The sequence below is a fragment of the Allobosea sp. LjRoot237 genome, from assembly GCF_964253285.1.
Taxonomy (GTDB): Bacteria; Pseudomonadota; Alphaproteobacteria; order Rhizobiales; family Beijerinckiaceae; genus Allobosea.
In genome coordinates this window covers 3,778,826-3,887,178 of record NZ_CAXUQP020000001.1, presented here as the reverse complement: position 1 = coordinate 3,887,178, position 108,353 = coordinate 3,778,826, and the positions used below count along the sequence as shown (strand labels likewise).

At 66.4% G+C, this 108,353-nt stretch carries 115 protein-coding genes (2 of these 115 running past the window's edge); 58 read left to right on the top strand and 57 right to left on the bottom strand.

Annotated features, from left to right (window positions below):
• Positions 1-960: the 5' portion of a tRNA (N(6)-L-threonylcarbamoyladenosine(37)-C(2))-methylthiotransferase MtaB gene (gene mtaB, locus ACSQ24_RS18900; protein WP_436096167.1), read on the bottom strand. Its footprint begins 318 nt before the window's first position; the window shows 960 of its 1,278 coding nt (coding positions 1-960); its start codon is at positions 958-960; the stop codon falls past the left edge of the window.
• Entirely contained in the window at positions 960-1,844 is an 885-nt protein-coding gene (gene dapF / locus ACSQ24_RS18895; protein WP_436096166.1) for a diaminopimelate epimerase, read from the bottom strand. Before dapF ends, mtaB begins: the two co-directional genes overlap by 1 nt.
• 144 nt (positions 1,845-1,988) lie before the next feature.
• On the opposite strand from dapF, the gene ACSQ24_RS18890 reads away from it, so the two are divergent.
• Both ACSQ24_RS18890 and ACSQ24_RS18885 read left to right on the top strand, forming a co-directional pair.
• Positions 1,989-2,867, top strand: coding sequence for a GyrI-like domain-containing protein (locus ACSQ24_RS18890; protein WP_436096165.1), 879 nt, complete (start codon positions 1,989-1,991; stop codon positions 2,865-2,867).
• 13 nt (positions 2,868-2,880) lie between these two features.
• Positions 2,881-3,312 (top strand): cupin domain-containing protein, encoded by a 432-nt coding sequence (locus ACSQ24_RS18885; RefSeq protein ID WP_436096164.1) that lies wholly within the window; start codon positions 2,881-2,883, stop codon positions 3,310-3,312.
• Between the two features lie 22 nt (positions 3,313-3,334).
• Here the strand turns inward: ACSQ24_RS18885 and ACSQ24_RS18880 are convergent, their stop codons facing one another.
• The 6 genes from ACSQ24_RS18880 to ACSQ24_RS18855 form a co-directional block, all read right to left on the bottom strand.
• Positions 3,335-4,393, bottom strand: a complete 1,059-nt coding sequence (locus ACSQ24_RS18880) for an MBL fold metallo-hydrolase (protein WP_436096163.1) — start codon at positions 4,391-4,393, stop codon at positions 3,335-3,337.
• A 53-nt stretch (positions 4,394-4,446) separates the two neighbouring features.
• On the bottom strand, positions 4,447-5,046 hold the full coding sequence (locus ACSQ24_RS18875; RefSeq protein ID WP_436096162.1) for a class I SAM-dependent methyltransferase: 600 nt from the start codon (positions 5,044-5,046) through the stop codon (positions 4,447-4,449).
• Positions 5,047-5,056: 10 nt separating this feature from the next.
• Entirely contained in the window at positions 5,057-5,683 is a 627-nt protein-coding gene (locus ACSQ24_RS18870; RefSeq protein ID WP_436096161.1) for a LysE family translocator, read from the bottom strand.
• Between the two features lie 58 nt (positions 5,684-5,741).
• Entirely contained in the window at positions 5,742-6,086 is a 345-nt protein-coding gene (locus tag ACSQ24_RS18865) for a type II toxin-antitoxin system PemK/MazF family toxin (protein WP_436096160.1), read from the bottom strand.
• Positions 6,073-6,288: an AbrB/MazE/SpoVT family DNA-binding domain-containing protein gene (locus ACSQ24_RS18860; protein WP_436096159.1), complete on the bottom strand. Its 216-nt coding sequence runs from the start codon at positions 6,286-6,288 to the stop codon at positions 6,073-6,075. The genes ACSQ24_RS18865 and ACSQ24_RS18860 overlap by 14 nt, the downstream gene beginning before the upstream one ends.
• 62 nt (positions 6,289-6,350) lie before the next feature.
• The gene (locus ACSQ24_RS18855; RefSeq protein WP_436096158.1) at positions 6,351-6,935 is read right to left on the bottom strand and encodes a CAP domain-containing protein; all 585 of its coding nucleotides are present in this window, start codon (positions 6,933-6,935) and stop codon (positions 6,351-6,353) included.
• A 101-nt stretch (positions 6,936-7,036) separates the two neighbouring features.
• On the opposite strand from ACSQ24_RS18855, the gene ACSQ24_RS18850 reads away from it, so the two are divergent.
• The 6 genes from ACSQ24_RS18850 to trmD all read left to right on the top strand — a co-directional run bounded on the left by ACSQ24_RS18850 (position 7,037) and on the right by trmD (position 12,144).
• Positions 7,037-7,420: a YybH family protein gene (locus tag ACSQ24_RS18850; protein WP_436096157.1), complete on the top strand. Its 384-nt coding sequence runs from the start codon at positions 7,037-7,039 to the stop codon at positions 7,418-7,420.
• 460 nt (positions 7,421-7,880) lie between these two features.
• Complete coding sequence (ffh, locus tag ACSQ24_RS18845) at positions 7,881-9,458, top strand: signal recognition particle protein (protein ID WP_436096156.1); 1,578 nt, start codon at positions 7,881-7,883, stop codon at positions 9,456-9,458.
• 31 nt (positions 9,459-9,489) lie between these two features.
• Complete coding sequence (rpsP, locus tag ACSQ24_RS18840) at positions 9,490-9,852, top strand: 30S ribosomal protein S16 (protein ID WP_057187673.1); 363 nt, start codon at positions 9,490-9,492, stop codon at positions 9,850-9,852.
• 222 nt (positions 9,853-10,074) lie between these two features.
• A complete protein-coding gene (gene rimM / locus ACSQ24_RS18835) occupies positions 10,075-10,596 on the top strand; it encodes a ribosome maturation factor RimM (protein WP_436096155.1) in 522 nt (173 codons plus the stop codon).
• Positions 10,586-11,257 carry an HAD family hydrolase gene (locus ACSQ24_RS18830; protein WP_436096154.1) on the top strand — a complete coding sequence of 224 codons (672 nt, stop codon included), beginning with the start codon at positions 10,586-10,588 and terminating at the stop codon, positions 11,255-11,257. The genes rimM and ACSQ24_RS18830 overlap by 11 nt, the downstream gene beginning before the upstream one ends.
• A gap of 155 nt (positions 11,258-11,412) precedes the next feature.
• The gene (gene trmD, locus ACSQ24_RS18825) at positions 11,413-12,144 is read left to right on the top strand and encodes a tRNA (guanosine(37)-N1)-methyltransferase TrmD (RefSeq protein ID WP_436096153.1); all 732 of its coding nucleotides are present in this window, start codon (positions 11,413-11,415) and stop codon (positions 12,142-12,144) included.
• Positions 12,145-12,174: 30 nt separating this feature from the next.
• On the opposite strand, the gene ACSQ24_RS18820 is transcribed toward trmD, so the two are convergent.
• From ACSQ24_RS18820 to ACSQ24_RS18810, 3 genes are all read right to left on the bottom strand, one after another.
• The gene (locus ACSQ24_RS18820; protein ID WP_436096152.1) at positions 12,175-13,044 is read right to left on the bottom strand and encodes a hypothetical protein; all 870 of its coding nucleotides are present in this window, start codon (positions 13,042-13,044) and stop codon (positions 12,175-12,177) included.
• Positions 13,045-13,159: 115 nt separating this feature from the next.
• Positions 13,160-13,582, bottom strand: coding sequence for a rhodanese-like domain-containing protein (locus ACSQ24_RS18815; RefSeq protein ID WP_436096151.1), 423 nt, complete (start codon positions 13,580-13,582; stop codon positions 13,160-13,162).
• Between the two features lie 54 nt (positions 13,583-13,636).
• The gene (locus tag ACSQ24_RS18810; RefSeq protein ID WP_436096150.1) at positions 13,637-14,839 is read right to left on the bottom strand and encodes a pyridoxal phosphate-dependent aminotransferase; all 1,203 of its coding nucleotides are present in this window, start codon (positions 14,837-14,839) and stop codon (positions 13,637-13,639) included.
• 262 nt (positions 14,840-15,101) lie between these two features.
• Between ACSQ24_RS18810 and ACSQ24_RS18805 the strand changes: the two genes are divergently transcribed.
• The gene (locus ACSQ24_RS18805; protein ID WP_436096149.1) at positions 15,102-15,917 is read left to right on the top strand and encodes a transglutaminase-like domain-containing protein; all 816 of its coding nucleotides are present in this window, start codon (positions 15,102-15,104) and stop codon (positions 15,915-15,917) included.
• Between the two features lie 11 nt (positions 15,918-15,928).
• Here the strand turns inward: ACSQ24_RS18805 and ACSQ24_RS18800 are convergent, their stop codons facing one another.
• From ACSQ24_RS18800 to ACSQ24_RS18780, 5 genes are all read right to left on the bottom strand, one after another.
• Positions 15,929-16,132, bottom strand: coding sequence for a hypothetical protein (locus ACSQ24_RS18800; RefSeq protein ID WP_436096148.1), 204 nt, complete (start codon positions 16,130-16,132; stop codon positions 15,929-15,931).
• The gene (locus tag ACSQ24_RS18795; protein ID WP_274532916.1) at positions 16,129-16,263 is read right to left on the bottom strand and encodes a hypothetical protein; all 135 of its coding nucleotides are present in this window, start codon (positions 16,261-16,263) and stop codon (positions 16,129-16,131) included. Before ACSQ24_RS18795 ends, ACSQ24_RS18800 begins: the two co-directional genes overlap by 4 nt.
• Positions 16,264-16,365: 102 nt before the next feature.
• On the bottom strand, positions 16,366-16,695 hold the full coding sequence (locus tag ACSQ24_RS18790) for a hypothetical protein (RefSeq protein WP_436096147.1): 330 nt from the start codon (positions 16,693-16,695) through the stop codon (positions 16,366-16,368).
• On the bottom strand, positions 16,676-16,906 hold the full coding sequence (locus tag ACSQ24_RS18785; RefSeq protein WP_436096146.1) for a hypothetical protein: 231 nt from the start codon (positions 16,904-16,906) through the stop codon (positions 16,676-16,678). The genes ACSQ24_RS18790 and ACSQ24_RS18785 overlap by 20 nt, the downstream gene beginning before the upstream one ends.
• Positions 16,907-16,916: 10 nt before the next feature.
• Positions 16,917-17,102, bottom strand: a complete 186-nt coding sequence (locus ACSQ24_RS18780; protein ID WP_126113311.1) for a hypothetical protein — start codon at positions 17,100-17,102, stop codon at positions 16,917-16,919.
• 349 nt (positions 17,103-17,451) lie between these two features.
• Here ACSQ24_RS18780 and ACSQ24_RS18775 point away from each other — a divergent pair, with 349 nt between their 5' ends.
• The 5 genes from ACSQ24_RS18775 (at position 17,452) to ACSQ24_RS18755 (ending at position 22,322) form a co-directional block, all read left to right on the top strand.
• The gene (locus ACSQ24_RS18775; RefSeq protein WP_436096145.1) at positions 17,452-17,772 is read left to right on the top strand and encodes a hypothetical protein; all 321 of its coding nucleotides are present in this window, start codon (positions 17,452-17,454) and stop codon (positions 17,770-17,772) included.
• Between the two features lie 123 nt (positions 17,773-17,895).
• Entirely contained in the window at positions 17,896-18,369 is a 474-nt protein-coding gene (locus ACSQ24_RS18770; RefSeq protein ID WP_436096144.1) for a YaiI/YqxD family protein, read from the top strand.
• A 196-nt stretch (positions 18,370-18,565) separates the two neighbouring features.
• A complete protein-coding gene (locus ACSQ24_RS18765) occupies positions 18,566-19,540 on the top strand; it encodes a Bug family tripartite tricarboxylate transporter substrate binding protein (protein ID WP_436096143.1) in 975 nt (324 codons plus the stop codon).
• Positions 19,541-19,703: 163 nt separating this feature from the next.
• The gene (locus ACSQ24_RS18760) at positions 19,704-21,008 is read left to right on the top strand and encodes an NAD(P)H-dependent oxidoreductase (protein WP_436096142.1); all 1,305 of its coding nucleotides are present in this window, start codon (positions 19,704-19,706) and stop codon (positions 21,006-21,008) included.
• 198 nt (positions 21,009-21,206) lie between these two features.
• Complete coding sequence (locus ACSQ24_RS18755; protein ID WP_436096141.1) at positions 21,207-22,322, top strand: PQQ-dependent sugar dehydrogenase; 1,116 nt, start codon at positions 21,207-21,209, stop codon at positions 22,320-22,322.
• Between the two features lie 111 nt (positions 22,323-22,433).
• Here the strand turns inward: ACSQ24_RS18755 and ACSQ24_RS18750 are convergent, their stop codons facing one another.
• From ACSQ24_RS18750 to ACSQ24_RS18735, 4 genes are read right to left on the bottom strand one after another with little or no spacing between them, the layout of a single operon-like run.
• Complete coding sequence (locus tag ACSQ24_RS18750; protein WP_436096140.1) at positions 22,434-22,736, bottom strand: hypothetical protein; 303 nt, start codon at positions 22,734-22,736, stop codon at positions 22,434-22,436.
• 31 nt (positions 22,737-22,767) lie between these two features.
• Positions 22,768-23,529, bottom strand: a complete 762-nt coding sequence (locus tag ACSQ24_RS18745; protein WP_436096139.1) for a class I SAM-dependent methyltransferase — start codon at positions 23,527-23,529, stop codon at positions 22,768-22,770.
• Between the two features lie 3 nt (positions 23,530-23,532).
• Positions 23,533-23,889, bottom strand: a complete 357-nt coding sequence (locus ACSQ24_RS18740; protein WP_436096138.1) for a DMT family protein — start codon at positions 23,887-23,889, stop codon at positions 23,533-23,535.
• 40 nt (positions 23,890-23,929) lie between these two features.
• Positions 23,930-24,190, bottom strand: a complete 261-nt coding sequence (locus ACSQ24_RS18735; RefSeq protein WP_436096137.1) for a SemiSWEET family sugar transporter — start codon at positions 24,188-24,190, stop codon at positions 23,930-23,932.
• Positions 24,191-24,440: 250 nt separating this feature from the next.
• On the opposite strand from ACSQ24_RS18735, the gene ACSQ24_RS18730 reads away from it, so the two are divergent.
• The 7 genes from ACSQ24_RS18730 (at position 24,441) to ACSQ24_RS18700 (ending at position 29,213) form a co-directional block, all read left to right on the top strand.
• Positions 24,441-25,622, top strand: coding sequence for a lytic murein transglycosylase (locus tag ACSQ24_RS18730; RefSeq protein ID WP_436096136.1), 1,182 nt, complete (start codon positions 24,441-24,443; stop codon positions 25,620-25,622).
• A gap of 68 nt (positions 25,623-25,690) precedes the next feature.
• On the top strand, positions 25,691-26,077 hold the full coding sequence (locus ACSQ24_RS18725) for a RidA family protein (protein ID WP_436096135.1): 387 nt from the start codon (positions 25,691-25,693) through the stop codon (positions 26,075-26,077).
• Between the two features lie 85 nt (positions 26,078-26,162).
• Positions 26,163-26,381, top strand: a complete 219-nt coding sequence (locus tag ACSQ24_RS18720) for a hypothetical protein (protein WP_436096134.1) — start codon at positions 26,163-26,165, stop codon at positions 26,379-26,381.
• Positions 26,378-26,950 (top strand): Fic/DOC family protein, encoded by a 573-nt coding sequence (locus ACSQ24_RS18715; protein WP_436096133.1) that lies wholly within the window; start codon positions 26,378-26,380, stop codon positions 26,948-26,950. Before ACSQ24_RS18720 ends, ACSQ24_RS18715 begins: the two co-directional genes overlap by 4 nt.
• Positions 26,951-27,040: 90 nt before the next feature.
• On the top strand, positions 27,041-28,150 hold the full coding sequence (leuB, locus tag ACSQ24_RS18710; protein ID WP_436096132.1) for a 3-isopropylmalate dehydrogenase: 1,110 nt from the start codon (positions 27,041-27,043) through the stop codon (positions 28,148-28,150).
• Between the two features lie 103 nt (positions 28,151-28,253).
• The gene (locus tag ACSQ24_RS18705; RefSeq protein ID WP_436096131.1) at positions 28,254-28,679 is read left to right on the top strand and encodes a nuclear transport factor 2 family protein; all 426 of its coding nucleotides are present in this window, start codon (positions 28,254-28,256) and stop codon (positions 28,677-28,679) included.
• A 96-nt stretch (positions 28,680-28,775) separates the two neighbouring features.
• Positions 28,776-29,213, top strand: coding sequence for a hypothetical protein (locus ACSQ24_RS18700; protein WP_436096130.1), 438 nt, complete (start codon positions 28,776-28,778; stop codon positions 29,211-29,213).
• A gap of 5 nt (positions 29,214-29,218) precedes the next feature.
• Here ACSQ24_RS18700 and ACSQ24_RS18695 read toward each other — a convergent pair whose 3' ends face one another.
• From ACSQ24_RS18695 to ACSQ24_RS18675, 5 genes are all read right to left on the bottom strand, one after another.
• Positions 29,219-30,943 carry an ABC transporter ATP-binding protein gene (locus tag ACSQ24_RS18695; RefSeq protein WP_436096129.1) on the bottom strand — a complete coding sequence of 575 codons (1,725 nt, stop codon included), beginning with the start codon at positions 30,941-30,943 and terminating at the stop codon, positions 29,219-29,221.
• A gap of 180 nt (positions 30,944-31,123) precedes the next feature.
• A complete protein-coding gene (locus ACSQ24_RS18690; protein ID WP_436096128.1) occupies positions 31,124-33,079 on the bottom strand; it encodes a bifunctional 2',3'-cyclic-nucleotide 2'-phosphodiesterase/3'-nucleotidase in 1,956 nt (651 codons plus the stop codon).
• Between the two features lie 193 nt (positions 33,080-33,272).
• On the bottom strand, positions 33,273-34,112 hold the full coding sequence (locus tag ACSQ24_RS18685; protein WP_436096127.1) for an FAS1-like dehydratase domain-containing protein: 840 nt from the start codon (positions 34,110-34,112) through the stop codon (positions 33,273-33,275).
• Between the two features lie 202 nt (positions 34,113-34,314).
• On the bottom strand, positions 34,315-35,469 hold the full coding sequence (locus tag ACSQ24_RS18680) for an acyl-CoA dehydrogenase family protein (protein WP_436096126.1): 1,155 nt from the start codon (positions 35,467-35,469) through the stop codon (positions 34,315-34,317).
• A gap of 198 nt (positions 35,470-35,667) precedes the next feature.
• The gene (locus ACSQ24_RS18675) at positions 35,668-36,816 is read right to left on the bottom strand and encodes a CaiB/BaiF CoA transferase family protein (RefSeq protein WP_436096125.1); all 1,149 of its coding nucleotides are present in this window, start codon (positions 36,814-36,816) and stop codon (positions 35,668-35,670) included.
• Between the two features lie 245 nt (positions 36,817-37,061).
• On the opposite strand from ACSQ24_RS18675, the gene ACSQ24_RS18670 reads away from it, so the two are divergent.
• The 7 genes from ACSQ24_RS18670 (at position 37,062) to ACSQ24_RS18640 (ending at position 44,328) form a co-directional block, all read left to right on the top strand.
• The gene (locus ACSQ24_RS18670) at positions 37,062-38,357 is read left to right on the top strand and encodes an ABC transporter substrate-binding protein (protein WP_436096124.1); all 1,296 of its coding nucleotides are present in this window, start codon (positions 37,062-37,064) and stop codon (positions 38,355-38,357) included.
• A 200-nt stretch (positions 38,358-38,557) separates the two neighbouring features.
• Positions 38,558-39,463 carry a branched-chain amino acid ABC transporter permease gene (locus tag ACSQ24_RS18665; RefSeq protein WP_436096123.1) on the top strand — a complete coding sequence of 302 codons (906 nt, stop codon included), beginning with the start codon at positions 38,558-38,560 and terminating at the stop codon, positions 39,461-39,463.
• The gene (locus ACSQ24_RS18660; protein WP_436096122.1) at positions 39,463-40,416 is read left to right on the top strand and encodes a branched-chain amino acid ABC transporter permease; all 954 of its coding nucleotides are present in this window, start codon (positions 39,463-39,465) and stop codon (positions 40,414-40,416) included. The genes ACSQ24_RS18665 and ACSQ24_RS18660 overlap by 1 nt, the downstream gene beginning before the upstream one ends.
• Entirely contained in the window at positions 40,413-41,162 is a 750-nt protein-coding gene (locus tag ACSQ24_RS18655) for an ABC transporter ATP-binding protein (RefSeq protein WP_436096121.1), read from the top strand. Before ACSQ24_RS18660 ends, ACSQ24_RS18655 begins: the two co-directional genes overlap by 4 nt.
• A gap of 3 nt (positions 41,163-41,165) precedes the next feature.
• Positions 41,166-41,861: an ABC transporter ATP-binding protein gene (locus ACSQ24_RS18650; RefSeq protein WP_436096120.1), complete on the top strand. Its 696-nt coding sequence runs from the start codon at positions 41,166-41,168 to the stop codon at positions 41,859-41,861.
• A 197-nt stretch (positions 41,862-42,058) separates the two neighbouring features.
• Positions 42,059-43,492, top strand: coding sequence for an aldehyde dehydrogenase family protein (locus tag ACSQ24_RS18645; protein ID WP_436096119.1), 1,434 nt, complete (start codon positions 42,059-42,061; stop codon positions 43,490-43,492).
• Between the two features lie 107 nt (positions 43,493-43,599).
• On the top strand, positions 43,600-44,328 hold the full coding sequence (locus ACSQ24_RS18640) for a class I SAM-dependent methyltransferase (protein WP_436096118.1): 729 nt from the start codon (positions 43,600-43,602) through the stop codon (positions 44,326-44,328).
• Here the strand turns inward: ACSQ24_RS18640 and ACSQ24_RS18635 are convergent.
• The gene (locus ACSQ24_RS18635) at positions 44,306-44,866 is read right to left on the bottom strand and encodes an Lrp/AsnC family transcriptional regulator (protein WP_436096117.1); all 561 of its coding nucleotides are present in this window, start codon (positions 44,864-44,866) and stop codon (positions 44,306-44,308) included. The two genes, ACSQ24_RS18640 and ACSQ24_RS18635, sit on opposite strands and share 23 nt — an antisense overlap.
• Positions 44,867-44,914: 48 nt before the next feature.
• Here ACSQ24_RS18635 and ACSQ24_RS18630 point away from each other — a divergent pair, with 48 nt between their 5' ends.
• The gene (locus ACSQ24_RS18630; protein WP_436096116.1) at positions 44,915-46,138 is read left to right on the top strand and encodes an MFS transporter; all 1,224 of its coding nucleotides are present in this window, start codon (positions 44,915-44,917) and stop codon (positions 46,136-46,138) included.
• Positions 46,139-46,234: 96 nt separating this feature from the next.
• Here the strand turns inward: ACSQ24_RS18630 and ACSQ24_RS18625 are convergent, their stop codons facing one another.
• Together ACSQ24_RS18625 and ACSQ24_RS18620 are read right to left on the bottom strand one after the other, a co-directional pair.
• Entirely contained in the window at positions 46,235-47,359 is a 1,125-nt protein-coding gene (locus tag ACSQ24_RS18625) for a zinc-dependent alcohol dehydrogenase family protein (protein ID WP_436096115.1), read from the bottom strand.
• 205 nt (positions 47,360-47,564) lie between these two features.
• Positions 47,565-48,527: a LysR family transcriptional regulator gene (locus tag ACSQ24_RS18620; RefSeq protein WP_436096114.1), complete on the bottom strand. Its 963-nt coding sequence runs from the start codon at positions 48,525-48,527 to the stop codon at positions 47,565-47,567.
• 203 nt (positions 48,528-48,730) lie between these two features.
• Between ACSQ24_RS18620 and ACSQ24_RS18615 the strand changes: the two genes are divergently transcribed.
• On the top strand, positions 48,731-49,717 hold the full coding sequence (locus ACSQ24_RS18615; RefSeq protein ID WP_436096113.1) for an MBL fold metallo-hydrolase: 987 nt from the start codon (positions 48,731-48,733) through the stop codon (positions 49,715-49,717).
• Here ACSQ24_RS18615 and ACSQ24_RS18610 read toward each other — a convergent pair.
• Positions 49,684-50,022, bottom strand: a complete 339-nt coding sequence (locus ACSQ24_RS18610; RefSeq protein ID WP_436097924.1) for a winged helix-turn-helix transcriptional regulator — start codon at positions 50,020-50,022, stop codon at positions 49,684-49,686. The two genes, ACSQ24_RS18615 and ACSQ24_RS18610, sit on opposite strands and share 34 nt — an antisense overlap.
• Before the next feature lie 187 nt (positions 50,023-50,209).
• On the opposite strand from ACSQ24_RS18610, the gene ACSQ24_RS18605 reads away from it, so the two are divergent.
• Positions 50,210-51,199, top strand: coding sequence for an NADPH:quinone reductase (locus tag ACSQ24_RS18605; protein ID WP_436096112.1), 990 nt, complete (start codon positions 50,210-50,212; stop codon positions 51,197-51,199).
• Here the strand turns inward: ACSQ24_RS18605 and ACSQ24_RS18600 are convergent.
• The 8 genes from ACSQ24_RS18600 to ACSQ24_RS18565 all read right to left on the bottom strand — a co-directional run bounded on the left by ACSQ24_RS18600 (position 51,196) and on the right by ACSQ24_RS18565 (position 60,265).
• Complete coding sequence (locus ACSQ24_RS18600) at positions 51,196-53,091, bottom strand: bifunctional sugar phosphate isomerase/epimerase/4-hydroxyphenylpyruvate dioxygenase family protein (protein ID WP_436096111.1); 1,896 nt, start codon at positions 53,089-53,091, stop codon at positions 51,196-51,198. The two genes, ACSQ24_RS18605 and ACSQ24_RS18600, sit on opposite strands and share 4 nt — an antisense overlap.
• Before the next feature lie 129 nt (positions 53,092-53,220).
• Entirely contained in the window at positions 53,221-53,958 is a 738-nt protein-coding gene (locus ACSQ24_RS18595) for an ABC transporter ATP-binding protein (protein WP_436096110.1), read from the bottom strand.
• Between the two features lie 229 nt (positions 53,959-54,187).
• Positions 54,188-54,931, bottom strand: a complete 744-nt coding sequence (locus tag ACSQ24_RS18590; RefSeq protein WP_436096109.1) for an ABC transporter ATP-binding protein — start codon at positions 54,929-54,931, stop codon at positions 54,188-54,190.
• Entirely contained in the window at positions 54,928-55,941 is a 1,014-nt protein-coding gene (locus tag ACSQ24_RS18585; protein ID WP_436096108.1) for a branched-chain amino acid ABC transporter permease, read from the bottom strand. Before ACSQ24_RS18585 ends, ACSQ24_RS18590 begins: the two co-directional genes overlap by 4 nt.
• Positions 55,938-56,816 carry a branched-chain amino acid ABC transporter permease gene (locus ACSQ24_RS18580; protein WP_436096107.1) on the bottom strand — a complete coding sequence of 293 codons (879 nt, stop codon included), beginning with the start codon at positions 56,814-56,816 and terminating at the stop codon, positions 55,938-55,940. The genes ACSQ24_RS18585 and ACSQ24_RS18580 overlap by 4 nt, the downstream gene beginning before the upstream one ends.
• 277 nt (positions 56,817-57,093) lie before the next feature.
• The gene (locus tag ACSQ24_RS18575) at positions 57,094-58,230 is read right to left on the bottom strand and encodes an ABC transporter substrate-binding protein (protein WP_436096106.1); all 1,137 of its coding nucleotides are present in this window, start codon (positions 58,228-58,230) and stop codon (positions 57,094-57,096) included.
• A 64-nt stretch (positions 58,231-58,294) separates the two neighbouring features.
• Positions 58,295-59,179: a shikimate dehydrogenase gene (locus ACSQ24_RS18570; protein ID WP_436096105.1), complete on the bottom strand. Its 885-nt coding sequence runs from the start codon at positions 59,177-59,179 to the stop codon at positions 58,295-58,297.
• Positions 59,180-59,350: 171 nt separating this feature from the next.
• Positions 59,351-60,265 (bottom strand): LysR family transcriptional regulator, encoded by a 915-nt coding sequence (locus tag ACSQ24_RS18565; protein ID WP_436096104.1) that lies wholly within the window; start codon positions 60,263-60,265, stop codon positions 59,351-59,353.
• A gap of 156 nt (positions 60,266-60,421) precedes the next feature.
• Here ACSQ24_RS18565 and ACSQ24_RS18560 point away from each other — a divergent pair, with 156 nt between their 5' ends.
• Positions 60,422-60,874, top strand: coding sequence for a hypothetical protein (locus ACSQ24_RS18560; protein WP_436096103.1), 453 nt, complete (start codon positions 60,422-60,424; stop codon positions 60,872-60,874).
• Between the two features lie 10 nt (positions 60,875-60,884).
• A complete protein-coding gene (locus tag ACSQ24_RS18555) occupies positions 60,885-62,117 on the top strand; it encodes an HlyD family secretion protein (protein ID WP_436096102.1) in 1,233 nt (410 codons plus the stop codon).
• Positions 62,118-62,148: 31 nt separating this feature from the next.
• On the opposite strand, the gene ACSQ24_RS18550 is transcribed toward ACSQ24_RS18555, so the two are convergent.
• The 4 genes from ACSQ24_RS18550 to ACSQ24_RS18535 form a co-directional block, all read right to left on the bottom strand.
• Entirely contained in the window at positions 62,149-62,427 is a 279-nt protein-coding gene (locus tag ACSQ24_RS18550; protein ID WP_436096101.1) for a hypothetical protein, read from the bottom strand.
• A 53-nt stretch (positions 62,428-62,480) separates the two neighbouring features.
• Positions 62,481-64,076, bottom strand: coding sequence for a bifunctional aspartate transaminase/aspartate 4-decarboxylase (locus ACSQ24_RS18545; protein ID WP_436096100.1), 1,596 nt, complete (start codon positions 64,074-64,076; stop codon positions 62,481-62,483).
• Between the two features lie 17 nt (positions 64,077-64,093).
• Positions 64,094-65,779, bottom strand: a complete 1,686-nt coding sequence (gene aspT / locus ACSQ24_RS18540) for an aspartate-alanine antiporter (protein WP_436096099.1) — start codon at positions 65,777-65,779, stop codon at positions 64,094-64,096.
• 220 nt (positions 65,780-65,999) lie between these two features.
• Entirely contained in the window at positions 66,000-66,686 is a 687-nt protein-coding gene (locus ACSQ24_RS18535) for a GntR family transcriptional regulator (protein WP_436096098.1), read from the bottom strand.
• 241 nt (positions 66,687-66,927) lie between these two features.
• Between ACSQ24_RS18535 and ACSQ24_RS18530 the strand changes: the two genes are divergently transcribed.
• The 8 genes from ACSQ24_RS18530 (at position 66,928) to ACSQ24_RS18495 (ending at position 73,533) form a co-directional block, all read left to right on the top strand.
• Positions 66,928-67,962, top strand: a complete 1,035-nt coding sequence (locus ACSQ24_RS18530; RefSeq protein WP_436096097.1) for a 4-hydroxythreonine-4-phosphate dehydrogenase PdxA — start codon at positions 66,928-66,930, stop codon at positions 67,960-67,962.
• Positions 67,963-68,032: 70 nt separating this feature from the next.
• Positions 68,033-69,028 carry a tripartite tricarboxylate transporter substrate binding protein gene (locus ACSQ24_RS18525; RefSeq protein WP_436096096.1) on the top strand — a complete coding sequence of 332 codons (996 nt, stop codon included), beginning with the start codon at positions 68,033-68,035 and terminating at the stop codon, positions 69,026-69,028.
• Between the two features lie 156 nt (positions 69,029-69,184).
• Complete coding sequence (locus ACSQ24_RS18520; RefSeq protein WP_436096095.1) at positions 69,185-69,673, top strand: tripartite tricarboxylate transporter TctB family protein; 489 nt, start codon at positions 69,185-69,187, stop codon at positions 69,671-69,673.
• 137 nt (positions 69,674-69,810) lie between these two features.
• Positions 69,811-71,328 carry a tripartite tricarboxylate transporter permease gene (locus ACSQ24_RS18515; RefSeq protein WP_436096094.1) on the top strand — a complete coding sequence of 506 codons (1,518 nt, stop codon included), beginning with the start codon at positions 69,811-69,813 and terminating at the stop codon, positions 71,326-71,328.
• Between the two features lie 78 nt (positions 71,329-71,406).
• On the top strand, positions 71,407-71,622 hold the full coding sequence (locus ACSQ24_RS18510; protein ID WP_436096093.1) for an antitoxin MazE-like protein: 216 nt from the start codon (positions 71,407-71,409) through the stop codon (positions 71,620-71,622).
• A gap of 20 nt (positions 71,623-71,642) precedes the next feature.
• Complete coding sequence (locus tag ACSQ24_RS18505; RefSeq protein WP_436096092.1) at positions 71,643-71,954, top strand: type II toxin-antitoxin system PemK/MazF family toxin; 312 nt, start codon at positions 71,643-71,645, stop codon at positions 71,952-71,954.
• Positions 71,955-72,038: 84 nt separating this feature from the next.
• Positions 72,039-72,575 carry an O-acetyl-ADP-ribose deacetylase gene (locus ACSQ24_RS18500; RefSeq protein ID WP_436096091.1) on the top strand — a complete coding sequence of 179 codons (537 nt, stop codon included), beginning with the start codon at positions 72,039-72,041 and terminating at the stop codon, positions 72,573-72,575.
• Positions 72,576-72,615: 40 nt separating this feature from the next.
• Entirely contained in the window at positions 72,616-73,533 is a 918-nt protein-coding gene (locus ACSQ24_RS18495) for a dihydrodipicolinate synthase family protein (protein WP_436096090.1), read from the top strand.
• Between the two features lie 45 nt (positions 73,534-73,578).
• On the opposite strand, the gene ACSQ24_RS18490 is transcribed toward ACSQ24_RS18495, so the two are convergent.
• Positions 73,579-73,713, bottom strand: coding sequence for a hypothetical protein (locus ACSQ24_RS18490; protein WP_436096089.1), 135 nt, complete (start codon positions 73,711-73,713; stop codon positions 73,579-73,581).
• A 69-nt stretch (positions 73,714-73,782) separates the two neighbouring features.
• On the bottom strand, positions 73,783-74,136 hold the full coding sequence (locus ACSQ24_RS18485; RefSeq protein WP_436096088.1) for a VOC family protein: 354 nt from the start codon (positions 74,134-74,136) through the stop codon (positions 73,783-73,785).
• Between the two features lie 183 nt (positions 74,137-74,319).
• Here ACSQ24_RS18485 and ACSQ24_RS18480 point away from each other — a divergent pair, with 183 nt between their 5' ends.
• Positions 74,320-75,555, top strand: coding sequence for an MFS transporter (locus tag ACSQ24_RS18480; RefSeq protein ID WP_436096087.1), 1,236 nt, complete (start codon positions 74,320-74,322; stop codon positions 75,553-75,555).
• 104 nt (positions 75,556-75,659) lie between these two features.
• On the opposite strand, the gene ACSQ24_RS18475 is transcribed toward ACSQ24_RS18480, so the two are convergent.
• Entirely contained in the window at positions 75,660-76,568 is a 909-nt protein-coding gene (locus ACSQ24_RS18475; RefSeq protein ID WP_436096086.1) for a LysR family transcriptional regulator, read from the bottom strand.
• A gap of 91 nt (positions 76,569-76,659) precedes the next feature.
• The gene (locus tag ACSQ24_RS18470; RefSeq protein ID WP_436096085.1) at positions 76,660-77,637 is read right to left on the bottom strand and encodes an L-threonylcarbamoyladenylate synthase; all 978 of its coding nucleotides are present in this window, start codon (positions 77,635-77,637) and stop codon (positions 76,660-76,662) included.
• 167 nt (positions 77,638-77,804) lie between these two features.
• Here ACSQ24_RS18470 and ACSQ24_RS18465 point away from each other — a divergent pair, with 167 nt between their 5' ends.
• A complete protein-coding gene (locus tag ACSQ24_RS18465) occupies positions 77,805-79,580 on the top strand; it encodes an acyl-CoA dehydrogenase (protein WP_436096084.1) in 1,776 nt (591 codons plus the stop codon).
• 239 nt (positions 79,581-79,819) lie between these two features.
• Here ACSQ24_RS18465 and ACSQ24_RS18460 read toward each other — a convergent pair whose 3' ends face one another.
• Positions 79,820-80,614, bottom strand: a complete 795-nt coding sequence (locus tag ACSQ24_RS18460) for a class I SAM-dependent methyltransferase (RefSeq protein ID WP_436096083.1) — start codon at positions 80,612-80,614, stop codon at positions 79,820-79,822.
• 80 nt (positions 80,615-80,694) lie between these two features.
• Here ACSQ24_RS18460 and ACSQ24_RS18455 point away from each other — a divergent pair, with 80 nt between their 5' ends.
• The 7 genes from ACSQ24_RS18455 (at position 80,695) to ACSQ24_RS18425 (ending at position 88,692) form a co-directional block, all read left to right on the top strand.
• Entirely contained in the window at positions 80,695-81,555 is an 861-nt protein-coding gene (locus ACSQ24_RS18455) for an SDR family NAD(P)-dependent oxidoreductase (protein WP_436096082.1), read from the top strand.
• 14 nt (positions 81,556-81,569) lie between these two features.
• On the top strand, positions 81,570-82,430 hold the full coding sequence (locus tag ACSQ24_RS18450) for an SDR family oxidoreductase (RefSeq protein WP_436096081.1): 861 nt from the start codon (positions 81,570-81,572) through the stop codon (positions 82,428-82,430).
• Between the two features lie 89 nt (positions 82,431-82,519).
• Complete coding sequence (locus ACSQ24_RS18445) at positions 82,520-83,509, top strand: magnesium transporter CorA family protein (protein ID WP_436096080.1); 990 nt, start codon at positions 82,520-82,522, stop codon at positions 83,507-83,509.
• Positions 83,510-83,547: 38 nt separating this feature from the next.
• The gene (locus ACSQ24_RS18440; protein ID WP_436096079.1) at positions 83,548-85,326 is read left to right on the top strand and encodes an SLC13 family permease; all 1,779 of its coding nucleotides are present in this window, start codon (positions 83,548-83,550) and stop codon (positions 85,324-85,326) included.
• A 167-nt stretch (positions 85,327-85,493) separates the two neighbouring features.
• A complete protein-coding gene (locus ACSQ24_RS18435) occupies positions 85,494-86,153 on the top strand; it encodes an exonuclease (protein WP_436096078.1) in 660 nt (219 codons plus the stop codon).
• Positions 86,150-87,145 carry a nucleotidyltransferase domain-containing protein gene (locus tag ACSQ24_RS18430; RefSeq protein WP_436096077.1) on the top strand — a complete coding sequence of 332 codons (996 nt, stop codon included), beginning with the start codon at positions 86,150-86,152 and terminating at the stop codon, positions 87,143-87,145. Before ACSQ24_RS18435 ends, ACSQ24_RS18430 begins: the two co-directional genes overlap by 4 nt.
• A 170-nt stretch (positions 87,146-87,315) precedes the next feature.
• Positions 87,316-88,692: a dicarboxylate/amino acid:cation symporter gene (locus tag ACSQ24_RS18425; RefSeq protein WP_436096076.1), complete on the top strand. Its 1,377-nt coding sequence runs from the start codon at positions 87,316-87,318 to the stop codon at positions 88,690-88,692.
• A 187-nt stretch (positions 88,693-88,879) separates the two neighbouring features.
• Here the strand turns inward: ACSQ24_RS18425 and ACSQ24_RS18420 are convergent, their stop codons facing one another.
• Entirely contained in the window at positions 88,880-89,923 is a 1,044-nt protein-coding gene (locus ACSQ24_RS18420) for a cysteine synthase A (RefSeq protein WP_436096075.1), read from the bottom strand.
• Positions 89,924-90,002: 79 nt separating this feature from the next.
• On the opposite strand from ACSQ24_RS18420, the gene ACSQ24_RS18415 reads away from it, so the two are divergent.
• The gene (locus ACSQ24_RS18415; protein ID WP_436096074.1) at positions 90,003-91,262 is read left to right on the top strand and encodes a class I SAM-dependent RNA methyltransferase; all 1,260 of its coding nucleotides are present in this window, start codon (positions 90,003-90,005) and stop codon (positions 91,260-91,262) included.
• A gap of 19 nt (positions 91,263-91,281) precedes the next feature.
• The gene (locus ACSQ24_RS18410) at positions 91,282-92,688 is read left to right on the top strand and encodes an FAD-binding oxidoreductase (protein ID WP_436096073.1); all 1,407 of its coding nucleotides are present in this window, start codon (positions 91,282-91,284) and stop codon (positions 92,686-92,688) included.
• An 81-nt stretch (positions 92,689-92,769) separates the two neighbouring features.
• On the opposite strand, the gene ACSQ24_RS18405 is transcribed toward ACSQ24_RS18410, so the two are convergent.
• The 3 genes from ACSQ24_RS18405 to ACSQ24_RS18395 all read right to left on the bottom strand — a co-directional run bounded on the left by ACSQ24_RS18405 (position 92,770) and on the right by ACSQ24_RS18395 (position 96,479).
• Positions 92,770-93,915, bottom strand: a complete 1,146-nt coding sequence (locus tag ACSQ24_RS18405) for an AGE family epimerase/isomerase (protein ID WP_436096072.1) — start codon at positions 93,913-93,915, stop codon at positions 92,770-92,772.
• A gap of 135 nt (positions 93,916-94,050) precedes the next feature.
• Entirely contained in the window at positions 94,051-95,658 is a 1,608-nt protein-coding gene (locus tag ACSQ24_RS18400) for a gamma-glutamyltransferase family protein (RefSeq protein ID WP_436096071.1), read from the bottom strand.
• A gap of 62 nt (positions 95,659-95,720) precedes the next feature.
• Complete coding sequence (locus ACSQ24_RS18395) at positions 95,721-96,479, bottom strand: SOS response-associated peptidase (protein WP_436096070.1); 759 nt, start codon at positions 96,477-96,479, stop codon at positions 95,721-95,723.
• Positions 96,480-96,567: 88 nt separating this feature from the next.
• Between ACSQ24_RS18395 and ACSQ24_RS18390 the strand changes: the two genes are divergently transcribed.
• Positions 96,568-97,053: a hypothetical protein gene (locus ACSQ24_RS18390; protein WP_436096069.1), complete on the top strand. Its 486-nt coding sequence runs from the start codon at positions 96,568-96,570 to the stop codon at positions 97,051-97,053.
• Here the strand turns inward: ACSQ24_RS18390 and ACSQ24_RS18385 are convergent.
• Both ACSQ24_RS18385 and dxs read right to left on the bottom strand, forming a co-directional pair.
• Positions 97,050-97,796, bottom strand: a complete 747-nt coding sequence (locus tag ACSQ24_RS18385; RefSeq protein ID WP_436096068.1) for a TlyA family RNA methyltransferase — start codon at positions 97,794-97,796, stop codon at positions 97,050-97,052. The genes ACSQ24_RS18390 and ACSQ24_RS18385 overlap by 4 nt on opposite strands.
• 4 nt (positions 97,797-97,800) lie before the next feature.
• Positions 97,801-99,711: a 1-deoxy-D-xylulose-5-phosphate synthase gene (gene dxs / locus ACSQ24_RS18380; RefSeq protein ID WP_436096067.1), complete on the bottom strand. Its 1,911-nt coding sequence runs from the start codon at positions 99,709-99,711 to the stop codon at positions 97,801-97,803.
• A 153-nt stretch (positions 99,712-99,864) separates the two neighbouring features.
• On the opposite strand from dxs, the gene ACSQ24_RS18375 reads away from it, so the two are divergent.
• Complete coding sequence (locus ACSQ24_RS18375) at positions 99,865-101,088, top strand: MFS transporter (RefSeq protein ID WP_436096066.1); 1,224 nt, start codon at positions 99,865-99,867, stop codon at positions 101,086-101,088.
• On the opposite strand, the gene ACSQ24_RS18370 is transcribed toward ACSQ24_RS18375, so the two are convergent.
• The gene (locus ACSQ24_RS18370) at positions 101,066-101,986 is read right to left on the bottom strand and encodes a pirin family protein (protein ID WP_436096065.1); all 921 of its coding nucleotides are present in this window, start codon (positions 101,984-101,986) and stop codon (positions 101,066-101,068) included. The two genes, ACSQ24_RS18375 and ACSQ24_RS18370, sit on opposite strands and share 23 nt — an antisense overlap.
• Positions 101,987-102,097: 111 nt before the next feature.
• Here ACSQ24_RS18370 and ACSQ24_RS18365 point away from each other — a divergent pair, with 111 nt between their 5' ends.
• Together ACSQ24_RS18365 and ACSQ24_RS18360 are read left to right on the top strand one after the other, a co-directional pair.
• Positions 102,098-102,766 (top strand): GntR family transcriptional regulator, encoded by a 669-nt coding sequence (locus ACSQ24_RS18365; RefSeq protein WP_436096064.1) that lies wholly within the window; start codon positions 102,098-102,100, stop codon positions 102,764-102,766.
• A 166-nt stretch (positions 102,767-102,932) separates the two neighbouring features.
• Positions 102,933-103,523: a biotin transporter BioY gene (locus ACSQ24_RS18360; protein ID WP_436096063.1), complete on the top strand. Its 591-nt coding sequence runs from the start codon at positions 102,933-102,935 to the stop codon at positions 103,521-103,523.
• A gap of 54 nt (positions 103,524-103,577) precedes the next feature.
• Here ACSQ24_RS18360 and ACSQ24_RS18355 read toward each other — a convergent pair whose 3' ends face one another.
• Positions 103,578-104,126, bottom strand: a complete 549-nt coding sequence (locus ACSQ24_RS18355) for an NAD(P)H-dependent oxidoreductase (RefSeq protein WP_436096062.1) — start codon at positions 104,124-104,126, stop codon at positions 103,578-103,580.
• An 85-nt stretch (positions 104,127-104,211) separates the two neighbouring features.
• Here ACSQ24_RS18355 and ACSQ24_RS18350 point away from each other — a divergent pair, with 85 nt between their 5' ends.
• Complete coding sequence (locus ACSQ24_RS18350; RefSeq protein WP_436096061.1) at positions 104,212-105,132, top strand: LysR family transcriptional regulator; 921 nt, start codon at positions 104,212-104,214, stop codon at positions 105,130-105,132.
• Here ACSQ24_RS18350 and ACSQ24_RS18345 read toward each other — a convergent pair.
• Positions 105,129-105,386 (bottom strand): exodeoxyribonuclease VII small subunit, encoded by a 258-nt coding sequence (locus ACSQ24_RS18345; protein ID WP_436096060.1) that lies wholly within the window; start codon positions 105,384-105,386, stop codon positions 105,129-105,131. The two genes, ACSQ24_RS18350 and ACSQ24_RS18345, sit on opposite strands and share 4 nt — an antisense overlap.
• A gap of 220 nt (positions 105,387-105,606) precedes the next feature.
• Positions 105,607-106,071 carry an Lrp/AsnC family transcriptional regulator gene (locus tag ACSQ24_RS18340; protein WP_193219601.1) on the bottom strand — a complete coding sequence of 155 codons (465 nt, stop codon included), beginning with the start codon at positions 106,069-106,071 and terminating at the stop codon, positions 105,607-105,609.
• A 290-nt stretch (positions 106,072-106,361) separates the two neighbouring features.
• Between ACSQ24_RS18340 and ACSQ24_RS18335 the strand changes: the two genes are divergently transcribed.
• The gene (locus tag ACSQ24_RS18335; RefSeq protein WP_436096059.1) at positions 106,362-106,925 is read left to right on the top strand and encodes an acyl-CoA thioesterase; all 564 of its coding nucleotides are present in this window, start codon (positions 106,362-106,364) and stop codon (positions 106,923-106,925) included.
• 115 nt (positions 106,926-107,040) lie between these two features.
• On the opposite strand, the gene ACSQ24_RS18330 is transcribed toward ACSQ24_RS18335, so the two are convergent.
• Positions 107,041-108,353 carry the 3' end of a PAS domain-containing hybrid sensor histidine kinase/response regulator gene (locus tag ACSQ24_RS18330; RefSeq protein WP_436096058.1) on the bottom strand. The gene runs 2,266 nt beyond the window's last position, so the window shows 1,313 of its 3,579 coding nt (coding positions 2,267-3,579); the start codon falls outside the window, past its right edge — the gene reads right to left on this strand; it ends in the stop codon at positions 107,041-107,043.

Below are 108,353 nucleotides of genomic sequence, written 5' to 3'. Positions count from 1 at the left end.
CAGGCCGAGCGTGCGGGAAAACATCGCTTCGTCCTCGGTCGGGAAGCCCGCGATCAGGTCGGCACCGAAGACGATTTCCGGCCGCAGGCTGCGCATCTCGCTGCAGAACCGGACTGCATCGGCGCGGCTGTGGCGGCGCTTCATCCGCTTCAGCACGAGGTCGTCGCCGGCTTGCAGCGAAAGGTGCAGATGCGGCATCAGCCGCGGCTCCCCAGCGATCAGCCTGCGCAGATCGTCGTCGACCTCGACGGCGTCGAGCGAGGACAGCCGCAGGCGCTTCAATTCGGGCAATGCGACCAGAATGGAGCGGACGAGCGCGCCGAGCGTCGGTCCGTCGGACCTCTCCCGGCCATAGCTCGTCAGGTCGACACCGGTCAGCACGATCTCGCTGGCGCCCTCTTCGACAAGACGGCGCGCCTGCGCGACGACCTCGCCAACGGGTGCCGAGCGGGCGTTGCCGCGCCCGAGCGGGATGACGCAGAAGGTGCAGCGGTGGTCGCAGCCGTTCTGCACCTGCAGGAAGCCGCGTGTATGCTGGCCCAGCGCCTGGGTGCGGTGAGGGGTGGCGCCCTGCGCCTGCATGATGTCGCCGACTGCGATCTTGCCGGCTGGGTCGCTGTCCGGACTCGTGGCGCGCAGGCTGTTCGAGTTGGCGAGCGCTCGCCAGCTCGCCATGTCGAGCTTCTCGGCATTCCCCAGCACCCGCGCCACCTCCGGCATGGCGGCGAAGCGTGCGGGCTCGATCTGCGCCGCGCAGCCGGTCACTACGATCGGACGCTCCGGGTTTTCGCGGGCGAGCCGGCGGATCGCCTGGCCGGCCTGGCGTACGGCTTCGGCTGTCACGGCGCAGGTATTGATCACCGCGACGTCGGAAAGGCCGGCGGCGAACGCCTGCCGCTCGATCGTCTCGCTCTCGACCAGGTTGAGCCGGCAGCCGAAGGTGACGAGCTCGACTGCCATCAGGCGACGGCGGCGAAGAGCTCGGGCTCCAGCACGCCTTCCCAGTCGAGCGCCGCCGGCCCGGTCATCAGTACATGGCCGTCGCTCTCGCGCCACTCGATCACGAGGTCGCCGCCGGGCAGGCTGACGGTCGCCTTGCGATTGGACAACTCACGGCGCACGGCCGCGACCAGCGCCGCGCAGGCGCCGGAACCGCAGGCGCGGGTGATGCCGGCGCCGCGTTCCCAGACCCGCAGCACGATATGGTCAGGCGCCTTCACGGCGGCGAGGCCGATATTGGCGCGGTCCGGGAATATCGGGTGGTTCTCCAGCAGCGGGCCGATCTGTTCGAGGTTGAAGCGATAGGGATCATCGACGAAGAAGACCGCGTGCGGATTGCCCATGCTGACGGCGCAAGGCGTGTGCAGGATCGGATCGTCGATCGGCCCGATCTGGAGCTCGAAGCGGCTGGTATCCTCGAATGGCTCGGCCAGCGGTATCTCGTCCCAGGCGAGGCGCGGCGCACCCATGTCGACGGTGAAAACGGTCTCCGACAGGCGCGCCACCGGCAGCAGCCCGGCCTTGGTCTGCAGCAAGAGGCCGTCACGGCCGGACTGCCCCATCTCAGGGTCGGCGGTCATCGCCCAGGCGACGCAGCGCGTGCCATTGCCGCAGGCGCCGGCCTCCGATCCGTCGGTGTTGTAGATGCGGACATAAGCGTCGGTGCCTGCCGCCTTGGCGTCGTGCAGCACCATCAGCTGGTCGAAGCGGCTGCGCTCCTGGCTTGCGATCGCGCGTGCCTCGGCTTGCGAGACGAGGTGCTTCGTCCCGCGCAGGTCGAGCACGGTGATCTCGTTGCCGAGACCGTTCATCTTGAGGAACCGGCGATGGGCGAGGGCGTTCATGTTGTCAGAAGTCCGTGATGATGCGGATATATGAAGCGAGCGCCGAAAAATTGCCACCCTTCGCGATCTTCCTGCCGTAACGGGATCGTCGTAGCTTGCGGCGCGGCGGCGCGAATCGGTCGAGCCAGCTCGGGAATGTCTGATATGCGGCAGTCGAGATTCAGCGCACTTCTCCTGGCGCTCGCCTTCGCCTATCCGGCAGCGGCGCAGACGCGCGTGGCGCCTCCGACCGCAGTGGAAAGCACGCCACTCGCCGCACCGCCGGGAACGGCGACGCCGGCGCAGAGCGTGCAACCGGCCCAGCCCGCTCCTGTCCAGACGCAGGCCAATCCGCCGACCCCGGCCGAGCCGCAGCCGGTGCAGCCGCCGCCGGCTCCGCAGGCACCGATCGTGCCGCAGCCGGTCCAGCCGCCGCCGACGCCGCAGACGCCGGTCGAGCCGCAACCTGTCCAGCCGCCGCCGACCCTGCCCAATCCGCAGCCGGCCCCGCCTGTCCAGCAACAGCAGACCGGCGCGCCCAACCCGAACGCGACGCTTGCCGGCAAGCAGGGCGATCCGTCCGATGTCGACGAGATCGCGCTCGTCGCCAAGCCGGTACTGCTGCTGGCGGGACAGGCGAGCTGGGATCAGGGTTTCCAGAAGCTGTCGGAGGCCATCGCGCTCCTGCGGGCTGAGGCCGACAAGGCCGGGCTCAAGGTTGCCGGCCGGCCGCTGAGCCTGTTCGTCGAGACAGACGACAACGGCTTCAAGTTCGAGGCGATGCTGCCGGTCGACAAGGCGGCGGACGCTGCCAGGCCGCTGGCGACCGGCGTGCGTAATGGCCAGTCACCGGTCGGGCGCTCGCTGCGCTTCGTCCACACCGCGCCCTATGACGACATCGATTCGACCTATGAGACGATCACCGCCTATCTCGAGGCGAAGAACATCGTCGTGAAGGACGCTTTCCTCGAGGAATATGTCAGCGACCTCAAGGATCCCGGCGACCCGAACCTCGAGATCAACGTTTACGTCCAGCCGAAATGACGGCGACGAGCCGATGGGGCGGATTGACGGCGACAAGGCCAGGGTCACGATAGGCAGCGAAGCGAGCGATGCTCTGCCGTCGGGTCGCTGGAAGCGCATCGCGATCGGCGATGCCGTCGATCTCTCCCAGTTCGGAGTGAACATTCTCGAGCTTCAGCCCGGTGCGTGGTCTGCCGATCGCCACTGGCACAGCGACGAGGATGAGTTCGTCCATGTCTTGGAAGGGGAGGTCGTCCTTGTTGCGGAGGGCGGTGAGACCATTCTGCGCGCGGGCGACAGCGCCGGTTTCAAAGCCGGCGTTCCCGATGGCCATCATCTACAGAACCGGTCGGCGACCCTCGCTCGGGTGCTCGAGGTCGGAAGCCGCAGGCCGGACAGCGATATCGTGACCTATCCCGATCTGCGCCGTCGGAAGGGGCCGCGAGACATGGAAGGCTTGGGCTGATCGACGCACGGGCGGGTTCGTCTCAGGCCTCCCACACTAGCCCGGGCTGCATCGGCCGGAAGCGTTCCTCTGGCAGGTCAGCTTTTTCCAGCGCAATCTTGAGCGCCTCGGGCGGCCGGCCGACGCCCTCGTCGGTGAGCTGGAACGTGCCCCAATGGTGGCCGAGCGCCTGCTCGGCGCGCAGTGAACGCATCACCGCCACCGCCTCTTCCGGATTCATGTGGTTGTCGCTCATGAACCAGCGCGGCTCATAGGCGCCGATCGGCAGTGCGGCCAGCCGGAAGGGGCCATGCTCCTGGCCGAGCCGCTCATAGAGCGAGCCGTCATGGTAGCCGGTGTCGCCGATATGGAAGAGCTTGCCCGCCGGCGTCTCGATCACGAAGGAAGACCACAGCGCCATGCGCCGGTCGAAGGCCCCGCGCGCCGACCAGTGATAGCTCGGCACCAGCGTGACCGCGACCTTGTCCGACAGCGCCAGCCGCGCGCCCCAGTCATGCGCCTCGGCCCGGATCGAACCACCGCGCGCCTTGACGATCATGTCGTTGCCGAGCGGCATGATCATCCGCGGATTGTCGCGCGCATGGATCAGTGCCAGCGTCTCGACGTCGAGATGGTCGTAATGATTGTGCGTGACCAGCACGATATCGATCTTCGGCAGGTCAGCGAAAGCGACGCCAGGCGCATTCACCCGCTTCGGCCCGAAGAAGGAGAACGGGCTCGCCCGATCGGAATAGACCGGGTCGATCAGGATGTTGAGACCGGCGGTCTGGTACAGGAACGAGGCGTGGCCGAGATGGACGACGCGTAAGCCGTCGACCCGCGCCGGCGGCTTGTCCTGCGGTGGAGCCGCGTACTGCGCCGGGAAGACCTCGCGCTCGCGCTTCGAGAATTGCCAGCGTAGCACGTCGGCCAGCCCCTTTGTGACCGGCCGGCCGTCGCTGAAGATCAGCCCGTCGAAATGGTCGCTGACCGGGCCCTGGTAATAGGGATTGCGCGAGCGCGCATAAGAGGCCCAGGCGAAGCCCGAGGAACCGAGCAAAGCAGGGATGCCGAGGAGGCGCAGGAGCTTGCGGCGTGTCATGACATCGAGAAGTCGTGTGCGCTTCGCCCAGCGTCAAGGCCGGGCCATCCGCTTCAAGACAACTTGATCGCCGTCACGTGCAACCAGCGCGTCGGCTCCTGATCGTAGCCGCCGCCAAGATCCTCCTCGATATCGATGCGGTTCCAGCCGAGATCGCCGTAGGCCGTGCGCAGCCAGTCGGCATCCGGATAGTTGTAGAACCGGCCAAAGCTGTCGCGGCCTTCGGCTTCGCCGGCCTTGAAGCTGGCATAGAAGGCGCCGCCCGGCCTCAGCGATCGGTGCACCTTGTCGAGGATGCCGGGCAAGGCCGGACGCGGGACATGCAGCAGGCAGGCATTGGCCCAGACGCCGTCATAGGCCGCGTCCGCTGCGAGATCTTCGAAGAGCAGCATGGAGACTGGCCGCCCGAGCCGCTTTTGCGCCTCTGCGGCGAGCTCGGGCGAGCCGTCGGTCGACGTGACGTCGAGGCCGAGCGCGAGCAGGGCCTCGCTGTCCTGCCCGCCACCGCAGCCGAGTTCGAGCACCTGGCCGCCGGTCGGGATCAGCTCGGCGAAGCGCCGCAGGCGCGCCTCGCCGAGTTCGCGGGCGCGCCCGGCATAAACCTGCGCCTCGGCGGCGTAGAAGCCGAGGGTGTCCGCATCGCGCCCGTTCATGCCTGGTCTCTCAATTGCTGCCCGAGCGCACCGCGACGGTTGCGATCCCGGCGCCGACCAGCAGCGTGCCGCCGGCCTTGTTGAACAGGCCGATGGCGCGCGGATTGCCGACCACAGCCCGGGCACGCGAGGCGATCAGCGCGTAGCCGAAGGCGTTGGCGAAGGCGAGGGTAATGAAGGTCGCCTCGAAGATCAGCATCTGCGTCCAGAAGTCGGCCTTGGCATCGAGGAACTGCGGCAGGAAGGCGACGAAGAAGGTGATGCTCTTCGGGTTCAGTGCCGTCACCAGCCAGGCATGGCCGAGCATCTTCAGCGCCGAGGTCGCGTCCTGGCGGGGCTCGGCGTTGAGGCTGCCGCCGGCACGAAAGAGCTTGACGCCGAGATAGATCAGGTAGGCCGCGCCGGCCCATTTCAGCGCGGTGAAGATCGTCGCCGAGGTCGCCAGCAGCGCGCCGACGCCGAGCATGGACAGGGTCATCGCGGTGAAGTCGCCGAGCGCGACTCCGACCGCCATCGGCAGGGCGGTGCGCCAGCCCTGGCCGAGCGCGTAGGAGATCACCAGGAGGATGGTCGGGCCGGGGATGACGAGGAGGACGGCGGTGGCGGCCGCGAAGGCGGCCCAGGCTTCGAAGGTCATGGTGTAGAGGCTCCGCTAAAAACCAGAGCCATCACCAGACGGGGGTGTTTGTAAAGGGCTATCTTGCGCGCAGATAGCCGTTCAACGTCGCCATGATGTCGGCAAGCTGATCGCTGCCGATTCGGCCGATCGCTTGCGCATGGCGGGCTTCGATCGTGGCGATCTTGCATGGGCGTATCGTCGATGGTGCAGGCAGGCCTGCCTCCCGATACTGTGATCCCAGCGCCACGTCGCCGGGCCAGGGACGGTTCGCGGCGCTGGTGATCATCACGACCCAGAGCAACACCTCGCCGTCTCCGACACCGCCGGCCGAGACGACAAGTGCCGGCCGATGCTGGCGCGTGTCGCGATCAGTATAGGGAAAAGGGACGCGAACAACGTCGCCCTGCTCAAAGGTCGGCATAGGCCTTGCGGTCCGCCTCGCTGTCCCATTCGCTGAATGTCGCGAACGGGTCTTCGGCAGCCAATGCGGTCGCCTTGCTGATCACGACATGATCGTCGGCGATCACATAGGCGATCTCGTCGCCTTCCCTGAGCTTGAGGGCGGCGCGGACCGGCTGCGGTATCGTCGTCTGCGCCTTGCTCGTCAGCTTGCTCGTGATCATCGCGACCTCCTGGCGGAAAGGTAAGGAATTTCCTTTCCTTCTGCAATGCGGCTGCATCGATCTTAAAGCGACGCCCCCCAGCGGAACGTCGTTCCGCCGCCACGCACCGGCACGAGCGGCCCGGCCGACATTTCCCGCCGCTTCTCCGGCTCTCCCGCCAATACCAGTGTCCACCAGGCGCCGTAGCGGGTCTGCGCGTTCTTCGCGAGCGCGAGGCCGATGCGCGTCGCCTGCGGCATGGAGAGGTTGGCCTCATGGCCGGACGACTTCTTCCAGCCGTCGAAGGCTTCCTGCGTCGAGTAGTAGCCGGCGCCGAGGTTTTCCGCGGCGCGCGCCGCGTCGAGGCCGGCACCATGGACGCGCGAGGTGAAGCTGCCGGCGGCGCTATGGGAGAGATCGTCGCTGGCGGCCATCGCGTCGGACTGGCGCTGCGCCATCGCGGTCAGGGTGGAATCGAGGCGGACTGGGCCGAGACCCTTGCCGGCGCGATAGGCGTTGAGGATGCGCACCGCCTCGGCCGGATCAGCCTTCACCGCGGCGAGGCGCTCCTGCTTGCGCGGGCTTGGCGGCGCCGCTTCGCGTTGCGTGCCCGCGCAGCCGGCCAGAAGCAGGGCGATCAGAAGGGCTGCGCCCGCATGTCTTGTCATCACGTCGATCTCGGCTTCTGCTGCGCCGGACCGGCGAAGCGAGGCGGCCTTAGGCGAGGAATGCGGCGCGATTATCGCAAGCCGACCCGGGAGAACAGCCCATGAGCGATGACGAACAGGCGATCCGCGACCTCGTCGAGACCTGGATGGTGGCGACGAAGGCCGGCGACGCTGCAACTGTGCTGGGCCTGATGAGCGACGACGTGGTTTTCATGGTTCCCGGCGCCGAGCCCTTCGGCAAGGAGGCTTTCGCCGCCGCGCTGAAGGGGCTCGATGCCATGACGATCGAGGGGCGCAGCGACATTCGCGAGCTCAAGGTGCTCGGCGACCACGCCTGGCTGCGCAACCACATCGACATGACCGCGACCGCGGCGGACGGCAAAACCATCCGCCGCTCGGGCTACACGCTGACGATCTTGCGCAAGGAGGCCGACGGGCGCTGGCGGCTCGCCCGCGACGCCAACCTGATGACGGCGCAGGAATAAGGCGGCTTGCAGCTTTCAAGTGATGATCACTAACCCCCGTCATTCCGGCCGTAGCGAAGCGGAGCGCCGGAATCCATCGAAGGGGACTGCGCTCTACGATGGATTCCGGAGCTGCGCGCCTTCGGCGCTTGTCCGGAATGACGGAGATTAGGTTGAACACTGCGGCAGAATGCGTGCTTCTCTGGTACGCGAGCTTGACTTTCGCCGCATTTGTCCGCTTTAACGCGCCCATTCGTTTCGCCGACATCGCCGAAACCTCATCCGCCGACCGGGCCGTTCCCATGGAACCGCCGAGAGCCCGGAGGTCAACGCCCGACAGCGCGTCTGCGCCCTCGGGCGCGAAACCGTTTGGCGGATGGCTCGTGCGATATCGGTTCCAGAGCCGGATCTGATCAGGTTGGTTCAACTTGAGTCAGTGAATCCGTCTCTCACTTTTTGAGGCCAGGCAAAGCAGGACCGCATGTTCGGCACGCTGAGCGACAGACTTTCCGGCATCCTCTCGGGCCTGACCCGCCGGGGTTCGCTGACCGAGGACGACGTCAACGCCGCGCTGCGCGAGGTCCGCCGCGCGCTGCTCGAGGCCGACGTCGCGCTCGAGGTCGTGCGCAGCTTCACCGAGAAGGTGCGCGAGCGTGCCGTCGGCGCCGAGGTGCTGAAGTCGGTCACGCCCGGCCAGCAGGTCATCAAGATCGTCAATGACGTCCTGATCGACACGCTCGGCGGCGAGGGCGAGGGCATCACCTTCGACGCCGTGCCGCCGGTGCCGATCCTGATGGTCGGTCTGCAGGGGTCGGGCAAGACCACCTCGACCGCCAAGATCGCCAGGCGCCTGACCGATCGGGACAAGAAGAAGGTCCTGATGGCGTCGCTCGATACGCGCCGCCCGGCCGCGATGGAGCAACTCGCCATCCTCGGCAAGCAGGTCGGCGTCGAGACGCTGCCGATCGTCGTCGGCCAGAGCGCTGTGCAGATCGCGAGGCGCGCGATCGAGGCCGGCAAGCTTGGCGGCTACGACGTCGTTATGCTCGACACCGCCGGCCGCGTCACGCTCGACGAGGTGCTGATGGCCGAGGTTGCCGAGGTCAAGGCGGCGACCAATCCCCATGAAGTCCTGCTCGTCGCCGACGCGCTGACCGGCCAGGACGCCGTCAACACCGCCCGCGCCTTCGACCAGCGCGTCGGCCTCACCGGCATCGTGCTGACCCGCATGGACGGCGACGGCCGCGGTGGCGCGGCGCTCTCGATGCGTGCCGTCACGGGCAAGCCGATCAAGCTCGTCGGCACGGGCGAGAAGACCGATGCGCTCGAGGATTTCCACCCCTCGCGCGTCGCCAACCGCATCCTCGGCATGGGTGATATCGTCGGCCTGGTCGAGAAGGCCGCCGCGACCGTCGATGCCGACAAGGCGCAGGAACTGGCGCAGCGCCTCGCCAAGGGCAATTTCGACCTCGGCGACCTGCGCACCCAGCTTCAGCAGATGGAGAAGATGGGCGGCCTCGGCGGGCTGATGGGCATGCTGCCCGGCATGGCGCAGATGAAGAACCAGATCGCCGGCTCGAAGATGGACGACAAGGTCATCGCCCGGCAGATCGCGATCATCAACTCGATGACGCCGGGCGAGCGCAGGAACCCGGACCTGCTCAAGAACAGCCGCAAGAAGCGCATCGCCGCCGGCTCCGGCACCTCGCCCGAGGCGATCAACAAGCTGCTCAAGATGCACCGCCAGATGGCGGACATGATGAAGCAGATGGCCCGCCAGAAGGGCGGCATGCTCGGCAAGCTCGGCAGCATGTTCGGTCTCGGCGGCGGCATGGGCGGCCTGCCTGCCGGCATGCCAGACCCCTCCAAGATGGATCCGGCGCAGCTCGCCGAGCTCCAGAAGCAGCTCGGCGCCGGCGGCGGCATGCCCTCGCTGCCGCCGGGCGGTTTCCCCGGTCTGCCCAAGGGCGTCACCCCGCCCGCCGGCATGATGCCGAAGCTTCCCGGCCTCGGCTCCGGCCTGCCTGGCCTCGGCAACAACCCGTTCAAGAAGAAGTAGTTTTACCGCTCAACCCAAAGGAAGAAGAGCAATGTCCCTCAAGATCCGCCTGACCCGTGGTGGCGCCAAGAAGCGCCCGTACTACCGCATCGTCGTCGCCGACGCCCGCTCGCCGCGCGATGGCCGCTTCATCGAGAAGATCGGCGCCTATGATCCGATGAAGGCCAAGGATTCGCCGGAGCGCGTCGTGCTTGATCTCGAGAAGGCCAAGGCCTGGCTCGCCAAGGGCGCCCAGCCGACCGATCGCGTCCTGCGCTTCCTCGACGCAGCCGGCGTGCTGAAGCGTCCGGCCCGCAACAACCCGGACAAGGCCGTTCCCGGCGAGAAGGCCAAGGAGCGCGCCGAGAAGAAGGCCGCCAAGAGCGCTGCCCCGGCCGAAGCTGCGGCTGAGTGACATGACAGGCGCGGGGAACCCTTCTCCCGTGTGGGAGAAGGGCAGGGATGAGGGCCTGCCCTATCCGCAGAAGGCGCAACGGCAGCGCTGCGCTTCCGCGATTGGCGGCGGTCCCTCACCCCTGCCCCTCTCCCATCCGGGAGAGGGGTTCCCCGCGTGCTTTCCATCCGCCGTTGCACGAGCTGGAAAGCTACGAGGCAGGCCCCAGCGTGGCGCACTGACATGAGCGACGACCTCGTCCTGCTCGGCATCATCGGCGCGCCGCATGGCGTGCGCGGTGAGGTCCGGATCAAGACCTTCACCGCCGATCCGATGGCGCTGGCCGAATATGGCCCGCTCGTCGACGAGAAGGGCCGGCGCTTCGAGATCGCAGATGCCCGCCCCGCCAAGGAAGTGGTCGTTGCCCGGCTCAAGGGCGTGACCAGCCGCGAGGGGGCCGAGCTCCTCAACGGCGTCAAGCTCCATATCGAGCGTTCGCGCCTGCCGGCGCCCGAGGACGAGGACGAGTTCCTGCAGGCCGATCTCGTCGGCTGCGTGGTTGTCGGACCGGACGGGGCCATCCTCGGTAAAGTCACCGCCGTCGCCAACTATGGCGCCGGCGACCTCCTCGACATCGAGATGCCGGATGGCCGCTCGGTGCTGATGCCCTTCACCAAGGCCTATGCGCCACGCATCGACATCGCGGCCAAGCGCATCGAGGCGCTGCCTCCCGTCGGTCTGTTCGAGGATGACGATGCTGCCTGAGACGCCGGCCAAGGCTCTGATCTTCGACATGGACGGCACCATCGTCGACAATATGCGCTACCACGACGATGCCTGGGAGGTCTGGTACCGCAAATACGGCCTGCCCTTCGAGCGCGCGACCTTCTCGGCACGCACCGCCGGCATGGCGATCTCCGACATCATCGGCCCGCATTTCCCCGGTGCCGACGCCGCCGAGCTCGGCCGGCTCGCCGAGGAAAAGGAAGAGCTCTATCGCGAGACCTATGGCCCGCTCGTCACGCCGCTCGGCGGCCTCGTCGACCTGCTCGACCGGGCCCGCAGCCATGCCGTGCCGATGGCCGTCGGCACCGCCGCGGCGCCGCCGAACATCGCGCTGATCCTCGACACGCTCGCCCTGCGCGAGCGCTTCGCCACCATCGTTTCGCCGAGCCAGGGTTTCCCCGGCAAGCCGCATCCCGACATGTTCCTGGCCGCTGCAGAGCGCATGGGTGTCGCGCCGGCCGACTGCATCGTCTTCGAGGATGCGCCCAACGGCGTCGAGGCGGCGCGGCGCGCCGGCATGCGCGCCGTCGCGGTGCTGACCATGCTGCCGGCCGAGGCCTTCACCAGCTTCGACAACGTCATCGCCAGCGTGAGTGACTATGCGGCGCTGAACGGAAACCCGGCGCTGCACTTTGCTTGATTTCGAGCGTTCATTGTACGAGCCGTCATTCCGGCCGTAGCGAAGCGGAGCGCCGGAATCCATCGTAGAGTTCGGCGCCCCTCGATGGATCCCGGGACTGCGCTGCGCTTGCCCGGGATGACGGTGGTGTTTCCAGCGCACGAGCCAGGGTGATCATGACCTTCCGCGCCCGCATCCTCACCCTCTATCCCGAGATGTTTCCCGGCCCGCTCGGCCATTCGCTGGCGGGCGAGGGCCTGCGTACCGGGCTTTGGTCGCTCGAGACGCATCAGATCCGCGAGCATGGCATCGGCCGCCACCGCAATGTCGACGACAATCCGGCCGGTGGCGGCGCCGGCATGGTCTTGCGCTGCGACGTGCTGGCGGCTGCGATCGACGCCGCGGTTCCGGCTGATGACACCCGGCCGCGCCTGCTGATGTCGCCGCGCGGCCGTCCGCTCAGCCAACGCATGGTCCGCGATTTCGTCGCCGGAGAAGGCGTTGTCATCGTCTGCGGCCGCTTCGAGGGTGTCGACGAGCGGGTGATCGAGGGGCGGAACCTGACCGAGGTCTCGGTCGGCGACTACATCCTCTCCGGCGGCGAGATGGCCGCCATGGTGCTGCTCGACGCTTGCGTGCGCCTGATCCCCGGGGTGATGGGCAAGCAAGCCTCCGGCACGGAGGAGAGTTTCGAAAACGGCCTGCTCGAATATCCGCACTACACCCGCCCGCGCGAATGGGAGGGCAGGGGCCTGCCCGAGGCGCTCCTTTCCGGCGACCATGCCCGTATCGCCCGCTGGCGGCGCGAGCAGGCGGAGAAGATCACGCGGGAGCGGCGGCCGGATTTGCTGCCGGATGGCGGCTCGGAGCGACCCTCTACGTCATTCGGGGGTAACTCGAAGGGTTAATCCGGAGCTTACGGCCGCGGTGCCATACCTTCATGGCTGCTTCAAGTGGACATCGAGATAGCCTGACAAAGCATCGCGAATCTGCCTCCATTCTTCTCGCATTGCTTGAGAGAAGCCGACTTTGACAGTCATTTCTCGATATTCGAAATGCATTTCACATCGAGGATTGGGCGCTGGACGTGCTCCGGTGCAGATCAAGACCGTCCTGATCTTTTCCTGCTCGATTTCCGCGTAATAGCGTTCGCCGCTTTTGAGCGCCGATATGCCAAAGGGCCGACTGCCAGCCTTGCGGCTGGGCTCTGCTTCTCCTTCGAGCAAGCTGATCTCCGTCAGTCCTTGCAATACTGGTTGTCGAGCAAAGCCTTTGAATATCGTTTCCAAGGGTGAGTTCCAGACCTCGGGCTCGGCGATCCTCGTGACAATCGCCCGGCGAACGTCCCTCGTGGCAGTTCTGCCCACATGCCTGGGATCGAATGTTGGGTCGGATAGCAAAATTTGGAGTGAGCGGGATTCCGGCCGGGCCAGACTCAGCTCGTGCGTTGTTTCCGGCGTCCGTCCAACCATGCTCGGAAACAGGATTCTCAAAGATAAATCCGCAATTTTCCCACTCTTGTCGGGCAGGAAATCGCGTGCATTACGGGGAAAAACGAATGTGTTTGGTCCCAATTGGACCGTCGTGTCCAAAGCGAGGCCGCGAAGCTGCGCAGCTGCCGGGCAAGAGGCCAGGGCAGCGAATAGCGTGCAGGGCACGGCCAGAAGGCTGTGTAGCCGCCTTATCGACTGTTCGGTCTTTGCGACCGTAGAGGTGGCGCTAAAAGCTATGCTGGTGAAAGGGAGGAGGGTGGCTTTAAGCCGGCCCAGCTGCGCATGTAATCTCGGCACCAATGTCGTGAAAGCCATGTCGACTCTCGATTCCTCGCTAAAGTCGATTGCACCCCTGAAGGATGCCTAAGCCCACAAAGTGCGCACGATCTGTCTACGGCTGGTTTAGAGGGGCGATGCAATATCAAAGATTCTAGCGACGCGCCGTCACCGGCAGGCCTTCCGCCAGCCAGCCCTTGTCCTTGGGGTTGCCGAGCAGGCCGCCGCGGACGTCGACCAGATTCGTCCAGCCGCGTGTCGCGAGCTTCTTCTGCAAGGCCGAGGTTCGATTGCCGGTCCGGCAGATCAGCGCGATCGGCTTGCCGGGATGGTCGAGCTTCAGCGCGGCGAGGCGAACCTCGAAGGCGCTGCCGGTCATGTCGAGCTTGATCGCGCCTTCGGGAACGCCGGTATCGGTCCATTCCTCAGGGGTACGGATGTCGACGAGGACGAGCTTGCCGGCTTTGGCTGCCTCATGCGCCTCGCTGACGGAGAGCGAGGGCAGGGCGGATTGAGCCAGAGCCGGCCCGGTCAGGGCCAGCGCGGCAAGGCTCAGCAGGATGGAGCGACGATCCATGCCGCAAGCGCTAACCTCTCGAAGCGCTTGCGGCAATTCACGAGTTGATGCGTCTCAGCGCAGCTCGGCGCAGAAGCGCTGGATGCGGCGGCAGGCCTCTTCCAGCTTCTCGTCCGAGGTCGCGTAGGAGATGCGGAAGTTGGGGCCAAGGCCGAAGGCGGTGCCGTGCACGGCGGCGACCGCCTCGTTCTCCAGGAGACCCATGACCAGGTCCTCGTCGGTCTCGATTTTTTTGCCATTCGGCAGCGTCTTGCCGATCAGCTCCGAGCAGTCCGGATAGACGTAGAAGGCGCCTTCCGGCGTCGGGCACTTGAGCCCACGCGTCTGGTTCAGCATCGAGACGACGAGGTCGCGCCGGCGCTCGAACGCCTTCCTGAACACCGGGATGTGCTCCTGCGTGCCGTCGAGCGCCTCGACCGCGGCCCATTGCGAGATCGCCGAGGTGCCCGAGGTCTGCTGGCCCTGGACCAGGTCCATGGCGTTGATCAGGTGCTGCGGGCCTGCCGCGTAGCCGATGCGCCAGCCGGTCATGGCGTAGGACTTCGAGACGCCGTTCATCGTCAGCGTGCGCTCGTAGAGGCCGGGTTCGACCTGCGCCGGGGTGACGAATTTGAAGTCGCCATAGACCAGGTGCTCGTACATGTCGTCGGTCAGAATCCAGACATGCGGATGGCGCATCAGCACATCGGTGAGCGCCTTCATCTCGGCATGGGTGTAGGCGGCGCCCGACGGGTTCGAGGGCGAGTTCAGGATCAGCCACTTGGTCTTTGGCGTGATCGCGGCTTCCAGATCGGCCGGCTGCAGCTTGAAGTTGTTATGGATGGTGGCTTCGCAGAAGGTCGGGGTTCCCCCGCAGAGCGCGACCATCTCGGGATAGCTGACCCAATAGGGCGCGACGCAGATGACTTCGTCGCCCGGGTTCAGCGTGGCGAGGAGCGCGTTGTAGATGACGTGCTTGCCGCCGGTGCCGACGATGGTCTGCGAGGCCTTATAGTCGAGCCCGTTCTCGCGCTTGAGCTTGCGGGTGATCGCCTCGCGCAGCTGCGGGATGCCGGGGACCGGCGTGTACTTGGTCTCGCCGCGGCGGATGGCGGCGATCGCGGCTTCCTTGATATTGTCAGGCGTATCGAAATCGGGCTCGCCGACGGAGAGCGAGATCACGTCCTTGCCCTGCGCTTTCAGATCGCGCGCCTTCTGCGTGATGGTGATGGTCGCAGACGGCTTCACGCGCTTCAGGGCGTCGGCAAGGAAAGCCATGATCCAGATCTCCGGGAGGGCAAGACGCCCGTCGCGGGCGCGGGGCGTGGTTTAGGACCCTCGCGCATGCACTGCAAGCGACAGTGCTTGATATCGGCCAGAAACGACAGGAATGGCAGCTGGGCACGTCGACTGTCTTGCGGAGAGACGGCCTATCCCCGGCAGTCGGTGGGAGCCGTATCGCCGTGGCCTGAAACGTGCTTGGTGAAGAAAGCTGGGGAGCCGAAAGACAACAGCGCGCTGACGCGCAGAAGGCTCATGCATGAAACTCCGGATCGGCTACGAGCTCGACTACGTCTTTCCACAGCCGACCCCGATGATCCTGATGCTGCACGTGCATTTCAGCCGTGTCTCCGACCTCGCGGCGCCGGACCATATGCGCATCCAGCCGCCGACACCGGTCACCGCCTATCGCGACGGCTTCGGCAACTGGTGCAGTCGCCTGGTCGCACCGCAGGGCGCGATGCGCATCTCCGCCGATGCGGTGATCAGCGATAGCGGCCTGTCCGAGACGTTCGACCGCACGGCCGGGCAGGTGCCGGTGGAGCGCCTGCCGGAAGAGTGCCTGGTCTTCCTGCTCGCAAGCCGGTTCTGCGATTCCGATCGCTTGCTCGATCTCGCATGGCAGCTCTTCGGCCATACGCCGCCGGGTGCGCCGCGGGTGCAGGCGATCTGCGATTTCGTCAACCAGCGCATCGCCTTCGACTACATGGACGCCAGCGTGACCCGCAGCGCTTCCGAGGCCTATCGCGAAGGGCGCGGCGTCTGCCGCGACTATGCCCATCTCGCCATCGCCTTCTGCCGGGCGATGAACATCCCCGCGCGTTACTGCACCTGCTATCTCGGCGATGTCGGCACGCCGCCGCCCTGGCCGCCGGGCGATTTCGCCGCCTCCTTCGAGGTTTTCCTGGATGGCGGCTGGCAGATGTTCGATCCGCGCAACAACGTGCCGCGCATCGGCCGGGTGCTGATCGCGCGCGGGCGCGACGCCGCCGATGTCGCGATCGCAACCACCTTCGGACCGAACACGCTGACCGGCTTCAGGGTCTGGACGGACGAGGTCGGCGAGGCGGCCTGAGACCGCCCGCCTCATTTGTCGAAGAGCGGGGCCGCCTCGGTCTTTTTCTTTGGCCGTAGAGGCGTTTTGCGGACCAGGCCCTTGCGGTTCGCCGGCGTAGCGCTCGCCTCTTCGGTCACCGGTTCTGCCGGCGCGGCGGCGACAGGCTTCGCAATGACCGGCTGCGGTGCCGGCTTCTCGGGCTGGGCCGGGTCGATCGTGCGGAAGCGGATCATTTCTTCTTCGGTCCCGCCGCTGCCTTGGCGACGGCCGAGGCGAAACCTGCCGGAGGGGTCGCGCTCGCCTTCGGCTTGTCTTTCTTGGGCTTCTTGGCCTCGCGATTGCTGCGCTGCTCGCCTTTTGCCATGGCTCGTCTCCTTCGGTCGAAATAACTGGTCGGGACGGCTGCGAGCTTACGTCATTGCGGCCGGTTTCCGGCTGCCACGGCCGGCCCGCGGACATTGGGCCGTCAGATCGAAGCAGGAGCCGAGCCTAGGACAGAGTCGGATGGAGAGCACGCGCTTTCTTGGCGAGAAAGCGCTTCATCCACGCCCCGCTCGATCGCCCGCCGGCGCCTGACCATGCTGACCGTGCCGGCGCCCCAGCGCGGGCGGCCGAAGCAGGGAAAGCCGCGGCGGTTGAGGCGGCGGGCGATGTCGGCCGGGTCGCTGATGCCGGCGTCGACGAGCTGATCGATCAGGGCGCCGGCTGCCTCGAGGAAGATGGCGAGCAGCGCTCTGTCGAGGGCGCGGCTCGCCTTGTCGGCTGCTTGCATCCCGTCAATGGATGCCCAGGCCATAGCTCGGCTCGACCTCGTTCGGCGAGATCAGCACGGCATTGGGGTGGCCGCCCTCGGAAAGAGCGAAACGGACGGCTTCCTTCTGATTGCGGAAGATGCCTTCGCTGAGGCCTTCCAGGTCGCGCGCGACCCAGAAGCCGTGGCTGGATTGGCCGACCAGGAAAAGGTGGCTCTTGCCGTTGAGCGGCTGCAGCGGCTTGAATTGTCCCATGTTGGCGCTCTCAGTTCGGCAGGGCGAACCAGGCGCGCAGGCCGATGAAGGCTGCGGCCGCCAGTGCGAACACGGCGAGCGCGACCATTTCGGCACAGAGGATCCCAACGACCGGGCGGCGGCTGGCGACGCTGTCATAGACGGCGCGGGCGCGGCGCTGCTGGGTGGTGCGGAACAAGGCGTTGTTCATCGACATATCGACCTCCATCGATGCCGATGATGTAGGTCCGGCCCCGATAAGGCCGCCATGCGGATGATAGGATGGCACATAAGGACCGCATAAAGGTGGTTGCCATGCACGAACGGGGCGTTTCGACGAATGAATTCGTGACGAAATTCGATGTACAGTAGGGAGCTGCTCCGTCGCTGGGCGGCACAAAATAATCACGAAATCATCATACAGCTCCCGATTATAGACACGAGATCATCATTCTTCGCTGCGCATCGTTAGCGGACCTCTGCCGATCCGTGCGAGGTCGGTGGCTTTGTTCAATGTCCCGGATGGCGAGACCTTTCGCCTGACGGGCTTTGCATCGGAGGCTGACATGAGAAAGATCATGATCGCTGCGGTGTCGGGGCTCGCCCTGACCGTCGGCAGCATGAGCATGTCCACCCCTGCCTCGGCTGACCCAGTGCTCGTTCCTGCGCTAGTCGCCGCCGGCATCGGCGGGTTGGGTATCGGTGCGCTCGCCGCCACGGCGCCCCGCCATACGGAGACCGTCGTCGTGCCCGCGCGGCAGGAATACTACGCGCCGCCGGGCACCGGCACGGTGACGGCGGTCCCCGCCTCGGAACAGCTGGGGCCCTGCTATTGGACCCGGGCGCGCATTGGCGGCGCGGTGCGGCGGGTTCAGGTTTGCGACTGACGCTTCGCTCTCCCCGAACCGCTCGCTGGCGGTTCGGGGAGGAAGCTTCCTGCGACAGGCCCGTCGACACATGAAGGCATAAAGGCGCTTGCGCCCCGCCGCGGCGCCTGCGATCTCGTCCGCATGGACGGCAATCACATCGCGATCTATATCGACGCCGACGCCTGCCCGGTGAAGCCGGAGATTTACCGCGTCGCCGAACGGCACAGGCTCAGGGTCTTCGTCGTCGCCAACAGCTTCATGCAGGTGCCGCGCGAACCCTGGATCGAGCGCGTCGTCGTGCCCGGCAATTTCGACGCCGCCGATGACTGGATCGCCGAGCGCGCCCATCGCGGCGCGATCGTCGTCACCGCCGACATTCCGCTCGCCGACCGCTGCCTCAAGGCTGGCGCCGACGTGATCGGTCCGACCGGAAAACCCTTCACCGAAGCCTCGATCGGCATGGCGCTGGCGACACGCGACATGATGGAGGATTTGCGCGCCATGGGCAGCGTCTCCGGCGGGCCGAAGCCGTTCTCGCCCAAGGACCGTTCGGCCTTCCTGCAGGCGCTGGATGTCGCGGTGCAGCGCCTGAAGCGGGCGGGCTTCTCTGCCTAGGGCGCGTCATGCTCGGGCTTGACCCGAGCATCTCAGGACGAACGGGGCGCCCAATCCGGCGCGAGATTCTCGGATCTGCGCTGCGCTCCGTCCGAGAATGACGGCGTGGCTTGCCACTCGCTGGACGTAAATTCGCTTTGCCCCTAATCCTGCCGCGGAAAGCCCGTCTCTCAAGCGGGCTCCCGGGAGGAAATTCATGTCGCTGACCCGCCGTTCCACGCTCGGCCTTGTTGCCGGCGCCGTCTTCGCTCCGGCCATCGTCCGGGCGCAGAGCTACCCGTCGAAGACCCTCACCCTCGTCGTGCCTTACCCGGCCGGGGGGCCGACCGATGCGATCGCGCGCTTCGTCGCGCAGGACCTGTCGGGCTCGATCGGCCAGGGCGTCGTCGTCGACAACCGGGCCGGCGCCTCGGGCGCGGTCGGCACCCGCGCCGTCGCGCATGGCGCGGCCGATGGGCACACCTTCATTTTCGGCAACAACCAGACCCACGGGAACAACATGTTCCTGCTGAAGGATCCCGGCTACGACGCGGTCAAGGATTTCGCGCCGGTCGCCGGCGTCGGCGCCTTCGAGCATGCCTTCGTGGTGCGCAACGACCTGCCGGCCAAGAGTATCAAGGAGCTGATCGCACTGGCCAAGGCCGATCCGGGCAAGCTCAATTACGGCTCGACCGGCGTCGGCTCCGGCTCGCATCTCGCCATGGAGCTGTTCATGCAGCGCACCGGCATCAAGATGACGCATGTGCCTTTCCGGGGTGCCGCCCCGCTGGTGCAGGAGATCATCGGCGGGCGCATCGACATCGCCAATTCGACGCTGCCCTCGGTGCTGGAGCAGATCACCGCCGGCAATCTGCGCGCGATCGCGCTGGCGAGCCCGGAGCGCAATCCGCGCGCCAAGGACATCCCGACGCTGCGCGAGCAGGGCGTGACGGATGCCGACGCCGATAGCTGGGCCGCCTTCTTCGCCCCGGCCGCGACGCCGGCGCCGATCCTCGACGTGTTGTCGAAGGCGGTTCTGGCCTCGCTCGCCAAGCCGGCGATCGCCGAGCAGATCCTCAAGCTCGGCTTCACGCTCAAGGTCCGCGATCCCGCCGCGTTCAAGCCCTATCACCAGCAGGAGATCGCGACCTGGGAGAAGATCATCAAGGATGCCGGCGTCAAGGCGGAGTGATCCCAAAACGCCCCAGGTTGGCCTCCTTCGTCATGGTCGGGCTTGTCCCGACCATCCACGTCTTCGTTGGCCAAGACCTGAGTTCAAGACGTGGATGCTCGCCACAAGGGCGAGCATGACGGGTAGGTATGCTCGACAGGATCGACGCTAACGGAGCCCTCCCATGAACCTCATGCCCAAGCTCGCCGCCCGCCGCGAGGCTGGTCGTCCAGTCCGCTGCGCTTTGATAGGCGCCGGCAAGTTCGGCTCGATGTTCCTCGCCCAGGTCCCGCATATCGAGGGACTCGAGGTCGCGGCGATCGCCGATCTCGATCCCGAGCGGGCGCGCCAGGCCTGCCGGACCGTTGGCTGGGACGAAGCCGGTATCGCCGCGACGCGCTTCGTCGACAGCGGCGTTACGGCAGCCGAAATGGACGGCGTCGAGGTGGTGATCGAGGCGACGGGACACCCGGCTGCCGGAGCCCGCCATGCGCTCGCCGCGATCGCGGCCAGGCGCCATGTCGTCATGGTCAATGTCGAGGCCGATGTGCTGGTCGGCCCCGTCCTGGCGGCCAAGGCCAGGGCGGCCGGTGTGGTCTATTCCATGGCCTATGGCGACCAGCCGGCCCTCGTTTCCGAGATGGTCGATTGGGCCCGCGCTGCCGGCTTCACGGTGGCGGCCGCCGGCAAGGGCACCAAATACCTGCCGGCCTATCACCGCGTCACGCCCGACGAGGTCTGGGGCCATTATGGCCTGACGCCGGAGGCGGCGAAGGCGGCTGGCATGAACCCGCAAATGTTCAACTCCTTCCTCGACGGCACCAAATCGGCGATCGAGATGGCCGCGATCGCCAATGCCTGCGGTCTCGACGTGCCGGCTGATGGCCTTACCTTCCCGCCCTGCGGCGTCGACGATCTCGCCCAGGTCCTGCGGCCGAAGGCTGCCGGCGGCCAGCTCGAGCGCGACGGCATGGTCGAGGTCGTCTCCTCGCTGGAGCGCGACGGGCGGCCGGTCTTCCGCGACCTGCGCTGGGGCGTCTACGTCGTGCTCAAGGCGCCGAACCCCTACGCCGCCGCCTGCTTCAAGCAGTACGGCTTGCCAACCGATTCCACCGGCCTCTATGCGGCGATGTACAAGCCCTTCCACCTGATCGGGCTCGAACTCTCGATCTCGGTGCTGAACGCAGCGCTGCGCGGCGAGGCGACCGGCACGACGCGGATCTGGCGCGGCGACGCGGTCGCGACCGCCAAACGCGACCTCAAGGCCGGCGAGATGCTCGACGGCGAGGGCGGCTACACGGTCTACGGCAGGCTGATGCCGGCGGCGGCCAGCCGTGCGGCAAAGGCGCTGCCGATCGGGCTGGCGCATGGCGTGAGCTTGAAGCGGGATGTTCCGGCCAGCGCCGCGGTGACGAGCGATGATGTCGCACTCGACGAGACTTCGCCGATCGTCTCACTTCGGCGTGAGCTCGAAGCAACCAGCGCCTGAATCGTGCATTCTCTTTGAAGGGGTTGTCCCGCTTTCCTGAACGAGTCGTCCCGGGCGACCGAAGGGAGACCCGGGATCCATTCCGGAACGGTTCAGGCATGGGTCCCGGATCGGCGCCGCTTCGCGGCTTGTCCGGGACGACACCTCGCGCATGTTAAAGGTGGTCGGCTTGGCGTCGGTCATCAACAGGAGATGCCGATGCGCCCCGTTATCGCCGCCGCCCTCGCCTTGGCCTTAGTTGCAGCGCCCGCCATGGCCCAGCAGCGCTACCCGTCGAGCGCCGGCGAGCTCGCGGTCGAGACGGTGGCGAGCGGGCTGGAGAATCCCTGGGGCCTCGCCTTCCTGCCCGACGGGCGCATGCTGGTGACCGAGCGGCCAGGGCGGCTTCGGCTGGTCGGCAGCGACGGCAAGCTCTCGGCGCCGATTTCCGGCGTGCCCAATGTCGTGGCGCGCGGGCAGGGCGGCCTGCTCGATGTCGTGCTCGATCCGAACTTCGCGCAGAACCGCTATCTCTACCTCTCCTTCGCCGAGCCGCGCGCCAACGGCAACGGCACCAGCGTCGCCCGCGCCCGATTGAGCGCCAATGGCAACGCGCTGGAGGGCCTGAGTGTGATCTTCCGGCAGATGCCGACGATCGCCAGCAACATGCATTTCGGCTCGCGGCTGGTCTTCGACCGGACCGGCGCGCTCTTCGTCACCGTCGGCGACCGCTACAGCCAGCGCGACCAGGCGCAGAACCCGGAGAACCATATCGGCAAGGTCATCCGTATCCGCCCCGAGGGCGGCGCGGCAGAGGGCAATCCGAAGAAGCCGGGCTGGCAGCCGGAGATCTGGTCGATTGGGCACCGCAACGTGCAGGGGGCGGCGCTGCACCCGCAGACCGGCCAGCTCTGGACCGCCGAGCACGGGGCGCGCGGCGGCGACGAGATCAACACCCCCAAGGCCGGCCTGAACTATGGCTGGCCGGTCATCACCTACGGCATCGACTATTCCGGCGTGAAGATCGGTGAGGGCACGACCAAGCCCGGCATGGAGCAGCCGCTGTTCTACTGGGACCCGTCGATCGCGCCCTCGGGCGCCGCCTTCTACACCGGCGACAAATGGCCGGCGTGGAAGAACTCGCTCTTCGTCGGCGCGCTCGCCGGCCAATTGCTGTCGCGGCTCTCGACCGATGGCGAGAAGGTCACCGGCGAGGAGCGACTGCTGACCAATCTCGGCCAGCGCATCCGTGATGTCCGGCAGGGACCGGACGGCTATCTCTACCTGCTCAGCGACGATGGCGGCAACGTCCTGCGGGTCAGGCCGGCGCGCTGAACGATATCCGTCGTCATTGCGAGCGAAGCGAAGCAACCCAGCGGCGGCAGCACTCTACGCCTCCCTGGATTGCTTCGTCGCTTCGCTCCTCGCAATGACGGCAAGGCACCCTCACGGCCCGCAATCCCATTCGCGCTCGACGACGAAAACCTTGCGGGTCGAAAGATGCCCGCGCGTGTCGTAGAGGTCGCCGACATAATATTCCGTGCCCGACGCGTCGCGCACGCTGCGCTCGACCTGCAGCGACCAGCCATAGCCGACCTGGTTCGGTCCGCGCCAGTCGCGATGGAGGTTACCCGGCGAGGCCGAGGAGAGGATGCGGGCGCGTTCGTCGCTCGGCGAGCAGGTCGGTCCGGCAAGGGCTGCGCTCGAGATCGTGGCAAGGCAAAGGGCGAGCGTCATCGGCTTCAGCAAGGCAGGCATCCTTCAGGCAGTCCGGGGAGAATCAGATGATCTCGGCGAGCCGCGTATCGAGCGACAGAACGAGGCACCAATGTGGCTCGAAGTCGGCTCCGAGCGGCCAGATCTGCTCTGCGAAGATCGTCAGCATGGCCGCCTGGTAGCGCTCGAACCAATCGCGCTGGCAAAGCACGAACTTGGTCGCGCCAACAATCGTCTCGCGGTCGATGATGCACAAAGGAACAATGGCGGGATTGGCAGTGAGATACTCCTGCACCGCGACCATCAGCGTCGGGTAGCCGGGGTGCAGCATGTCGTCGAGCACGATCAGCCCGCCTTCGGCGAGACAGGCGGTGGCGAGCGCCAGATCCTTGCTCAGCGCCGCGCGGGAGTGCTCGCCATCGATATGGATAAAGCGGAGCTTGTCGCCGCTTGCATGGCCGATCAGCTCGGCCGGCGTCATCGCGCCGGCATCGGCCTTGATGGTGACGCGGCGTTCGGGCGCGATGCCGTGCTTCAGGCAGTTCGCCTCGAAGCGATCTTTCACCTCGGGGTTCGGCCATTCGAAGATGTCGATGCCGAGGGCGATCTCTCCGGGTTCGAGCGCATGGGCCAGAGCGATGAAGAAGCGGCCTTCAAAGGCGCCGATCTCGGCGATCGGCCCCTTGACGCCTTCCTGCGTCTGCAGCCGCAGCAGCCGCGCGCAGACCGCGGCGGCGAAGCGCGAGGACATGCCGACGACGCGGTCATAACCTTCCGTGAGATAGGCCTCGACGGCGGGGTGGCTGGAATACGGGATCGGCGCCATCGCTCAGGTCCTGGCGTTGAAGATGAAGAAGGCCCCGGCCGCGATCAGCGCAAAGCCGATGGCGTGGTTCCAAGTGAGCTGTTCCTTGAGCCAGAATACCGAGAAGCCGGCGAAGACGCAGAGCGTGATCACCTCCTGCATCGTCTTCAGCTCGGCTGCCGAGTAGACGCCGGAGCCGATGCGGTTGCCCGGCACGGCGAGCATGTATTCCGGCAGGGCGATCATCCAGCTCGCCAGGATCGCCAGCCAGATCGCGGTGCTCTTGTAGGAGAGGTGGCCGTACCAGGCGAAGGTCATGAAGACGTTCGAGCCGATCAGCATGCCGATCGGCAGGAGATGGGCAGAGCTGAGAGCTGGCATGGGGTGTCCGGGAAGGGTGGTTGGTGGCGAAGTCTCAAGCTTAGCCGTAGCGCAGCTTCATCGTCAGGATAACCAGGACCAGCGCCAGGGTGACCGTATTGGCGCCAATCAGCGGCCAGGAGGCGATCAACACGCCATAGATCAGCCAGAGCACGATGCCGGTGGCGAACAGCGCCTGCGTCCACAGCGAGATGCCGCTGGTGTCGCGCGTCTTGATCGTCTGCCAGGCCTGCGGCAGCCAGCAGAAGGTGGTCAGCAGGGCGGCACAGAAGCCGAGCGCTTCGATGGCGGCGGTGGACATGCGGGCCTGTCGGCGGTTCGCGCGGGGGTTGCGCAGACATAGCCGGTTTCGGCGTTCCGCGCCCCTCGGGACTCGCATGGTTAACCTCCGTTAACCGCAGCGCCGGCGCGCTTTCCGTTCGACCGGAATCGGTCGAGCGAAAAGAAATCGCGCCTACTCAATATGTTGGGCATGTTCTGATCGCAAAAGTGGTGCCCACTTTTGCGGAACATGCCCTAGATTCGCGCCAATCCTGCGATTCGGTGGACCCATGCGCGCATTGATCCTGGCCTTGCCTCTCGTCCTCGTCGCCGCGACCGCGGCCCGGGCCGATTTCGATTCCTGCGTCGCCGGCCTGCGTTCGGCCGCTGCTGCCAAGGGCGTCTCCGGCGCCACCTTCGATCGCGCCATGGAAGGCGTCACGCCCGACATGAAGGTGATCGAGGCGATGAACAACCAGCCCGAGTTCAAGACGCCGATCTGGGACTATCTCGGCACGCTCGTCGACGAGGAGAAGGTCGCGGAAGGGCGCTCGATGATGCGCCAGCACGCCTCGACGCTCGCCGCCGCCGAACAGCGCTTCGGCGTCGATCGCCATACCATCGCGGCGGTCTGGGGCGTCGAGAGCGATTTCGGCAAGGCGCGGGGCAAGATGCCACTGGTCCAGGCGCTCTCGACCGGAGCCTGCCTGGCGCCGCGCCGCAACGCCTTCTTCAAGGGCGAGCTGATCGCCACCCTGCAGATCATCCAGCGCGGCGACGTCCGCCCCGAGCGGTTGTTCGGCTCCTGGGCCGGCGCCTTCGGCCATACCCAGTTCATCCCATCGACCTATCTCAGGCTCGCCGTCGACGGCGACGGCGACGGCCGGCGCGACCTGGTCGACTCGATTCCCGATGCGCTGCATTCGACCGCGAACTTCATGGACAAGGCCGGCTGGGTCACCGGCGCAAGCTGGGGCTATGAGGTCCGCGTGCCCTCCGGTTATTCCGGCCCGACCGGACGCAATCCGAAGCAGCCGGTCTCGTCCTGGGCGGCGCGCGGCATCGTCAAATTCGACGGCTCGGCGCTCTCCGGCTCGGGCAATGCCGGGCTGCTGATGCCAGCTGGCCGCAACGGCCCAGCCTTCCTCGTCTTCAAAAACTACGACGCCGCCTACAGCTACAACGGCGCGGATTCCTACGCCCTGGCGATCTCGCTGCTCTCCGATCGCCTGCGTGGCCGCCCGGGGGTGCAGGGCGAGTGGCCAACCGACGATCTGCCGCTGTCGCGCGAGCAACGCCGCGAATTGCAGCGCCTGCTGACCCAGCGCGGCTACAATGTCGGCGAGCCGGACGGCGCGGTCGGGGCGCTGACGCGGGCCGCGATCAAGGAAGTCGAGGGCAAGATCGGCATGCCCCAGACCGGCCGCCCGGGAGAGAAGGTGCTGCGCGCGCTGAAGGGCGGGCGTGTCTGATACAGGAATCGGGTGGGCTTCGGTTTCTCCGTCAGGCAGGGCGTCAGGCTCACGCTCGGAGCCCTGCCATGACCCGTCGTCTCATCTCCACCGGCTCGCCCTTCGAGCGTTCCTTCGGATACTCGCGCGCCGTCGTCGATGGCGATCTCGTCTTTGTCTCCGGCACGACCGGCTACGACTACGCTACGATGACGCTGCCGGACGAGGCAGCCGAGCAGGCGCGCAACATCTTCGCCACGCTGGAGGCGGTGCTGACCGAAGCCGGCGCCTCGCTCGCGCAGGTGGTGCGGGCGCAGTATTTCGTCATCGACCGGAGCTATTGCGAGCCGGTGCTCGCCGTTTGCGGCGAGGTCTTCCGTGAGATCCGGCCGGCAGGGGGCATGTACATCGTCGCCGGCCTGCTCAAGCCCGAGATGAAAGTCGAGATCGAGGTCACGGCGCGGCTGAGCGGCTAACCTGGGCTGAAACCCATGCCTTTTCCGGCGGCGAAGAGCGGTCTCGTGCTGGCGATGGACAGCCATTTCGGCTAGATTTCCAGCCATGGATCGCAAGCGCGACAAGCCTGGGCACGATGTAGCCGCCTCGACGGAACGGCGGCTCGTCGCCATGCATCTGCAGAGCATGGAGGGCAACCCGCTCGATGCGGATGATGTCGCCATGTTCGCGATGTTCGAACGGGAGGGCTGGTCTCCTGAGAAGCGTCTCGATCATATTCGCAAGAAGGCTCTGGCGGCGGCATTCGCTCCTGCCGCCGAATGAGCGATCCTGAATACTGCTACCCGCCCGACTATGTCGTTCTGAAAAACAAACTCGGCCTGCGCGACCCTGCGGTGCTCGATCGCTTTGAACGCCGCGCCGTCACGCAGCGGATGCTCGAAGGCGTTCCCAACGGGCAATTCGACCTCACGCATCTGCGCGCCATCCATCACCATCTCTTCCAAGACATCTATGACTGGGCCGGCGAACTGCGGACCGTCGAGATCGCCAAGGGCGGCAGCCAGTTCCAGTTCCGGCGCTATATCGCCACTGGCATGGCCGACGTGCACCGACGCCTGGTTGTTGCCGACTATCTGAGACGGCTCGCTCCAGCGGATTTTGCGGCCCGCGCCGGCGAGATCATCGGCGATATCAATTATGTCCATCCGTTTCGCGAGGGGAACGGTCGCACGCAGATGCTCTATCTCGAACAGCTCAGCATCCGGGCCGGCCATCGCCTCGATCTGCGGTTGATCGCGCGAGACGAGTGGATGGCAGCCTGCATTGTGGCCCAGCGCGGGGAATACGCTCCGCTGGGAACCTGCATCCACAAGGCATTGATCGTGCCCTGAGAGCAGGGCGGCTTCGCATCGGCATGCTTGCACCCGGCGCCTTGCGCCCCTAATCAGCCGGCGATGCATTCCGTGACGCGAGGCTGACCCATGGCGAACCACAAGCTCCTGCTGCTCCCCGGCGACGGCATCGGCCCCGAGGTGATGGGGCAGGTCGAGAAGATCGTCTCCTGGTTCGAGAAGCAGGGCCTCGGCTCGTTCTCGCTCGAGCGCGGCCTCGTCGGCGGCATAGCCTATGACACGCACAAGGCGGCGATCTCGGAAGGCGACATGAAGCTCGCCCAGGAGGCCGACGCTGTGCTGTTCGGCGCAGTCGGCGGGCCGAAATGGGCCGATGTGCCCTACCAGCACCGGCCCGAGGCCGGCCTGCTGCGCCTGCGCAAGGATCTCGGCCTGTTCGCGAATCTCAGGCCCGCGATCTGCTATCCGGCGCTGGCTTCGGCCTCGTCGCTGAAGTCGGAGGTCGTCGAAGGCCTCGACATCCTGATCGTGCGTGAGCTCACCGGCGGCGTCTATTTCGGTGAGCCCAAGGAGATCGTCACGCTGGAGGACGGCTCCAAGCGCGGCGTCGATACGCAGCTCTACACCACCGGCGAGATCGAGCGCATCTGCGCCGTCGCCTTCGAGCTGGCGCGCACCCGCCGCAACAAGGTCTCCTCGGCTGAGAAGCACAACGTCATGAAGACCGGCGTGCTCTGGAAGCAGACGGTGACCGCCCAGCACGCCAGGGACTATCAGGACGTCGAGCTCGAGCATGTGCTCGCCGACAACTGCGCCATGCAGCTGGTGCGCTGGCCCAAGCAATACGACGTCATCGTCTGCGACAACCTGTTCGGCGACATCCTTTCCGACGTCGCGGCGATGCTGACCGGCTCGCTCGGCATGTTGCCTTCGGCCTCGCTCGGCGCCGAAGACAAGGCGACCGGCAAGCGCAAGGCGCTCTATGAACCCGTGCACGGCTCGGCGCCCGACATTGCCGGCAAGGGCCTGGCCAACCCGATCGCGATGATCGGCTCCTTCGCCATGGCGCTGCGCTATTCGTTTGGCGCCGGCGAGGCGGCCGACCGACTCGAAGGCGCCATCGCCGACGTGCTCGGCGCCGGCACCCGCACCAAGGACATCGCTGCGCCGGGCGCCAACGCCGTCTCGACCACCGAGATGGGCGACGCCATCGTCAAGGCGCTCGAAGCCCGCGGCTGAGGCGCAACGCCACCGGCAGGAAGCGGGTGGCGCTTTCCCGGTGGCACAGGCTTCCTCGGAGCCATCAGCGGTCGCTTCGGCCGCGCTGACTCCGAGGTTCCCAATGAATGCCGATGCTGGCGGTCCGTCCGCCATGGAGCTGCTCGAACGCATGTTCGCAGTCGAGCTGCGCTTCCTGCAGCAGGAGCAGGCCGATCTCGGCCTGCTCGCCACCGCCTTCCATCCCGATGTCGTGGTGCACGAGCCCGCCTCCTTGCCCTATGCCGGCGACTGGTACGGGCTGGACGGAATCGGGCGCCTGTTCAGGACGATGCGCGCGACCTGGAGCGACCTGTCGATCGATGGCCTGCAGGCGGCGAAGACCGTCGATACGGTCTTCATGTCCTGCACTTTGCGCCTCACCGCCCGTGCTTCAAGGCGGACGATCACACAGCCTTTCGCGGAAGTGCTGCGTTTCGAGGACGGGCGCCTGATCGAGGGCACGCCGTTCTACTTCGATACGGCGGCGATCAAGGCTGCGCTCTCCTGAATCCGCAACCAGAGCGTGTTGGTACCGCTTGACAGCACTCTAATAAGAACAAATAGTGAACAAGCAGTTTGAGGCCAACCAGATGGGGAGGGTGCGATGTCAATGGAGTTACTTGTCGGCTTGCCGGCTGGAACGACGACCACCGGCGAGGCGATCGCGGCCGAAGCCAAGCGTCTTGGCCTTGAGCTTTCGTTCGACGAGTATTTTTCGCTCGATGACGTCGGCGGATTTCAGCCGGGTAGACTGGCGCAGATAGAGGCCGGCATCGAAATCAGCGTCTACGACCGGGCTGAGGTTGAAGATCTGGTTGAGCTCTTCGGCCCGCAAGCGGAAGGGATCGTGCGCGTCGTCGCCTTCTATTGGGGCGCGAGTTTCGTCGAGGGCGCTTTCGCCTATGCCGTTGCCGCCGCACTCATTACGGCTTGCAAGGGCATCTGCTTCGACCCGCAGGAGGATGAGCAACTGTCGCTCGAGCAGGCCGTTCAGGCCGTAGAAGGCCTTTTGTCCGAGGCCCGCAAGCAGGCGGCGGATTAGAGGCGCTATCGCCTCACGCCGCCATACTGCGCCTCGTGCAGCCGCCGGTAGATGCCTGCTCGCTGCACCAGTTCCTGATGCCTTCCCTGCTCGGCGACGCCGCTCTCGTCGATGACGATGATGCGGTCGGCGTCCTGGATCGTCGCCAGGCGATGCGCAATCACCAGCGTGGTGCGGCCCTTCGACAGTTCGGCGAGCGAGGCCTGGATGGCGCGCTCGGTCTCGGTGTCGAGCGCCGAGGTTGCCTCGTCGAGGATCAGGATCGGCGGATTCTTCAGGAACATGCGGGCGATGGCGAGGCGCTGCTTCTGGCCGCCCGAGAGCTTGACGCCGCGCTCGCCGATCACCGTGTCGAGGCCATCGGGCAGCCGCGCGATCATCTCGTCGAGCCTTGCGCGCCTGGCAGCCTCGATGATCTCCTCCTCGCTCGCGGTCAGCTTGCCATAGACGATGTTCTCGCGGAGCGTGCCGGCGAAGAGGAAGACGTCCTGCTGGACGATGCCGATCTGGCCGCGCAGCGAAGCCAGCGTCATCTGGCGGATGTCGATGCCGTCAATGGTGATGCGTCCGCCCTCGACATCGTAGAAGCGCGGCAGCAGCGAGCAGATCGTGGTCTTGCCGGCGCCTGACGGCCCGACGAAGGCGATGGTCTCGCCGGCGCGGATCGCAAGATCGATGCCCTTCAGGATGGTGCGGTCCGGCGTATAGCCGAAGCTGACGTTCTCATAGGCGATGTCGCCCTTGAGATCGGAGACCGCGACGGCACCCGGCAGGTCGGCGATATCGGGGCGGGTGTCGAGGAATTCGGTGTAGCGCCGGAAGCCGGCGATGCCCTTCGGATAGGTCTCGATCACCGAATTGATCTTCTCGATCGGCCGGAAGAATACCGTCACCAGCAAGAGGAAGCCGACGAAGCCGCCGGCGCTGAGGTCGCCGATCAGCACGTAATAGGCGCCGGCGATCATCACCGCCATCTGGGTCAGGCGCATGCCGAAATAGCTGAGCGAGGTCGAGGCTGCCATCAGACGGTAGGCGTCGAGCTTGGTACGGCGATAGCGCTGGTTGTCAGCTGCGAACAAACTGCGCTCATGCTCCTCGTTGGCGAAGGCCTGGACGACGCGGATGCCGCCGACATTCTCCTCGATCCGCGCATTGAACGAGCCGACGCTGCCGAACAGCTTCTGCCAGTTCGCCGTCATCCGGCTGCCATAGCGGCTGGTCAGCCAGGCGATCAGCGGCACGATCGTCGCGGTGATCAGCGCCAGCTGCGGATGCACGCTCAGCATCAGCGCGAAGGCGCCGATGAAGGTCATCACCGCGATGAAGAGGTCCTCCGGCCCATGATGGGCGACCTCGCCGATCTCCTCGAGATCCTTGGTCAGTCGGCCGACGAGATGGCCGGTCTTCTGGTTGTCGAACCAGCCGAAGGAGAGCTTCTGCAGGTGGTCGAACGCCTTGCGGCGCATCTCGGTCTCGATGTTGATGCCGAGCATGTGGCCCCAATAGGTCACCACCACCATCAGCCCGGCATTGACCAGATAGATCGCCAGCAGGCCGAGCGAGGCCAGCACGATCAGGCTCCAGTTCCCGCTCGGCAGCAACTGGTCGACGAGGAGCTTCACCGCGATCGGGAAGCCGAGCTCGAGCAGCCCCGAGATCACCGCGCAGGAGAAATCGAGCAGGAACAGGCCGCGGTGGGGGCGGTAATAGGCGAAGAAGCGCTTGAGCATGGCGGGCGGGGCTTTAGCACGCGCCGCGATGGGGAGCCATGAGCAGGGCGCAGGCGCAGCGTCATTCTCGGACGTAGCGAAGCGTAGATCCGAGAATCTCCTGACGGAGAGGCTCTGCCGGCGCTTCATTCGGCCTGAGATGCTCGGGGCAAGCCCGAGCATGACGGCAGTGTCGGCCTTCTATCCGCCCAGCCGATACTTCACGAAGCCCTCGCCGGCATCGCCGACCGCCTCGGCCTTCAGCGCCACAGGCTTCTTGCCGGTCGCCGCGGGCGCGGTCGGGAAGGTGACGTTGACGTTCGCCGGCAAGGGCTTCAGCGACCAGTTGTTGTCGGCGGCCGGGTTGATCGTCTTCTTCTCGATGATGAAGCGCACGATCACGTCGCGGTTGAGGTCGGGCGCCTCCAGCACCACCGTCGTCTTGGTGCCGGGGAAATTACCGCCGCCGGAAGCGCGGTAATTGTTGGTGACGACGATGAACTCGGCTGCCCCATTGACCGGCTTGCCCTGATAGGCGAGGTCGACGATGCGGTGCGCGTCGGGTGCCACCAGTCTGCCGTCGCCGTCATAGCGCGAGCCTTGCGTCACGTCGATCTGGTAGGTGACGCCGTCGATCACATCGAAATTGAAGGCCGGGAAGCCCTGGTTGATCAGCGGCTGTTCCTCGGTCTTTGCGACGTCGATGCGGTTGAAGATGCCGGCCGAGCGCTCCAGCCATTCGCGGAGCTGCGCTCCCGTGACTTTCACGATCTGCACCGTGTTCGGGTAGAGATAGATGTCGGCGACATTCTTGATCGCGATCGGCCCGGCCGGGATATCGGTGAAGAAGGCGGGGCCGGCGCGCCCACCCGATTTGAACGGCGCCGCGGCCGAGAGGACGGGTAAGTCCTTGTGCGGCGTCTGCGCCATCAGCGGCTTGGCATAGGCGATCTGCGCCTCCGCCACGATCTGCACCGACGGGTCGTCGGCGACGAGGGCGAAGTAGCTGTTGATCGGGGCGCTGGTCGTGCCGACCGGCTCGCGCATATAGGTCAGCGTCGCCTCGTGATCGGCCTTCACCGTCGCGAGCACGGCCGCTTCGACCTCCGCCTTCGGCACGATCTTGCGGTCGGGCGTGCGCTCATAGATCGGCTTGGGATCGACCTTGAAATCGGCGATGCGCCAGCGCCCGTCGCGCTTCTCCAGCTCGAGGTCGACGATGCCGACATGCGAGCCCCAGAAGCCAGGCTGGCAGGCCGGCTTGCCGTGCAGTGAGCCCTTCTTGTTGTCGACGCCGGGAATGCCGTCGAAGGCCTTGCCGCCGGGGAAGACGAGATGCTGATGGCCGGTCAGCACCACATCGATGCCGTCGAGCTTGGCGAGATGCAGCGCCGCGTTCTCCTCGCCGCCCTTGCGCTCGCCGCCGGCGATGCCGGAATGGCAGAGCGCGATGGTGAGGTCGGGATGGGCGGCCGCGATCTCCGGCAGGTACTTTTGCGCGGCGTCGACGATATCCGTCGCCATCACCTTGCGGTCGAGATTGGCCTTGTCCCACTGCATGATCTGCGGCGGCACGAAGCCGATCACCGCGATGTTGAGGACGTGCTTCGTGCCGGCCTCGTCTTCGAAGCTCTGTTCGAAGATGCGCCACGGCTCGACCAGCGTGCCACCGCCCACACGGTCGACATTGGCGCAGATGATCGGGAACTCGGCGCGGGCGAGGCCATGCTCGAGGAAGTCGAGCCCGTAATTGAATTCGTGATTGCCGAGCGTGCCGCACTGATAGGGCAGAGCGTTCATTGCGGCGATCATCGGATGGGTCTCGCCGGCCTTCAGCCCCTTCTTGTAGGCGACGAAATCGCCGAGCGAGGAGCCTTGCAGGAAGTCGCCATTGTCGAAGAGCAGGCTGTTCTTCGTTTCCGCCTGCGCCGCCTTGATCAGGTTCGCCGTCTTGGCGAGGCCGACCGTGTCGTCGGGGGCGTCGCGGAAATAGTCGTAAGGCACGACGTTGACATGCAGATCGCTGGTCTCCAGCAGCCGGAGCTTGAGTTTGGCCGGAGCCTGCGCCGCGAGCGGGGTGGAAAGTGCGCCGGCCGCGGCGATGGCGGCTCCAGCCTTGAGCGTGTCGCGGCGGCTGAAACGGGGGGCGCGGTCCATCATCGGCTCCTGGGCGAAGGTGCTGCGAGAGACGCTAGCACCATGGCAGGACCGTGACACGCGGGAAGATGACGGCGTAGCCGTCATGCTCGGGCTTGACCCGAGCATCTCAGGCCGGATGAAGCTCCTATAAGCGCCTTCTCGTCATGAGATTCTCGGATCTACGCTTCGCTTCGTCCGAGAATGACGCCGCTCAGCGGCTCACGCCCTCCATCCGCACCCGCCCATCGGCACCTTCGGTCCAGGCGGCGATGGCGCCGTCCGGGAGGCGTTTCGCCTTCACCTGGAAGGCCTCGCCGGCGATCAGAGGGGCGAGCCCGCGATAGTCGAGCCGGATCGGTTCGCCGCCGGAAAGAGTGGCGATGATGTTCATGATCAGGGTCGCCTGGATCGGCCCGTGTACGACGAGCCCGGCATAGCCTTCGACGCCGGTGACATAGGGCTGATCGTAGTGGATGCGGTGGCTGTTGAAGGTGATCGCCGAATAGCGGAACAGCAGCACCGGGTTGGCCTCGACGGTCCAGGTCAGGTCGGCCGCGCGCGGTTCGGCCGGGGCCGGGGCAGGCGGCGGTTCTTCGCCGGGCTTGACTGCCTCGCGATAGACGATGTTGTGGCGCTCGCGCAGCGCAACGCCGCGGGCTGTGACCAGCTCATGATCGACGGCGACGAAGCAGAGCGGACCGGTGCGACCGTCTTTGTAAGCGACGTCGCCGATGGTCGAGCGGCGGGTAACCTCGTCGCCGGTTCGCAAGGGCGCGATCGTCTCGATGCGTCCGCCGGCCCACATCCGCCGCGGCAGCTCGACGGGCGGTAGGAACTCGCCCTTGGCGGCATGCCCGTCCGGACCGAGCGCGGCCATTGGCGAGATCGGCGGTGCGAGGCACCAGTGCAAAGCGAGCGGCGCTTCGCCTGCCGCATAGGGCGCGAGATGCGGCGCGAAGGTCGCCTCATAGCTGGCGACGAGCCGCGACGTGATAAGGTCGGAGGCTTCCTCAGTCTTGCCGATCCAGGATTTCAGATGGTCGATGTTCATGACGCTCCCTGCGAGGAAGGGCGCGGGGAACCCTCTCCTGGAAGGAGAGGGCAGGGTGAGGTGTAGGCCGTTCGACCAGTTCCGCGAGCGCTGACCGCGCGACCGGGTTCCAGCCAACGTTTCCAGTCCGAACACCTCACCCCTGCCCCCTCTCCTTCCAGGAGAGGGGTTCCCCGCGCCTTTGCGGTTGGCGTTGCAGAATTCAATAGCTTCTCGGCATGCCGAGCACATGCTCGGCGAGATAGGACAGGATCAGGTTGGTCGAGATCGGCGCGACCTGGTAGAGGCGGGTCTCACGGAACTTGCGCTCGATGTCATATTCCTCGGCGAAGCCGAAGCCGCCATGGGTCTGGATGCAGGCATTGGCTGCCTCGAAGGATGCATCTGCCGCGAGCAGCTTCGCCATGTTGGCTTCCGCCCCCGGATTCTCGCCAGCCTCGTAAAGTCTGATCGCTTCGCGCACCATCAGTTCGGCCGCGCGCATATTGGCGTAGGCCCGGGCGATCGGGAACTGGATACCCTGGTTCTGGCCGATCGGCCGGCCGAAGACCTGGCGCTCCCTGGCGTAGGTCGACGCCTTGTCGATGAACCATTTGGCATCGCCGACGCATTCGGCCGCGATCAGGATGCGCTCGGCATTCATGCCCGAGAGGATGTAGCGGAAGCCCTTGCCTTCCTCGCCGACGAGGTTCGCCGTGGGCACCTTCACATTGTCGAAGAAGACCTCGGTGGTGGCGTGGTTCATCATCGTGCGGATCGGCCGGATGGTGAGCCCGGCCTGAAGCGCCTCGTGCATGTCGAGGATGAAGACCGAGAGCCCATCGGTGCGCTTGGCGACCTGATCGCGCGGCGTGGTACGGGCGAGCAGAAGCATCAGATCGGACTGCGCCGCGCGGCTGGTCCAGATCTTCTGGCCGTTGACGACGTAATGGTCGCCCTCGCGCCGTGCGGTGGTACGCAAAGCGGTAGTGTCGGTGCCGCTGGTTGGTTCGGTGACGCCGAAGGCCTGCAACCTGAGCTCGCCCGAGGCGATCTTGGGCAAATAGCGCTGCTTCTGCTCGGCCGAGCCATGGCGCAGCAGCGTGCCCATCACATACATCTGGGCATGGCAGGCGCCGCCATTGCAGCCCTGGCGCTGGATCTCCTCCATGATCGCCGCCGCTGCCGAGAGGGGAAGGCCCGCCCCGCCATACTCCTCCGGGATCAGCGCCGAGAGGAAGCCGCTCTCGGTGAGTGCCGTGACGAACTCGGCGGGATAGGCCATCTCGCGGTCGAGCTTGCGCCAGTACTCGCCGGGGAAGTCGGCGCACAGCCTGGCGACCGCCTCGCGGATCTCGGTGTGATAGGAATCAGACATGGCACGGTGCTCTCGAAGGGGTCGCCGGAACCGCACTGGCTTCTCCTTCCCCCCGCTTGCGGTGGGGAAGGTTGGGATGGGGAGTCGGAAAGCCAAAGCTCTGTCTTTCATCGTCGCGCCGAGCGGCACTGCCCCCCGCCCTAGCCCTCCCCACCGCAAGCGGGGGGAGGGGACCGGTCGGAGCCTCGTTCATCTGTCTCATCCGATGTTTTGCCGCGCCGCTTTCGGAGCAAACTCGCTCCTGAGTACCTCGTCATGCTCGCCGAGGCCCGGGATCGGGCGCATCGGCACGCGCTTGCCGTCGACCAATGTCGGCGGCGCCAGCACTTCGACCAGGCCGTTCGGCGTAGGGACGGGCAGCGCCGTCACGGCGGGATGGTCGATCAGATCGGCGACCGTCGAGACCGTGCCAAAGGCGATGCGGGCCCCATCGAGCCCGGCCGCCGTCTCGGCATAGGAGCAGGTTTCGAGGATTGCCTGGATCGCCGCATCGAGGGCAGGGCGGGCGCGCACGCGCAGCACATTGCTGGCGAAGCGCGCATCCTCGGCGAGCCCGGCATCACCAAGCACGTCGCGGGCCAAAATCTGCCATTCGCGCTCGCTCTGGATCGAGATCAGCACCTCGGCATCGGCGAGGCGGAAGACGCCATAGGGTGCGATCGAAGGATGGGCAAGGCCGAGCCGCGGCGGCTCGATGCCGCCATAGCGCCGGGTCAGATAGGGCACGTTCATCAAATCGGCGATGGTGTCGAACAGCGAGAGCTGGATGCGCGAGCCCTCGCCGGTGCGGCCGCGCCGGATCAACGCCTCCAGGATCGCGGCATAGGCGGCGTTGCCGGTGGCGATGTCGGCGATCGAGACACCGATGCGTGTCGGGCCAGACTCGGCGCTGCCGGTGACGGCGGCAAGACCGGCCTCCGCCTGGATCAGGAGGTCGTAGGCCTTGCGGGTGTAATGCGGCGTGCCGGGCGCATAGCCGGAGATGTCGCAGGTGATCAGCTTGCGGTGGCGCTGGCGCAGCGCCTCGCTGCCGATGCCGAGACGGTCGGTCGCGCCGGGGGCGAAATTCTGGATGAAGACGTCGGCCTCGGCCAGCATCGCCTCGACCAGAGCGAGGTCATTTGCGTCCTTGAGGTCGACCCGGCAGGATTCCTTGCCGCGGTTGATCCAGACGAAATAGGACGACAGCCCCTGCGCATAGTCGTCATAGCCGCGCGAGAAATCGCCTTCCTCCCGCTCCAGCTTGATGACGCGCGCGCCGGCATCGGCAAGGCGGCAGCTCGCCATCGGAGCGGCCACGGCTTGCTCCAGCGCCACCACCAGGATTCCGTCGAGAGCATTCGTCATCAGATCGCCACGCGCCGTCCATTTTGCGCGAGACACCGATGTCGCGCCCTCGAAGTCAAATAGCGTTTTGCGATGGCCGCCATAGCGCCGCCGGCTCGCTGTGTGAGCGCCGCTCCATAGAAAAAGCGTATGGCCTTCATCGCTTTATCCTACTTGCCCGGTCACGGCGGCTATGCGCCCCTTTGATGGAGACGAGGCGCCGTCCAAGAGCGCCCACTGTCGTGCGAGGTTCAGGGAGGACGCTCATGAAGACGATGAAACTGGCGATTGCCGCGCTGGCGGGAACGCTGCTCGCGGGCTCGGCTTTGGCGCAGGACAAGCCCAAGGAGCTGGTGGTCGGCATCGCGACTTTCCTATCGGGCCCGGCCTCGGTCTTCGGTGTGCCCGGCCGCAATGCCGCTGATCTCCTGATCGCGGAGATCAACGCCAAGGGCGGCGTGCTCGGCGTGCCTCTGAAGCCGGTCTATGTCGACGAGGGCGCCGGCACCAACCAGCTCCTCTCCGAATATCGCCGCGTCGTGCAGGAGCAGGGCGCGCAGGTGATGCTGGGCGCGATCTCGTCCGGCTCCTGCAATGCGCTGGCGCCGGTGGCCGAGGATCTCAAGGTCGTCAACGTGATGTGGGATTGCGGCACGCAGACCATCTTCGAGGACGGCAAGTGGAAGTATTCGGTCCGGACCCAGGCCCATGCCGGCGCCGAGATGATGGCGACGCTGCTCTACCTGATGAAGGTCAAGCCCGACTTCAAGACGGTCGCCGTGGTCAACCAGGACTATGCCTGGGGCCGTGAATCCTGGGCTCTGTTGCAGGCGGGCCTGAAGGCGCTGAAGCCCGATGTCCGCGTCGTCGCCGAGCTCTTCCCGAAGTTCGGGGCGCCCGATTTCTCGACGGAGATCACCCGGCTTTCGGCGTTGCGGCCCGATGTCGTGATCTCGACCTCCTGGGGCGGCGATCTCGATACCTTCGTCCAGCAGGCGGCGGCGCGCGGCCTGCTCAAGCAGTCGACCTTCGTGCTGCCTTTGGCTGAAAGCTCGCTGGAGCGGCTCGGCAATGTCCTGCCGGAGGGCGTGATCGTCGGCTCGCGCGGCGACCACTACTGGCTGCACCCAAAATACAAGAACACGCCGGAGATGCAGGGCTTCGTCAAGGCGTACAAGGACAAGACCGGAGTCTACCCGATCTACCCGACCTTCCACATGCAGCAGGCCCTGACCGGGTTGGTGAAGGCCTATGAGAAGGCGGGCGCCGGCGGCAAATGGCCGAGCAAGGAGGAGATCATCGCCGCCTTCGAGGGGCTCGAGTTCAAGTCGCTCACCGGCACGATCACCATCCGCGGGGATCATCAGGGGCTGGAGGATCAATTGCTCGGCACGACCAAGCGCGTGCCGGACTATCCCTTCGCGGTCTACGACAAGATGGCGCTCTATCCCGGCAAGCTGGTGACCACGCCGCTCGGCGAGAAGTCGCTCGACTGGTTCGCCAAAGTGAAGCCCGACCTCGTCACCGACAAGTCGATCGAGACCTTCGACTACGCGAAGTGAAAACGGCCAAGCGCGACGCGAACCCCTCCCCCTTGTGGGGAGGGGCAGGGGTGGGGGTCGAAAAAGCCGGAATGCCGGATCGATCGTTCGCCACCCCGCTGTTGCTAGGCGCCTCGTCCTGCATCCGCTCGCCGAGCGGAGCCACCCCCACCCCTAACCCCTCCCCACAAGGGGGAGGGGAACTCGGTCGCGGATAACCGATGCCACCTGAAATGCTCTTCCTCGCCGCGCTCGACGGCCTGGCCTATGGCTCGCTGATCTTCCTCGTCGCGGTCGGCCTGTCGCTGATCTTCGGCGTGCTCGGCATCGTCAACGTCGCCCATGGCTCGTTCTATGCGATCGGCGCCTATGTCGCGGCGGCCGGCGTGCTCGCCATCGGCGCGGCGGGATTGCCGACCTGGCTCGCCTTTCCAACGTTGCTGATCGCGGCCGCGCTGGTCGGCATCCTCGTCGGTGGTCTCGTCGAGATCGCGCTGCTGCGCCGGGTCTACGGCAAGGAGGAGGTGCTGCAGCTGATCGTCACCTTCGCCGTGTTCATGATCCTGGAGGACGCGCAGAAGGTCGTCTTCGGCGTGCAGCCCTATTTCGCCAACGCGCCGATGAACTGGCTCGGAACGGTCGAGGTCTTCGGCATCTTCTACACCAGCTACCAGCTCATCCTGATGCCGCTGGTCGCAGCTGTGGTGCTGCTCGGCCTGCGCTTCTTCCTGCGTCGTACCAGCTTCGGCCGCGCCATCGTCGCGGTGACGCAGGACCGCGAGGCTGCGACCGCGATGGGCATCGACGCGGCGCGGGTCTACCTGATCACCTTCATCATCGGCGCCTCGCTGGCGGCGCTCGGCGGCGCGCTCGCCTCGGCCACGACTTCGCTGACCCCCGGTATCGGCGCCGGCACGCTCGTCCTCTCCTTCGCGGTGGCGGCGACCGCTGGTCTCGGCCGGATCGAGGGCGCAGCTGTAGCGGCGCTGCTGATCGGCCTCGGGCGCTCGGCCGCGGTCTATTTCGCGCCGGAATTCGACGTGCTGATCCCCTATCTCATCATGATGGTCGTGCTGCTCGTCCGTCCGCAGGGGCTGTTCTCGACCGTGCAGACGAGGAAGGTGTGATGGCGCGCCAACTCGTCTTCGGCCTCGCGCTGATCGCGGCGCTCGCCGCCTTCCCGCTGTTCTCGCCCTGGTCGACGGTGATCCTCACCGTCGCGCTTTGCGAGGGGCTGGCGGCGCTCGGCATCATGGTGCTGCTGCGCGCCGGCCAGGTCTCCTTCGGCCACGGCCTGTTCTTCTCGTTCAGCGCCTATGCCGTCGCCTTCCTGGCGGCGGCCAAGGTCGGCCATGAGGCGCTGATCCTGATCCCGGTCGGCATGGCGGCATCCGGCCTGCTCGCCGCCATCGTCGGCCTCTTCATCGTGCGCTACCGCGCGATCTTCTTTGGCATGCTCAACCTCGCCATCTCGATGGTGTTCTTTTCCTTGCTGGAGAAGCTGTTCTCGATCACCGGCGGCGCCGACGGCAAGCGCGTGCCGCGCCCGACCTTCGCCGGCATCGAGTTTGGCCGCGAGCAATTCGAGCTTGCGACCTTCTACGTCACGCTCGTGCTCTGCATCCTCGCCGCGCTCTTCGTCGCGCGCTATCTCACCTCGCCCGGCGGCAAGGCGCTGGAGGCGATCAAGTCGAACGAGACCAGGCTCGAATATCTCGGCGTCTCCCCGCGCAAGGTGCTCTACGGCGCCTATCTGCTCTCCGGCCTGCTGGCGGGCTTAGGGGGAGCGATCATTGCGCTGGTCTCCGGCCACGTTACGCCGGAACTGGCCTATTGGGTGCGCTCGGGCGAATTCGTCTTCATCGCGATCCTCGGCGGCATCGGCGGCGTCGCCGGTCCCTTCCTCGGCGCGCTTATGTTCCAGATCATCCGCGGCTATGCCGCGGTCTACGCGCCCGAGACCTGGCATGCCGTGCTCGGCGTCATGCTGCTCGTGATCATCTTCTTCGCGCCGGCGGGCCTCTACGGCATCGTCGCCGGCAAGGGTGGCAAGGCACAGCGCGAGGAGGGTGGGCGATGAGCGGCGTCATCCTCGAGGCGGACGACCTGCACCTGCGCTTCGGCGGTGTGCAGGCGGCGAACGGCGCCTCGCTCAAGGTCGCCGACAACGAGCGCATCGCCATCATCGGCCCGAACGGCGCCGGCAAGACCACTTTCATCAACCTCTGCACCGGCTATCTCAAGCCGCAATCGGGCCGCGTCATCTTCGCCGGGCGGGATGTGACGCGCCTGTCGCCGCGGGCGATCACTCGCCTCGGGGTCGGCCGTTCCTTCCAGATCCCGCAGCTCTTCCTCGACAACACGGTGATCGAGAACCTCCTGCTCGCGCTCTCGGCCCGAGAAGGCTCGTGGTCGCCCTTCCTGCCCATGCGGCGGCATCCGAAGGCCGAGGAGATGTGGGCGCTGCTCGACCTGATCGGCCTCGAGGAAACCGGCAATCGCATCGTCCGCGAGTTGCCGGAAGGCATGCGCAAGCTGATCGACATCGCCGTCGCGCTTGCGCTCGAACCCAGGCTGATCTTCATGGACGAGCCGACCAGCGGCGTCTCCTCGACCGAGAAATTCCAGGTGATGGACACGCTGACCCGGGTGCTCGATGCCCGCGCCACGACGGCGGTCTTCGTCGAGCACGACATGGACGTGGTTGCCCGTTACGCCAACCGCGTCGCGGTCTGGGCCGGCGGCCGCATCGCCCATCAGGGCACGCCGGAGGAGATCCTCAGCCATCCGGAGGTCCGCGAGACCGTGATCGGGGTGGGAGTCTAGCTCATGCTGGAGATCAGGGAGCTCTCGGCCGAGATCGAAGGCGTGCAGGTGCTGCGCCGGGCCACGCTGTCGCTGGAGGAGGGCGCGACGGTCGCCCTCATCGGCCGCAATGGTGCCGGCAAGACCAGCCTGCTGCGCGCCATCATGGGCTTCATGAAGGTGACCGGTGGCTCGATCAGCTTCGACGGCAAGCCGCTCGATACGGTGAAGCCGCATGAGCGCCCGCGGCTCGGCATCGGCTATGCGCCGGAGGACAGGCGGCTGTTCTCGACCTTCACCATCGAGGAGAACATTCGCCTGCCGGCCGAGGTGATGAGGCTGGGGGAGGCCGCAATCATCAGCCGGCTCGAGCGCATCTATGCGGTGCTGCCCGAGCTCGCCGATCTGCGCCAGCGCCCGGCGGCGGGTCTTTCCGGTGGACAGGGCAAGATGGCGGCGCTCGCCCGCGCATTGATGGTCGGCAGCCGCGTCATCCTGCTCGACGAGCCCTTCCAGGGCCTCGCTCCCGTCCTGGCCAATCGCTACGCCGCCGCCCTGCGCGCTTTGCGCGACAGCCATCCCGACATCGCCTTGCTGATCACCGAATCCAACCCCAGTCTGCTGCGCAACTTCGCAGCCAAAGCCTATGCGATCGAGCGCGGCGAGGTCAGCGAGACCGTGCTGGCGCAAAGCTCGCTCGCCGCGGCCGGGCTGCATTGAAAGCCAAGGATAAGCCCTCCCCCCTTGTGGGGGAGGGTTGGGAGGGGGGTATGCAACCCGCCGCCAGACATGATTTGCCGTGCGGCGCATGCAACGCGTCCGACCGTGCGGCTGACTACCCCCCTCTCTAACTCTCCCCCACAAGGGGGGAGAGGACAGGTCGAGGTTCGCTTCGAAGGACTTGGAAGGACGGTTTCATGACCCAGCACTTCATCAACGGCCGGCATGTCGCCGGGCGCACCGGCGAGACCATGGCGGTGCTCGCGCCGGCGACCGGCGAGGAATTCACCCGCATCGCCTGCGGCAACGCCGAGGATATCGACGACGCCGTCAGGGCCGCCCGCGCCGCCTATGAGGGCGCCTGGGGCAAGCTCACCGCGGCCGAGCGCGGCCGGCTGATCGCGAAGCTCGCCTTCAAGGTCCAGGATCATTTCGACGAGCTGGCGAAGATCGAGGCGCAGGACACCGGCAAGCCGATGGCGCAGGCCCGGGCCGATATCGAGGCGACGGTGCGCTATTTCGAGTTCTATGGCGGCGCCGCCGACAAGGTGCACGGCCACATCATCCCGTTCCTCAACGGCTACAGCGTCAACGTCGTGCACGAGCCCTATGGCGTCACGGGCCATATCCTGCCCTGGAACTACCCGGCGCAGATGTTCGGCCGCTCGCTCACCGCCTCGCTCGCCATGGGCAATGCCGTGGTGCTGAAGCCGGCCGAGGATGCTTGCCAGACCGCGCTGCGCCTCGCCGAGCTCGCCAGCGAGGTCGGCTTCCCCGATGGCGCGATCAATATCGTCACCGGCCGCGGCCATGAGGCGGGCGAGGCGCTCTGCCGCAATCCCGGCGTCGGCTTCATCTCCTTCACCGGCTCGCCGCAGGTCGGCCAGATCATCCAGAAGGCCTGCGCCGACAACTTCATCACCTGCACGCTGGAGCTGGGCGGCAAGTCGCCCCAGATCGTCTTCGACGATGCCGATTTCGATGCTGCCGTGCCGATCGTCTGCAAGGCGATCGTCCAGAACACCGGCCAGACCTGCTCGGCCGGCAGCCGCGTGCTGGTCCAGAAGACTGTCTATGACGACTTCGTCGGCGCTGTCGCCAAGCAGTTCGCCAAGCTGCGCGCCGGCACGCCCGAGATGGACCTCGACTGCGGCCCGGTGATCAACGCCAAGCAGCGCGGCCGGGTCCAGAGCTTCGTCGACCAGGCCCGCGAGCAGGGCATTCCGGTCCTCGCCGAAGGCGCGATCGCCCAGGACGTGCCCAATGGCGGCTTCTACGTGACCCCGACCCTGTTCGGCCAGGTGCCGCGCGGCAACCGGCTGGAGCAGGAAGAGGTCTTCGGTCCCGTCCTTGCCGCCTTCTCCTTCGACGACGAGGAGGATGCGGTGAAGCTCACCAACTCCACCCCTTACGGCCTCGTCGCCGGTGTCTGGACCAATAATGGCGGGCGCCAGCAGCGCGTCGCCAAGCGGGTCCGGGCCGGGCAGGTCTTCATCAATGGCTACGGTGCCGGCGGCGGCATCGAGCTGCCCTTCGGCGGCACCGGCAAGAGCGGCCATGGCCGCGAGAAGGGCTTCATGGCGCTGGAGGAGTTCGCCGTCGCCAAGACGATCGTGCACAAGCACGGGTGAGGTCTGGCGAGATGAGTCGCGGCCAGGTTGCTTGCCCGAAGCGAGTAGCTCTGGATCGCCGAAGAACAGGTCTTGCGCCCCGCCGCAGGCGCAACCATTGATCTACTATGATCACGCGGCCGGCAGGCGATACCGTCGAGATTCTTGAGAAGCTACTCGCGCCCTTGCCGGGCCGGCGTATCCTCGACATCGGCTGCGGCAGGGGCAGCCTGCTGCAGGCGCTGGCCGAGCGTGGCGCGAGCGTCGTCGGCCTCGATCCGGACGAGGCGATGCTGGAGGTTGCGCAGAAGCTCGTTCCCAAGGCGGCGCTGAAGCACGGCTGCGCGCAGCTTTTGCCTTGGGGCGATGCCAGCATGCACGCCGCGATCTTCCTCAACAGCCTGCATCATGTCCCGGTGCCCGACATGCTGCTGGCGCTGGAGGAAGCCGCGCGCGTCGTCGGCAAGGGCGGCAGTGTCGTCGTCATCGAGCCCTTGTCGGAAGGCTCCTTCTTCGATGCGTTGCGCCTGATCGAAGATGAGACCGAGGTCAGGCACGCGGCACAGGACGCGATCGTCCGCGCCATGCGTCGCGGCATCGTCAGCGAAAGCCGGCGGATCGAATATGATCGCGTCGAAACGTTCCCAGATGCGGCTGCCTTCATGGCGCGCGCCGTCGCGGCAGATCCCGCGCGGGAGGAACGTGCGGAGGCGGCGCGCGGCAAGCTGCTCGCGCGTTTCGAGGCGCTGTCGGAGCATGAGGACGGTGGCTACGTCCTGCATCAGCCGATCAGGCTGCACCATCTCAAGGTGCCGGTCGGGTCGAAGCCGTCAGTCAATCCGGCGATGTTTGGCTGACGGGCAGCTTTCGCGGGTCCTTGACGCGCCCCGGCCATTCGCCGGTGATGCCCGGCTGGACCGGCCGCTCCAGATAGGTCGAGAGCACGACATAGCTGCGGGTCGCGGTGACGCCGGGCACGTCGTAGATCTTCGCCAGCAGGCCTTCGAGCGCGTGGGTGCTCTGCGTACGCACCTTGAGCAGCATGCAGGTGTCGCCGGCGACCGAATGGATCTCCTCGACTTCGGGATGCGCCTCGATCGCCAAGAGCGTGGTCGTCTTGCCCCAGCCGGTGGTGTCGACATGAACGAAGGCGAGTAGCGTCTTGCCGGTCGCCTCCGGCTCGATCAGCGCCGCGACCCGCCGGATCGCGCCGGAGCGCCGCAGCCGCTTCACTCGCTCATGCGCCGCCGGCGGCGAGAGGCCGACGCGCTCGCCGAGATCGGCGTAGCTGATCGTCGCATCCTCGACCAGAACGCCTAACAGCTTTCGGTCCATGGCATCGAGTTCGCGCTCGGCTCCGCGGTTACGCCGAACGCCATCTGTTTTTTCGAGCATTCGTCGATCCTCGATTGATCCAGAATTTCATTCGGTCATTCTGTCAAAATGACGAATGAAAATCAAACAGCTTCGGAGGCGCCCCGGATTCCCTCGGCAGCCTATGCGCTGTGCCTGTGCATCGGGCTGGTCGGCGCCAACTCGCTGGCACTGGGGCCGATTGCGCCACGCGTCGCCGACAGCTTCGCCAGCGACGTGCCGGCGGTAATGATGGCCTCGGCCGCCTTCGGCATCGGCACGGCAGCGAGCGCCCTGCTGCTCGCCGGATTGATCGATCGCTTCGGCGCGAGGCGCATGCTGCGCTATGCCCTGCTCGCCTTCCTGGCCGCACTCGCGGCGAGCGGCGCGGCGCCGGTTCTCTCGGCCTTCGTCGGGGCACAGTTGTTGGCGGGCCTCGCGGCCGGCCTGGCGCTGCCGTCGATCTACACGCTCGCGGCGCTGGCCGCGCCTGCCGGCCGCGAGAGCGACACGCTCGGCGTCGTCCTGTTCGGCTGGACGCTCAGCATGGTCGCGGGCGTCTCGCTCTCGGCCGTGGTCGCCGACCTCTTCGGCTGGCGCATGGTCTATGGCCTCGTCGTCGTCGCCGGGCTCGCGGCGATGGCTGGAACCACCAAGCTGACCGCCGGCGGCAACGTGACCGGGCGCGCCGCGCCGTCGCCGCTCTCGGCGCTGCGGGTTCCCGGCATCGCGCCGCTGCTGCTCGCCTGCGCCGCCTTCATGGCCTCGTTCTACGGCGTCTACGCCTATGTCGGCGATCATCTGCATCGCGCGCTGGGCCTGCCGGTCAGCGCCGGTGGCCTGCTCGCTCTGTGTTACGGCCTCGGCTTCGGGGCGACGACCTTCCTCGACCGCTGGATCGACCGCCTCGGTCCGGCCCGCCTGCTGCCGGTCTTCTTCACCGTGGTCGGCGGCGTCTATCTGGCGATGAGCCTCGTCGCTGCGTCGTACCCCACGCTGCTCGCCGTGGTGTTCTTCTGGGGCATGGCCAACCATGCCGGGCTGAACGTGCTGATCCTCAGGCTGGGTGCTCTCGATCCCTCCCGCCGTGGCGCGATCATGGGGCTCAACAGCAGCGTGACCTATCTCGCGCTTTTCGCCGGGACGACAGGTTTCGGTCCGCTCTATGCCCGTGCCGGCTTTCCGGCGCTCGCCGGGCTCGCGGTTGCGCTCATGCTGGTCGCGGCCCTTGCTGCGACGCTGGCGCCGCGCTCCGTCATTCCGGGGCAGGCCGCAGGCCTGAGCCCGGAACCCAGAACCGATGCGGGTTCTTGATAATACTGGAGCTGGCCAGCCTCTTCCGGAAACGGCATCGGTTCTGGGTTCCAGGCTCGCCGCTTTGCGGCGCCCCGGAAAGACGCAGGGCTGATCTCACATCTGGATGACGTGTCGAATCGTCCGACCTTCGTTCAGCGCGTCGAAGCCCTCGTTGATGCCTTCGAGCGGGCTCGAGCTGGTCCAGAGCTTGTCGACCGGCATGCGGCCGCGCTGATAGAGCTCGATGAAGCGGGGGATGTCGCGCACCGGGATGCAGGAGCCGACATAGGAGCCCTTCAGCGTCCGCTCCTCGCCGACGAGCCGCACCGGCGCCAGCGCCATGGTGTGGGCGGGGTTGGCGAGGCCGGCGGTCGTCGTCGTGCCGCCGCGCCGCGTGATCTGGTAGGCGAGCTCCAGTGCCTTGACCGAGCCGGCCATTTCCAGCCCGTGGTCGACGCCGCCCTTGGTCGCGGCGCGGATCGCCTCGACCACATCGGGCGAGCCGGCGTTGAAGGTGTCGGTCGCGCCGAGCTCGCGGGCGATCCGAAGCTTCTCGTCGGAGAGGTCGACCGCGATGACGCGAGCGGCGCCACAGGCGGCGGCGCCGAGCAAGGCGGAGAGACCGACGCCGCCGAGGCCGACGACCGCGACCGTTTCGCCGGCGCGGACCTTCGCCGTGTTCACTGCGGCGCCGACGCCGGTCAGCACGGCGCAGCCGAACAGCGCCGCGATCTCGTGCGGGATATCGGCCTCGATCTTCACCAGCGAATGACGCGACATCACCGCATGCTCGGCAAAGGCGGAGACGCCGACATGGTGGTGCACCGGCTTGCCGTTTTGCGAGAGCCGGCGTCCGCCGGCCATCAACTCGCCGATGCCGTTGGCGGCATTGCCGGGCTCGCACAAAGCAGGGCGGCCTTCGCTGCACGGCGCGCAATGGCCGCAGGAGGGCACGAAGACCATGACGACACGGTCGCCTTTCCAGAGGTCGGTGACGCCCAGCCCGACCTCCTCGACCTCGCCGGCCGCCTCATGGCCGAGCACCATCGGCACCGGGCGCGGCCGGTTGCCGTCGATCACCGAGAGGTCGGAATGACAGAGGCCGGCGGCGCGGACCCTGACCAACACCTCGCCCATTCCAGGCGGGGCGAGCTCGACCTCCTCGATCCGGAGCGGCTTCGACTGCGCATAGGGCGCGGCGACGGGACTTGCGTGCAGGACGGCGGCGCGGGTCTTCAAGGCGTATCCTCGTGGCTTCGATTTTTCATCTCAGCCCTCATCCTGAGGAGCGATCGGAGATCGCGTCTCGAAGGATGCTCCAATTGTCTCCAGAGCCTCCTGAAGCATCCTTCGAGACGCCGCTGCGCGGCTCCTCAGGATGAGGGCTGAGGATGGCTGCAAGAGTGGGCGGTGCGGCCGCCGCCTGTCAAAGACGAAATCCCGATCAGCCGTATAAGGCCGGCGGATCGCTCTCGTCGCCGAGCGTCGCGGTCCAGCTCTCTTCGGTGACGAGGCCGCGCAATATCTCCCAGGAGAGCTGGCCGATGGCGCGGGCAGCGGCCGTCATCGGCCGCTCGGTCGAGTAGGCGAGATAGACCTTGCGATAGAGCGAAGGCTGCTCGATCGGCCAGGTCTGGAAGACGCCGGCCTTCTCCTGCGCCCTGACAGCCATGCGCGGCAGGATGCCGTAACCGAGACCGCGCTCGGCCAGGCGCTTGATCTGCGCATAGGATTCGATCTCCACCGCCGCGTGGACGGTGGCGTTGATGCCGGCCGCCGCCTCGTCGATTTGGTCGCGCAGGCCATGGCCCGGACCGGGCAGGATCAGGTCGAGCCCGGCGGCCTCGCTCAGCGTCACCACCTTGCCGGGCGAGGTCTTGAGCGCCGTCAGCGCCGGCACGCCAAACAGGCAGAGCTCCTCGGTCAGGATATGGTGGATGCCGAGCCCCTTCGGGTCCGAGGTCGAATAGATCACCGCGAGGTCGACCTCGCCCTTGCGCAGCCAGTCGAGCACGAAGCCGCTCATCGCCTCGGCGATGCGGATGCGGACATCCGGATAGCGCTCCTGCGTCGCCTCGATCAGCGGCACGCTGAACTGCTCGCTGACGGTGCCGGGCAGGCCGATGCGGACCTCGCCGGCTGGCGCCGCCTGCTCGCCGCGGACGCTGTCACGCAGTTCGGCGAATTCGGCGAGGATGATGCGGGCCTTGGTGAGCAGGCGCTCGCCGGCCTCTGTCGCCTGCACGCCGCGCGTGCCGCGATGCAGCAGGGCGACGCCGAGTTCGTCCTCCATATGGCGCAGATGCTGGCTCAGCGCCGGCTGCGCCACCCGAAGCTTGACTGCCGCCTTGGAGAACGAGCCCTGTTCGACGATGGCCGTGAAATAGCGCAACTGGCGCAGATCCATCGCCGCCCGATCCCCCATTGGTTTTGTTTCGCCTCGCCGCGCGAGCGCGAGCTTTCGCTTATGCAGACTAGAGCGAAGCCTTATTGGCCGTCCACTCCGCAGGCGTGCATCCTTCCCCACCGGCAAGGCCTGACGTGACGCCAGGCCTCCCGCGCGAAGAAGACGGCGCTCGACGCCGCTCCCTTTTGTCCCGGAGGAACGCCATGTCGAACCTGCTCATCCCGTCTACCAGCCGCCGCGGTTTCCTCTCGGGCGCGGCGGCGCTCGCGGCCGGGGCGGCCTTGCCGAGCGGCGCCTTCGCCAAGGCCCCGCTCGCGAACAGCCAGGTGCCGTACTATTACCGCTTCATGCTCGGCCAGGCCGAGATCACGGTGGTCTCGGACGGGCCGTTGCCGCTCGGCGATCCCGGCTCCAGCTTCCTCGGCCTGCCGAAGGAGCAGGTCTACGGCCTGCTCGAGACGAATTTCCTGGCCAAGGACAATGTCGTGCTCGAGCAGAACATCCCGATCGTCAATTTCGGCGACCGGCTGGTGATGTTCGACACCGGCATGGGCTTCTCCAAGGCCTTCGGCCCGACCACCGGGCGGCTCCTGAAGAGCATGCAGGAAGCCGGCATCGACCCGACATCCATCGACGCGATCGTCTGCAGCCACGCCCATATCGACCACACCGGTGGCATCTGCTCGGCCGAGGGCAAGCCCAACTTCCCGAACGCGCAGATCTATATCAGCCAGGTCGACCATGATTACTGGCTCGACGACGCCCGCCTCGGGACGCCGTTCAAGGCCTTCGGCGACCACGCTCGCGCGAACCTGCGCCCGGTGCGCGACCGCATCGTCTTCTTCAAGGACGGCCAGGAGTTCCTGCCGGGGATCACCGCGATCTCGGCGCCGGGCCACAGTCCCGGCCATACGATCTTCAACGTCTCCTCGGGCGGAAAGTCGTTCACATTCCTCGGCGATCTGACCCATCATCCAGTGCTGCTGACCGAGAATCCGCGCGTCGAGTTCGCCTATGACTGGGATCCGAAGATGTCGGTGCAGTCGCGGGTCAGGCTGCTCACCATGCTGGCCGAGCAGAAGACGCCTGTGATGTCCTATCACTTCGCCTGGCCCGGCTTCGGCAACCTCGCCAAGGCCGGCGACGGCTTCCGGTACTATCCTGCTCCCATGCAGATGCTGCGCGGCTGAGCTGTTCCTCCCCCGGACTCAGTCTCCGCAGCGTCCATGCGCGCCTGGAAGCTCTGGCCCCAGGCGCGCATGGCGAGCAGCACCGGCTCCAGCGAGAGCCCGAATTCGGTCAGTTCATACTCCACCTTCGGCGGCACCTCCGGGTAGACGATCCGGCGCACGACGCCATCCGCTTCCAACTCGCGCAATTGCAGGGTGATCATCCGCGGCGTCGCCCGTGGCGTCAGCCGGCACAGGGCGTTGAAGCGCAGCTTCCCGCGCAGAAGCTGAAACAGCAGCACCGGTTTCCAGACCCCGCCGATCACCGACAAGGTCGCCTCGACGCCGCAGCCCGTGCGCGCCGCCGGCTCGCGGCGTGGTCTCGTTCCGGCGGAGGGGAGTAGATCTGAGACAGTTACATCCATGATAGTACATGTTCTCTTTGTACGTACTTGTTCCTGATGAGCTATGACGACACTTGCCTGCTTCCGCAATCGCACAGGGAGCATGGCGATGAAGGCCGCGTGGTATGAACGCAAGGGGCCGGCGAGCGAGGTCCTGCAGGTCGGCGAGCAGCCTCAGCCGGTCGCCGGGCCGGGCGAATTGCTGGTCAGGGTCCGCGCCAGCGGTATCAACCCGTCTGATTGGAAGGGGCGTGCCGGCTGGCTGGGACGCGACCAGATGCCGTTTCCGCTGATCATTCCGCACCAGGACGGCGCCGGCGAGGTCGTGGCAGCAGGTTCGCCCGAGCTGGAGAGCCGTATCGGTGAGCGCGTCTGGTTCTACGAGGCGTCGCTCGGTCGGCCATTTGGCGCGGCGGCAGAGTATGTCGCGCTGCCGGCGCGGCAGGTCCAGCCGCTGCCCGCCAACGTCTCCTTCGAGGAAGGAGCCTGTCTCGGCGTACCGGCGATGACAGCGCATCGCTGCGTCTTCGCGGATGGGCCGGTTGCCGGCAAGGTCGTGCTCGTCACCGGCGGCGCCGGAGCGGTCGGTCGCTACGCCATCCAGTTCGCCAAGCAGGGCGGCGCGCGGGTGATCGCGACGGTGAGCCGCGAGGAGCAGGCGCGCTCCGCCAAGGTGGCCGGTGCCGACCTCGTGCTCAACCGCCTCAGCGACGATCTTGCGGCACGCATTCGCGAGTTCACCGGCAAGGAGCGGGGCGTCGACCGTGCCGTCGAGGTCGCCTTCGGCGCCAATCTCGATCTGACCATGCAGGTGCTGGCGCCACGCGGCGTGGTCGCGACCTATTCATCAGACGCGGTTGCGGAGCCCGTGCTGCCCTATTGGCCGCTGCTCCAGCTCGATGCGACGATCCGCTTCGTGCTGGTCTACGTCATGGACGCGGCCGCGCATGACGAGGCCGCCGCCGCTATCGGCGAAGGCTTGCGCGACGGCTGGCTCAGCCATGAGGTCGCCGCGCGCTTCCCGCTCGATGAGATCGTGCAGGCGCATGAACTCCTCGAAGGTGGCCGTGTCGTCGGCAAGGTCGTGGTGATCAGCTAATCCTCGTGCAGCGGGCGCGGCACCGTCACGGGCCGCGCCTCGCGCGCCTGCGCCGCCAGTCGCACCGGCGCATTGACCGCACCGAAGCCGGCATAGCCGCCGCGCCGCTCGACGATCTCGAAGAAGAAGCGCTGGGCGAAGACGTGGGTGTAGACCTGCAGGAACTCAGCCTCGCCGTCGCGGTCGTAGAGGATGTGATGCTCGCGCAGCCGGTCGAGGAAGGCCGGCTCTAGTCCGTAGCGGGCTTCGAGGTCGTCGTAATAGTTCTCGGGGATATCGAGGAAATCGAGCCCGGCGGCGCGCATCGCGGTCACGGCTGCGAAGATGTCCGGCGAGGTGAAGGCGATGTGCTGCACGCCCGAGCCGAAATGCTCGGAGACGAAGCGCGAGGACAGTGTCCGCGTCGCCTGCGAGCCGTTGAGGATGAGGCGGACCGAGCCGTCGGCATTGACCAGCGGCCGGCTCTGCACCAGTCCGGCGGGGTCGGCGATGGCGAGTTGCGGGATGCGGTCGAGCGCGAAGAGCGAGGTGTAGAATAGCAGCCAGGACAGCATCTCGTCATAGTCCATCGACTGCGAGATGTGGTCGACATCGGTGAGCAGGGCAGGAGCGCTGCCGCCGGCACCGGTGGCGATGAAGTCGTCATGCCAGCTCTGGGCGCCGTCATGGCGCGGCTCGGTGAAGTAGATCAGGCTGCCGCCGACGCCGCGGATCGCCGGGATCTCCATCTCGTCCGGCCCGACCGACTGCTCGAAGGTCGTGTCCTTCAGTGCCCGGGCGCGCGCCATCGTCGCCTCGACATTAGCCACCCGCAGCGCCAGCGCGCAGACGCCGGGTCCGTGCATGATCGCATGCGATTGGGCGAAGCCGTCCTTCTCGGTGTTGACGATCAGGTTGATGCCGCCCTGGCTCCAGCGCGTCACCGCCTTGCTGCGATGCTCGCCGCTCTTGTGGAAGCCGAGCGCGCTGAAGAGTGTGGTCAACGCCTGCGCCGGCTCCTCGTCGAGCGCGAATTCGAGGAACTCGACGCCGAGCAGCGGCGCGCGGTCCGGCATCTCTGCCTTGGCGGGATCGCTCAGGCGAGCCGTCTGATCGGCGAGCTGGATCAGCGAGCGCAGCCCGTCGATCGCGACGCGCTTGGCCGAGCCGGCGCGGAATTGGTCGTTGAAGATCTCGAGCGAGAGCGGGCCTGAATAGCCGGTCGCCTCGACCGCCCGGAGGAAATCGGCGACGGCGAGGTCGCCCTGGCCGGGGAAGTTGCGGAAGTGCCGGCTCCAGCTCAGCACGTCCATGTCGAGTTGGGGGGCGTCGGCGAGCTGGACCAGTTCGATCCGGTCGCCGGGGATCGAGGCGATCGGCTCCAGCGGCGAGCGCCGCGCCAGCGTATGGAAGGAATCGAGGATGAGGCCGATGCGCTCATGGTTCGCCCGGCGCACGATCTCCCAAGCGTCGCGATAGTCGTTGACGTGCCTGCCCCAGGCCAGCGCCTCGAAGCCGACGCGCACATCATGCTTGCTGGCGAGGTCGCCGAGCTCGTTGAGATCATGGGCCGCGCGGTCGATCCCGCCCAGCGATTGCGGCGAGACGTTCGAACAGATCAGCATGAGCCTGGCGCCGAGCTCGTTCATCAATTCGAACTTGCGCCGCGCCCGCTCGAAGGTGCGGCCGCGCAGCGGTTCCGGCATGCCCTCGAAATCGCGGAAGGGCTGGAAGGCGACGATGGCAAGGCCGAGATCGGCGATCATCTTGCCGACATCGCGCGGATTACCGTCGAAGGTCAGGAAGTCGTTCTCGAAGACCTCGACCCCGTCGAAGCCGGCTGCCGCGATGGCCTGCAGCTTGTCGGCGAGGTCGCCGGAGAGCGAGACGGTGGCGATCGAGGTCGGGTTCATGGCTGCTCCGTAGTCAGATCGCTTAGCTCGTCATTGCGAGGAGCGTCAGCGACGAAGCAATCCAGGGGGGCGTAGAGTGCTTCCGCCCCTGGATTGCTTCGCTGCGCTCGCAATGACGGTAAGGCGCCATCACGCCGCTTCCGTCATCACGCCGCCGAGGAAGAGCTGGCCGACGCGCGGGTCGGCGAGGATGTCGGCAGCCGGGCCCTGCATGCGGGTCTGGCCGAGCTCCAGCACCAGGCCTTCATCGGAGATCTCCAGCGCCGATCGCGCATTCTGCTCGACCATCAGGATGGTGACGCCCTTGGCGCGCAGCTCCTTCAGGATGTCGAAGGTCTCCTGCACTAGCATCGGCGAGAGGCCGATCGAGGGCTCGTCGATCAGCACCAGCTTGGGATCGAGCAAGAGGCCGCGCACGATCTCGAGCTGCTTCTGCTGGCCGCCGGAGAGCGTCGAGGCCTGGACATCGGCCTTGGCGCGCAGCGACGGGAAGCGGTCGAGAGCCGCCTCGATGCGCTTCGGCATATCGGTGATCTGGCTGCCGGCCGCGACCGCGCCGAGCTCGATATTGTGGCGCACCGAGAGCTCGGGGAAGATGTTACGGCCCTGCGGCACGTAGCAGATGCCGGCTTCGAGCAGCCTGCGCTGGTTCCAGTTGGTGATCTCCCGGCCTTCCAGCCGGATATGGCCCTCGCGGACCTTGATCAGGCCGAAGATCGCCTTGAACACGGTCGACTTGCCGGCGCCGTTGGGGCCGATCACCGTGGTGATGGCGGCGCGCGGCACCTTGAAGCTCGTGCCGTTGAGGATGGTCATGGCGCCGTAGCCGCCGACCACGCCGTCGAGTTCGAGGATGGGGGTGGTCATGCTGCAGCCCTCCGAGTGTGCGGGGACGATGGGCGACGAGGCGCTCCCCCTCCCCCTTGTGGGGAGGGGATAGGGGTGGGGGTGGTGCGGCTTGGTGAGCGGCTGGAGAATGCGACGCTGGACTTGCGGGTGGGCGCTGTCCGGATACAGCGCTCGCTCCACATCGACCCCCACCCCCAACCCCTCCCCACAAGGGGGAGGGGAGTACGCGCTGCGGTTCCCATTGCGCTCAGTGCCCCAGGTAAGCTTCGATGACCGCCGGATTGGCGCGGACCTCGGCTGGCGTGCCCTCGGCCAGAACCTTGCCTTCGGCCAGCACGATGACGCGCGAGCAGAGCGACATCACGAAATCCATGTTGTGCTCGATCACCACGAAGGTCGCGCCCTGCTCGGCGTTGATGGCGCGCAGGCGCTCCTTCAAGTCACCCAGCATGGTCAGGTTGACGCCGCCGGCCGGCTCGTCGAGCAGGACGAGGCGCGGGCCCGCCATGAAGGCCATGGCGGCGTCGAGCAGTTTCTGCTGGCCGTAGGAGAGCCCGCCGGCCTTGGCGTCGGCGAGATGACCGAGCTTGAAGAAGCCGATCATCTTCTCCGCGGACTGGCTCAGGCCAGCGTCACGAGCTCCGAAGAAGCGCGACAGCATCGTGCCCTCGTGCTCCTGGCCGGCGAGGATCAGGTTCTCGCGTACCGAGAGCTCGGGGAAGACCTGCAGCAGCTGGAAGGTGCGGCTGACACCGAGCCGGTTGAGCTCGGACGGGCGCATATTGGTGACATCTAGCCCGTCGAGCTTGACCGCGCCCTCGGTCGGCTCGAGCTGGCCGAGGATGCAGTTGAACAAGGTCGACTTGCCGCAGCCGTTCGGGCCGATGATGCCGAGGATCTCGCCTTCCTTCACGGAGAAGGAGACGCCGTTCACCGCCTTGATGCCGCCGAAGGCCTTGTGGAGGTTCGAGACTTCGAGGACCTGGGTCATCGGCTGCCTCCTGTCTTGCCAGTCAATCGATTCCAGCCGCGCTCGAGCAGGCCGCTCATACCCTGCGGGCAGGCGATCAGCAGCAGCATGACGATCGCCGCGAAGATGATCAGGTAGAGCGAGCCGGCAAAGCGCAGCCATTCCGGCAGCACGACGCCGAGCAGCGCGCCGATGAAGGGCCCGAGCAGGTAGCCGGCGCCACCGGCGACCACCATCAGCAGCAGGAAGAAGCTCTGCGATAGCGAGAAGGGCGAGGGGTCGATGAATTCGACCAGTGGCGCATAGAGCGCGCCGGCGAAGCCGGCATAGGCCGAGCCGATCGCGAAGGCGAGCAGCGTGTACATGCGGGTGTCGATGCCGAGGCTCGCAGCGCGGATCGGATTCTCGCGCAACGCCGTGAAGGCGCGGCCCCATGGCGAGCGGATCATCCACCAGAGCCCGACCGCGAGCAGGAAGGTGACGACGACGACGAAGCGATGGAAGGCAAGCGCGCCGTCGAGCTTGAGGCCGAAGAAGCTCGGCCGCGGGATGTTGGAGAGGCCGAAGACGCCGCCGGTCAGCCATTGCTCATTGCGCAGGACGAGCCAGATCAGCGTCGAGAAGGCGAGGGTGACGAAGGCGAGATAGTGCGCCTTGACCCTGAGCGCCGGGAAACCGAGCACGAGCCCGACGGCGAAGGTCAGCAGGCCCGAGATCGCGAAGGAGGCGTACCAGTTGAGGCCGACCTTGCTGGTCAGCAGGGCGGTCGCATAGGCGCCGATGCCCATGAAGGCGGCCTGGGCCAGCGATTTCAGGCCGGCATAACCGAGCGTCAGATTGAGGCCCATCACGGCGACGCTCATCACCAGCCAGAGCGAGAGCACATAGGTGCCGTAGCGGCCCATGCCGGAGGGGGCGAACCAGAGGAGGATCGCAGCGGCGACCAGCGTCAGCAGCGTGCCGTCGACGGAAGCGGGGAGGGGCAGGCGGCGCGCTGCCGGGGCGGCGCCATGGGTTGCGGGCGCGGTCATACCCGGCGCTCCTCTTTGCGGCCCATCAGGCCTTCCGGCTTGACGAGGATGACGACGACCAGGAGCACGAGCGGGACGGCGAGCCGGTAGGAGGTCGAGATGTAGGCCGCCGCCATGCTGTCGACGATGCCGACGATCAACCCGCCGACGAGGGCGCCGCGGACCTGGTTGAAGCCGCCGACGATCGCCGCGATGAAGGCGAACAGGCCGATCACCTCGCCATTCGAGAACTTCGCCAGATAGATCGGCGAGATCAGCACCGAGGCGACGACCGCGAGCGCCGCGTTGATCACGAAGGTCAGCAGCACCATGCGCTCGACGGGGATGCCGAGGATGCGCGCCACCGTCGGGTTTTGCGCGGTCGCCTGCATCTGGCGGCCGAGCCGGGTGCCTCCGACGAACCATTGCAGCAGGCCGATCACGGCGAAGGCGACCGCGATGATCGCGACATGCTGCAGCGAGATCGCCGCGCCAAACACCGAGATCGTCTCGGTCGGCACGAATGAGGGGAATTTCTGCGCCTCGGCCGAGAAGCCGTCCTTGGCGCCTTCCTTCATGATGATCGACAGTGCCATGGTGGCGATGGCGAGCGGCAATACGCCGTGCCGGATCATCGGGTCGACCACGGCGAGCTTGAAGCCGACGCCGAAGATCAGGATGAAGGCGGCGATGCCGATCAGGGCGCCGAGCCAGATCGGCGCGCCGAAAAGTTTGATCGCGAGCAGGACCAGCACGGCCGGCAGCATGACGAACTCACCCTGGGCGAAGTTGATCGTCTGCGAGGTCTGCCAGACCAGGGTGAAGCCGATCGCGGCGAGGGCATAGATCGCGCCCGTGGCGATGCCGGCGATGAGATAGGCGAGGAATTCGGCCATGGCGGTGTCTCGCTTGGTGTTGGGCCGTGGGCTGGAAAGCTTGTTGTAGCCAAGGCTTTCCAGAAAATGCCGACGGGTGGAACATCCGCGGGGAACCCTTCTCCCGTGTGGGAGAAGGGCAGGGATGAGGGCCTGCTCTATCCGCAGGGGGCGCAACGGAACCATAGCGCCTTTACGATCGGCGGCGGTCCCTCACCCCTGCCCCTCTCCCATCCGGGAGAGGGGTTCCCCGCGCTTGTCCTGTCTGCCGCTCATAGTGACACGGCGTTCGTCGCTCTTACGGGTTGATCTTCGGCAGGGTCGCCGTGATCACCTGCTTGCCGTCCTTGACCTCGGCGAGGAAGCTTTCGCGGTCGAGGTCGCCATTCTTCTCGACGGTGGTCTCGATCAGGATGCCCGGCTCTTCCGAGGTCTTGATCGTGGCGCCCCGCAGCGTGTCGGCGACGCCCTTCTTGTCGAATTTCTTCTGCTTCTCGGTCGCCCACTTGATCATGTAGACGGCCATGTAGCCCTTCAGACCGTTATGGTCGGAGGCGTAGTTGTACTTGGCCTGGAACTTCTTGCCGAACTCCTGGAAGGCCGGGATCGGCGCGTCGATCGAGAGGCCGACATGGCCCTTGACGCCATTGGCGGCATCGCCGGCGAGCTCGATCACCTTGGCGCCGAGCAGCGTCGTCTCGCCGACCATCGGCTTGGTGATGCCCTGCTGCTTGGCGGCGCGCAGGAAGCGGGCGCTCTCCTCCTCGTTCAGATAGACGAAGACAGCATCGGCATTGGCGTTCTTGATCTTGATCGCGTCGGCGGCGAAGTCGGCCTGGCCCTGCTCGGTGGCGACATCGGCGGCGAGCTTGATGCCGGCCTTCTCCAGCTCGGGGATGATCGCGTCGCGCCCGCCCTTGCCGAAGTCGTTGTTGACCCAGACGACAGCGACCGAGCCGGCCTTGACCGTGTCCTTGAGGTATTTGGCGATCTTCGGCATCGCCGCGCTCTGGCTGAGCGAGGTGCGGAACAGGTATTGGTTGCCCTGCTTGGTCAGGCCCGCCGCCTCGCCGCCGACGAGCTGGGCGATCTCGGCACGCTGGGCGATCTGCATGGAGGCGCCGATCGGGCCGGAGAAGACCGGGCCGAGCACGGCATAGGTGCCCTCGTCGATGGCGCGCTGCACGGCGGCGCGGGTGTTACCCGGATTGGTCTGGGTGTCGTAGTGGACGATCTCGATCTGCTTGCCGAGGATGCCGCCCTTGGCGTTGATGTCGGCGACAGCGAGGTCGATGCCGTTCTTCCAATTGGTGCCGGCGGTCGCGCCTGCGCCCGAGAGTTCGACGACGTCGACCAGTTTGACCTTGTCCTGCGCCAATGCGGGCAGGCTGACGGCCATGCCGAGCACAGCGGCAATGATCCAGTGCTTCTTCATTCTCGTTTCCTCCACTCGTCTTTACGTCTTTTGATCCCCGCCCGGTGATGCCGGGTCGTCTTGCTCAGGCAGCCCGTTCGGCTCCCTCGCGCGCCGCGATCACGGCGTCGAAGGCGGCGCCGATCACGGTCTCCGACGCCTCCAGCCCGGTGAACAGCCGGAAGGCGTCGACCGCCTGGTGGATGGCGAGCTCGCGCCCGGTCATCACGGTCGCGCCGGCCTTTTGCGCCGCTTTCAACAGCGGAGTAAAGAGCGGGTAGTAGACTGCGTCGGCAACCCATTGCGACGCATGGATCGCATCCGCCGTGATCGGGATGCCACGGTCCGGCAGCATGCCGATCGGCGTGCCGTTGACGATGCCGGCGGCGCCCTCGGCCGCATCCTCGGCGCTGGTCGAGATCACGGTCTCGGCGCGCTCGCCCAGAGCGGCTGCGAGTGCCTCAGCCTTGGCCCAATCGGTGTCGTAGAGCCTGAGGCGACTGACGCCGCTGCCGGCCAAGGCGAAGGCGATCGCCTTGCCGACGCCGCCCGCGCCGATGATCGCGACCGGCTTGTCGCCATCCTGCCGGCCGAGCCGGCGATAGGCGGTGGCGAAGCCGGTGGCATCGGTGTTGTGGCCGGTCAGCTTTCCGCCGTCGACGACGATGGTGTTGACCGCGCCCATTGCGGCAGCCTGCTCGGACAGTCCGTCGAGCAGCGGCACGACCGCTTCCTTGTAGGGGAAGGTGACGTTGATGCCGGAGAAGCCGAGCCGGCGGATGCCGTCGAGCATTGCGACGAGATCGTCGCGCCCGGCGCCGGCGACCTCGATGAGATGGTAATGCGCCTCGATTCCGGCGGCGCGCGCCGCCGCTTCCTGCGCCGCCGGTGTCGCCGAATGCGCAATCGGCGAGCCGAGCAGCCCGAGCAGCACGCGTTTGCTCTTCCTGGCGGTGACGATGGTCGACATTCCGTTCCCTCTAGAGCCGGATCCGATCAGGCTGAATCAGCATGATCGGTGAATCCGCCTCTCACTTTTATCCGGCGCGCTCGTCTTGGCGGGCTTGCGCAATAGCCTGCAGCTAAGCCGATTTGAAGCCGTAACGCGATAACCAATTCGTCGCTGTAGCCTAACTTGGTGTTATCTTTCTGCGGCGAGTCGCGGTGAGATGACGGCGGTCATCTCCTCGCGCAGCAGGCGGACGAAGGTTTCGGCGTAGAGCGAGGGCGCCTTGTCATTCTTCATCGCGACATAGGTCTGGAAGCAGGTCGGCTCTTCGATCGGGATCGTGACGATCCCCTGCATCGAGCCGTGCGCGACGGTGAACTGGTCGATGATGGCGATGCCGAGGCCCGCGCGCACCAGCGAGCAGACCGTGGTCCCGAAGCGTGCCTTGATCGCCATCTCATAGCGGAGCTTCTGGCGCTCGAAGATCTCGCTCATGATCCGCCCATAGGGATCGGTCGGGTCGATTCCGATCAGCGGATGCTGGACGATCTCGCGCGCGGAGATGCTGGTGCGCCCGGCGAGCGCGTGGTTCTGCGGAACGATGCACAGCAGCTCGCCCATCGCCAACGGCATGAAGTCCAACCCGGGATGATCAAGCTTGTAGCTCATCGCCACGATCTCGCCCTTGCCGAGCAGAAGGTAGTCGAGCGCCTCCTCGATCTTCAGGATGTTGATGTCGATGCGCAGGTCGGGATGCTTGCGCCTGAGACGCTCGATCGCGCGCGGCACCATGACGTGGCAGATGCTTGGCACTGAGCCGAGCTTGAACTCGACATCGCCGCCGCGCTCGATCCGCGCCAGCATCGAGTGCAGGTCGTCGACCTTGCGGTAGACGCCGTTGATCTGCTCGAAGATGTCCTTGGCTTCAGGGGTCGGCACATAACGGCCGTGCCGGCGGTCGAACAGCTTGAGCCGGAGCGTCCGCTCGGTGTGCTTCATCAGCCGGCTGATGCCCGGTGCCGAGACGTTGAGCAGCTTGGCCGCGCCGGCGATCGTGCCGGTGATCATGATCGCCCGGACCACCTCGATCTGGCGCAGCGTCAGCATGGATCGCGTTCCCCCTGTCGGCTTCTTGCCGGCAGCGGAAGCGAGGGGCGCCTGCCTGTCAAGACGGGATGGCGGCAGTCCGGCTTGAGCAAGTTGACTCCCGCATGATTTGCCAGTCACCTCCCGTTAGGTCGTCGATCGATCCGGGGGGATGGCATGGCGGAACAACTTCATCCCGCGGCCCCGCATCACCTGCCGGCGTTCATCACCAGCCCGGGCGGGACCGATTATCTGATGGTCGCCGCGGCGGTCATCCTGATCGGCGCCGTGCTCGGCATCGGCCTGCTCTTCCTGCGCCTGCACACCTTGCCCGAACGCATCGCCCACAAGACCCACAAGCTGCAGTTCGAGATCGTCGCCGTGCTCGGTCTGCTCGCACTGTTCACCCATGTGCATCTCTTCTGGGTTATCGGCCTGTTCCTCGCTCTGATCGACATCCCCGATATCCCCGGGATGTTCGGCCGGATGGCGGGCGCGCTCGAGAAAATCGCCGGCATCGCGCCCGGCCATGGCGGGGAGGCCGCTTCGGACGTGGAGCACGGCGTCACTCCGCCGGACGACAAGTCGGTGCAGGTATCGGTCGCGGCCGCGCCGACCGGCCAGCATTGAGGGAAGTGCGATGCTCGAGCTTCTCGTCTGCGCGCTCTTCACCATCGTCCCGGACTATCTTTACCGCCGCTACGGCCAGGGCAAGCGGCTGGGCAAGGAGATCACGCTCTATTCGATCTGGTTCGAATTGCGCTGGGGCATCGTCACCTGCGTCATGCTGACGGTCGGCCTGATCACAGTGATCTTCTACAACCATCCGTCGACGACCAGCGCCACGGTGTTCTTCCGGACCGTGCCGATCGTGCCGGAGATCAATGGCCGCGTCGCGCAGGTCCATGTCGGCTCCAGCCAGAAGGTCGAAAAGGGCGCGCCGATCTTCACGCTCGACAGCAGGACGCAAGAGGCGGCCGCCGAGGCTGCCCGCCGCAAGATTGCCGAGGTCGACGCGACGCTGGTGGTCGCGAAAGCCGATATCCTGGCCTATGACGGCAAGATCCAGGAGGCGAAGAGCGCGCTGCAGCAGGGGCTCGACGAATTGCAGACCAAGCGCGAGCTAAGGCAGCGCAATGAAAACGTCGTCGCGACCCGCGAAATCGAGCGGCTGGAGAACATCGTGGCCGGTCGCGAGGCCGCCGTTGCCTCGACGACGGCCTCGCAGGCGGCGGCCCAGACCAAGATCGCGACGCTGCTGCCGGCCGAGCGCGCCAGCGCCGAGGCGGCATTGGCGCAGGCCGAGGTGGAGTTGGGCAAGACCGTGGTGCGGGCCGGCTTCGCCGGGCATATCGAGCAGTTCACGCTGCGAGCCGGCGATATCGTCAATCCCTTCATGCGGCCGGCTGGAATCATCATTCCGGAAGAGGCGGGGCGTGGAAGGTTGCAGGCCGGCTTCGGCCAGATCGAGGCGCAGGTGATCAAGGTCGGCATGCTGGCCGAGGTCACCTGCATCTCGAAGCCATGGGCGGTGATCCCGATGGTGGTGACCGGCGTGCAGGACTTCATCGCCGCCGGTCAGATCCGCAGTGGCGAGCAGTTGATCGACGCGCAGCAGGTGATGCGGCCGGGAACGATCCTCGCCTTCCTCGAGCCGCTCTATCAGGGTGGGCTCGATGGCGTGACGCCGGGCTCAAGCTGCATCGCCAACGCCTATAGCAGCAATCACGACGTGATCGCCGCCAAGGACACCGGCACGTTGCGCCGCATCGCCCTGCATGCGGTGGACGCGGTCGGGCTGGTGCACGCCATGCTGCTGCGCATCCAGGCGCAAGTGCTGCCGATCAAGATCCTCGTCCTGAGCGGGCATTGAGTCCGCTGGCGACTGGCCAGCCTCCGGTGGGTCAGAAACGTCGCCCGGCTGGACCGGATGCGGCCGGCCGGGGCGGCCTCTGCTGCCGGGCCGTCGCGTCGAACGCTCGGAACGCTTCGATGCTCGCCCGGCCGTTGCGCATCGCCGCGCCCATGCGGCCATCGTGCATCATGCCGTAATTCTCGATCTGAGATTCGTGGATGCAGCCATCCATCCTGTTGCAGGCTGCTGCGGGGCCTGCGGGCAGGCTTGCGGACAAGGCGATGATGGCCGAGGCGGCTAGCGCGCCGGCGATGATCCGTAGGACCATCGGCGTTCTCCATGGTCGTCGGACGGGGCGTATGCGAGGCGCGGCAGGGCGCCTCACTTCCTGCTCTTCTTTTTGTACTGGGCGTAGAACTGGTCGGCCATGCTGCGCAGCGCCCGGCCGATATTGGCGTATTCGTACTCGTTGAGATTGGCGAGCGAGGCGCGGCCCGCCGGCTGCTTCGTGCCGAAGCCACGCCCCGGCAGCAGCACGATCCCGGTCTCGTCGGCGATCCGGAACAGGAAATCGCCGGCGGCCGAACGATCCAGGACCCATTTGGCGAAATCGTCGCCATAGAGCTTGCGGGCGATCTCCTCGAGATCGAGCAGGGTGTAGTAGTCGACGGCGTTCGGATCTGTATCCTGCTCGATGCCGAGCTCGCGGTAGAGCGCGGCCTCGCGCCGGCGGATCAGCTTCTTCAGCTCGGCCTTGTAGCTGTCGCTCTCGTCCATCAGCGCGAACAGTGAGAACAGCACCATCTGGACCTGCTGCGGGGTCGACAGGCCGGCGGTGTGGTTGAGCGCCACCGCCCGGCTGTCGGCGACGATGCGGTCGATGAAGCGCAGCGAGCGCACATCGGGCAAAAGCGAGCCATAGCGGTGGTCGAGGCCCTTCTTGGCCTTTTCGGGCAGGGCGTCGAGTGCACGGTCGAAGACATTCTGCTTGTGCGTGGCGATCACGCCGAGGCGCCAACCCGTGGCCCCGAAATATTTCGAGAACGAGTAGACCAGCATGGTGTTCTGCGGGCAGGTCGCGAACAGTGAGCGGAACCCGTCAGCGAAGGTGCCGTAGACGTCGTCGGTCAGGATGAACAGGTCCGGCCGGTGCTCGCGCACGATCGCGGCGACACGGTCGAGGCTGCGGTCGTCCATCTTCACCGAGGGCGGATTGCTCGGATTGACGCAGAAGAAGATCTTGATCGCCGGGTCCTTCAGCTTGTCGAGCTCCTCGTCCGGGAATTGCCAGCCTCGCGCCGGATCGGCGTTGATCGCGACCTCGACGAGCCCGTATTCGTCGAGCTCGGGAATCTCGATATAGGGCGTGAACACCGGCAGGCCGATCGCGACCTTGTCGCCGCGCTTGAGCAGGCCGTTCTGCTTCAGCGTGTTGAAGATGTAGGCCATCGCCGCCGTGCCGCCCTCGACGGCGAAGAGGTCGATGCTGCCGGCCGGCAGGAAGCCGCCGATCATCTCCTTGACGATGTATTGCTTGACGATCTCCTCGCTGATCCTGAGCATCCGCGGCGGCACCGGATAATTGCTGCCAAGGATGCCTTCGACCATCTCGTGCAGGAAGTCCGAGGGGGGCAGGCCGAGCTGGTCGCGGACATAGCTCAGCGCCCGACCGAGGAAGACGACGCCCTGCTGGTCGCGGTGCTCGGCGGTGAAGCGCTCGAAGCGGCCTTCGATGCCCTCGATCTTCGGCAGGCCGCCGACGCCGTTCTCCATGTAGGAATAGGAGAGTTCGGCCTCGGCCGTGGCGAACAGGCCGAGCCGGAAGAAGGCGCGGCGGGGCAGGGTCGCCAGGAAATTGGGATTGCCGCGGCCGGCATTGAGCATCAGGCGGTTCGCCTTGCCCGAGGCCAGCTTGATCAACTCATCCTTCAGCTCGAACGGGCTCAGCTTGGCGTACTTCGAATAATCGGTGGTCATGGCAAACTCCGATCGGTTCAGGCAAAGGCGACGACGAGCGGCCCGAGCAGGGTCAGGAAGACGTTGGCGAGCGCGTAGGTGATGGCGAAGGGCGTGGTCGGGATCGAGTTCCCGGCCTTGTCGAGGATCTCGCCGAAGGCCGGGTTGGCGCTGCGCGAGCCCGACAGGGCGCCGGCGAAGATCGCGGTGTTGTCGTAGCGCAGGACATAGCGGCCGAAGAGCATGGTGATCAGCAGCGGCAGCAGGGTCACCACGACACCGATCAGGAAGATCGACAGGCCCTTCTCGGCGATCGTGCTGACGGCCTGCAGCCCCGATTGCAGGCCGACCACTGCGACGAAGCCGGCAAGGCCGAGATCGCGCAGCAGCGTCGAGGCCGCGCTCGGCATGTTGCCGAGCGCCATGTTGCGGCTGCGATACCAGCCGAAAGCGAGGCCGGAGAGAAGCGCGCCGCCGCCGCTGCCGAGAGTCAGCGGAATATCGCCGAACCGGACCACCAGCAGGCCGATGAGCAGGCCGACGACGAGGCCGAAGCCGTGGAAGACGAAATCGGTCTTGTCGCTTGGGATGATGACGCTGCCGACCTGCCGCGCCACGCGCTGCACGTCCTCGGCCGTGCCGTAGAGCGTGGCGACGTCGCCCGGTTCGATCACCGTCCCGCCCTCGAGCGGCAACGGAGTGCCGGCCCGCTTGATCGCGACCACGTAGACGCCATGGCGCAGATCCGCGGCCGTCGATGTGCGGATCTCCGCGACGGTACGCTTGACGAAGGCGGTCGCGGTGATCGCGACGTCGCGGGTGACGACGACCACGTCCATGCCCTCGGAGGATTCGAGTTCCGGCCCGAGCTGCTGCGACAGGCCGACCACGCCGGAGCGACGCCCGACCAGCAGGACGATGTCGCCGGACTGGAGCTTGAGCGACGGTTCCGTGCCGATCAGCGCGCCGCCCCGCTTGATCCGTTCGATGCTGATCGGCTGGGCGCTGGCGCCTTCGACCTCGGCAACGCTGCGGCCGGCCGCGGTCTCGATGCGATAGATCCGTCCGATGAGGTCAGGCGCCGCCGCATGCTCGCCGACACCGTAGCTGCGCGCCCCGGCCAGCATTTCCGCCTCGGCCTTGATCGCGTCGTCGCGAATGCTCCGCCGCATGAACCAGGGCAGGATGTTGACGCAGACGATGATCGCGCCGAACGAGCCGAAGATGTAGGTGACGGCATAGCCGATCGCGACATTGGCCTGCAGGCGTTGCGTTTCATCGGCAGCGAGGCCGAGCTTGCCGATCGCGGCGCCGGCCGTGCCGATGATCGCCGATTGGGTCAGGCCGCCGGCGGCGATGCCGGCCGCGAGCCCCTTGTCGAGGCCGAAGACGCGCGCCAGCACGATGACGGTGAGGAGCCCGCTCACCGCCAGCACGGTCGCCATCGCGATCTCGCGCAGCGACTGGCGCCCGAGCGAGCGGAAGAATTGCGGCCCGCTCTCGAAGCCGACCGCATAGATGAACAGGGCGAAGAGGACGGATTTGATGCCGTTGTCGATCGAGACGCCGACCTGGCTGATGATCACCGCGACCAGAAGCGAGCCGGCGACCCCGCCGAGCTGGAACTTGCCGAACTGGAATTTGCCGATCCAGTAGCCGAGCGCCAGCGAGAGGAACAGGGCGATTTCAGGGGACTGGTTCAATACGGCATGGAGCCAGGACATGAGCGCTTCCCTCGACATTGAAGTCTTCGGAAACCAGGTTGCCTGAAGGCAATATTTGGTAAAATTATAATATCTTTGGTTGCTTCAGCGTACAGTACTCAACCATTGGGCGCGCTGTCCAGTAAGTTTGGCGGTTGAATTCTGACGTGTTTCCACAGCAAGCGTGCCGGTGCGCCCGCCATCGAAACAGGGCATTCAGCAACGGGAAAGGGCGGCAGGCTTAGAGCACGTCGCGCACGCGCACCAATGTCGAGTCCATGTGCTTGCCGATGATCACGGCGAGCGCGTCGCCGTCGCGCTTCAGGAGGGCCTCGATCATCTCCTCGTGCTCGGCCACGGCGCCGGCCCATTTCTCCGGGCCTTCATTGCCGATGAAGCGCAGGCGCTTGATCCGGGCCTGGAGCGTGCCGTGCATCTCGACCAGCACGCTGTTACCAGAGGCGGCAACGATGGCGCTGTGGATCGCCTGGTTCAGCTTGAAATAGTCGAGCCGGTTACGGACCCGGTAGAGCTCCATCATCTCGTCGTGCAGCGCCTTGATCGCGGCGATGGCTTCGTTGCTCGCCTGGGCACAGGTCATTCGCCCGCCGAGCTGTTCCAGCGTCTTCAGCACTTCGAGGATCTGCAGCAGGTCGTGCGCCGAGAACTTGCGGACGACCGCGCCCTTCGCCGGCTGGATCTCGACGAGGCCTTCGCTCGCCAGCGTCTTGATCGCCTCGCGCAGCGGTGTGCGCGAGACGCCGAGCTGCGCCCCAACGGCGCCTTCGTTGATACGCTGTCCGGGCGCGAGCCTGCCCTCGATGATCATGTCGCGCAGCCGTTCGAGCACCTCCTCGTGCAAGGTGCGCCGCGTGATGCGCGGATAGGCGTCCTGCGCCTCGCTCGACATGCGGGCCTCGTTCGTCATCGCGGCTCTCCTTTGTACCTGTACGGCATGGCGCTTTCGCGCTGTCAACGCGGCCGGCCCGGCTGCAATGTGGCCGTTCCAACTGGACGCGGCCTCGCCTGTGGACAGGCGAAGCCATCGCCGGACTCACGGCAGGGTAGTGCAGTTAGGTTATGCTGCATACAGCATACTTGCTTTCGCGATGTCCCCCATGATAGGCCGGAGCCAAGCAACCGGCTGCGGCCGGCCTCGGGAGGACGAGATGGATATCAAGGCGCAGGCTTCCTTGCCGGTGATTGCGGTCGCGATGGGTGATCCCTCCGGCATCAGCCCGGAACTCACTGTCCGCATCCTGGCTGAGCCCGACCTGCGCAATGCCGCCCGCTATGTCGTCTTTGGCGATCTGCGCCTGTTCCAGCTCGGTGCCGACGATGCCGGCCTGAAGCCTGATCTGCATGTCGTCGGTGAGGGCGATGCCCTGCCGGCCGATGCCGGCAAGCCGATCTTCGTCGACCTCGGGAACCATGATCCGGCCGACCTCCAGCGCGGCAAGGCGACGCTCGCCGGCGGCAAGGCCGCGACCGACAATTTCCGCCGCGCGCTGCGTCTTGCTGCGTCCGGTCGGGCCGACGCGGTGTTCTTCACCCCCTTCAACAAGGCGGCCATGCGCTTCGCCTACCCGGGCTATGACGACGAGATCCGCTTCGTCCGCGATGCGATCGCATTCGAGGGCCCGGCCAGCGAGTTCAACGTGCTGGACCAGCTCTGGAACGCCCGCGTCACCTCGCACATCCCGCTCTCCGAGGTCGCGCAGAACATCACCCAGGAGCGCATCCTGCGCGCGCTCGACCTGGCCGACCGGAACCTGCGGGCCGCCGGCTTCAACCCGCCGCGCATCGCGGTGGCCGGCATCAACCCGCACGCCGGCGACGGCGGCAATTTCGGCCGCGACGAGATCGAGGTGATCGAGCCGGCCGTGAAGGCGGCGAAGGCCAAGGGCTACGTGGTCGAGGGGCCGTTCCCGTCCGACACCGTGTTCCTGCGCGCCAAGAACGGCGATTTCGATGCCGTGCTGACCATGTATCACGACCAGGGCCAGATCGCGATGAAGCTTATGGGCTTCGACCGCGGCGTCACGCTGATCGGCGGCTTCCCGTTCCCGATCTGCACGCCGGCCCACGGCACCGCCTACGAGATCGCCGGCAAGGGCATCGCCAATCTCGGCGCCACCCGCGCGGCGCTGTCGCTCGCGATCAAGATGGCGAGCGAAGGCAAGGCGGCGCGCAAGGCCGCCTGAAAATTACGACCCGGTGAAGCGGCCGCGAAGAGCCGTGCCTGATTTCAACGATCATCCAGGGAGAAACAGCATGAAACGTTTTTGCATTGCGGCCGGCCTGGCCGTCGCGCCCTTCGTTGCAGTCGTGGCCCCGGCCGCGGCCTGGCAGCCGACCAAGCCGATCGAGTTCGTCGTGACATCGGGTCCCGGCGGCGGCACCGACAATTTCGCTCGCATCGTCCAGTCGATCATCGCCAAGCACAAGCTGGTCGAGCAGCCGGTCGTCGTGCTCAACAAGGGTGGCGGCAGCGGCGCCGAGGGTTACATCTATGGCAAGGGCGCCAAGGGCGACGCCCACAAGGTCGTCTTCGGCACCAACAACGCCTATCTGCTGCCCTATGTCGCCAAGCTCGGCTACAAGCTCTCCGACCTGACGCCGGTCTCGGCGCTGGCGCTCGACGAGTTCCTGATCTGGGTCAAGGGCGATGCGCCCTTCACCGACGCCAAGGCCTATGTCGAGGCGGCCAAGGCCAAGCCCGGCAGCTTCAAGATGGCCGGCAGCCAGTCCAAGGACACCGACCAGACGCTGACCGCGATGATCCAGGAGGCAACCGGCGCCAAGTGGATCTACGTACCCTTCCAGGGCGGTGGCGCGGCTGCAACCCAGCTCGCCGGCGGCCATGTCGATTCCAACACCAACAACCCGAACGAGAACATCGGCCAGTGGAAGGCCGGCCAGGTGAAGCCGCTTTGCGTGTTCTCGCCGGTGCGCCTCGCCAAGAGCGATCCGATCCATGACGGCAAGGGCTGGGGCGACATCCCGACCTGCAAGGAAGCCGGCCTGCCGCTCGAATCCTTCCAGATGCCGCGCACCGTCTGGCTGCCGGCCGAGGTCCCGGCCGATGCCGTCGCCTTCTATGCCGACGTCATGGAAAAGGTCAGCAAGACGCCGGAATGGGCCGAGTTCATCGCCCGCACCGCGCAGACCGCCCGCTTCATGAAGGGCAAGGAACTCACCGACTTCGTCGCCAAGGACGAGGCCGCCAACGCCAAGGTCTTCAAGAACGAAGGCTGGGTTGTGAACTGACCGCTGCCAGCTCGCCGTCATTCCGGCCGCAGCGAAGCGGAGCGCCGGAATCCATCGTTGGACGAGACGCTCTACGATGGATTCCGGATCTGCGCCGCTTCACGGCTTGTCCGGAATGACGGGCTTTGCTGAAGAGAAAAAGTAAGGAGAGCGCCGATGATCAGCCGTTTCCAGGCCGAGATCGCGACAGCGCTGGCGACGCTTGCCTTCGGCCTCGTCATCGTCAACGGCGCCCGCGAGTTCGGCATCGGCTGGGATTCCTCCGGCCCGCAGCCCGGCGCCTTCCCATTCTATTGTGGCCTGCTGATCGCGCTCGCCAGCGCGGGCACGATCGCAACGACGATCGGCCGGCATATGGGCGGTTCGGCGGCGCTCGCCGGCGTCTTCCTCGACAGGGAGCAGGGCAAGCGCGTCCTGTCCTTCTTGCTGCCGATGCTCGCCTTCGTCGTGCTCAGCGTCACGCTAGGCATGTATGTTGCGATGCTGCTCTACCTCGTCTTCGCGATGCGTTTTCAGGGCCGCTATGGCTGGCTCTCGTCACTCGCGACGGCGGTCGGTACTGCTGCCTTCTTCTATCTCGGCCTCGAGAAATTCGCCCAGGTCGGCCTGCTCAAGGGGCCGGTCGAAGCGATGCTCGGCCTCTAGAGCAGGATGCGAAAAAGTGGGAACCGGTTTTTCGCAGAAATCCTGCTCTAAACCCTTAGAATCGATCACGTTTTATGATTTTGGATCGATCCGATCCAAAATCATCGTGATCTAGACCAGCGCGCCGGAGCCCTCCCATGGAAAACTTCGCTTCGCTCCTCCACGGCTTCGAGGTCGCGCTGACGGCCCATCACATCGCGCTGATGTTCGCCGGCGTGCTGCTCGGCATCCTGGTCGGTGTGCTACCGGGCCTGGGTGCGCCGAACGGCGTCTCGCTGATGCTGCCGCTGACCTTCGCCATGGACCCGGTCTCGGCGATCATCCTCTTGACCTCGCTCTATTGGGGCGCGCTCTTTGGCGGCTCGACGACCTCGATCCTGTTCAACATCCCCGGCGAGCCGTCCTCGGTCGCGACCACCTTCGACGGCCATCCCATGGCCAAGCAGGGCAGGGCGACGGAAGCGCTGTCCTTCGCCTTCCTCTCGGCCGGCTTCGGCGCCATGGCGGGCGTCATCCTGATCACGCTGCTCTCGGGCTGGGTCGCGCGCTTTGCGCTGAAATTCTCCTCGCCGGAGTATTTCGCGGTCTACTTCATGACCTTCGCCAGCTTCGTCGGGCTCGGTGGCGCCTCGCCGCTGAAGACGCTCGTCTCGATGGCGATGGGCTTCACCTTCGCCTCGATCGGCATGGATTCGGTCTCGGGCAATGTCCGCCTGACCTACGAGTTCGACGTGCTGCTCGCCGGAGTCAGCTTCCTGATCGCGGTGATCGGCCTGTTCGGCCTCGGCGAGCTCTTGCAGACGATGGAGGAGGGGCTGCGCTTCGAGGGGGTGAAGGCCAAGGTCCGTCCGCGCGATGTACTCGCCACGGCGCTGAAGCTGCCGCGCTATTGGCTGGCGCTGCTGCGCTCCAGCATCATCGGCATCTGGATGGGCATCACGCCGGGCGGCCCGACCGCGGCCTCGTTCATGAGCTACGCCATGGCCAAGCGCTCCTCGCGCAATCCGGAGAAGTTCGGCAAGGGCGAGCCCGAGGGCGTGATCTCGCCCGAGACCGCCGACCATGCCGCCGGCTCCGCCGCCATGCTGCCGATGCTGGCGCTGGGCATCCCTGGTTCGGCGACCGCCGCGGTGATGATGGGCGGGCTGATGATCTGGGGCCTCAATCCCGGCCCGATGCTCTTCGTCGAGCGGCCCGATTTCGTCTGGGGCCTGATCGCCTCGATGTATCTCGGCAATGTCGTCGCCGTCATCGTCGTGCTCGCGACCGTGCCGCTCTTCGCCTCGATCCTGCGCATCCCGTTCTCGATCATCGGTCCGGTGATCGTCGTGGTGTGCTTCATCGGCGCTTACACCGTCGGCAACAAGCAGTTCGACATCTGGCTGGCGCTCGCCTTCGGCATCGTCGGCTATCTCTTCAAGAAGCTCGACTACCCGATCGCGCCGCTCGTGCTGGCCATGGTCATCGGCGACAAGGCCGAGGATGCCTTCCGCCAGTCGATGATCTTCAGCCAGGGCTCGCTCTCGATCTTCTGGTCGAACCCGCTGGTGGCGAGCCTGATGGCGATCGGCCTCGCGCTCCTGCTCTTCCCGCTGATTGGCTCGACCCGGCGCGGCATCCGCAAGCTGGTGACCGCGCGCGCGGCGAAGGCGTGACGGCGGCGGCATGGCTGGCGATCTTGCCGTCAAGCTCGTAACGCGTTACGCTTTCGGTTCGTTACCAGAGGTATCGCCATGGCAGCGGTCGCAGAGCGGATGCGCGATATGCGTCGTAGACGACGCGAACGAGGCTTGCGCGAGGTGCGCCTGCTTGTTTCGGACGCGCGGTCGCCAACGGTCCGCGCGCGGATCGCTCGACAGGTCGCGAGGCTCGACCCTTCCGTGGAGGAAGACGCCCTGCGCTGGATCGAATCTGTATCCGAGTTCGATAACCCGGCGAGCGACGGTTGAGTCTGAGCCGAGGCGATGTCGTGATCGTTGCGGCTGCCGGCGATTACGGCGAGCCGTGTCCGGCGGTCATAATCCAGACGGATGCAATCCCGGCCGCGCATGCTTCCGTGGTGGTCTGTCAGATGACGTCGACCTTGGTCGATGCTTCGGACCTTCGCGTCACGATCGAGCCATCGGCGGACAATGGCTTGCGCGAGCGCTCGCAGGTGATGATCGACAAGCCGGTCACGCTTATGCGCAGCCGAATCTCCAGCTCCATCGGACGTTTGAGCGTCTCCGAGATGGCGCCCGTGACGGCGGGGCTAGCCTTCGTGATCGGTGTCGCCGACTAGTGGGTCATGCGATGCAAGGCCAATGGCCATCGATCGCCGCTGCGCTCGCGGAGCGATCCGACACCAGCAGAAGGACAGTCAGCCATGACCACCGCCGGCAGACTTCAGGCCATCCAGGCCGACATCACGACGCTTCACGTCGACGCCATCGTCAATGCGGCCAACAACTCGCTCCTGGGTGGGGGCGCCGTCGACGGCGCGATCCACCGCGCGGCAGGTCCCGAGCTCCTGCAGGAATGCCGCAAGCTCGGCGGCTGCCAGACTGGCGACGCCAAGCTGACCCAGGGCTATCGCCTGCCGGCGCGCTTCGTCATCCACACGGTCGGGCCGGTCTGGCAGGGCGGCGGGCAGAGCGAGGCGGAGCTGCTGGCGTCCTGCTATCGCCGGTCGCTCGCGGTTGCAGCCGGGGCAGGGATCCGGACGATCGCCTTTCCGAGCATCAGCACCGGTGTCTACGGCTATCCGGTCGCTCCCGCGGCGAAGATCGCCGTGGCGACGGTCGCGGCCGCCCTGAGGAACGGCGCCGCTTTCGCCGCGATCACCTTCTGTTGCTTCTCGCCCGAGGACCTCGCCATCTACCAACGCGAGCTCGCCGAGGCCGGCGACCCGCAGGCGCAGTAGCTCCCACTCTCTTCCAGCCACGAACAACCGAGGCCTTGCCATGACCGAACCCTACAAGGGCATCATCCCGATCGCACCGACGATCTTCCACGAGAATGGCGACGTCGATCATGACGGCAATCGCCGGGTCATGGACCTGATGGTCGACCAGGGCGTCGACGGCATCTGCATCCTCGCCAATTTCTCCGAGCAGTTCCTCCTGACCGACGCCGAGCGCGACGAGGTCATGCGGCTCTCGATCGAGCAGGTCGCCGGCCGGGTGCCGGTCTGTGTCACCACCTCGCATTTCTCGACCCGTATCGCCGCGCAGCGGGCCAAGGCAGCGGCTGACGCCGGCGCCAGGATGCTGATGATGATGCCGCCCTATCACGGCGCGCTGCTCAAGGCCGACGAGCAGGGCATGATCGAACACTTCAAGATCGTCGCCGATGCCTGCGGTATCCCGATCATCCTGCAGGACGCGCCGCTCTCGGGCGTGACCATGACCGTGCCGTTCATGATCAGGCTCAACAAGGAGGTGCCGCTCGTCCGCTACTTCAAGATCGAGGTTCCGGGCACGGCGGGCAAGCTGCGCTCCCTGATCGAGGCGGGTGGCGACGCCATCGTCGGCCCCTTCGACGGCGAGGAAGCGATCACGCTGATGGCCGATCTCGACGCCGGCGCCACCGGCACCATGACATCGGCGATGATCCCCGATCTGATCAAGCCGATCCTGGCCGCTCATGCCGCTGGCGACCGCAGAGAGGCGGCGGCGCTCTATGCCCGCGTCCTGCCGATCATCAACTACGAGAACCGGCAATGCGGCCTGCGCTCGGCCAAGGCGGTGATGAAGGCAGGCGGCGTGATCAAGTCGGACGCCGTCCGCCATCCGCTGACGCCGCTGCATCCGAAGACGCGCGAAGGTCTGCTCGAGCTCGCGCGCGAGCTCGATCCGTTGGCCTTGCGCTGGGGGAAATAGCGCAAGCTCTTGCATTGCCCGCCCCAAAGGGCGGGCGGCGCTGGTTCAATAGGCTCCGATGCCGCCGGATGGTGGCGGCATGTTGCCCCGTCGATCTTTGGTGATGAACTCCGGCGTCACCAGAAGCATCCGGGACAGCCAGGAGCTGTAGGCTGACAGCAACTCTATGACGGCACGCATGGTCGCCTCCAAGATTGCAGAGGCGACCATAGCAGAAAAACGTGCTGTTTGCCGACGAATTCTTTGGCCTCAAGCTTTCGACCAGACCGCCAGCTCGTAGCCGTCGGGGTCGGCGAAGTGGAAGCGGCGGCCGCCGGGGAAATCGAAGGCCGGCTTGACGATCCGGCCGCCGGCCGCCTCGATGCTCTTCTGCATGGCTGAAAGATCGTCGGCGTAGAGGATCACAAGTGGGCCGCCGGGACTCACCGTGCCGATCGTGGTGAAGCCTCCCTCCAGCCGGCCGTCGGCGAAGGCGCAGTATTCCGGGCCGTATTCGGTCATCGTCCAGCCGAAGGCTTTCTCGTAAAAGCTGCGGGCGCGCGGGATGTCGGCGACCACGAACTCGACATAGTCGATACGGCGGTCATTGGTCGTTGTGGACATGGCGTCTTTCCTTGTGGTCGACCTGTTCAGCCTCCTATGACGCATCGGCGCGGCCAGCCTGTGGCAGCAGCGGAGGCGAAGCTCCATGCAATCCTGTGATGCGCAACCTAACGAAATCGCGTTGGCATGCCTGGTTTGCACGCCCTATCGTGCAGACACACGTTTCCTGATCCGGAGCCCGTCATGACCGCCACCGCCAAGCGCGGCTACGCGCCGGAGATCATCGTTGCCGCTGGCTGCCTGATCGCGCTGATCAGCTTCGGGCCGCGCGCCAGCGCCGGCCTGTTCCAGATCCCGATGACCTCCGAGTTCGGCTGGGGCCGCGACACGTTCAGCCTCGCGCTCGCGATCCAGAATCTGCTCTGGGGCCTGGGAGCGCCGTTCGCCGGTGCCATCGCCGACCGCTTCGGCATGGTGCGGGTGCTCTGCGCCGGCGCGCTGCTCTACGCTGCCGGCCTGGTGACGATGGCTTATGCCGGAACACCGCTGCAGCTTCATCTCGGCGCCGGCGTGCTGATCGGCTTCGGCCTCTCGGCCTGCTCCTTCAATCTGATCCTCGCCGCCTTCGGCAAACTCCTGCCCGAGCAATGGCGCCCGCTCGCCTTCGGCGCCGGCACCGCAGCCGGCTCCTTCGGCCAATTCCTCTTCCCGCCGATCGGCAACATCCTGATCGAGACGCTCGGCTGGCAGCAGGCGCTGATCGTCTTCGCCTTCACCTTGCTGCCGGTGCTGCCGCTCTCGGTGGCGCTGGCGATGCGCGGCTCCGGCCAGCCGGCGGCTGCACCCGGCGCGGTCGCGCTGCCCGGCCAGAGCATCGCGCAGGCATTGGCCGAGGCCTTCAAGCACCGGAGCTATGTCCTGCTCGTGCTGGGGTTCTTCACCTGCGGCTTCCAGCTCGCCTTCATCACCGTGCATATGCCGGCCTATCTCAAGGACACCGGCATGCCGGCCTGGGTCGGCGGCTGGACGCTGGCGGCGATCGGACTTGCCAACGCGGTCGGTTCGCTCGGCTCCGGCTGGCTGACGGCGCGCATGCCCAAGCGCCATCTGCTCGCCTGGATCTATCTCGGCCGGGCGGTCGCCATCGCTGCCTTCATCCTCTTGCCGCCGAGCCCGATGACCGCGATCGCCTTCGGCATCGTCATCGGCGTGTTCTGGCTCTCGACCGTGCCGCCGACTTCGGCGCTGGTCATGCTGATGTTCGGCACCAAGTACATGGCGATGCTCTACGGCTTCGCCTTCTTCTCGCACCAGGTCGGCGGCTTCCTGGGCGTGCTGCTCGGCGGTATCCTCTATGAGCAGTTCGGCTCCTACAACATCGTCTGGTGGCTTTCGGTCGCACTTGGCGTCGCTTCGGCGCTGATCAACCTGCCGATCGTCGAGAAGCCGGTCGCGCGCGCCGTGCCGCAGCCGGCCTGACGAAAGACGCACGGGCAGGATTTCGCCGTGATCTCGACCGCGACAGACTCGTAGCGATGACGACGACGATCTTGCTCAGGATCGTCGTCGAGATCGGCTGAGGTTCAGCCCGCTCCTTCGAGCAACGCCTTGCGCTTGGCCAGCTCGCCGCCGACGAAATCCATGAAGGCCCGGACGCGCGGCGCGTGCCTGATGTCGGGATGGGTCAGGATCCACAGGCCGGTCGAGAAGTCCGGGTCCGGCGGCAGCAATCGCACCAGCCCTGCCCGCTGGTCGGCGATGAAGCAGGGCAGGGGGCCGATGCCGATGCCCTGTTCGACCGCTTCCGTCAGGCCGAGCACGGCCGAGGAACGCAGCGCGATCCGGTCTGCCGGGACATGGTCGCGGACATAGCGGGCCGCCTTGACGTAACCGAGGGGGTCACCGAGTGCGACCCAGTCACGCCTGAAGAACAGCTTCGGATCGGCGATCTCGGCGGCCGTCGCCGGCGCGTCGGCGCGGGCGTAGACGGCCCAGTTGAGGTTGCCGAGGCGCCGGCCGACCAGCGTCTCGCCCGGTGAGTCGCTGGCCCTGATGGCGACGTCGGCGTCGCGGCGCGACAGGTTGAGCGTCTGGCTCGCCATGACGACGTCGAGCCGGATCAGCGGATGCGCCGCCCGGAATACCGCGAAGATCGGCAGCAGCACATGCAGATAGAGCGTGTCGGTCGTAGTCACCCGCAATTCGCCCGACGGCGCGAGGTCACGCCCCGCGAGCCGGCGCCCGAAGGCGGTGACGTCGTCGTCGATGCGCGAGGCGAGCGTGGTCATCTCCTCGCCGGCCGAGGTTGCGACATAGCCGGTCTTGCGTCGCTCGAAGAGGGCGTGACCGACCTGCTCCTCGACCTGGCCGAGCCGGCGGAACACGGTCGAATGGTTGACACCGAGCGCGGCAGCTGCCCCCGTTAGCCCGCCGGCATCGGCGATCGCCTTGATCAGGCGGAAATCATCCCAGGCGAGCTTGGACGTCGACAATGGCCACTCTCCGACGAGTCGGCGTGCAGCATTGCCGAATCTTGCGGAAATGCAAGCGGATGCAAGCGATCCCGCCGAGCCTCAGCGGGCCTCAGCGGGGCGCGGCGGCGCGTCGCAGGCGGTCGTTGATCGCTTCGCCGAGGCCGTGCATCGGGATTGGCGCAACCGCGATCGTCTTCGGGCCGCGATCGTCGAGTTGGCGAAGGGCGGCGAAGAGGTTGGCTGCCGCCTCGGTCAGATCGCCCGCGGGGCTGAGGTTGAAGGCGAGTGCCGGCCGGGCACTGCCGGTTGGCTCAGGCCCGAAGCCGAGCCAGGCCTCGCTCGATCGTGGCGCATCGGCATCGAGCCTGACTGCGGCTCGCGGCGCATAGTGCGAGGCGAGCAGCCCCGGAGCGAGCGGTGCGGCGCCGCCTTCCTCGACGATGACGAGCGCTTGCCCGATCGCCGCTTCCAGCGCCGCACGCGGCACGCCGCCGGGCCGCAGCAGGCGCGGAGCGCCGCCAAGGCAGGCGACGATGCTGGACTCGACCCCGACCGCCGTCGGGCCGGCATCGAGCACGGCGTCGATGCGGCCGGCGAGATCGGCGAGCACATGCTCGGCTTGCGTCGGGCTGACCCGTCCCGAGCGATTGGCCGAGGGCGCGGCGATCGGCCGGCCGGCCGCCTGCAGCACGGCGCGTGCAACCGGATGTGACGGCACCCTGAGCGCGACGCTGTCGAGCCCGGCGCGGGCGAGGCTGCAGATCGTGCAGCCGCTCGATGCCGGCACGACCAGGGTCAGCGGTCCCGGCCAGAACGCCTTGGCCAGCGCCAGCGCGGGCGCATCGAAAATGCCCTGACGCCGTGCCGCGTCCACATCCGGCAGATGCGAGATCAGCGGATTGAAGCTCGGCCGTTCCTTGGCGGCATAGATCGAGGCGACCGCGCGATCGTCGCTCGCATCGGCAGCGAGGCCGTAGACCGTCTCGGTCGGCAGCGCGACCAGCCTGCCGGCGCGCAGCAGTTCCGCGGCGGCGGCGATGCCAGCCTCGTCGGCGGAAAGGCGCTGTGTCTGGCGAGGGTCGGTCACGGGCGCTCTTGAAAGTTCATATGTAAACTATAACAATGCCGACGCGGCATGCGCGAACCTGCGCCGGCTGGCGCGTGGCGGCGGGCATAGTTCGTCGCTAACATCGCCGTCAAACGCAACGAGCAGAATGCCCGGCGGGAATGCGCGGGCGCCGAGGGAGGTAAGCGATGTCGTACCGTGCTCCGGTCGAGGATATCCTGGCGACGATGCGCCATGTCGCAGGGCTCGACGCCCTGATCGCCGAGGGACTCGCTCCGGAACTCGCCGACGGCGTCACCGAGGCGGTGCTGGAGGAGGCGGCGAGGTTCGCCGGCGACGTGCTCGCTCCGTTGAATATCGTCGGTGACCGGCACGGCTCCAGGCTCAAGGACGGCATCGTCGTCACGCCGCCGGGCTGGAAGGAAGCCTATCACGCCTGGGCTAAAGGCGGCTGGAACGCGCTGCCGGCGCCGGAAGCCTATGGCGGCCAGGCCCTGCCGGTTCTGGTGCAGTCGGCCTGTACCGAGATGTGGAATTCGGCCGCCTTCGCCTTCGCGCTCGGCCCGCTCCTGACAGTCGGCGCGATCGAGGCGCTGCACGCCCATGGCTCCGACTATCTCAAGGAGACCTATCTCGCCAAGCTCGTCTCCGGCGAGTGGATGGGCACGATGAACCTGACCGAGCCGCAGGCCGGCTCGGACCTCAATGCGCTGCGCTCCAAGGCCGAGCGCGCCGGCGACGGCACCTATCGCATCAGCGGCCAGAAGATCTTCATCACCTATGGCGATCACGAGATGACGGACAACATCGTCCATCTCGTCTTGGCCCGCCTGCCCGACGCGCCGGCCGGCACGCGCGGCATCTCGCTCTTCCTCGTGCCGAAATACCTGGTCAACGCCGACGGTTCGCTCGGCGCGCGCAACGATGTCCGCTGCACCGGCGTCGAGCACAAGCTCGGCATCCATGCCTCGCCGACCTGCGCGATGAGCTATGGCGACGAGGGCGGGGCGATCGGCTGGCTGATCGGCGAGGAGAATCGCGGCCTCGCCTGCATGTTCACGATGATGAACAACGCCCGCCTCAACGTCGCGGTGCAGGGTGTCGCCATCGCCGAGCGCGCCTACCAGCAGGCGCTCGCCTTCGCGCAGGAGCGCAAGCAGGGCACCGCGCTTGATGCGCCGAAGGGCGCTCCGATGAGCGCGATCATCGTCCATCCCGACATCCGTCGCATGTTGATGGAGATGCGCTCCAAGACGCAAGCGGCGCGCACGCTCTCGCTGCTGCTCGCCGCCTTGCTCGACCGTTCGCATCGCGAGACCGACGAGGCCAGGCGCAAGGCGGCGGCCGAACGCGCTGCGATCATCACGCCTGTCGCCAAGGCCTACGCCACCGATATCGGCGTCGAGGTCGCCTCCATCGGCGTCCAGGTTCATGGCGGCATGGGCTATGTCGAGGAGACCGGCGCCGCCCAGCATCTGCGCGACGCCCGCATCGCCACGATCTATGAGGGCACCAACGGCATCCAGGCGATCGACCTCGTGCTGCGCAAGCTGCCGCTCTCCAATGGCGATGCGGTCAAGGCGCTGATCGGCGAGATGCGCGGCGTCGTTGCCGAGGTGCGCGAGGCCAACACGCCCGGCTTCGGCCACAGCGCGGCGCGGCTCGGTGCGGCGGTCGACTCGCTCGAACGCGCCACGCAATGGATGCTGGCGACCATGGGCATCGACCAGGCGAGCGTGCTCGCCGGTGCGACGCCCTATCTCAAACTCTTCGCGCTCGCCCAGGGCGGCACCGGCCTGGCGAAGAAAGCGCTGGCGATGCGAGGCGAGGATCAGGGCGCCGCGGCGCTCGCCACCGCCCGCTTCTATGCCGAGCACCATGTCGGTGAAGCCACCGCGCTGGAGCTCGCCGTGACGGAGGGCGCCGGCGCCGTCGAGGATTCGGCTGCGGTCTTCGCGGCGTGAATGTGCAGCTCTCTTTGTCGGAGCAGCACCCTGGATGGGGATTCGCAGGATCCGCTCTCCGAGATGAGCTGGCAACCGCGACAGGTCCTCTCCCCCCTTGTGGGGGAGAGTTAGAGAGGGGGGTAGTCAGCCGTGAGGCTGAACGCTGGCGATTCAACGCTCACCCGGTCACCCCCCTCCCAACCCTCCCCCACAAGGGGGGAGGGCTCCCGCGTTTCGATCTCGCCGACGAGGCCACGTCAGGCTCTCACAGGCTTCCGCACGCGCATATGCAGGAACAGCGGCGCGATGTAGGTGTCGGCGAGATAGGGCACGGCCTTGGCTGTCTCAGCATCGACGCTCGGCTCGTGCATGTGCTCGAGCTGGAAGCTGGCGGCGATCAGCAGGTTGACCCAGTCACTGAGCGTGCGGTGGAAGCGCGGCACCCTGAACGGCTCGACCTTGGCCTTCTCCTCGGCCGGCGCGGCGCCGAAGCGCCAGCTCTCGATCTCGCCATCGCTGACGCGGAAATATTCGCGCACCTCGATGCCGAGCACGGTGCCGGCCTCGTCACGCATCACCTTGCGGCCCGGCGCGGCGAAGCAGGGGTGCAGGATCGAGAACTGCAGGAAGCCTCCGGGTTTCAGCACGCGCCTGGCCTCGGCGAGGACCAGATCCTGCCGCGGCATGTCCATCAGCGACATGAAGGCGGTGGCGAAGTCGAAGCTGGCGTCAGCGAAGGGCAGCGCCATGCCGTCGGCGAGGCGATAGGCGATCCCGAGCGGGTTCGCGGTCTCCATCTCCAGGGCGTGGCGGATGAAGGTCGGGGCGATGTCGATCGCGGTGATGCGCCCGCCGGCCTCAGCCAATTTGCGCGTATTCGAGCCCTCGCCGCAGCCGATGTCGAGGCCGGCCAATCCGGCGATATCAGGCAGGGTCGCGAAGAAAGCCGGAGTGTTCTGGACGTCCCGGTAAAGGTCGTAGCCGGCCCGCGCATGCCGGGTCCAGGTTTCGGCATTGGCCTCCCAGCAGGCCGCGACGTCGCTCGCTTCCATGATCCTCCTCGCCGTTCGGGGGAGGGGGCTTCTAGCGGAGCCGATCGCATTGCGCCAGCCCGCTCGCGAGGCTTGTTGCAATGACCGATGAGAGCGCGCAGAAGCCGCTCGCCGGCAAAATCTGCCTCGTCGCCGGCGCCTCGCGCGGGCTTGGGCGTGGTATCGCCAGGGCGCTCGGCCATGCGGGTGGGACAGTGATCGTCACCGGCCGCTCCAGCGAGGCCGGGCCGCGCACCGACCAGCGCTCGGAAACCTTCGAGGACACCGCCCGCGAGGTCGAGGCCGCCGGTGGCCGCGGCGAGCCCTATCGCTGCGACCACACCAATGAGCGCGAGGTCGATCAACTCGTCGCCTGGTCCCTGCGCCGTTTCGGCCGGCTCGATTGTGTCGTCGACGCGGTCTGGGGCGGCAATGAAGGCTACGACGGCGAGCGCTATCCGGACGGTTCGGCCTTCGGCGCCCCGTTCTGGCGCCGACCCGTCGCGCGGCTCGGCCAGAGCTTCGAGAGTGGCGTCTATGCGCAATTGCTGCTGGCGCGTGCGGTGGCTCCCGCGATGGTGCAGATGCGCCAGGGCCTGATCGTCACGGTGAGCTTCGATACCGCCGGCGGCTATCTCGGCGATGTCTTCTACGATCTCGCCAAGACGGCGATGAACCGGCTGACGCTGGCGATGGCGCAGGAGCTTTCGCCCTATGGCGTCACGGCGCTCGGGCTTTCGCCCGGCCATGTCCTGACCGAGCGGGTGCGCGACGCGGGCATGGCTGCCGAGACGACCGAGACGCCGCTCTATGCCGGCCGGGCGGTCGCAGCGCTCGCCGCCGACCCGAATATCGCCCGCCACGCCGGCCAGGTGCTGCATGTCGCCGATCTGGCGCGCGCCTACGGCTTCACCGATGCGGACGGCACGCAGCCGGATCGCTTCAGCTTGCAGAATTCATGAGGGAGGAGACCAATATGTCGCTCAAGGGCAAGACGCTCTTCATCACCGGCGGATCGCGCGGCATCGGGCTCGCCATCGCGATCAAGGCGGCGCGCGACGGCGCCAATGTCACCATCGCCGCCAAGACGGCCGAGCCGCATCCCAAGCTCGAGGGCACGATCTATACCGCCGCCGCCGAGATCGAGGCGGCCGGTGGCAAATGCCTGCCGCTGATGGTCGACGTCCGCGACGAGGCGAGCGTCGCGGAGGCGATCGCGAAGACGGCTCAGACCTTCGGCGGCATCGATATCGTCGTGAACAATGCCAGCGCGATCTCGCTGAGCAACACGCAGATGACCGACATGAAGCGCTACGATCTGATGCATCAGATCAACACGCGCGGCACCTTCATGGTCTCGAAATACGCCATTCCCCATCTGGAGAAGGCTGAGAACCCGCATATCCTGATGCTGTCGCCGCCGCTCGACATGAAGATGCGCTGGTTCGCGCCGCATCTGGCCTACACCATGGCCAAATACGGCATGAGCATGTGCGTGCTCGGCCTTGCCGGCGAGCTTGCGCCGAAGGGTATCGCGGTCAACGCGCTCTGGCCGCGGACAACGATCGCGACAGCCGCGGTCCAGAACCTGCTCGGCGGCGACAAGATGGTGCAGGCGAGCCGCACCCCGGAGATGATCGCCGACGCCGCCTGGATGGTCTTCAACAAGCCGTCGCGCAGCTTCTCCGGCAACTTCCTGATCGACGACAGCTTCATGGCCGGCGAGGGCGTCACCGATTTCACGCCCTACCGCGTCGACCCGTCGGTGCCGCTGATGCCGGACTTCTTCGTGCCCGAGGAGATGACGCCGCCTCTGGGCGTCAAGGGCGGGGTCTGAGCCGGCGTCATCGGTTTGACACTGCAGGACGTTTGGAGTTGGTGCAGTGCAAACCGCGCCTAGGGGCGCCTGATTCCGGATGACCGGCCATGCTCCTGATCCACGGCATCTGCCAGACGAGCGGCGACAAGCTCGTGCATCGGACTCTCGCCGTCGAGGAGGAGATTCCACCGGGCTCGATCTGGATCGACCTGCTCAATCCCACGCCGGCCGAGGATGCCAAGGTCGAGCAGCATCTCGGCATCTCGATTCCGACCAAGGAAGAGATGCACGATCTCGAGCCCTCCGAGACGATCTATGCCGAGGACGGTGCGCATTACATGACCTTGCGCGTCATCTGCCAATCGGACACCAGTGTGCCCCGGCTCGCCGACGTCACCTTCATCCTCACCGAGAAGGCGCTGGTCACGGTGCGCTATGACGAGCCGGGCGCGTTCAACATCTTCCTCAACCGCGTCACCAAGCCCGGCGGCTGCGAGCTCGAGCCGGCCGGCGTGATCGAGGGATTGATCGAGGCGATCGTCGACCGGGCCGCAGAGGTATTGCGCGGCGTCGGCGACCGCATCGACCTGCGCTCGCGCCAGATCTTCGACGGCAACAGCGCCAGCGTCGAGCAGGGCCGTGTCTATCAGGCGGTGGTGCGCAAGATCGGCCAGTACGAGCACATCATCTCGAATGTGCGCGAGAGCATGGTCTCGGTCGAGCGCGTGCTGCTCTACCTCTCGGCCAACTTCAAGCGCACCAAGAAAGCGGCGAGCGGCTTCACCCCGGAATGGCGCGCGGCGATCCGCGACGTCCAGGCGATCGAGGAGCACGCCACCTTCCTGTCGAACAAGCTGCAGTTCATGCTGAACGCGACGCTCGGCCTGGTCAGCATCGAGCAGAACAAGATCATCAAGCTGTTCTCGGTCGTCGCCGTGGTCTTCATGCCACCGACGCTCGTCGCCTCGATCTACGGCATGAACTTCGAGAAGATGCCCGAGTTGAAGTGGGAACTCGGCTATCCGATGTCGCTCGTGATCATGGTGGTCGCGGCGATCCTGCCCTACCTGTTCTTCCGCTGGAAGAAGTGGCTCTGACCCTGCCGGGGCGGGCCGCCTTCCGCTAGTCTGCTCGGATGACGCTGCCGCAGATTCTGTCCTGCTCTCTGGTCGCCGCGATGATGGCGGCCTTCGTCTGGGGCAGGCTGCGCTATGACGTGGTCGCACTTCTGGCCCTGCTCGCCGGCGTCGCGCTTGGCGTCGTCCCGGCCAAGGAGGCCTTCAAGGGTTTCTCCGACGACATCGTCATCATCGTCGCGAGCGCCCTGATCGTCAGTGCCGCGGTGGCGCGCTCGGGCCTCGTCGAGACCGCGCTCGCCCGCATCGCCCCTTCGCTGCGCTCGACGCAGGCACAGGTCGCGGTCCTCGTCTTCGTCGTCGCCGCGATGTCGGCGATCATCAAGAACATCGGCGCGCTCGCGATGATGCTGCCGATCGCCTATCAGCTCGCTCGCAAGGACGGGAAGTCGCCCTCGGTCTTCCTGATGCCGATGGCCTTCGCCTCATTGCTCGGCGGTATCGTCACGCTGGTCGGCACCTCGCCGAACGTCATCGTTGCGCGCGTCAGGCAGGAGCTCGGCGGCGAGCCCTTCGCCATGTTCGACTTCACGCCGGTCGGCATCGGCATTGCGGTCATCGGCTGCGCTTTCCTGAGTGTCGCCTACCGGCTGCTGCCGAAGGACCGCCAGGGCTCGCGCTCGCTCGACCAGGCGCTCGACATTAAGGACTATGTGACCGAGGCGCGCATTTCTGAGAAGGGGAGTCTTGTCGGCAAGACCGTCGCCGATCTCAGGAAGCCGGGCGATGACGAGGTCGAAATCGCGGCGATCCTGCGCGATGGCGAGCGCCGTCGGGCGCCGCTGCCCGACGCCGGCCTACGCGCCGGCGATATCCTGCTCCTGCGCGGCGAGCCCAAAGCATTGGAGCGCGTCGTCGCCGTTGGCGATCTTGAGCTCGTCGGCCAACACCGGTCGACACAGCGCGAGGGCTCGCTCGACCCCGCCCGCACCGGCGAGGCGATCGTCACGCAGGGCTCGCTGCTGGAGGGCCTCAGCGTCGCGCAGGTCGATCTGCACGCCCGCTTCCACATCAACCTGCTCGGCATCAGCCGCGCCGGTGAGCGCTTCACCGAACGGCTGCGCGACATCCGCCTGCGCGCCGGCGACGTCGTCCTGCTGCAGGGTGACGAGGAACTGCTGCCCGAGCGCCTGCGCGAGCTCGGCCTGTTGCCGCTGGCGGCGCGCAGTCTCGCGCTCGGCAGCGCACGCCGCCGCCTCGTCACCGGAACGATCGTCGCCGCGACGATCGCCGTGGTCGCGCTCGGACTGCTGCCGGTTGCGATCGCCTTCTTCGCCGCTGCGGTGCTCCTGCTGGTGACGCGGGCCTTGACGCTGCGCGACGCCTACGCCTCGGTCGAGGCCCCGATCCTGATCATGCTGGCGGCGCTGATCCCGGTCAGCGACAGCCTGCGTGTCACAGGCGCGACCGATGTCTTCGCTGGCTTGCTGGCGCAGCTCGGCGCTGGCCTGCCGGGCTGGGGCGCGGTCGGCCTGATGCTCGTCGCCGCCATGGCGGTGACGCCCTTCCTCAACAATGCCGCGACCGTGCTGGTGATGGCGCCGATCGGCGCCGGCTTCGCCAAGACGCTCGGCTACAATCCCGACGCCTTCCTGATGGCGGTCGCGATCGGCGCAGCCTGCGATTTCCTCACGCCGATCGGCCACCAGTGCAACACGCTGGTGATGGGGCCGGGCGGCTATCGCTTCGGCGACTATGCCAGGCTCGGCGCGCCGCTCTCGGCCCTGGTCATCCTGCTCGCCGTGCCGCTGATCCTCTGGGTCTGGCCGCTGCGCTGAATGAAATGCCTATCAGAGCGCGCAATTGTGGAGTGCGAGTTGGATGGTCCTATCATCAGCACATTCCAGGTCATAAGAGATGACGTTCTGCGCTGTCCTGAAAGTGCGACTCGGATATCCTCGGAGAGCGTGGTGTGCGAAAATGTCCGCGTATAGGATCGAACGATATGAGCCACTTAGCCGACGAGCGTCAGCGCGAGGAATGTAGCTTCGGTGAAGTTTCTCCCAATCAATCTCATGAGATGAGCTCTCGGGTGGACGCATATTTTTCAGCGGATGTTGAGACCGATGGCCCAATCCCGGGGCCATACTCAATTCTTTCGTTCGCACTTGTGTACGCTGGATCGTTCGATGGGCGGCATTTTCAGAGGCCTCGTGATTATTCAAAACGATTTTACGTTGAATTGAGGCCGATCTCTGAGAATTTTGAAAGAGAGGCGCTTCAGGTAAATGGCTTAGATCGTACGCGGTTGCTGTTAAATGGTGTTTCACCCGAAATCGCTATGACAGATGCTGCTGAATGGGTGAACTCTATAGCCGGAAGCGCGCGTCCAGTTCTTGTAGCTTATCCTCTGAGCTTTGATTGGGCATGGTTATATTGGTATTTTATAAGCTTCTCAAGGCAAGGTTCTCCGTTCGGTCATTCGCAATGCTTTGACATAAAGACTGCGCTGGCGGTGAAAGCGCATATACCAATTTCGCAATCGAGCCGCTCGAAAGTGCCCGAAATGTTGCGTTCCAGAAGAGCGCATACTCATCACGCAGTTGACGACGCCATCGAACAGGCTGAAATATTTGCAAATGTATTTGAGTGGAGTGGATCTTGAGCGAGATTGAAAGACGACGCCTCAGCACCAGCGAACGTTTCGCGAGGCTGAGAGAGGCTCTTGCGAACTCTGAGAAAATTTTAGAACAGAAAGCGTGTGTTTACGCGACTGGCTCATTTGGTAGGAAAGAGGCTGGATCAAGCAGCGATTTGGACCTGTTCATAGTCGGCCGTAGTCGACTGATGGAAGATGGAACAGATCGTCCGAGTTTGAAAAGACTCGATGAAATTTGTATAAAGGCTGATCTTATAAATCAAACCCGCCGAATGGGAATACCGGATTTTGACGGAGATGGTAAGTATTTACAGCATTATTCTGTAAATCAACTTACAAAATCATTAGGAACGCCGGAGGATGATGTAACAAATACGTTTACGGCCCGACTACTTTTGCTTTTAGAAAGCTCGCCATTAGTTGGGGTGTCGATATACGAGGAGGTGATCGAATCCGTTATTGGCGCGTATTGGGGTGATTATCCAGATCATTCTGGCGATTTTGCTCCTGCTTTTTTAGTGAACGATATATTGCGACTCTGGCGGACCTTTTGTGTGAACTATGAAGCCAGAACCGAAAGGGAGCCTGAAGAGAAGAGGATCAAGAGGAAGATAAAAAACTATAAGCTGAAGTATAGTAGGCTTATGACATGTTATTCTGCATTGATTTTTCTCTTGTATATCTTTGGCGAGAAGAAAACTGTATCTCCTGATGATGCCAAGCTCATGTGCGGGATGACGCCCACGCAGAGGGTAGAGTATATCGCGAAGGAGATGGCCGACGGTATCGTACGAGAAACATTAGTTGAGTTGCTGCGGAGGTATGAAACGTTTTTGACGGCTACTTCTGTACCAGAAGCGGAGCTCATTAAGCGCTTTAGTTCGAGTCAAGACGGAGCAGGGCTGACTAAAACCGCGAACTCATTTGGAGATGCAGTGTTTGAGGCTGTAAGTGCTATTGGTGGAGGAGGGCGACTTCATCGCATTATTGTTGTGTAGCGCTGCGAATGTATAGGTTGAGTGGGTATGATTTCTGAGGGTGCGGAGGCGAGTTCAACCGTTCGGACAGTCGATGTGAATGGAAGTCTTCAGCTTCCCGCAAGCTGCGACAACGCCTATAAAACGGGCATGCATTTTTGCCGCGCTGCGGTGATTGACGAGATCCTGCCATGACCACGACGACGTCCCGAGCCGGTGCGGCGACCGCCGGCGCCAAGCCGTTCTATGCGAGCTTCGGATTCCAGGTTCTGGCCGCCATGGTGATCGGGCTCGTGCTCGGCTGGGTCGCGCGCAATATCGGCCCCGATGCGGCCGGGCAGCCGAATGGGCTGACGACGACGCTTGCGACGATCGGCTCGATCTTCGTCCAATTGCTGCAGGCCCTGGTGCCGCCGCTGATCTTCACGGCGATCGTCGCCTCGATCAGCAATCTCCGGCAGCTCTCCAACGCGGCCGCGCTGGTCTGGCAGACGCTGCTCTGGTTCGCGCTCACCGCCTTCATCGCGGTGCTGATCGGCATCGCGCTCGGCCTCATCATCCAGCCCGGAATCAATTCGGGCGTGCTTGCCGCCAGCGCCAAGGCGCCCGGCTCGGTCGGTTCCTGGCTCGATTTCCTGAAGGGGCTCGTGCCTGCCAACGTCTTCGGCCTGCAGGCCTCGACCCGGATCGATGGCGGGGCGGCGACCACAAGGCTCGGCTTCAACGTGTTGCAGCTCCTTGTCATCTCGATCGTCATCGGCGTCGCGGCGCTGAAGGTCGGCGAGCGCGCCAACAGCTTCCTTGCCTTCAACGAGTCGCTACTGGCGATCGTCCGCAAGATCCTGTGGTGGGTGATCCGGCTGACGCCGATCGGCACCATCGGCTTGCTCGGCAATGCCGTGGCGCAATATGGCTGGCAGACCCTGCAGCAGCTCTCCTGGTACGCCTTCGCGATCTATCTCGGTCTCGCCATCGTGCTGCTGATCGTCTACCCGACCTTGCTCGTCCTGCACGGGCTTTCGCCGCTGCGCTTCTTCGCGGGCGCCTGGCCGGCGATCCAGCTCGGCTTCGTCTCGCGCTCCTCGGTCGGCACCTTGCCGGTGACCGAGACCGTGACCGAGAAGAGCCTCGGCGTGCCCCGGGAATACGCCGCCTTCGCCGTGCCGCTCGGCGCGACCACCAAGATGGACGGCTGCGCCGCGATCTACCCGGCGATCTCTGCGATCTTCGTCGCGCAGTTCTACGGCGTCCCGCTCGGCCTGCAGGAATATGTGCTGATCGCCTTCGTCTCGGTCATCGGCTCGGCCGCGACCGCCGGGCTCACTGGCGCGACGGTGATGCTGACGCTGACGCTGTCGACACTCGGCCTGCCGCTCGCCGGCGTCGGCCTGCTGCTCGCCATCGACCCGATCCTCGACATGGGCCGCACCGCCGTGAACGTCGCTGGCCAGGCCCTGGTGCCGACCATCGTCGCCAAGCGGCAGGGCATGCTCGATCAGGCACAGTATGACCGCGTCGGCGACATCGAGGCGATCGACGCCGGCGCCCCGGCTGGGGCGAGCGCTTAAGGCGGTGCGCGTTCCCTTCCCCGCTTGCGGTGGGGAAGGATTAGGGATGGGGGCCGGAAAGCAGGGCTCGGAGCTTCTTTTAGGGCAACGCCAAGCGGCGCTGCCCCCACCCAACCCTCCCCACCGCAAGCGGGAGGAGGGCCTGAGCCTTCATGAGCCGCGAGGACAGCCCTCAGTCGGGCCGATTTCAGGCCATCACCTTGGCCAGCACGTCCTTCAGCCCGCCATCGCGTTCGAGCCAGCCGGGCACCGGCAGGTTCTTCGAGCGCAGGAATTCCGGGTTGAAGAGCTTCGACTGATAGCGCGTGCCGTAATCGGCGAGGATGGTCACGATGGTGTGGCCGGGGCCCATCTCCTTCGCCAGCCGGATCGCGCCGGCGACGTTGATGCCGGAGGAACCACCGAGGCAGAGACCCTCTTCCTCCAGCAGCTGGAAGCAGAGCGGGATCGCCTCCTCATCCGGAATCTGGAAGGCGACATCGATCGGCGCGCCCTCGATGTTCCTGGTGATCCGGCCCTGGCCGATACCCTCGGTGATCGAGGAACCCTCAGCCTTGAGCTCGCCGGTGGTATAGTAGGCATAAAGCGCCGCGCCCATCGGGTCGGCGAGGGCGATACGGATCTTCGGGTTGAAGCCTTTCAGCGCGATGGCGACGCCGGCGAGCGTTCCGCCAGTGCCGACGGCGCTGACGAAGCCGTCGACCTTGCCGTCGGTCTGCTGCCAGATTTCCGGGCCAGTCGTCTCGATATGGCCCTGGCGATTGGCGACATTGTCGAACTGGTTGGCCCAGATCGCGCCATTGGCCTCAGTCTTCGCCAGTTCCTCGGCGAGGCGGCCGGAGACCTTCACATAGTTGTTCGGGTTGACGTAGCCGACGGCCGGCACCTCGACCAGGGTCGCGCCGGCGAGCCGCAGCATGTCCTTCTTTTCCTGGCTCTGCGTCTCCGGGATGACGATCACCGAGCGATAACCGAGCGCATTGCCGACCAGCGCCAGGCCGATGCCGGTATTGCCGGCCGTGCCCTCGACGATGACGCCGCCGGGGCGGAGCGCGCCGCTCTTTTCGGCGTCGCGGATGATGGCGAGCGCGGCGCGGTCCTTGACCGACTGGCCGGGGTTCATGAACTCGGCCTTGCCGAGGATTTCGCAGCCGGTTTCCTGCGAGGCACGCTTCAATTTGATCAGGGGGGTGTTGCCGATCGCTTCGACGACGCCGTTGCGGATAGTCATATTGGCAACTCCAGCCATTTCCCTGTCGGTCGGCACCTGATAGGCCAAACCCGTAAACACGTCACGAGCCCAGCACACTATGTCCGCCCTCGCCATGAATGAAACGCTCACGATCGCGCGGCTCGGCCAGCGCGGCGACGGCGTCGCCGAGACGGCGCAGGGCCAGGTCTTCGTGCCGTTCGCGCTGCCGGGCGAGAGCGTGCGGGCCGTGCGCGATGGCGACAGGGCGCAAGTTGTCGAGATTCTCGTGCCGTCAGCCTCGCGCATCGCCGCGATCTGCCCGCTCTTCACCCGCTGCGGCGGTTGCGCCGCGCAGCATATCGGCGACGGGCTCTATGCCGAATGGAAGCGCCAGCAGGTGGTCACGGCGCTCTCCCGCGCCGGGTTGGAGACCGAGGTCGCTGCCATGGTCGACGCCCATGGCGCCGGCCGCCGCCGCGTCACCTTCCATGCCCGGCGTGAGGACGATGGCATGCGCGTCGGCTTCATGGCGGCGCGCAGCCACGACCTGATCGAGGTCGAGGCCTGTCCGGTACTGGCGCCAGGCCTGGCGCGCGCGCCCGCCGTGGCGCAACTCCTCGCCAATCGCCTGCGCTCCTCGAACAAGCCGCTCGATATCCAGCTCACTGCTTCTGAGGCTGGCCTCGATGTCGACATCCGCGGCCACGGGCCGGCGGGCGACAGCTTGCGCCGACAACTCACCGAAGCGGCCGAGCGGCTCGACCTCGCGCGCCTCGCCATGCATGGCGAGATCATCGTCGAGCGGCGCGCGCCCTTCCAGCTGATGGGCAAGGCAGCGGTGACGCCGGCGCCCGGCGGCTTCCTGCAGGCGACCGCCGAGGGTGAGGCGACGCTGTCGTGGCTCGTGCTCGACGCGATCCCGAAGGCGAAGCGCGTCGCCGATCTCTTCGCCGGCTGCGGCCCGTTCAGCGTCCGGCTCGCCGAGAAGGCGCAGGTTTCGGCCTTCGAGAGCGACAAGGCCGCGATCCAGGCGCTGAGCCGGGCCGCCAATCATACGCAGGGCCTGAAGCCGGTTGCGGTGGAGATCCGCGACCTCTTCCGCCGGCCGCTGCTGGAGCATGAGCTCAACGCTTTCGACGCCGTCGTGCTCGACCCGCCGCGGGCCGGCGCCGAGGCGCAGGTCAAGCGGCTCGCGGCCTCGAAAGTGTCGGTGGCGGCCTATGTCTCCTGCGATGTCGGCAGCTTCGCCCGCGATGCGGCGCTTCTGGTCGCAGGCGGCTATGCGCTGGAGCGTGTGACGCCGGTCGACCAGTTCCGCTATTCCGCTCACATCGAACTCGTCGGCGTCTTCCGCAAGGCAGCCGGCCGCAGCAAGTGACCAAGTCTCCGGAGGCAGGATGAGCGCGCCTACTATCGAAGCTCTGGCCGGCATCGTCGGCGCGAAGAATGTGATCACCGACGCTGACGCGATGGTGCCCTATCTCAAGGAGCCGCGCGGTCTCTTCCACGGCAAGGCGCAGGCCGTGGTCCGGCCGGGCTCCGTCGCCGAGGTTTCGGCCCTGATGAGATGGGCGAGCGAGACCGGCGCGACGGTCGTGCCGCAAGGCGGCAATACCGGCATGGTCGGTGGCCAGGTTCCGGTCGCCGAGGGCCGGGAGATCATCCTGTCGCTGCAGCGGCTCGACAAGATCCGCTCGGTCGATGTCGACGGCGATACCATGACCGTCGAGGCCGGTGTCATCCTGCAGAAGGCGCAAGAGGCGGCCGAGGCCGCGGGGCGGCTCTTCCCGCTTTCACTCGCCTCGGAAGGCTCCTGCACGGTCGGCGGCAATCTCTCCAGCAATGCCGGTGGCACGGCCGTGATCGCCTATGGCAATGCCCGTGAGCTCTGCCTCGGCCTCGAAGTCGTCCTCGCCGACGGGCGCGTCTGGAACGGCCTGCGCCAATTGCGCAAGGACAATACCGGCTACGACCTCAAGAACCTCTTCATCGGCTCGGAAGGCACGCTCGGCATCATCACCGCCGCCGTGCTGAAGCTCTTCCCGCTGCCGACGGCGCGCGCCACCGCCTTCCTCGCCGTGCCCGATCCGGAAGCCGCGCTGTCCCTGCTCAACAAGGCCAAGGCCAGCGCAGGCGGCACGCTCACCACCTTCGAGATCATGCCGCGCATCGGCCTCGACTTCGTCGTCCGCCATGCCAGCGGCGCCCGCGATCCGCTCTCGGAGCCTTCGCCCTGGTATGTGCTGATGGAGGTCTCGGCCCAGGCCGAAGCCGGGCTCAGCGAGGCGGTCGAGGCCTTCCTCGGCGAGGCGCTGGAAGAGGGGCTCGTCACTGACGCGGTGCTCGCCGGCTCGCTCGGTCAGCGCGCCGATCTCTGGAAGCTGCGCGAGATGCTCTCGGAGGTGCAGACCCATGAGGGCGGCTCGATCAAGCACGACATCTCCGTGCCGCTCCACGCCACGCCCGAGTTCCTGAAGCGGGCCACCGCCAGGGTCGAGGCGATGGTGCCGGGCTGCCGACCGGTGCCGTTCGGCCATCTCGGCGACGGCAACATCCATTTCAACGTCAGCCAGCCCATTGGCGCCGACAAGGCCGCCTATCTTGCCGGCTGGAGCGCCATGAACGAGGCGGTACACGCCATCGTCACCGAGCTCAAGGGCTCGATCTCGGCCGAGCACGGCATCGGCCGCCTCAAGCGCTCCCTCCTGCCGGGCGTCAAGGATCCGGTCGAGCTCGACCTGATGCGGACGGTGAAGGCAGCGCTCGATCCCAAGGGCGTGCTCAATCCTGGATCGGTGCTGTAGCGCATGAGCGAACGCCGCCCGCGTGTTTGCGGTTCCGGAGGAGGCGTGACCATGGCCGAGGTCGATGGTCACTGATTGCCGTTAGAAGGTCATCTCGCCCTTGGTGACGCGGCAGACCTCGGCGAGCGCCAGCACCAGATGGTAGAGCACCCGGACCGGGACCCGATCGCTCATCGGTCGCCCCTGGTCGTCGAGCTGGTTGATCCATAGCCCGTTCTCGGCGTCGACGAAGTGTTGGAAGACCAGGCGCAGATGCTGTTCGAGCCGCGCCGCAGCATCGTCGTCGCCTTCGAACTCGATCCGTGCGACGAGCGCTTTCAGATATTCGGTCTGCGGCCAGAGCAGGGCCGCGCCGTTCAGCACGCGGCCTATCAGATCGACCTCGTTCACGACGAGCCGCGATCGATTGACCGAGGCGTCGACCTGAGCCTGTCCGAACGCATGGAGCATTCGCGCGGTATCGCGAGCCCCGCCCGAACCGGTCAGCCGCTCGTGGTGATAGAGCAGCCACGTCCACTCGAAATGATGACCGGGCTCCCGGATCAGACCGCGCGAGCCCGGGAAGGCCGCCCAATCTTCGCTGAAGAACTCGCCGAGCGTGCCACTGGTATCCAGCATCCGCTCCCGCATCAGGCATACGAGCCGGTCGGCCGTCACCAACCAGCGCGGGTCGGGCGATGCCGCCGCGAGAGCGTGGCAGGCCTCGAGCAGGTGCATATGCGGGTTCTGACGCCGCGGCTGCGTGCCCAGAGTATCCTCGCGAAAACCGCCATCCGGATGCGCCAGTTCGCCGTCGAGGAAGTCCATCACCTCGCCGGCGATCGCCAGCGCGCCCGTCTCACCGGTCGCCTTGGCGAACCAGCCGAGCGCGAACAGGACGAAGGCGAGATCGTAGAAATCGGACCTGCCGTCGACGGGCTCTCCGCGCGTCGTGCAGGAATGGCTGAAGCGCCCGTCGGCGCGCCGGCAGGCGCCAGTCAGGAAGGCGAAGCCGTGTCGCGCGGCGGCCAACGCCCCCGGCACGCCGAGCAGATGCGCATGGCTGAAGACATAGGTCAGCCGGGCCGTGACCAGAGTCGTGCGCAGATCGCTGGCCTCGGGCGCTCCGTCCGGCCCGAGATACTCGACGAAGCCGGGCCGCGCCGGGTCGAAGGCACGCTCGATCCAGCCCGGCAGCAATGTGCCCGTCAGCCAGGAACGCAGATCATTGGGTGCGGGGGTCGACATGCTTTGCTTTAAATCCTCGGAGCCGCCCACAAGGCGTGCTCGATCGGGCGCGGCGCCGGGGCGAATTCCAGCAGTTTGCCGCGATTTCAGGTCGTGCTTGAACCCGAAATCGCGCTGGTTCGAGGCGACTAGCGCTCAGGGCGTAGCGACATAACCATCGCGGCGCGGGTCGCAGGCGCCGGTCAGTCGGCCCGTAGCCGGATCGCGCGACACTGCCTGCATGCCGCCGACGCGCATCGTCCAGCCGCCGTCGTTGGCGAAGATGCCGTGTCCGCGCTCGGCCAGAGCCGCGATCGTCTCAGGCGCCAGCCGGTTCTCGACCTCGACGGCACGGCCATCCCAGAGCCGGGCTCGCGGCGCCTCGATCGCGTCCTGCAGCTGAAGCTCGAAATCGACATGCTGGACCATGGCCTGCACCTGCGTCTGCAGGATGCCGTAGCTGCCGGGCGTGCCGAGCGCGAGCACCGGCGCGCCACCTTTGGTCGAGAGCGTGGGCGACATGCACATCGGCAGTTCCGAGCCGGGCAGCGAGCGATTCGGGCTACCGGGCTGGACGTCGGCCCAGTACAGGAAGTTGTTGAGGCAAAGGCCGGTGCCCGGCACCACGACGCCGCTGCCGAACGGGCTGCCGATGCTCTGTGTCACGCAGATCAGGTTGCCGTCGCGATCGGCGATCGAGAACGAGGTGGTGTGGCCCGGGTCCTCCCCCGCGGGCGCTTGCGGCATCCATTGCTCGGTCGGTCCGTCGATCGGCTTGCCGTCGCGGACCTGCGCCCGGAGCCGCTCGACGAAGGGCCCGGACAGGATTTCGGCGAGCTTCTCGGGCCCTGGATTGTTGTGCGCGATCCGGACGCCGGCCGCGAGGCGGATGGCGCGGTAGACGATGTCGAGGTGCTCGGTGCCGTTGCGCTCCAGCTTGCTGAGGTCGAAGCCGTCGAGGATGCGCAAGGTCAGCAGGAATTGGAAGCCTTCGCAGGCTGGCGGCGGCACATGCACCTGCCGGTCGCGATAGGTGACGGCGAGCGGCTCACGCCAATCGGGCGCGACCTTGGCGAGATCGGCCATGGTCAGCGTCCCGCCCTGTGCCTTGAGATGGGCGATGATCGTTTCGCCAAGTGGGCCCTGATAGAGGTGGCCCGGCCCCTTGACGGCGATGTCGCGCAAGGTCGTGGCCAGCTCAGGCTGGTGCAGGATCTGGCCGAGTGCGACGCTTGTCCCGCCGTCGCGTAGGTAATTCCGCGCCCAATGCTCGTAGAGTTCGGGCCGCTCGCGCAGCAGCGGTGCCTGCTCGTTGAACTCCACCACGCCGAACTCGGCGATCGGGAAGCCGTCCTCGGCGAGTGCGATCGCCGGGGCGAAGATTTCTCCGAGCGAGAGGCGGCCATAGGCGCGATTGAGCTCGCACCAGCCGGCGAGATTGCCGGGCGGAGCCACCGCAAGCGCGCCGCGCTCGAGATCGGAACGCTGGCTGAAGCGCTCGATCGGGAAGCTCTCAGGCACGCGCGGCACGAAATCGAGCACACGTACGCGCTTTTCGGCCGCGACCCACATCGTCGCCGAGCCCATGCCGGCAAGGCTCGACATGAACGGCTCGACCACATTGAGCGCCGCCGCGACCGCACCGACCGCGTCGAAGACGTTGCCGCCCTGGGCGAGGATGCGGGCACCGGCCTGCGCCGCCAGCGGGTGGGCGGCGGCGACCATGCCGTGCAGGGAACTCATCGTCGGGCGGCGGCCATCCATCTCGGGCGTTTCCTCTGTTGGTCTCGTGCGAGACGAGAGTACGCGCGCTGTCGGGGGCTGCGCTAGAACAGGCTGCCCTGTGCGTCGTCCGGGCTGCCCCGACGAGGACGCATGACGGGCTTGGCGGGAGGGGCCGGCGCCGAGGCTGGATCGAACCGCTCCTGCACCTCCGGCCCGTCATTGGCGACCTTGTTCACCGCCGGTCCGAGCCGAAGCATCTCCAGGAGATCGTCGGGTGGCGGCTGCAGCAGCTTCTGCAGATCGGCCGGCTCGGCCGCCGGATCGAGCCAGGTGTCGAAAGCTTCGGGCGGCACGATGACGGGCGAGCGGTGGTGGATCGCCGCCATCTGCCCGTTCGCCGAACCGGTGACCATCGCGACCGTGTCGATCTCGGAACCATCCGGGCTGTGCCAGGTCTCCCACAGCGCCGCGAAGGCGAAGAAGCCCTGATCGGGCTTCCGGAAGAGGTAGGGCCGGTTTTCCTGCTGCCAGCCTTCGCCGAGGCGATGCCATTCATAGAAGCCATCAGCCGGCATCAGGCAGCGCCGGCGGATGAAGGCGGCACGGAAGGACGGTTTCTCGCGGGCGCTTTCGCTGCGGACATTGATGACCAAAGGAAAGCTCTTGGGATCCTTGACCCAGCCCGGGATGAAACCCCAGCGCATCAGGATGAACTGGCGCCGGCCTTCGTCGAGCCGGACGACAGGCACCGGCTGCGTCGGCGCGATGTTGTAGCGCGGCGGGAAATTCGGCTGCTCGCGATAGGCGAAGGCCTCGCGCATCGCTTCAGGCGGCAAGGTAATGGCGTAGCGACCACACATCACCGGATGTGTTCCGTCTTATCGTGACCGGATCAAGACTTTGTTTGCTGTTGGCACAGCATAGTCGCGCCGCTTCCGGGGCCTCTTCATGTCTGCTTCCGCGACCGAGACATCACCGACCGCGGCGGGCGGCACCACACCGCAACTCTCGACCGACTATCTCAACCGCCACAGCGAAGCGCTGATGCTGCTGGAGATGGTGCCGCTCGACCGCGAGATCGTCGGTGATCTCAAGGCCTGGCGCGGGCTCGGCTATGTCGAGCATTTCGCGATCTCCCCGCTGCGTTGCGCCAGCGAGGCCATGGCCGCCTATCGCGCACTGGATCGGCGCGAGGCGGAAGGTTTCGAGCAGCTCTGCACGGCCATGGACCGCCTAGTTTATACCGCTACGGCGTTGCTCGACGAGATGCCAACCGAGGAGGATCCGGCACTGATCGTCGATGTCGCGAGCCTGTCGTTGCGTCGGCTGATCGAGCGCGCCGCCGCCTTCATCAATGCCAATGGCCAGGGCCAGGCCGCCTATATCGATGCCGGTGCCGTGCAGGTCGACATCGATGGGCTGATGGTGAGCTAGACGTCTCGCATCGCTGCGAGCAGGAATTCGCGGTTGCCGTCGCCGCCGTCGATCGGGGAGGGGATGAGCCCGCTGACAGCAAAACCGAGTCCGCTGACCACGTCTGCGATCTCCGCGCAGATCTGCTGCTGAAGCGCCTCATTGCGCAGCACACCTTTCTTCAGCGCCGAGCGCTTGGTCTCGAATTGCGGCTTCACCAGCGCGATCAGCCGAGCCTGCGGCGCCAGCAGCTTCGCCACCGCCGGCAGCACCAGCTTCAGCGAGATGAAGCTGACGTCGATCACGGCGAGTGCCGGTGGCTGCGTGAACAGGCCGGGGTCGAGCGTGCGGATGTCCTGGCTCTCCAGGCTGGTCAGGCGCGGATGCCCGCGCAGGCTCTCATGCAATTGCGCCTGGCCGACATCGATGCCGTAGACATGCGCCGCCCCGCGCCGGAGCAGCACATCGCTGAAGCCGCCGGTCGAGGCGCCGACATCGAGGCAAATTAGCCCTGCCGCATCGAAGCCAAAGGCGTCGAGCGCGGCGGCGAGCTTCACCCCGCCGCGCGAAACGTAAGGGTGCGCCGCCTGTGCCTCGATCGTCGCCGCTGCGAGCACCGTCTCCGACGCCTTGCGCAGCACGACGCCGTCGGCGCTGACGAGGCCCGCGGCGATGGCAGCCTGCGCCCGCGCACGGCTCTCGAACAGGCCGCGCTCGAGCAGCAGCAGGTCGGCGCGGACCCGGCGCGGCAGGCCGGCGGTCATGGGCTCAGGCGCGCCTGATGGCGCTGGCAGGGCCGAGCGCGGTCTCGACGGTGCGCACGATCCCGGCGGCGTCGAGCCCGGCCTGCGCATACATCGCCTCGGGCTTGTTGTGCTCCTGGAAGATGTCGGGCAGCGTCAGGCTGCGGATCTTCAGGCCGCGATCGAGTGCGCCTTCGCGCGCCAGCAACTGCAGCACATGACTGCCGAAGCCGCCGACCGAGCCCTCTTCGACTGTCACCAGCACCTCATGCTCGCGGGCGAGGCGCAGGATCAGCTCCTCGTCGAGCGGCTTGGCGAAGCGGGCATCGGCGACGGTGGTCGAAAGTCCGCGCTGGCCGAGCTGTTCGGCGGCCGTGAGGCACTCTGCCAGCCGCGTGCCGAGCGAGAGCAGGGCGACCTGCGTGCCTTCCCTGACGATCCGGCCCTTGCCGATTTCGAGCGGCACGCCGTGCTGGGGCATCTCGACGCCGACACCTTCGCCGCGCGGATAGCGGAAGGCGATCGGACCCGCATCATAGGCGGCCGCGGTCGCGACCATATGGGTGAGCTCGGCCTCGTCGGCAGCCGCCATCACCACCATGTCGGGCAGGCAGGCGAGATAGGCGACGTCGAAGGCGCCGGCATGGGTCGCGCCATCGGCGCCAACAAGACCGGCCCGGTCGAGCGCGAAGCGGACCGGCAGTTTCTGGATCGCGACGTCGTGCACGACCTGGTCGTAGGCGCGTTGCAGGAAGGTCGAGTAGATCGCGCAGAACGGTTTGAAGCCCTCGGTCGCGAGACCAGCCGCGAAAGTCACCGCATGCTGCTCGGCGATGCCGACATCGAAGGTGCGGCCGGGGAATTCCTTGCCGAAGGCGTCGAGGCCGGTGCCGGACGGCATGGCGGCGGTCACCGCCACGATCTTCTCATCCTCACGCGCGGCCTTGATCAGCGCATTGGCGAAGACATTGGTGTAGCTCGGCGCGTTCGCCGGCGCCTTGGCCTGCAGGCCGGTGACGGGGTCGAACTTGACGACGCCATGGTATTTGTCGGCGCTCGCTTCGGCCGGAGCGTAGCCCTTGCCCTTCTGCGTCACGACATGGACGAGGATCGGCCCGGTCTCGGCGTCGCGGACATTGCGCAGCACCGGCAGCAGATGGTCGAGATTGTGCCCATCGATCGGGCCGACATAGTAGAAGCCGAGCTCCTCAAACAGCGTTCCGCCGGTCCAGAAGCCGCGGGCATATTCCTCGGTCCGCTTCGCCTTCTCGTGGAAGAAGCGCGGAAGCCTTTCAGCCAGATATTTGGCGATCTCGCGCAGCGAACGATAGGTCCGGCCGGAGACGAGGCGGGCGAGATAGGCCGACATCGCACCGACCGGCGGGGCGATCGACATGTCGTTGTCGTTGAGAATGACGATCAGGCGCGAGCCCGTCGCCCCGGCATTGTTCATCGCCTCATAGGCCATGCCGGCCGACATGGCGCCGTCGCCGATCACGGCGATGACGTTGTTGGCCTTGCTGGCGAGGTCGCGCCCGACCGCCATGCCTAGGCCAGCCGAGATCGAGGTCGAGGAATGGGCGGCGCCGAACGGGTCGTATTCGCTTTCGGCCCGCCTGGTGAAGCCCGAGAGCCCGCCCGGCTGGCGCAGCGTCCGAATCTCGGCGCGGCGGCCGGTCAGGATCTTGTGCGGATAGGCCTGGTGGCCGACATCCCAGATCAGCCGGTCCCTGGGCGTGTCAAAGACATGATGCAGCGCGACGGTGAGCTCGACGACGCCGAGCCCGGCGCCGAGATGGCCGCCGGTGACCGAGACAGCATCGATCGTCTCGGCCCGGAGCTCGTCGGCGAGCTGGCGCAATTGAGCGTCGTCAAGCTGGCGCAAAGCGGCCGGATCGGGCACCTGGTCGAGGAGAGGCGTGTTGGGGCGAGGCAAGGGCTGGCCGAAGCTTGCTGAATCGTGCCTCCGAAATAGTCCTTCGCGGCGGTGCTGGCAAACCGGCCCGTCGTCGCAGCCGGGCAGGAAACGGGTGGGAGCAGCCGGCCCGATCTGGAAAATCGGGGCCATCCTCATCGCTGGACGCCTCCCATGACCTCGCCCTTCTTCATCGCCTTGCTGCTGGCAGGCGTCACGGCGCAGTTCGCCGACAAGCTCGCGCTCGACACGATCACGCTCGCAGCAACGCAGGCCGGCGCGACGCCGCGCTTCGTCGGTTTGCTTGTCGCCGCGCAATCGGCCGCCTGGCTCCTGATCTCGCTGCCGGCCGGGGTGCTCGCCGATCGCCTGGCGCCGCGCACGCTGATCCTTGCCGGCGGTGCCCTGATGGCGCTGGGCTCGGGCCTCGGCGCGGTCCTGCTCGCCAGCGGCGCGATCGGGCCGGCGCTGGCGCTCTCGACCTTCATCGCGGCTGCGGGACCGGTGACCATCGCGCTCTCGATCTTCGTGCTGATGCCGCAGGCGGTGACGCTCGCCGAATTGCCGCGGGCCAACAGTCGGCTCGAGCTCGGCCGGGCCGCCCTCAGTCTGATCGCGCCGCTGATCGCCGGCTGGGCGGTGGCGCGGGCCTCGGGCTGGCTTGGCCTCGGCCTCTGTGCCGCCTGCGGCGTCGTCGTGATCATGGCCGCCGCCCGCCTGCCGGCCGAACGGCCACCGGCGCAGCCGCGCCAGCCATTGCACCGCGCCATCGCCGAGGGCGGCGCATTCGTCGCGCGCCACCCCTATCTGCGGCCGATCGCGCTCTGCGCCATCGGCTGGAACCTCGCCTTCTTCGCCTTCATGGCGTTGCTCGCGCCCTATGCGCTGCGCGTGCTGGCGCTCGATCCGGCGACCGTCGGCCTGGCATCCTCGGTCTATGGCGCGGGCGCGATAGCCGCTGCACTTTCGGGTGCATGGCTGATCGCGCACCTGCCGACCGGGTTCCTGCTCGTCTTCGGTCCGGCGGTCTCGCTTTTTGGAGCGGCCGCACTGGCGCTCGCACCGCCCGCACTGGGCTGGCCGGCGCTGGCGCTCGCCTTCTTCCTGTTCGGCTTCGGCCCGATCCTCTGGTTCATCACCCAGACGACCTTGCGCCAGGCGGTGACGCCGCAGCCCTTGCTCGGCCGGGTCAGTGCAACGATCACCACCGCCATGTACGGCATGCGCCCGCTGGGGGCGCTCGCCGGCGGCCTCGCCGGCGAATGGTTCGGCGTCGAGGCGGCGATGTGGCTGCCGGTTATCCTGTTCGCGCTGTCGATGCTGGCGATCCTGGCCTCGCAGATGCCACGGCTGAAGGTCATGCCGCAGAGCGAGCTCAGCGCTCCGGCAGCGGGATGAACTCTTCCTCGTCGCCGGGCACGGTGTCGAAGCGGCCGGTCTTCCATTCCTGCTTGGCCTGGTCGATGCGCTCCTTCGAGGACGACACGAAGTTCCACCAGATGTGGCGCGGGCCGTCCATCGGCTCGCCGCCGATCAGCATCAATCGGCTCTGGTCGACGGCGAGGATCGAGATGCGGTCGCCCGGCTTGAAGATCAGCAACTGGCCGGCGCCGAACTCGTCGCCGGCGATGTCGATCTTGCCGGTGACGATGTAGACGGCACGCTCGTGATAGTCAGGGTCGAGCGGCAGGATCGCACCCGGCGCCAGCACGGCCTCGGCATAGAGCGTGTCCCAGGGGAATTTCACCGGCGAGGTCTGGCCGAAGGCCGAGCCCATGATCAGGCTGACGCGTTTTCCCTCGCCGACGATGCGCGGCAATTCGGGCGCCGCGTGATGGACGAACTCCGGCGCGACCTCCTCATGCGTCTTCGGCAAGGCGAGCCAGGTCTGGATGCCATAGAGCTTGGGCGCCTTCATCCGCTCTTCCGGCGCGGTGCGCTCGGAGTGGACGATGCCGCGGCCGGCCGTCATCAGGTTCACCGCGCCGGGGCGGATCGGCAGCGCGGTGCCGAGCGAATCGCGATGCATGATCTCGCCGTCGAAGAGATAGGTGACGGTGGACAGCCCGATATGCGGGTGAGGGCGCACATCGATGCCCTCGCCGAGCAGGAACTCGGCCGGGCCCATCTGGTCGAAGAAGATAAAGGGGCCGACCATCTTGCGCCCGATCGAGGGCAAGGCGCGGCGGACAGAGAAACCGCCGAGATCATGCGCGCGCGGCACGATCACCTGTTCGAGCGCCTCGCAGGAGCGGGTGTCGCCTGCGATCGGATCATGGTCGGGCAGCTGCGACATGGCGATGTCCTCCTGTGAACGTGGGAAGACTGGCCCCGGACGCCGTGTACGACAAGGGTACAACCGGCCGCAGGGCTCGACGCGGTCGTCCTGAGAAATTATCGATAATCCATGGCCAGCGAGAAATCCGAGACCCTTCCAGTCCGCATCAGCCGCGTCCTCGCCGAGCGGATCATTTCTGGGCAGCTCGAGCCGGGCGCAAGGTTGCGGCAGGACCACGTCGCGGCCGAGTTCGGCGCGAGCCATGTCCCGGTGCGTGAAGCCTTCCAGCGCCTCGAGGCGCAGGGGCTTGCCGTCAGCGAGCCGCGTCGCGGCGTGCGCGTCGCCGCCTTTGACCTGCGCGAGGTTCGCGAAGTCGCCGAGATGCGCGCGGCACTGGAGGTGCTCGCCTTGCGCCATGCCGGTCCGCATCTGACGCGCGCCATCCTCGACGAGGCCGAGGAGGCGACTCGGGCCGGAGATAATTCGCCTGACGTCCGTGCCTGGGAGGAAGCGAATCGGCGCTTCCATCGGCTGATCGTGACGCCTTGCGCCATGCCGCGCCTGCTGGCGGCGATCGACGACCTCCATGCCGCCAGCGCCCGTTTCCTGTTCTCGGCCTGGCGCTCGGACTGGGAGGCACGCACCGATCACGACCATCGCGCCATCCTCGCGGCGTTGCGCGCCGGGCAGGTCGACGAGGCCGCAGCGATCCTCGCCCGCCATGTCCAGTGGATCGGCTCCAAGCCGGTCCGCACTGCCGCCGGCGGAACCCGCGACGTCTTCACGATCCAGGGCTGACGCCGAGGCCAGAACCATCGACGGACGTGGCTGTCGCCCGACTGTGCATTTTCGCGCGTCGGACAGCCACGCGCTGCTGACTTGCATTCCGATCGGTCTTATGGATTCTAAGATAGATCGACTTGCTAAATTATCTATAATTCTGGAATCGATGGAGATCGAACTCATGAGCGACCTCAGCTACGCCGCGCCAGCCCGCTTCAGCCCCCTCGATCTGCAGACGCGTCCCGCTTTCGTCCAGCTTGGGGCCGTCCTGCTCGGCACCCTGGTCCTGGCGATCGCCTCGCAGATCAGCGTGCCGATGCTGCCGGTGCCGATGACCATGCAGACGCTGGCGGTGATCCTGATCGGCGCGCTCTATGGCTGGCGACTCGGTGCGCTCACCATCGTCGTCTGGCTCGGCGAGGCGGCGCTCGGCCTGCCGGTGCTTGCCAACGGAACCGGCGGGCCGGCGCCCTTCATGGGCCCGACCGCGGGCTATCTCGCCTCCTTCCCGCTCGTCGCCGCGCTGATCGGCTGGCTGGCCGAGCGCGGCTGGAATGGCAGCCGGCCGGCTTTCGCTTTCGTATCGATGCTGCTCGGCCATGCGCTCTGCCTGCTGTTCGGCGGGCTCTGGCTCGCGACGCTGATCGGTCCCGAGAAGGCGGTGCTCGCCGGCGTCGTGCCCTTCCTGCTCGGCTCGCTGGTGAAGTCGGGGCTTGGTACGGCGATCCTGATGGCGCTCATGCGCCGCACGAACAAAGCCGAACAGGCTTGAGTCGAAGCGGGCCGGCGCCTTGGCGTCGGTCCATCCAGGGAATGCCCCGGCCGGTCAGGCTGCCTGCCGGGTTTCAAGCTGGGTGAGCCGTGTGACGTAATAGTCCGCGGCCGCTTCCAGCGCTTCGGCGTCGGCGCGGCGCATGTCATAGACCAGGAACGGCTCCTGCCAGGCGAGGGCGCAGCGATGCGCCGTCGCCTGCAGCGGTTTCAGCAGATCGCGCAGCGAGAACAGATTGGTTCCGCTCGGCGTATAGGCCTCGGGAACATTGCCGGCGGTCGCGGCGACCAGGACCGGCCGGCCGGCGAGCTTTGCGCCCTCCGCCTCGTAGTGGATGTAGAACATCCGGGTCAGCACCGCGTCCTGCCAGGCTTTCAGCAGCGGCGGCGTCGAATACCATTGCACCGGGAACTGCAGGACGATGCGCTCGGCAGCAAGCAGCCGCGCGACCTCCACATCGCCATCGATGCACCCATCCGGATAGAGCGCCTGCATATCGACGACGATCGTGTCGGGCCGGCTGCTTGCGGCTTCCGCCAAGGCCTTGTTGGCGCGCGAGCTCTGATAATCGGGGTGAAAGAGCAGGATCAGCATGTTCGTCATGGCGACCTCCTTGGGTTCGAGAGGAGGATGCCGCGCGCTCAGAAATTACTCCAATGGATGATCGATATATCGTATTATCGATCTCATGAATTTGCGAGCTGTAGATCTCAACCTGCTCGTCGTGCTCGACGCCCTGCTCGACGAGGCGCATGTCTCGCGCGCGGCCGAGCGGATCGGCTTGTCGCAGCCGGCTGCCTCGAGCGCGCTCGAACGCTGCCGGCACCTCTTTGGCGACCCGCTGCTCCTGCGTGGCAGGGGCCGGATGCGCCTGACGGCGAAGGCGCAGACGTTGCAGCAGCCGCTGCGAGACATCCTTGCCCAGGTGACGGCATTGCTCGATGCGCCGGAGCTGGACCTCACGAGTCTGAAGCAGACCGTCAGGGTGATGACGGCCGAGCTGCCGCCGGAATTGGTAACGGGCCGGGTCTACGAGCGCCTAATGCACACTGCACCGGGCCTGACCCTCGCCATCCTGCCCTGGCAGGGTGCGCAGGCGACGCTCGACGCGCTGGCGCAGGGGCGGGCCGATCTCGCCATCTCGGTCTTCCCGACGATCGACGCCGATTTCACCCGCCGTGAATTGCTGCGCGAGCGCTATGTCGTTGCGATGCGGCAGGACCATCCGGCGGCGGCCGGCTTCGATCTCGACCGCTGGCTCGCCTTCCCGCATGTGCTGGTCTCTGGCCGCGGCGAAACCCATGGCCCGCTCGACGAGGCGCTCGCCCGGCTGGATCGCAAGCGCCATATCGGCCTGGTCGTGCCGAGCTTCCTCAGCGTGCCGCCCTTGCTGCTGACCTCGGATCTGATCGCGCTCTTGCCGAGCCGGACCTTGCCACCGGACGAGGCCGATCGTTTCGTCACCTTTGAGCCGCCGGTCGCGGTCGAGGGTTTTCCGCTGCATCTCGCCTGGCACCGGCGCAGCGAGGGCGACGCCGCCGTCCAGCATGTCGCGCGCCTGATCGAATCGGTGCTCGGCGAAGCGGCTGCGATCAGTTCGCCCGCCTAGTTACCGACGTCGAGCGGCTGGGTGCCGGTCGGCTTGCCGTCGGTCCCGAGCGTGATCTTCTCGATGCGGGCTTCGGCCTGCTTCAGCAGCGCGTCGCAACGCGCCTTCAGCGCCTCGCCGCGGGTGTAGATGTCGATCGATTCTTCCAGCGCCACATCGCCGCGCTCGAGCCGGGCGACGATGCCCTCGAGCTCCTTCAGGGCCGCCTCGAAAGGCAGGCCGGCGACATCGGCATTGGTCTTGGCGTCGGTCACGGGCGCGATTCCTGTTGGGCGGCCGTTATCGGTCCTGGCCTCGTTCACCGCAACCCCACCCAGGCTTCAACCTCAACAGCCCTCATCCTGAGGAGCCGCGCAGCGGCGTCTCGAAGGATGGTCCAGATGTCTCGGGAGCCTGCTGGAGCATCCTTCGAGACGCGCTCCTGCGGAGCGCTCCTCAGGATGAGGGCTGGAGGTCAAGTACGGGGGCTTGGCCTCACATCGGCAGGGCCGAAGTCTTCTTGATCGTGCGCAGCGTCAGCGTCGACTGCACCCGGGTGACGCCCGGCAATTGCGTGATGATGTCGGTGTGGATGCGCTCGAAATCGGCGCTGTCGCGGTAGATCACCCGCATCAGATAATCATGCGCGCCGGCGAGCAGGTGGCATTCGAGGATCTCGGGCAGGTCCTGCACCGCCTTCTCGAAGCTCTCCAGCGAGGCGCGGCCCTGCTGGTCGAGCGTGACGAAGACGAAGGCGGTGCCGGGGAAGCCGGCGATGCGCTCGTCGAGCATCATCACATAGCCGCGGATCAGCCCGCTCTCCTCGAGCTGCCGCACGCGGCGCAGGCAGGCGGAGGGCGAGAGGTGCACCTTGTCGGCGAGGTCCGAATTGGTGATCCGGCCATCCTTCTGGAGGATGCGCAGGATCGTCTTGTCGCGGGAGTCGAGTTCGATCTGCATCGCTGGAGCGTCGTCCCGTGGGCCGGCACCGTCTGGCGCGGTCGCCGGAAAGCGCAGATGCTTCTGCGCAAAAAGCGCGCTTGGCAAGCATGATCTTGCGCGTGCTCTCGCATTATCCGCATCGCGGCGCTGCTGCGGCGCCCTGTGGCGCAGGATCGTGCGGCGCAACATTCGGATTTTGCCAGTCGCGATCGACGTGGAAGGGCTTGCCCTCGACGGCATCCGCCAAGCGGGTCTGGCCGCGTGCGCAAAAACGTTTACAACTAAACTATTCTCTTCGGGACACCGTCATGAATCTCTGGTTCCGCCTCATCTGGCTGCTGCTGACGCGGCCGTTCCAGCCGAAACTGAAGCCGCCGTTCGAGGCTTCGGTCCTGCCTTTCCGGGTCTGGCCCCACGATCTCGACATCAGCCTGCACATGAACAATGCCCGCTACTGGGGGCTGATGGACCTCGGCCGTGCCGATCTGATGCTGCGCAGCGGCCTCTGGCGCGCGATCCTGCGCCATGGCTGGGTGCCGGTAGTCAATTGCGGCACGATCCGCTTCCGCCGCGAGGTCCGCCTGTTCCGCCCAATCAAGCTCGAGACGCGCCTGCTCTGTTGGGGTGAAAGCTGGGTCGTGATGCAGCATCGCATCCTGGCGGCGGGGCGCGACGGCCAGGAGATCGTCGCTGCGGTCGCGCTGGTGCGCGCCGCGCTCTATGACCGCAAGGGCAGGGCCTATGTGCCGGCCGCCCGCCTTTTCGCCGAGATGGGCGTCGCAGTGGAAAGCCCGGAGCCCAGCCCCGAGGTCGCGGCCTTCCTCGCGGCCGAGGACGCGTTGCGGCAGGCGGGTGTGACCGCGGAGCCCTAGCGCGTCATTCTCGGGCGGAGCGAAGCGCAGACCCGAGAATCTCAGGACGATAGAGTCGACCGCAGCCTCATCCGGCTGGAGATGCTCGGGTCAAGCCCGAGCATGACGTGCTTCCTCATTCCGCCGCCAGCCGGGTCGCGCGCCATTGCGCCAGCAGTGCCCGGAGCGCGCCGGGCTTCAGTGGCTTGTTCAGCACGTGGATATCGAGCGCCCCCGCTTCCTCGCGCACCTCCGGTGAGCGGTCAGCCGTCAGGAGTATCGCCGGCAGCCCGCCGACCTGCTGCCGTAGCGCCGAGATCACAGCGATGCCGTTCTCGCCATGATCGAGATGGTAGTCGGCGATCAGTACATCCGGAGCGCCGCTGGTGGCGACGAGCGCGGAGGCTTCCTCCAGCCCGCGCGCGGTCTCGACCTTGCAGCCCCAGCCGCCGAGCAAGAGCCGCATGCCGTCGAGGATGGTAGGCTCGTTGTCGATGGCGAGGAGCTTGAGGCCAGCGAGCTGGCTGCTCGAAGGGGTGTTGCGTGCTGCTGCATTCGTCGCCATCGCCGGCAGCGGCGCGGCGCGCGGTACCAGGATCGAGAACCGCGTGCCGCGTCCCGATGTCGAGGCGAGTGCGAGCTTGTGGTCGAGGGTGCGCGCGATCCGCTCGACGATCGAGAGTCCGAGGCCGAGGCCGCGCGCGACCTTCGCGCCCTGGTCGAGGCGCTGGAACTCGCGGAACACGGTCTTCTGCTTGCTCGCGGGGATGCCGAGCCCGGTATCGAGCACCTCGATCGCGACCTGCCCGCCACGTTGGCGGCAGCCGACCAGCACCTTGCCGCTCGGGGTATACTTGATCGCGTTCGAAACCAGGTTCTGCAGCAGGCGACGCAGCAAGCGCCGATCCGAGCGGACGGTCACCGAAGTCGCAGAAAAGATGAGCTTCAGCCCTTTTTCCTGGGCGCTCGGCTCGAATTCGCGCTGCAGCTGGCGCATCAGTTCGTCGACGCGGAAGGCGCTGATCTCGGGCTTGAGCGCGCCACCGTCAAGCCGCGAGATCTCGAGCAGCGCGGTCAGGATTTCCTCGACCGCGTCGAGCGAGGCGTCGATGTTCTCGGCGAGGTCGGGCTGTGTGCCGGCACGGTCGCGTTCGACCAAAGCAGAGGCGTAAAGCCGGGCGGCGTTCAGGGGCTGCAAGATGTCGTGGCTCGCCGCCGCGAGGAAACGCGTCTTCGAGGCGTTTGCCTCATCCGCTTCGGCCTTGGCGCGCTGCAACTCGGTATTGACGTGCCTGATCTCCTCGGTGCGCTCGGCGACGCGCTTTTCTAGCGTCTCGTTGGTCCGCGCCAATTCCTCTTCGGCCACGACCGAGTCGGTGATGTCGGTATAGGTGGTGACGATGCCGCCATCGGGCAGCGGGTTCGAGCGGATCTCGATCACGTTCTTGG

Excerpts from the sequence above, each read along its gene's own strand:
- ACSQ24_RS18340 (WP_193219601.1), bottom strand. The coding sequence starts at position 106,071 with ATGCAGATCGAACTCGACTCCCGCGACAAGACGATCCTGCGCATCCTC.
- ACSQ24_RS18745 (WP_436096139.1), bottom strand. The coding sequence starts at position 23,529 with ATGGCGCCGATCCCGTATTCCAGCCACCCCGCCGTCGAGGCCTATCTC.
- ACSQ24_RS18400 (WP_436096071.1), bottom strand. The coding sequence starts at position 95,658 with ATGGATGGCCGCCGCCCGACGATGAGTTCCCTGCACGGCATGGTCGCC.
- ACSQ24_RS18755 (WP_436096141.1), top strand. The coding sequence starts at position 21,207 with ATGCGCCCCGTTATCGCCGCCGCCCTCGCCTTGGCCTTAGTTGCAGCG.
- ACSQ24_RS18440 (WP_436096079.1), top strand. The coding sequence starts at position 83,548 with ATGACGCTGCCGCAGATTCTGTCCTGCTCTCTGGTCGCCGCGATGATG.
- ACSQ24_RS18485 (WP_436096088.1), bottom strand. The coding sequence starts at position 74,136 with ATGTCCACAACGACCAATGACCGCCGTATCGACTATGTCGAGTTCGTG.
- ACSQ24_RS18855 (WP_436096158.1), bottom strand. The coding sequence starts at position 6,935 with ATGACAAGACATGCGGGCGCAGCCCTTCTGATCGCCCTGCTTCTGGCC.
- ACSQ24_RS18800 (WP_436096148.1), bottom strand. The coding sequence starts at position 16,132 with ATGATCCGCTTCCGCACGATCGACCCGGCCCAGCCCGAGAAGCCGGCA.
- ACSQ24_RS18665 (WP_436096123.1), top strand. The coding sequence starts at position 38,558 with ATGCCACCTGAAATGCTCTTCCTCGCCGCGCTCGACGGCCTGGCCTAT.
- ACSQ24_RS18700 (WP_436096130.1), top strand. The coding sequence starts at position 28,776 with ATGTCAATGGAGTTACTTGTCGGCTTGCCGGCTGGAACGACGACCACC.
- ACSQ24_RS18490 (WP_436096089.1), bottom strand. The coding sequence starts at position 73,713 with ATGCGTGCCGTCATAGAGTTGCTGTCAGCCTACAGCTCCTGGCTGTCC.
- aspT (WP_436096099.1), bottom strand. The coding sequence starts at position 65,779 with ATGTCCTGGCTCCATGCCGTATTGAACCAGTCCCCTGAAATCGCCCTG.
- ACSQ24_RS18775 (WP_436096145.1), top strand. The coding sequence starts at position 17,452 with ATGAGAAAGATCATGATCGCTGCGGTGTCGGGGCTCGCCCTGACCGTC.
- ACSQ24_RS18455 (WP_436096082.1), top strand. The coding sequence starts at position 80,695 with ATGACCGATGAGAGCGCGCAGAAGCCGCTCGCCGGCAAAATCTGCCTC.
- ACSQ24_RS18350 (WP_436096061.1), top strand. The coding sequence starts at position 104,212 with ATGAATTTGCGAGCTGTAGATCTCAACCTGCTCGTCGTGCTCGACGCC.
- ACSQ24_RS18620 (WP_436096114.1), bottom strand. The coding sequence starts at position 48,527 with ATGGATCTGCGCCAGTTGCGCTATTTCACGGCCATCGTCGAACAGGGC.
- ACSQ24_RS18510 (WP_436096093.1), top strand. The coding sequence starts at position 71,407 with ATGGCAGCGGTCGCAGAGCGGATGCGCGATATGCGTCGTAGACGACGC.
- ACSQ24_RS18685 (WP_436096127.1), bottom strand. The coding sequence starts at position 34,112 with ATGAACATCGACCATCTGAAATCCTGGATCGGCAAGACTGAGGAAGCC.
- ACSQ24_RS18355 (WP_436096062.1), bottom strand. The coding sequence starts at position 104,126 with ATGACGAACATGCTGATCCTGCTCTTTCACCCCGATTATCAGAGCTCG.
- ACSQ24_RS18425 (WP_436096076.1), top strand. The coding sequence starts at position 87,316 with ATGACCACGACGACGTCCCGAGCCGGTGCGGCGACCGCCGGCGCCAAG.
- ACSQ24_RS18655 (WP_436096121.1), top strand. The coding sequence starts at position 40,413 with ATGAGCGGCGTCATCCTCGAGGCGGACGACCTGCACCTGCGCTTCGGC.
- ACSQ24_RS18535 (WP_436096098.1), bottom strand. The coding sequence starts at position 66,686 with ATGACGAACGAGGCCCGCATGTCGAGCGAGGCGCAGGACGCCTATCCG.
- rimM (WP_436096155.1), top strand. The coding sequence starts at position 10,075 with ATGAGCGACGACCTCGTCCTGCTCGGCATCATCGGCGCGCCGCATGGC.
- ACSQ24_RS18890 (WP_436096165.1), top strand. The coding sequence starts at position 1,989 with ATGCGGCAGTCGAGATTCAGCGCACTTCTCCTGGCGCTCGCCTTCGCC.
- ACSQ24_RS18805 (WP_436096149.1), top strand. The coding sequence starts at position 15,102 with ATGAAACTCCGGATCGGCTACGAGCTCGACTACGTCTTTCCACAGCCG.
- ACSQ24_RS18660 (WP_436096122.1), top strand. The coding sequence starts at position 39,463 with ATGGCGCGCCAACTCGTCTTCGGCCTCGCGCTGATCGCGGCGCTCGCC.
- ACSQ24_RS18860 (WP_436096159.1), bottom strand. The coding sequence starts at position 6,288 with ATGATCACGAGCAAGCTGACGAGCAAGGCGCAGACGACGATACCGCAG.
- ACSQ24_RS18580 (WP_436096107.1), bottom strand. The coding sequence starts at position 56,816 with ATGGCCGAATTCCTCGCCTATCTCATCGCCGGCATCGCCACGGGCGCG.
- ACSQ24_RS18780 (WP_126113311.1), bottom strand. The coding sequence starts at position 17,102 with ATGTCGATGAACAACGCCTTGTTCCGCACCACCCAGCAGCGCCGCGCC.
- ACSQ24_RS18410 (WP_436096073.1), top strand. The coding sequence starts at position 91,282 with ATGAGCGCGCCTACTATCGAAGCTCTGGCCGGCATCGTCGGCGCGAAG.
- dapF (WP_436096166.1), bottom strand. The coding sequence starts at position 1,844 with ATGAACGCCCTCGCCCATCGCCGGTTCCTCAAGATGAACGGTCTCGGC.
- ACSQ24_RS18615 (WP_436096113.1), top strand. The coding sequence starts at position 48,731 with ATGTCGAACCTGCTCATCCCGTCTACCAGCCGCCGCGGTTTCCTCTCG.
- ACSQ24_RS18335 (WP_436096059.1), top strand. The coding sequence starts at position 106,362 with ATGAATCTCTGGTTCCGCCTCATCTGGCTGCTGCTGACGCGGCCGTTC.
- ACSQ24_RS18385 (WP_436096068.1), bottom strand. The coding sequence starts at position 97,796 with ATGACCGCCGGCCTGCCGCGCCGGGTCCGCGCCGACCTGCTGCTGCTC.
- ACSQ24_RS18435 (WP_436096078.1), top strand. The coding sequence starts at position 85,494 with ATGAGCCACTTAGCCGACGAGCGTCAGCGCGAGGAATGTAGCTTCGGT.
- ACSQ24_RS18645 (WP_436096119.1), top strand. The coding sequence starts at position 42,059 with ATGACCCAGCACTTCATCAACGGCCGGCATGTCGCCGGGCGCACCGGC.
- ACSQ24_RS18585 (WP_436096108.1), bottom strand. The coding sequence starts at position 55,941 with ATGACCGCGCCCGCAACCCATGGCGCCGCCCCGGCAGCGCGCCGCCTG.
- ACSQ24_RS18695 (WP_436096129.1), bottom strand. The coding sequence starts at position 30,943 with ATGCTCAAGCGCTTCTTCGCCTATTACCGCCCCCACCGCGGCCTGTTC.
- ACSQ24_RS18445 (WP_436096080.1), top strand. The coding sequence starts at position 82,520 with ATGCTCCTGATCCACGGCATCTGCCAGACGAGCGGCGACAAGCTCGTG.
- ACSQ24_RS18575 (WP_436096106.1), bottom strand. The coding sequence starts at position 58,230 with ATGAAGAAGCACTGGATCATTGCCGCTGTGCTCGGCATGGCCGTCAGC.
- ACSQ24_RS18480 (WP_436096087.1), top strand. The coding sequence starts at position 74,320 with ATGACCGCCACCGCCAAGCGCGGCTACGCGCCGGAGATCATCGTTGCC.
- ACSQ24_RS18830 (WP_436096154.1), top strand. The coding sequence starts at position 10,586 with ATGCTGCCTGAGACGCCGGCCAAGGCTCTGATCTTCGACATGGACGGC.
- ACSQ24_RS18600 (WP_436096111.1), bottom strand. The coding sequence starts at position 53,091 with ATGAACCCGACCTCGATCGCCACCGTCTCGCTCTCCGGCGACCTCGCC.
- ACSQ24_RS18370 (WP_436096065.1), bottom strand. The coding sequence starts at position 101,986 with ATGTCGCAGCTGCCCGACCATGATCCGATCGCAGGCGACACCCGCTCC.
- ACSQ24_RS18415 (WP_436096074.1), top strand. The coding sequence starts at position 90,003 with ATGTCCGCCCTCGCCATGAATGAAACGCTCACGATCGCGCGGCTCGGC.
- ACSQ24_RS18670 (WP_436096124.1), top strand. The coding sequence starts at position 37,062 with ATGAAGACGATGAAACTGGCGATTGCCGCGCTGGCGGGAACGCTGCTC.
- ACSQ24_RS18525 (WP_436096096.1), top strand. The coding sequence starts at position 68,033 with ATGAAACGTTTTTGCATTGCGGCCGGCCTGGCCGTCGCGCCCTTCGTT.
- ACSQ24_RS18520 (WP_436096095.1), top strand. The coding sequence starts at position 69,185 with ATGATCAGCCGTTTCCAGGCCGAGATCGCGACAGCGCTGGCGACGCTT.
- ACSQ24_RS18405 (WP_436096072.1), bottom strand. The coding sequence starts at position 93,915 with ATGTCGACCCCCGCACCCAATGATCTGCGTTCCTGGCTGACGGGCACA.
- ACSQ24_RS18880 (WP_436096163.1), bottom strand. The coding sequence starts at position 4,393 with ATGACACGCCGCAAGCTCCTGCGCCTCCTCGGCATCCCTGCTTTGCTC.
- ACSQ24_RS18530 (WP_436096097.1), top strand. The coding sequence starts at position 66,928 with ATGGATATCAAGGCGCAGGCTTCCTTGCCGGTGATTGCGGTCGCGATG.
- ACSQ24_RS18870 (WP_436096161.1), bottom strand. The coding sequence starts at position 5,683 with ATGACCTTCGAAGCCTGGGCCGCCTTCGCGGCCGCCACCGCCGTCCTC.
- ACSQ24_RS18495 (WP_436096090.1), top strand. The coding sequence starts at position 72,616 with ATGACCGAACCCTACAAGGGCATCATCCCGATCGCACCGACGATCTTC.
- ACSQ24_RS18460 (WP_436096083.1), bottom strand. The coding sequence starts at position 80,614 with ATGGAAGCGAGCGACGTCGCGGCCTGCTGGGAGGCCAATGCCGAAACC.
- leuB (WP_436096132.1), top strand. The coding sequence starts at position 27,041 with ATGGCGAACCACAAGCTCCTGCTGCTCCCCGGCGACGGCATCGGCCCC.
- ACSQ24_RS18605 (WP_436096112.1), top strand. The coding sequence starts at position 50,210 with ATGAAGGCCGCGTGGTATGAACGCAAGGGGCCGGCGAGCGAGGTCCTG.
- ACSQ24_RS18820 (WP_436096152.1), bottom strand. The coding sequence starts at position 13,044 with ATGGCTTTCACGACATTGGTGCCGAGATTACATGCGCAGCTGGGCCGG.
- ACSQ24_RS18555 (WP_436096102.1), top strand. The coding sequence starts at position 60,885 with ATGCTCGAGCTTCTCGTCTGCGCGCTCTTCACCATCGTCCCGGACTAT.
- ACSQ24_RS18650 (WP_436096120.1), top strand. The coding sequence starts at position 41,166 with ATGCTGGAGATCAGGGAGCTCTCGGCCGAGATCGAAGGCGTGCAGGTG.
- ACSQ24_RS18735 (WP_436096137.1), bottom strand. The coding sequence starts at position 24,190 with ATGTCCACCGCCGCCATCGAAGCGCTCGGCTTCTGTGCCGCCCTGCTG.
- ffh (WP_436096156.1), top strand. The coding sequence starts at position 7,881 with ATGTTCGGCACGCTGAGCGACAGACTTTCCGGCATCCTCTCGGGCCTG.
- ACSQ24_RS18705 (WP_436096131.1), top strand. The coding sequence starts at position 28,254 with ATGAATGCCGATGCTGGCGGTCCGTCCGCCATGGAGCTGCTCGAACGC.
- ACSQ24_RS18420 (WP_436096075.1), bottom strand. The coding sequence starts at position 89,923 with ATGACTATCCGCAACGGCGTCGTCGAAGCGATCGGCAACACCCCCCTG.
- ACSQ24_RS18875 (WP_436096162.1), bottom strand. The coding sequence starts at position 5,046 with ATGAACGGGCGCGATGCGGACACCCTCGGCTTCTACGCCGCCGAGGCG.
- ACSQ24_RS18375 (WP_436096066.1), top strand. The coding sequence starts at position 99,865 with ATGACCTCGCCCTTCTTCATCGCCTTGCTGCTGGCAGGCGTCACGGCG.
- ACSQ24_RS18790 (WP_436096147.1), bottom strand. The coding sequence starts at position 16,695 with ATGGCCTGGGCATCCATTGACGGGATGCAAGCAGCCGACAAGGCGAGC.
- ACSQ24_RS18785 (WP_436096146.1), bottom strand. The coding sequence starts at position 16,906 with ATGGGACAATTCAAGCCGCTGCAGCCGCTCAACGGCAAGAGCCACCTT.
- ACSQ24_RS18595 (WP_436096110.1), bottom strand. The coding sequence starts at position 53,958 with ATGACCACCCCCATCCTCGAACTCGACGGCGTGGTCGGCGGCTACGGC.
- ACSQ24_RS18865 (WP_436096160.1), bottom strand. The coding sequence starts at position 6,086 with ATGCCGACCTTTGAGCAGGGCGACGTTGTTCGCGTCCCTTTTCCCTAT.
- ACSQ24_RS18770 (WP_436096144.1), top strand. The coding sequence starts at position 17,896 with ATGGACGGCAATCACATCGCGATCTATATCGACGCCGACGCCTGCCCG.
- ACSQ24_RS18690 (WP_436096128.1), bottom strand. The coding sequence starts at position 33,079 with ATGGACCGCGCCCCCCGTTTCAGCCGCCGCGACACGCTCAAGGCTGGA.
- ACSQ24_RS18550 (WP_436096101.1), bottom strand. The coding sequence starts at position 62,427 with ATGGTCCTACGGATCATCGCCGGCGCGCTAGCCGCCTCGGCCATCATC.
- ACSQ24_RS18850 (WP_436096157.1), top strand. The coding sequence starts at position 7,037 with ATGAGCGATGACGAACAGGCGATCCGCGACCTCGTCGAGACCTGGATG.
- ACSQ24_RS18630 (WP_436096116.1), top strand. The coding sequence starts at position 44,915 with ATGACGAATGAAAATCAAACAGCTTCGGAGGCGCCCCGGATTCCCTCG.
- ACSQ24_RS18465 (WP_436096084.1), top strand. The coding sequence starts at position 77,805 with ATGTCGTACCGTGCTCCGGTCGAGGATATCCTGGCGACGATGCGCCAT.
- ACSQ24_RS18500 (WP_436096091.1), top strand. The coding sequence starts at position 72,039 with ATGACCACCGCCGGCAGACTTCAGGCCATCCAGGCCGACATCACGACG.
- ACSQ24_RS18545 (WP_436096100.1), bottom strand. The coding sequence starts at position 64,076 with ATGACCACCGATTATTCGAAGTACGCCAAGCTGAGCCCGTTCGAGCTG.
- ACSQ24_RS18725 (WP_436096135.1), top strand. The coding sequence starts at position 25,691 with ATGACCCGTCGTCTCATCTCCACCGGCTCGCCCTTCGAGCGTTCCTTC.
- ACSQ24_RS18715 (WP_436096133.1), top strand. The coding sequence starts at position 26,378 with ATGAGCGATCCTGAATACTGCTACCCGCCCGACTATGTCGTTCTGAAA.
- ACSQ24_RS18675 (WP_436096125.1), bottom strand. The coding sequence starts at position 36,816 with ATGACGAATGCTCTCGACGGAATCCTGGTGGTGGCGCTGGAGCAAGCC.
- ACSQ24_RS18720 (WP_436096134.1), top strand. The coding sequence starts at position 26,163 with ATGGATCGCAAGCGCGACAAGCCTGGGCACGATGTAGCCGCCTCGACG.
- ACSQ24_RS18730 (WP_436096136.1), top strand. The coding sequence starts at position 24,441 with ATGCGCGCATTGATCCTGGCCTTGCCTCTCGTCCTCGTCGCCGCGACC.
- ACSQ24_RS18365 (WP_436096064.1), top strand. The coding sequence starts at position 102,098 with ATGGCCAGCGAGAAATCCGAGACCCTTCCAGTCCGCATCAGCCGCGTC.
- trmD (WP_436096153.1), top strand. The coding sequence starts at position 11,413 with ATGACCTTCCGCGCCCGCATCCTCACCCTCTATCCCGAGATGTTTCCC.
- ACSQ24_RS18740 (WP_436096138.1), bottom strand. The coding sequence starts at position 23,889 with ATGCCAGCTCTCAGCTCTGCCCATCTCCTGCCGATCGGCATGCTGATC.
- ACSQ24_RS18760 (WP_436096142.1), top strand. The coding sequence starts at position 19,704 with ATGAACCTCATGCCCAAGCTCGCCGCCCGCCGCGAGGCTGGTCGTCCA.
- ACSQ24_RS18395 (WP_436096070.1), bottom strand. The coding sequence starts at position 96,479 with ATGTGTGGTCGCTACGCCATTACCTTGCCGCCTGAAGCGATGCGCGAG.
- ACSQ24_RS18450 (WP_436096081.1), top strand. The coding sequence starts at position 81,570 with ATGTCGCTCAAGGGCAAGACGCTCTTCATCACCGGCGGATCGCGCGGC.
- ACSQ24_RS18560 (WP_436096103.1), top strand. The coding sequence starts at position 60,422 with ATGGCGGAACAACTTCATCCCGCGGCCCCGCATCACCTGCCGGCGTTC.
- ACSQ24_RS18795 (WP_274532916.1), bottom strand. The coding sequence starts at position 16,263 with ATGGCAAAAGGCGAGCAGCGCAGCAATCGCGAGGCCAAGAAGCCCAAG.
- ACSQ24_RS18810 (WP_436096150.1), bottom strand. The coding sequence starts at position 14,839 with ATGGCTTTCCTTGCCGACGCCCTGAAGCGCGTGAAGCCGTCTGCGACC.
- ACSQ24_RS18885 (WP_436096164.1), top strand. The coding sequence starts at position 2,881 with ATGGGGCGGATTGACGGCGACAAGGCCAGGGTCACGATAGGCAGCGAA.
- ACSQ24_RS18565 (WP_436096104.1), bottom strand. The coding sequence starts at position 60,265 with ATGCTGACGCTGCGCCAGATCGAGGTGGTCCGGGCGATCATGATCACC.
- ACSQ24_RS18590 (WP_436096109.1), bottom strand. The coding sequence starts at position 54,931 with ATGACCCAGGTCCTCGAAGTCTCGAACCTCCACAAGGCCTTCGGCGGC.
- ACSQ24_RS18515 (WP_436096094.1), top strand. The coding sequence starts at position 69,811 with ATGGAAAACTTCGCTTCGCTCCTCCACGGCTTCGAGGTCGCGCTGACG.
- ACSQ24_RS18570 (WP_436096105.1), bottom strand. The coding sequence starts at position 59,179 with ATGTCGACCATCGTCACCGCCAGGAAGAGCAAACGCGTGCTGCTCGGG.
- ACSQ24_RS18390 (WP_436096069.1), top strand. The coding sequence starts at position 96,568 with ATGTCTGCTTCCGCGACCGAGACATCACCGACCGCGGCGGGCGGCACC.
- ACSQ24_RS18765 (WP_436096143.1), top strand. The coding sequence starts at position 18,566 with ATGTCGCTGACCCGCCGTTCCACGCTCGGCCTTGTTGCCGGCGCCGTC.
- rpsP (WP_057187673.1), top strand. The coding sequence starts at position 9,490 with ATGTCCCTCAAGATCCGCCTGACCCGTGGTGGCGCCAAGAAGCGCCCG.
- ACSQ24_RS18640 (WP_436096118.1), top strand. The coding sequence starts at position 43,600 with ATGATCACGCGGCCGGCAGGCGATACCGTCGAGATTCTTGAGAAGCTA.
- ACSQ24_RS18680 (WP_436096126.1), bottom strand. The coding sequence starts at position 35,469 with ATGTCTGATTCCTATCACACCGAGATCCGCGAGGCGGTCGCCAGGCTG.
- ACSQ24_RS18815 (WP_436096151.1), bottom strand. The coding sequence starts at position 13,582 with ATGGATCGTCGCTCCATCCTGCTGAGCCTTGCCGCGCTGGCCCTGACC.
- ACSQ24_RS18360 (WP_436096063.1), top strand. The coding sequence starts at position 102,933 with ATGAGCGACCTCAGCTACGCCGCGCCAGCCCGCTTCAGCCCCCTCGAT.
- ACSQ24_RS18635 (WP_436096117.1), bottom strand. The coding sequence starts at position 44,866 with ATGCTCGAAAAAACAGATGGCGTTCGGCGTAACCGCGGAGCCGAGCGC.